The sequence below is a fragment of the Agromyces solani genome (genome assembly GCF_058349925.1).
The window spans coordinates 1-113,493 of record NZ_JBYRER010000004.1; the positions used below are offsets into that span (position 1 = coordinate 1).

The 113,493-nt window shown below is 71.3% G+C and carries 112 protein-coding genes, 1 tRNA gene, 1 rRNA gene and 1 pseudogene (1 of these 115 only partly in view); 83 read left to right on the plus strand and 32 right to left on the minus strand.

Going from position 1 to position 113,493, the window contains the following annotated elements:
• The first annotated feature begins 135 nt into the window (after positions 1–135).
• The 19 genes from rrf to AC3RJ7_RS16720 all read left to right on the plus strand — a co-directional run bounded on the left by rrf (position 136) and on the right by AC3RJ7_RS16720 (position 17,973).
• Positions 136–252, plus strand: a 5S ribosomal RNA gene (gene rrf / locus AC3RJ7_RS16630).
• 132 nt (positions 253–384) lie between these two features.
• A complete protein-coding gene (locus tag AC3RJ7_RS16635) occupies positions 385–2,010 on the plus strand; it encodes a hypothetical protein (RefSeq protein ID WP_491456980.1) in 1,626 nt (541 codons plus the stop codon).
• Positions 1,985–3,031, plus strand: coding sequence for an HAD-IIA family hydrolase (locus tag AC3RJ7_RS16640; protein ID WP_491456981.1), 1,047 nt, complete (start codon positions 1,985–1,987; stop codon positions 3,029–3,031). Before AC3RJ7_RS16635 ends, AC3RJ7_RS16640 begins: the two co-directional genes overlap by 26 nt.
• A gap of 37 nt (positions 3,032–3,068) precedes the next feature.
• On the plus strand, positions 3,069–3,260 hold the full coding sequence (locus AC3RJ7_RS16645) for a hypothetical protein (protein ID WP_491456982.1): 192 nt from the start codon (positions 3,069–3,071) through the stop codon (positions 3,258–3,260).
• Positions 3,257–4,066: a TlyA family RNA methyltransferase gene (locus AC3RJ7_RS16650; protein WP_491456983.1), complete on the plus strand. Its 810-nt coding sequence runs from the start codon at positions 3,257–3,259 to the stop codon at positions 4,064–4,066. The genes AC3RJ7_RS16645 and AC3RJ7_RS16650 overlap by 4 nt, the downstream gene beginning before the upstream one ends.
• On the plus strand, positions 4,063–4,977 hold the full coding sequence (locus tag AC3RJ7_RS16655; RefSeq protein ID WP_491456984.1) for an NAD kinase: 915 nt from the start codon (positions 4,063–4,065) through the stop codon (positions 4,975–4,977). The genes AC3RJ7_RS16650 and AC3RJ7_RS16655 overlap by 4 nt, the downstream gene beginning before the upstream one ends.
• A 40-nt stretch (positions 4,978–5,017) precedes the next feature.
• Positions 5,018–6,715, plus strand: a complete 1,698-nt coding sequence (recN, locus tag AC3RJ7_RS16660; protein ID WP_491456985.1) for a DNA repair protein RecN — start codon at positions 5,018–5,020, stop codon at positions 6,713–6,715.
• A gap of 119 nt (positions 6,716–6,834) precedes the next feature.
• Entirely contained in the window at positions 6,835–8,535 is a 1,701-nt protein-coding gene (gene pyrG, locus AC3RJ7_RS16665; protein ID WP_491457317.1) for a CTP synthase, read from the plus strand.
• Positions 8,528–9,202 carry an NUDIX domain-containing protein gene (locus AC3RJ7_RS16670; RefSeq protein WP_491456986.1) on the plus strand — a complete coding sequence of 225 codons (675 nt, stop codon included), beginning with the start codon at positions 8,528–8,530 and terminating at the stop codon, positions 9,200–9,202. The genes pyrG and AC3RJ7_RS16670 overlap by 8 nt, the downstream gene beginning before the upstream one ends.
• Positions 9,157–10,104 carry a site-specific tyrosine recombinase XerD gene (xerD, locus tag AC3RJ7_RS16675; protein ID WP_491456987.1) on the plus strand — a complete coding sequence of 316 codons (948 nt, stop codon included), beginning with the start codon at positions 9,157–9,159 and terminating at the stop codon, positions 10,102–10,104. Before AC3RJ7_RS16670 ends, xerD begins: the two co-directional genes overlap by 46 nt.
• Positions 10,105–10,162: 58 nt before the next feature.
• The gene (locus tag AC3RJ7_RS16680) at positions 10,163–11,050 is read left to right on the plus strand and encodes a ParA family protein (RefSeq protein WP_491456988.1); all 888 of its coding nucleotides are present in this window, start codon (positions 10,163–10,165) and stop codon (positions 11,048–11,050) included.
• Between the two features lie 43 nt (positions 11,051–11,093).
• Positions 11,094–11,903, plus strand: a complete 810-nt coding sequence (locus AC3RJ7_RS16685) for a segregation and condensation protein A (RefSeq protein ID WP_491457318.1) — start codon at positions 11,094–11,096, stop codon at positions 11,901–11,903.
• Positions 11,893–12,621 carry an SMC-Scp complex subunit ScpB gene (scpB, locus tag AC3RJ7_RS16690; protein ID WP_491456989.1) on the plus strand — a complete coding sequence of 243 codons (729 nt, stop codon included), beginning with the start codon at positions 11,893–11,895 and terminating at the stop codon, positions 12,619–12,621. Before AC3RJ7_RS16685 ends, scpB begins: the two co-directional genes overlap by 11 nt.
• A complete protein-coding gene (locus tag AC3RJ7_RS16695; protein ID WP_491456990.1) occupies positions 12,614–13,393 on the plus strand; it encodes a pseudouridine synthase in 780 nt (259 codons plus the stop codon). The genes scpB and AC3RJ7_RS16695 overlap by 8 nt, the downstream gene beginning before the upstream one ends.
• Complete coding sequence (locus tag AC3RJ7_RS16700) at positions 13,390–14,478, plus strand: prephenate dehydrogenase (RefSeq protein WP_491456991.1); 1,089 nt, start codon at positions 13,390–13,392, stop codon at positions 14,476–14,478. Before AC3RJ7_RS16695 ends, AC3RJ7_RS16700 begins: the two co-directional genes overlap by 4 nt.
• A gap of 37 nt (positions 14,479–14,515) precedes the next feature.
• Positions 14,516–15,175: a (d)CMP kinase gene (gene cmk / locus AC3RJ7_RS16705; protein ID WP_491457319.1), complete on the plus strand. Its 660-nt coding sequence runs from the start codon at positions 14,516–14,518 to the stop codon at positions 15,173–15,175.
• Between the two features lie 131 nt (positions 15,176–15,306).
• A complete protein-coding gene (der, locus tag AC3RJ7_RS16710) occupies positions 15,307–16,815 on the plus strand; it encodes a ribosome biogenesis GTPase Der (RefSeq protein ID WP_491456992.1) in 1,509 nt (502 codons plus the stop codon).
• Positions 16,816–16,843: 28 nt separating this feature from the next.
• Positions 16,844–17,086, plus strand: a complete 243-nt coding sequence (locus tag AC3RJ7_RS16715; protein WP_491456993.1) for a DUF167 domain-containing protein — start codon at positions 16,844–16,846, stop codon at positions 17,084–17,086.
• Positions 17,083–17,973: a CHAD domain-containing protein gene (locus AC3RJ7_RS16720; RefSeq protein WP_491456994.1), complete on the plus strand. Its 891-nt coding sequence runs from the start codon at positions 17,083–17,085 to the stop codon at positions 17,971–17,973. The genes AC3RJ7_RS16715 and AC3RJ7_RS16720 overlap by 4 nt, the downstream gene beginning before the upstream one ends.
• A gap of 16 nt (positions 17,974–17,989) precedes the next feature.
• On the opposite strand, the gene AC3RJ7_RS16725 is transcribed toward AC3RJ7_RS16720, so the two are convergent.
• Both AC3RJ7_RS16725 and AC3RJ7_RS16730 read right to left on the minus strand, forming a co-directional pair.
• Positions 17,990–18,241 carry a hypothetical protein gene (locus AC3RJ7_RS16725; protein WP_491456995.1) on the minus strand — a complete coding sequence of 84 codons (252 nt, stop codon included), beginning with the start codon at positions 18,239–18,241 and terminating at the stop codon, positions 17,990–17,992.
• A gap of 51 nt (positions 18,242–18,292) precedes the next feature.
• Positions 18,293–18,913, minus strand: a complete 621-nt coding sequence (locus AC3RJ7_RS16730) for a GNAT family N-acetyltransferase (RefSeq protein WP_491456996.1) — start codon at positions 18,911–18,913, stop codon at positions 18,293–18,295.
• Positions 18,914–19,002: 89 nt separating this feature from the next.
• Here AC3RJ7_RS16730 and AC3RJ7_RS16735 point away from each other — a divergent pair, with 89 nt between their 5' ends.
• Both AC3RJ7_RS16735 and AC3RJ7_RS16740 read left to right on the plus strand, forming a co-directional pair.
• Positions 19,003–19,467: a MarR family winged helix-turn-helix transcriptional regulator gene (locus tag AC3RJ7_RS16735; RefSeq protein WP_491456997.1), complete on the plus strand. Its 465-nt coding sequence runs from the start codon at positions 19,003–19,005 to the stop codon at positions 19,465–19,467.
• Positions 19,464–20,132: a hypothetical protein gene (locus AC3RJ7_RS16740; protein ID WP_491456998.1), complete on the plus strand. Its 669-nt coding sequence runs from the start codon at positions 19,464–19,466 to the stop codon at positions 20,130–20,132. Before AC3RJ7_RS16735 ends, AC3RJ7_RS16740 begins: the two co-directional genes overlap by 4 nt.
• Positions 20,133–20,154: 22 nt before the next feature.
• On the opposite strand, the gene AC3RJ7_RS16745 is transcribed toward AC3RJ7_RS16740, so the two are convergent.
• A complete protein-coding gene (locus AC3RJ7_RS16745; RefSeq protein WP_491456999.1) occupies positions 20,155–21,567 on the minus strand; it encodes a DUF2252 domain-containing protein in 1,413 nt (470 codons plus the stop codon).
• 185 nt (positions 21,568–21,752) lie between these two features.
• Between AC3RJ7_RS16745 and AC3RJ7_RS16750 the strand changes: the two genes are divergently transcribed.
• Together AC3RJ7_RS16750 and AC3RJ7_RS16755 are read left to right on the plus strand one after the other, a co-directional pair.
• Positions 21,753–22,856, plus strand: coding sequence for a type I restriction endonuclease (locus AC3RJ7_RS16750; RefSeq protein WP_491457000.1), 1,104 nt, complete (start codon positions 21,753–21,755; stop codon positions 22,854–22,856).
• Between the two features lie 97 nt (positions 22,857–22,953).
• Positions 22,954–23,027 (plus strand) — tRNA-Pro (locus AC3RJ7_RS16755).
• Between the two features lie 92 nt (positions 23,028–23,119).
• Here the strand turns inward: AC3RJ7_RS16755 and AC3RJ7_RS16760 are convergent.
• From AC3RJ7_RS16760 to AC3RJ7_RS16775, 4 genes are all read right to left on the minus strand, one after another.
• Positions 23,120–23,608 (minus strand): adenosine-specific kinase, encoded by a 489-nt coding sequence (locus tag AC3RJ7_RS16760; protein WP_491457001.1) that lies wholly within the window; start codon positions 23,606–23,608, stop codon positions 23,120–23,122.
• Between the two features lie 136 nt (positions 23,609–23,744).
• Positions 23,745–23,909, minus strand: coding sequence for a hypothetical protein (locus AC3RJ7_RS16765; protein ID WP_491457002.1), 165 nt, complete (start codon positions 23,907–23,909; stop codon positions 23,745–23,747).
• Between the two features lie 2 nt (positions 23,910–23,911).
• A complete protein-coding gene (locus AC3RJ7_RS16770; protein ID WP_491457003.1) occupies positions 23,912–24,373 on the minus strand; it encodes a DUF6325 family protein in 462 nt (153 codons plus the stop codon).
• A 127-nt stretch (positions 24,374–24,500) separates the two neighbouring features.
• Positions 24,501–24,893 carry an SRPBCC domain-containing protein gene (locus AC3RJ7_RS16775; protein WP_491457320.1) on the minus strand — a complete coding sequence of 131 codons (393 nt, stop codon included), beginning with the start codon at positions 24,891–24,893 and terminating at the stop codon, positions 24,501–24,503.
• On the opposite strand from AC3RJ7_RS16775, the gene AC3RJ7_RS16780 reads away from it, so the two are divergent.
• Positions 24,869–26,122: a hypothetical protein gene (locus tag AC3RJ7_RS16780; protein ID WP_491457004.1), complete on the plus strand. Its 1,254-nt coding sequence runs from the start codon at positions 24,869–24,871 to the stop codon at positions 26,120–26,122. The genes AC3RJ7_RS16775 and AC3RJ7_RS16780 overlap by 25 nt on opposite strands.
• Positions 26,119–27,228 carry an O-antigen ligase family protein gene (locus tag AC3RJ7_RS16785; RefSeq protein WP_491457005.1) on the plus strand — a complete coding sequence of 370 codons (1,110 nt, stop codon included), beginning with the start codon at positions 26,119–26,121 and terminating at the stop codon, positions 27,226–27,228. The genes AC3RJ7_RS16780 and AC3RJ7_RS16785 overlap by 4 nt, the downstream gene beginning before the upstream one ends.
• 50 nt (positions 27,229–27,278) lie before the next feature.
• Here AC3RJ7_RS16785 and AC3RJ7_RS16790 read toward each other — a convergent pair whose 3' ends face one another.
• Genes AC3RJ7_RS16790 through AC3RJ7_RS16805 form a run of 4 tightly spaced genes read right to left on the minus strand, consistent with a single transcriptional unit; the run spans position 27,279 to position 32,945 of the window.
• Positions 27,279–28,181: an NAD-dependent epimerase/dehydratase family protein gene (locus AC3RJ7_RS16790; RefSeq protein WP_491457006.1), complete on the minus strand. Its 903-nt coding sequence runs from the start codon at positions 28,179–28,181 to the stop codon at positions 27,279–27,281.
• A 17-nt stretch (positions 28,182–28,198) separates the two neighbouring features.
• Entirely contained in the window at positions 28,199–29,902 is a 1,704-nt protein-coding gene (locus AC3RJ7_RS16795; protein ID WP_491457007.1) for a class I adenylate-forming enzyme family protein, read from the minus strand.
• Positions 29,899–31,947 (minus strand): glycosyltransferase, encoded by a 2,049-nt coding sequence (locus AC3RJ7_RS16800; protein ID WP_491457008.1) that lies wholly within the window; start codon positions 31,945–31,947, stop codon positions 29,899–29,901. The genes AC3RJ7_RS16795 and AC3RJ7_RS16800 overlap by 4 nt, the downstream gene beginning before the upstream one ends.
• A complete protein-coding gene (locus AC3RJ7_RS16805) occupies positions 31,944–32,945 on the minus strand; it encodes a 3-oxoacyl-ACP synthase III family protein (RefSeq protein WP_491457009.1) in 1,002 nt (333 codons plus the stop codon). The genes AC3RJ7_RS16800 and AC3RJ7_RS16805 overlap by 4 nt, the downstream gene beginning before the upstream one ends.
• Before the next feature lie 158 nt (positions 32,946–33,103).
• Between AC3RJ7_RS16805 and helR the strand changes: the two genes are divergently transcribed.
• Complete coding sequence (helR, locus tag AC3RJ7_RS16810; protein WP_491457010.1) at positions 33,104–35,248, plus strand: RNA polymerase recycling motor ATPase HelR; 2,145 nt, start codon at positions 33,104–33,106, stop codon at positions 35,246–35,248.
• 53 nt (positions 35,249–35,301) lie between these two features.
• Here helR and AC3RJ7_RS16815 read toward each other — a convergent pair whose 3' ends face one another.
• The gene (locus tag AC3RJ7_RS16815) at positions 35,302–35,805 is read right to left on the minus strand and encodes an O-acetyl-ADP-ribose deacetylase (RefSeq protein ID WP_491457011.1); all 504 of its coding nucleotides are present in this window, start codon (positions 35,803–35,805) and stop codon (positions 35,302–35,304) included.
• Positions 35,806–35,855: 50 nt separating this feature from the next.
• The gene (locus tag AC3RJ7_RS16820) at positions 35,856–37,076 is read right to left on the minus strand and encodes a globin domain-containing protein (RefSeq protein ID WP_491457012.1); all 1,221 of its coding nucleotides are present in this window, start codon (positions 37,074–37,076) and stop codon (positions 35,856–35,858) included.
• Between the two features lie 108 nt (positions 37,077–37,184).
• On the opposite strand from AC3RJ7_RS16820, the gene AC3RJ7_RS16825 reads away from it, so the two are divergent.
• From AC3RJ7_RS16825 to AC3RJ7_RS16835, 3 genes are all read left to right on the plus strand, one after another.
• Positions 37,185–37,865 carry a helix-turn-helix domain-containing protein gene (locus tag AC3RJ7_RS16825; protein WP_491457013.1) on the plus strand — a complete coding sequence of 227 codons (681 nt, stop codon included), beginning with the start codon at positions 37,185–37,187 and terminating at the stop codon, positions 37,863–37,865.
• Positions 37,862–39,091, plus strand: a complete 1,230-nt coding sequence (gene rlmN / locus AC3RJ7_RS16830) for a dual-specificity RNA methyltransferase RlmN (protein ID WP_491457014.1) — start codon at positions 37,862–37,864, stop codon at positions 39,089–39,091. The genes AC3RJ7_RS16825 and rlmN overlap by 4 nt, the downstream gene beginning before the upstream one ends.
• Positions 39,092–39,237: 146 nt before the next feature.
• Positions 39,238–40,488 carry a Fic family protein gene (locus tag AC3RJ7_RS16835; protein WP_491457015.1) on the plus strand — a complete coding sequence of 417 codons (1,251 nt, stop codon included), beginning with the start codon at positions 39,238–39,240 and terminating at the stop codon, positions 40,486–40,488.
• A 158-nt stretch (positions 40,489–40,646) separates the two neighbouring features.
• Here the strand turns inward: AC3RJ7_RS16835 and AC3RJ7_RS16840 are convergent, their stop codons facing one another.
• The 3 genes from AC3RJ7_RS16840 to fdxA are packed head-to-tail and all read right to left on the minus strand — an operon-like array spanning position 40,647 to position 42,215.
• On the minus strand, positions 40,647–41,279 hold the full coding sequence (locus AC3RJ7_RS16840) for a superoxide dismutase (protein WP_491457016.1): 633 nt from the start codon (positions 41,277–41,279) through the stop codon (positions 40,647–40,649).
• A gap of 52 nt (positions 41,280–41,331) precedes the next feature.
• A complete protein-coding gene (locus AC3RJ7_RS16845) occupies positions 41,332–41,871 on the minus strand; it encodes a flavin reductase family protein (RefSeq protein ID WP_491457017.1) in 540 nt (179 codons plus the stop codon).
• Entirely contained in the window at positions 41,868–42,215 is a 348-nt protein-coding gene (fdxA, locus tag AC3RJ7_RS16850; protein ID WP_491457018.1) for a ferredoxin, read from the minus strand. Before fdxA ends, AC3RJ7_RS16845 begins: the two co-directional genes overlap by 4 nt.
• Positions 42,216–42,316: 101 nt before the next feature.
• On the opposite strand from fdxA, the gene soxR reads away from it, so the two are divergent.
• Positions 42,317–42,799: a redox-sensitive transcriptional activator SoxR gene (soxR, locus tag AC3RJ7_RS16855; protein ID WP_491457019.1), complete on the plus strand. Its 483-nt coding sequence runs from the start codon at positions 42,317–42,319 to the stop codon at positions 42,797–42,799.
• Positions 42,800–43,019: 220 nt separating this feature from the next.
• Positions 43,020–43,934 carry an aggregation-promoting factor C-terminal-like domain-containing protein gene (locus AC3RJ7_RS16860; RefSeq protein WP_491457020.1) on the plus strand — a complete coding sequence of 305 codons (915 nt, stop codon included), beginning with the start codon at positions 43,020–43,022 and terminating at the stop codon, positions 43,932–43,934.
• Between the two features lie 88 nt (positions 43,935–44,022).
• Here the strand turns inward: AC3RJ7_RS16860 and msrA are convergent, their stop codons facing one another.
• Complete coding sequence (msrA, locus tag AC3RJ7_RS16865; RefSeq protein WP_491457021.1) at positions 44,023–44,559, minus strand: peptide-methionine (S)-S-oxide reductase MsrA; 537 nt, start codon at positions 44,557–44,559, stop codon at positions 44,023–44,025.
• A 106-nt stretch (positions 44,560–44,665) separates the two neighbouring features.
• On the opposite strand from msrA, the gene AC3RJ7_RS16870 reads away from it, so the two are divergent.
• Positions 44,666–45,598 (plus strand): YhjD/YihY/BrkB family envelope integrity protein, encoded by a 933-nt coding sequence (locus AC3RJ7_RS16870; RefSeq protein ID WP_491457022.1) that lies wholly within the window; start codon positions 44,666–44,668, stop codon positions 45,596–45,598.
• A 28-nt stretch (positions 45,599–45,626) separates the two neighbouring features.
• On the opposite strand, the gene AC3RJ7_RS16875 is transcribed toward AC3RJ7_RS16870, so the two are convergent.
• The gene (locus AC3RJ7_RS16875) at positions 45,627–45,884 is read right to left on the minus strand and encodes a hypothetical protein (RefSeq protein WP_491457023.1); all 258 of its coding nucleotides are present in this window, start codon (positions 45,882–45,884) and stop codon (positions 45,627–45,629) included.
• Between the two features lie 190 nt (positions 45,885–46,074).
• Between AC3RJ7_RS16875 and AC3RJ7_RS16880 the strand changes: the two genes are divergently transcribed.
• The 3 genes from AC3RJ7_RS16880 to ligD are packed head-to-tail and all read left to right on the plus strand — an operon-like array spanning position 46,075 to position 47,972.
• A complete protein-coding gene (locus AC3RJ7_RS16880) occupies positions 46,075–46,590 on the plus strand; it encodes a nitroreductase family deazaflavin-dependent oxidoreductase (RefSeq protein ID WP_491457024.1) in 516 nt (171 codons plus the stop codon).
• Positions 46,591–46,607: 17 nt separating this feature from the next.
• Positions 46,608–46,886: a DUF2277 domain-containing protein gene (locus tag AC3RJ7_RS16885; RefSeq protein WP_491457025.1), complete on the plus strand. Its 279-nt coding sequence runs from the start codon at positions 46,608–46,610 to the stop codon at positions 46,884–46,886.
• 51 nt (positions 46,887–46,937) lie between these two features.
• On the plus strand, positions 46,938–47,972 hold the full coding sequence (gene ligD / locus AC3RJ7_RS16890) for a non-homologous end-joining DNA ligase (protein ID WP_491457026.1): 1,035 nt from the start codon (positions 46,938–46,940) through the stop codon (positions 47,970–47,972).
• Between the two features lie 30 nt (positions 47,973–48,002).
• Here ligD and AC3RJ7_RS16895 read toward each other — a convergent pair whose 3' ends face one another.
• The gene (locus AC3RJ7_RS16895; protein ID WP_491457027.1) at positions 48,003–48,707 is read right to left on the minus strand and encodes a GTP pyrophosphokinase; all 705 of its coding nucleotides are present in this window, start codon (positions 48,705–48,707) and stop codon (positions 48,003–48,005) included.
• Positions 48,708–48,839: 132 nt separating this feature from the next.
• Complete coding sequence (locus AC3RJ7_RS16900) at positions 48,840–49,256, minus strand: YchJ family protein (RefSeq protein ID WP_491457028.1); 417 nt, start codon at positions 49,254–49,256, stop codon at positions 48,840–48,842.
• 153 nt (positions 49,257–49,409) lie between these two features.
• Here AC3RJ7_RS16900 and AC3RJ7_RS16905 point away from each other — a divergent pair, with 153 nt between their 5' ends.
• On the plus strand, positions 49,410–50,258 hold the full coding sequence (locus AC3RJ7_RS16905) for a DUF948 domain-containing protein (protein WP_491457029.1): 849 nt from the start codon (positions 49,410–49,412) through the stop codon (positions 50,256–50,258).
• Positions 50,259–50,264: 6 nt separating this feature from the next.
• On the opposite strand, the gene AC3RJ7_RS16910 is transcribed toward AC3RJ7_RS16905, so the two are convergent.
• Genes AC3RJ7_RS16910 through AC3RJ7_RS16920 form a run of 3 tightly spaced genes read right to left on the minus strand, consistent with a single transcriptional unit; the run spans position 50,265 to position 51,652 of the window.
• Complete coding sequence (locus AC3RJ7_RS16910) at positions 50,265–50,951, minus strand: NAD(P)H-hydrate epimerase (protein WP_491457030.1); 687 nt, start codon at positions 50,949–50,951, stop codon at positions 50,265–50,267.
• On the minus strand, positions 50,951–51,244 hold the full coding sequence (locus AC3RJ7_RS16915; RefSeq protein WP_491457031.1) for a GNAT family N-acetyltransferase: 294 nt from the start codon (positions 51,242–51,244) through the stop codon (positions 50,951–50,953). Before AC3RJ7_RS16915 ends, AC3RJ7_RS16910 begins: the two co-directional genes overlap by 1 nt.
• Positions 51,245–51,280: 36 nt before the next feature.
• Positions 51,281–51,652: an RNA-binding S4 domain-containing protein gene (locus AC3RJ7_RS16920; protein WP_491457032.1), complete on the minus strand. Its 372-nt coding sequence runs from the start codon at positions 51,650–51,652 to the stop codon at positions 51,281–51,283.
• Positions 51,653–51,690: 38 nt separating this feature from the next.
• Between AC3RJ7_RS16920 and AC3RJ7_RS16925 the strand changes: the two genes are divergently transcribed.
• The 5 genes from AC3RJ7_RS16925 to AC3RJ7_RS16945 all read left to right on the plus strand — a co-directional run bounded on the left by AC3RJ7_RS16925 (position 51,691) and on the right by AC3RJ7_RS16945 (position 54,683).
• Entirely contained in the window at positions 51,691–52,158 is a 468-nt protein-coding gene (locus tag AC3RJ7_RS16925) for an NUDIX domain-containing protein (protein ID WP_491457033.1), read from the plus strand.
• A 33-nt stretch (positions 52,159–52,191) separates the two neighbouring features.
• Complete coding sequence (locus tag AC3RJ7_RS16930) at positions 52,192–52,815, plus strand: CDP-alcohol phosphatidyltransferase family protein (protein WP_491457034.1); 624 nt, start codon at positions 52,192–52,194, stop codon at positions 52,813–52,815.
• 2 nt (positions 52,816–52,817) lie between these two features.
• Complete coding sequence (locus tag AC3RJ7_RS16935; protein WP_491457035.1) at positions 52,818–53,336, plus strand: FHA domain-containing protein; 519 nt, start codon at positions 52,818–52,820, stop codon at positions 53,334–53,336.
• Complete coding sequence (gene ftsR / locus AC3RJ7_RS16940) at positions 53,336–54,025, plus strand: transcriptional regulator FtsR (RefSeq protein WP_491457036.1); 690 nt, start codon at positions 53,336–53,338, stop codon at positions 54,023–54,025. Before AC3RJ7_RS16935 ends, ftsR begins: the two co-directional genes overlap by 1 nt.
• 112 nt (positions 54,026–54,137) lie before the next feature.
• On the plus strand, positions 54,138–54,683 hold the full coding sequence (locus AC3RJ7_RS16945) for a MerR family transcriptional regulator (protein ID WP_491457037.1): 546 nt from the start codon (positions 54,138–54,140) through the stop codon (positions 54,681–54,683).
• A 168-nt stretch (positions 54,684–54,851) separates the two neighbouring features.
• Here the strand turns inward: AC3RJ7_RS16945 and AC3RJ7_RS16950 are convergent, their stop codons facing one another.
• A complete protein-coding gene (locus AC3RJ7_RS16950; protein WP_491457038.1) occupies positions 54,852–55,685 on the minus strand; it encodes a ParA family protein in 834 nt (277 codons plus the stop codon).
• Positions 55,686–55,760: 75 nt separating this feature from the next.
• Here AC3RJ7_RS16950 and AC3RJ7_RS16955 point away from each other — a divergent pair, with 75 nt between their 5' ends.
• The 3 genes from AC3RJ7_RS16955 to def are packed head-to-tail and all read left to right on the plus strand — an operon-like array spanning position 55,761 to position 61,090.
• Positions 55,761–59,165, plus strand: a complete 3,405-nt coding sequence (locus tag AC3RJ7_RS16955; protein WP_491457039.1) for a pyruvate carboxylase — start codon at positions 55,761–55,763, stop codon at positions 59,163–59,165.
• A gap of 37 nt (positions 59,166–59,202) precedes the next feature.
• Positions 59,203–60,588, plus strand: a complete 1,386-nt coding sequence (locus AC3RJ7_RS16960) for a MinD/ParA family ATP-binding protein (protein WP_491457040.1) — start codon at positions 59,203–59,205, stop codon at positions 60,586–60,588.
• A 10-nt stretch (positions 60,589–60,598) separates the two neighbouring features.
• A complete protein-coding gene (gene def, locus AC3RJ7_RS16965) occupies positions 60,599–61,090 on the plus strand; it encodes a peptide deformylase (protein ID WP_491457041.1) in 492 nt (163 codons plus the stop codon).
• Between the two features lie 109 nt (positions 61,091–61,199).
• Here def and AC3RJ7_RS16970 read toward each other — a convergent pair whose 3' ends face one another.
• Positions 61,200–63,032, minus strand: coding sequence for an AMP-dependent synthetase/ligase (locus AC3RJ7_RS16970; RefSeq protein WP_491457042.1), 1,833 nt, complete (start codon positions 63,030–63,032; stop codon positions 61,200–61,202).
• Between the two features lie 148 nt (positions 63,033–63,180).
• On the opposite strand from AC3RJ7_RS16970, the gene AC3RJ7_RS16975 reads away from it, so the two are divergent.
• From AC3RJ7_RS16975 to AC3RJ7_RS16985, 3 genes are all read left to right on the plus strand, one after another.
• Complete coding sequence (locus AC3RJ7_RS16975) at positions 63,181–64,131, plus strand: ROK family glucokinase (RefSeq protein WP_491457043.1); 951 nt, start codon at positions 63,181–63,183, stop codon at positions 64,129–64,131.
• 49 nt (positions 64,132–64,180) lie between these two features.
• The gene (locus tag AC3RJ7_RS16980) at positions 64,181–64,870 is read left to right on the plus strand and encodes a lysophospholipid acyltransferase family protein (protein ID WP_491457044.1); all 690 of its coding nucleotides are present in this window, start codon (positions 64,181–64,183) and stop codon (positions 64,868–64,870) included.
• Positions 64,871–64,950: 80 nt separating this feature from the next.
• Positions 64,951–66,321: a class II 3-deoxy-7-phosphoheptulonate synthase gene (locus tag AC3RJ7_RS16985; RefSeq protein ID WP_491457045.1), complete on the plus strand. Its 1,371-nt coding sequence runs from the start codon at positions 64,951–64,953 to the stop codon at positions 66,319–66,321.
• Positions 66,322–66,470: 149 nt separating this feature from the next.
• On the opposite strand, the gene pknB is transcribed toward AC3RJ7_RS16985, so the two are convergent.
• Positions 66,471–68,390, minus strand: coding sequence for a Stk1 family PASTA domain-containing Ser/Thr kinase (pknB, locus tag AC3RJ7_RS16990; RefSeq protein WP_491457046.1), 1,920 nt, complete (start codon positions 68,388–68,390; stop codon positions 66,471–66,473).
• A 106-nt stretch (positions 68,391–68,496) separates the two neighbouring features.
• The gene (locus AC3RJ7_RS16995) at positions 68,497–69,714 is read right to left on the minus strand and encodes a LysM peptidoglycan-binding domain-containing protein (protein WP_491457047.1); all 1,218 of its coding nucleotides are present in this window, start codon (positions 69,712–69,714) and stop codon (positions 68,497–68,499) included.
• A 152-nt stretch (positions 69,715–69,866) separates the two neighbouring features.
• Between AC3RJ7_RS16995 and AC3RJ7_RS17000 the strand changes: the two genes are divergently transcribed.
• On the plus strand, positions 69,867–70,205 hold the full coding sequence (locus AC3RJ7_RS17000) for an Rv2175c family DNA-binding protein (protein WP_491457048.1): 339 nt from the start codon (positions 69,867–69,869) through the stop codon (positions 70,203–70,205).
• A 28-nt stretch (positions 70,206–70,233) separates the two neighbouring features.
• On the opposite strand, the gene AC3RJ7_RS17005 is transcribed toward AC3RJ7_RS17000, so the two are convergent.
• Entirely contained in the window at positions 70,234–71,346 is a 1,113-nt protein-coding gene (locus AC3RJ7_RS17005) for a polyprenyl synthetase family protein (RefSeq protein ID WP_491457049.1), read from the minus strand.
• A gap of 74 nt (positions 71,347–71,420) precedes the next feature.
• Here AC3RJ7_RS17005 and AC3RJ7_RS17010 point away from each other — a divergent pair, with 74 nt between their 5' ends.
• From AC3RJ7_RS17010 to AC3RJ7_RS17125, 24 genes are all read left to right on the plus strand, one after another.
• Entirely contained in the window at positions 71,421–71,804 is a 384-nt protein-coding gene (locus AC3RJ7_RS17010; protein ID WP_491457050.1) for an SCO2097 family morphological protein, read from the plus strand.
• A gap of 299 nt (positions 71,805–72,103) precedes the next feature.
• Complete coding sequence (mraZ, locus tag AC3RJ7_RS17015) at positions 72,104–72,535, plus strand: division/cell wall cluster transcriptional repressor MraZ (protein ID WP_275505891.1); 432 nt, start codon at positions 72,104–72,106, stop codon at positions 72,533–72,535.
• A gap of 104 nt (positions 72,536–72,639) precedes the next feature.
• Positions 72,640–73,593 carry a 16S rRNA (cytosine(1402)-N(4))-methyltransferase RsmH gene (gene rsmH, locus AC3RJ7_RS17020; protein WP_491457051.1) on the plus strand — a complete coding sequence of 318 codons (954 nt, stop codon included), beginning with the start codon at positions 72,640–72,642 and terminating at the stop codon, positions 73,591–73,593.
• Entirely contained in the window at positions 73,590–74,219 is a 630-nt protein-coding gene (ftsL, locus tag AC3RJ7_RS17025) for a cell division protein FtsL (protein ID WP_491457052.1), read from the plus strand. Before rsmH ends, ftsL begins: the two co-directional genes overlap by 4 nt.
• Before the next feature lie 49 nt (positions 74,220–74,268).
• Positions 74,269–76,092 (plus strand): peptidoglycan D,D-transpeptidase FtsI family protein, encoded by a 1,824-nt coding sequence (locus AC3RJ7_RS17030; protein ID WP_491457053.1) that lies wholly within the window; start codon positions 74,269–74,271, stop codon positions 76,090–76,092.
• Positions 76,093–76,105: 13 nt separating this feature from the next.
• Entirely contained in the window at positions 76,106–77,653 is a 1,548-nt protein-coding gene (locus AC3RJ7_RS17035) for a Mur ligase family protein (protein ID WP_491457054.1), read from the plus strand.
• On the plus strand, positions 77,650–79,062 hold the full coding sequence (locus AC3RJ7_RS17040) for a UDP-N-acetylmuramoyl-tripeptide--D-alanyl-D-alanine ligase (RefSeq protein WP_491457321.1): 1,413 nt from the start codon (positions 77,650–77,652) through the stop codon (positions 79,060–79,062). Before AC3RJ7_RS17035 ends, AC3RJ7_RS17040 begins: the two co-directional genes overlap by 4 nt.
• A gap of 73 nt (positions 79,063–79,135) precedes the next feature.
• A complete protein-coding gene (gene mraY, locus AC3RJ7_RS17045; protein ID WP_491457055.1) occupies positions 79,136–80,230 on the plus strand; it encodes a phospho-N-acetylmuramoyl-pentapeptide-transferase in 1,095 nt (364 codons plus the stop codon).
• A complete protein-coding gene (murD, locus tag AC3RJ7_RS17050; RefSeq protein ID WP_491457322.1) occupies positions 80,230–81,771 on the plus strand; it encodes a UDP-N-acetylmuramoyl-L-alanine--D-glutamate ligase in 1,542 nt (513 codons plus the stop codon). The genes mraY and murD overlap by 1 nt, the downstream gene beginning before the upstream one ends.
• Positions 81,731–82,999: a putative lipid II flippase FtsW gene (gene ftsW, locus AC3RJ7_RS17055; RefSeq protein ID WP_491457056.1), complete on the plus strand. Its 1,269-nt coding sequence runs from the start codon at positions 81,731–81,733 to the stop codon at positions 82,997–82,999. Before murD ends, ftsW begins: the two co-directional genes overlap by 41 nt.
• Positions 82,996–84,087, plus strand: coding sequence for a UDP-N-acetylglucosamine--N-acetylmuramyl-(pentapeptide) pyrophosphoryl-undecaprenol N-acetylglucosamine transferase (locus AC3RJ7_RS17060; protein WP_491457057.1), 1,092 nt, complete (start codon positions 82,996–82,998; stop codon positions 84,085–84,087). Before ftsW ends, AC3RJ7_RS17060 begins: the two co-directional genes overlap by 4 nt.
• A 96-nt stretch (positions 84,088–84,183) precedes the next feature.
• Complete coding sequence (murC, locus tag AC3RJ7_RS17065; protein WP_491457058.1) at positions 84,184–85,584, plus strand: UDP-N-acetylmuramate--L-alanine ligase; 1,401 nt, start codon at positions 84,184–84,186, stop codon at positions 85,582–85,584.
• 202 nt (positions 85,585–85,786) lie between these two features.
• Entirely contained in the window at positions 85,787–86,698 is a 912-nt protein-coding gene (locus AC3RJ7_RS17070; RefSeq protein WP_491457059.1) for a cell division protein FtsQ/DivIB, read from the plus strand.
• A gap of 189 nt (positions 86,699–86,887) precedes the next feature.
• Positions 86,888–88,105 (plus strand): cell division protein FtsZ, encoded by a 1,218-nt coding sequence (gene ftsZ / locus AC3RJ7_RS17075; RefSeq protein WP_491457060.1) that lies wholly within the window; start codon positions 86,888–86,890, stop codon positions 88,103–88,105.
• A gap of 31 nt (positions 88,106–88,136) precedes the next feature.
• Entirely contained in the window at positions 88,137–88,808 is a 672-nt protein-coding gene (locus AC3RJ7_RS17080) for a YggS family pyridoxal phosphate-dependent enzyme (RefSeq protein ID WP_491457061.1), read from the plus strand.
• A gap of 33 nt (positions 88,809–88,841) precedes the next feature.
• Entirely contained in the window at positions 88,842–89,333 is a 492-nt protein-coding gene (locus tag AC3RJ7_RS17085; protein WP_491457062.1) for a cell division protein SepF, read from the plus strand.
• 6 nt (positions 89,334–89,339) lie between these two features.
• Positions 89,340–89,654 (plus strand): YggT family protein, encoded by a 315-nt coding sequence (locus AC3RJ7_RS17090; protein ID WP_491457063.1) that lies wholly within the window; start codon positions 89,340–89,342, stop codon positions 89,652–89,654.
• A 116-nt stretch (positions 89,655–89,770) separates the two neighbouring features.
• On the plus strand, positions 89,771–90,442 hold the full coding sequence (locus AC3RJ7_RS17095) for a DivIVA domain-containing protein (protein WP_231431192.1): 672 nt from the start codon (positions 89,771–89,773) through the stop codon (positions 90,440–90,442).
• Positions 90,432–91,076, plus strand: coding sequence for a signal peptidase II (lspA, locus tag AC3RJ7_RS17100; protein ID WP_491457064.1), 645 nt, complete (start codon positions 90,432–90,434; stop codon positions 91,074–91,076). Before AC3RJ7_RS17095 ends, lspA begins: the two co-directional genes overlap by 11 nt.
• The gene (locus AC3RJ7_RS17105; RefSeq protein WP_491457065.1) at positions 91,076–91,996 is read left to right on the plus strand and encodes an RluA family pseudouridine synthase; all 921 of its coding nucleotides are present in this window, start codon (positions 91,076–91,078) and stop codon (positions 91,994–91,996) included. Before lspA ends, AC3RJ7_RS17105 begins: the two co-directional genes overlap by 1 nt.
• Positions 91,997–92,155: 159 nt before the next feature.
• Positions 92,156–95,626, plus strand: a complete 3,471-nt coding sequence (gene dnaE / locus AC3RJ7_RS17110) for a DNA polymerase III subunit alpha (RefSeq protein WP_491457323.1) — start codon at positions 92,156–92,158, stop codon at positions 95,624–95,626.
• A 92-nt stretch (positions 95,627–95,718) separates the two neighbouring features.
• Complete coding sequence (gene hisD, locus AC3RJ7_RS17115) at positions 95,719–97,029, plus strand: histidinol dehydrogenase (RefSeq protein ID WP_491457066.1); 1,311 nt, start codon at positions 95,719–95,721, stop codon at positions 97,027–97,029.
• Between the two features lie 33 nt (positions 97,030–97,062).
• Positions 97,063–97,536, plus strand: a complete 474-nt coding sequence (nrdR, locus tag AC3RJ7_RS17120; protein ID WP_491457067.1) for a transcriptional regulator NrdR — start codon at positions 97,063–97,065, stop codon at positions 97,534–97,536.
• Between the two features lie 36 nt (positions 97,537–97,572).
• A complete protein-coding gene (locus AC3RJ7_RS17125; protein WP_491457068.1) occupies positions 97,573–98,625 on the plus strand; it encodes a quinone-dependent dihydroorotate dehydrogenase in 1,053 nt (350 codons plus the stop codon).
• Positions 98,626–98,628: 3 nt separating this feature from the next.
• Here AC3RJ7_RS17125 and AC3RJ7_RS17130 read toward each other — a convergent pair whose 3' ends face one another.
• The gene (locus tag AC3RJ7_RS17130) at positions 98,629–99,687 is read right to left on the minus strand and encodes an App1 family protein phosphatidate phosphatase (RefSeq protein ID WP_491457069.1); all 1,059 of its coding nucleotides are present in this window, start codon (positions 99,685–99,687) and stop codon (positions 98,629–98,631) included.
• Between the two features lie 100 nt (positions 99,688–99,787).
• Between AC3RJ7_RS17130 and AC3RJ7_RS17135 the strand changes: the two genes are divergently transcribed.
• The 5 genes from AC3RJ7_RS17135 to AC3RJ7_RS17155 all read left to right on the plus strand — a co-directional run bounded on the left by AC3RJ7_RS17135 (position 99,788) and on the right by AC3RJ7_RS17155 (position 103,713).
• Positions 99,788–100,450, plus strand: a complete 663-nt coding sequence (locus AC3RJ7_RS17135; RefSeq protein ID WP_491457070.1) for a TetR/AcrR family transcriptional regulator — start codon at positions 99,788–99,790, stop codon at positions 100,448–100,450.
• A 95-nt stretch (positions 100,451–100,545) separates the two neighbouring features.
• The gene (locus AC3RJ7_RS17140) at positions 100,546–101,358 is read left to right on the plus strand and encodes an ABC transporter ATP-binding protein (RefSeq protein WP_491457071.1); all 813 of its coding nucleotides are present in this window, start codon (positions 100,546–100,548) and stop codon (positions 101,356–101,358) included.
• Positions 101,355–102,050, plus strand: coding sequence for an ABC transporter permease (locus tag AC3RJ7_RS17145; RefSeq protein WP_491457072.1), 696 nt, complete (start codon positions 101,355–101,357; stop codon positions 102,048–102,050). The genes AC3RJ7_RS17140 and AC3RJ7_RS17145 overlap by 4 nt, the downstream gene beginning before the upstream one ends.
• Entirely contained in the window at positions 102,047–102,790 is a 744-nt protein-coding gene (locus AC3RJ7_RS17150) for an ABC transporter permease (RefSeq protein WP_491457073.1), read from the plus strand. The genes AC3RJ7_RS17145 and AC3RJ7_RS17150 overlap by 4 nt, the downstream gene beginning before the upstream one ends.
• Positions 102,787–103,713: an ABC transporter substrate-binding protein gene (locus tag AC3RJ7_RS17155; RefSeq protein WP_491457074.1), complete on the plus strand. Its 927-nt coding sequence runs from the start codon at positions 102,787–102,789 to the stop codon at positions 103,711–103,713. Before AC3RJ7_RS17150 ends, AC3RJ7_RS17155 begins: the two co-directional genes overlap by 4 nt.
• Before the next feature lie 178 nt (positions 103,714–103,891).
• On the opposite strand, the pseudogene AC3RJ7_RS17160 reads toward AC3RJ7_RS17155, so the two are convergent.
• From AC3RJ7_RS17160 to AC3RJ7_RS17170, 3 genes and pseudogenes are all read right to left on the minus strand, one after another.
• A pseudogene (locus AC3RJ7_RS17160) lies at positions 103,892–104,560 on the minus strand (DedA family protein); the annotation flags it as partial.
• A gap of 35 nt (positions 104,561–104,595) precedes the next feature.
• The gene (locus tag AC3RJ7_RS17165) at positions 104,596–105,570 is read right to left on the minus strand and encodes a M56 family metallopeptidase (protein WP_491457075.1); all 975 of its coding nucleotides are present in this window, start codon (positions 105,568–105,570) and stop codon (positions 104,596–104,598) included.
• Positions 105,571–105,572: 2 nt separating this feature from the next.
• Positions 105,573–105,947 carry a BlaI/MecI/CopY family transcriptional regulator gene (locus AC3RJ7_RS17170; RefSeq protein ID WP_491457076.1) on the minus strand — a complete coding sequence of 125 codons (375 nt, stop codon included), beginning with the start codon at positions 105,945–105,947 and terminating at the stop codon, positions 105,573–105,575.
• A 110-nt stretch (positions 105,948–106,057) separates the two neighbouring features.
• On the opposite strand from AC3RJ7_RS17170, the gene AC3RJ7_RS17175 reads away from it, so the two are divergent.
• The 6 genes from AC3RJ7_RS17175 to leuS all read left to right on the plus strand — a co-directional run.
• Positions 106,058–107,470 (plus strand): cytochrome ubiquinol oxidase subunit I, encoded by a 1,413-nt coding sequence (locus tag AC3RJ7_RS17175; RefSeq protein WP_491457077.1) that lies wholly within the window; start codon positions 106,058–106,060, stop codon positions 107,468–107,470.
• A gap of 10 nt (positions 107,471–107,480) precedes the next feature.
• Complete coding sequence (cydB, locus tag AC3RJ7_RS17180) at positions 107,481–108,485, plus strand: cytochrome d ubiquinol oxidase subunit II (protein WP_491457078.1); 1,005 nt, start codon at positions 107,481–107,483, stop codon at positions 108,483–108,485.
• Between the two features lie 15 nt (positions 108,486–108,500).
• Positions 108,501–110,144, plus strand: a complete 1,644-nt coding sequence (gene cydD, locus AC3RJ7_RS17185) for a thiol reductant ABC exporter subunit CydD (protein WP_491457079.1) — start codon at positions 108,501–108,503, stop codon at positions 110,142–110,144.
• Positions 110,137–111,846: a thiol reductant ABC exporter subunit CydC gene (gene cydC, locus AC3RJ7_RS17190; protein ID WP_491457080.1), complete on the plus strand. Its 1,710-nt coding sequence runs from the start codon at positions 110,137–110,139 to the stop codon at positions 111,844–111,846. Before cydD ends, cydC begins: the two co-directional genes overlap by 8 nt.
• Positions 111,847–111,855: 9 nt before the next feature.
• The gene (gene pabB, locus AC3RJ7_RS17195; RefSeq protein ID WP_491457081.1) at positions 111,856–113,301 is read left to right on the plus strand and encodes an aminodeoxychorismate synthase component I; all 1,446 of its coding nucleotides are present in this window, start codon (positions 111,856–111,858) and stop codon (positions 113,299–113,301) included.
• Between the two features lie 88 nt (positions 113,302–113,389).
• A protein-coding gene (leuS, locus tag AC3RJ7_RS17200; RefSeq protein ID WP_491457082.1) for a leucine--tRNA ligase crosses the window boundary here: on the plus strand, positions 113,390–113,493 show its 5' portion. Its footprint extends 2,470 nt past the window's final position; the window shows 104 of its 2,574 coding nt (coding positions 1–104); the start codon lies at positions 113,390–113,392; its stop codon lies beyond the right edge, outside the window.

Below are 113,493 nucleotides of genomic sequence, written 5' to 3' on the forward strand. Positions count from 1 at the left end.
ACTCGCGTCCACTCTGTGGTTCCCAACAGACGGAAAACACACTCAACAACTCAACACACGCACGCACACCCCACGGGGTGTGCACCCGAAACCACCAAACCACCACCCCATCGTGATGACGTTTGGTCCTAGAGTTTCGGCGGCCATAGCGCGAGGGAAACGCCCGGACACATTCCGAACCCGGAAGCTAAGACTCGCAGCGCCGATGGTACTGCAGGGGGGACCCTGTGGGAGAGTAGGACACCGCCGGACATTCATTCGAGAGTGGCCACCCACTGAGCTCAACAGCGAGCATCGGCGGGTGGCCATTTTTCGTTAACGGCAGGCCGGCACCGGTCCGGCAGTACGGTTGAGTCTGACGGACTCCCATTCGACAGGAACATCGTGAGCGATTCGAACAAGGACCGGGACGATCAGGGGCGCCCCGCGCGGAGCGGCGGATCCAAGAGCCGTGACGGGCAGGCATCCGGTCAGCGGCGACCGGCCTCCTCCTCCGACCGCAAGCCCCATGGTGACCGCGACGCGAAGCGTTCGTACGGTCAGCGGGAAGACCGCAAGCCGTACGGTGACCGTGACCAGAAGCGGTCCTATGGGCAGCGCGATGACCGCAAGCCGTACGGCGACCGTGACCAGAAGCGCTCCTATGGGCAGCGCGACGACCGGAAGCCGTACGGCGACCGCGACGCGAAGCGTTCGTACGGTCAGCGGGACGACCGCAAGCCCTATGGCGACCGCGACCAGAAGCGTCCGTACGGGCAGCGGGACGACCGCAAGCCGTACGGTGACCGTGACCAGAAGCGGTCCTATGGGCAGCGGGACGACCGCAAGCCGTACGGTGACCGCGACGCGAAGCGTTCGTACGGTCAGCGGGACGACCGCAAGCCCTATGGCGACCGCGATCAGAAGCGTTCGTACGGGCAGCGCGACGACCGCAAGCCGCACGGCGACCGCGACCGCTCGCACCACCGGTCCGGTGCAGGCCGCACCGACGATCGGCGCAACGCTCCCGCAGGCGGGACGCACGAGCGGCACGGTGCCGCCGACCTCGCCGTCCGCACCAGGCACGACGACCCGGTGCTGCCCGACCGGATCGAGGCCCGCCAGCTCGACAAGGCCGCCCGCGCCGAGCTCAAGACGCTGAGCAAGGAGAACGCCGACTGGGTCGCGCGGCATCTGGTGGCGGCATCCGAGTATCTGGATCACGACCCCGAGCTCGCCCACCGGCACGCGATGTCGGCCGCGCGTCGGGCCGGTCGCATCGCCGTGGTCCGTGAGACCCTGGCGATCACTGCGTACGCGACGGGCGACTTCGCGCTCGCGCTGCGCGAGCTTCGGACCTACCGGCGGATCTCCGGCAGCAACGACCAGCTGCCGCTCATGGTCGACAGCGAGCGCGGTGTGGGCCGCCCCGATCGGGCCCTCGAGGTCGGCCGTGCCGTCGACCGGGGCGAACTGCCCGCCTCCGTGCAGGTGGGCCTGGCGATCGCGATGTCGGGCGCCCGGCTCGACCTCGAGCAGCCCGAGCTCGCCCTCGCCGAGCTCGAGATCCCGCAGCTCGATCCCGAGCGCGCCTTCTCGTACAGCCCGGCGCTGTTCTCCGCGTACGCCGAGGTGCTCGAAGAGCTCGGCCGCGACGCGGAGGCCGAGCGCTGGCGAGTGCTCGCGGTCCGGGCCGATGCGGCCCTCGCCGGCCCGGCGGAGGCCGAGCTCATCGAGATCTTCGACCTCGAGGCCGAGGGCGACGAGGACATCGCGATCCCGGCCGTCGAGGAAGCCGCGGAGGTCTCGGCCGCAGTCGTCGACGCATCCGGAGACTCGGCCGACGACGACGCCGAGCCCGGGGTCACCGTCGCGGTCGAGGCGGTCGAGGCGGTCGAGCTCGACGACCCGGGCGACGTGCTCGAGGACGACGTGCGTGCGGTGCTGGCGGAGGGCGAGGACCTCGCCGCCGACGAAGCCGAAGCCGCGACCGAGGAACCCGCCGATGGCGCTGTTCCGCACGCGGACTGAGCCTGCGACGCCGCTCGACGGCGTCGATGCCGTGTTCGCCGACCTCGACGGCGTCGTCTACGCGGGTGCGGGCGCGATTCCGCATGCGGTCGAGAGCCTGAACCTGGCGAAGCGATCCCGTTCGGTCGGGTACATCACGAACAACGCGTCGCGCAGCGACGTGTCCGTCGCCGGCCACCTGACCGAGCTGGGCCTGCATGCGGCGGCCGACGACGTCGTCACGTCGCCCCAGGCGGCCATGCGGCTCCTCGAGAGTCGGGTCGCGCCGGGCGCGCTCGTATTCGTCGTCGGCGGCGAGGGCATCGAGGTCGAGCTTCGCAAGCGCGGCTTCCGCGTCACTCGCTCGGCCGATGACGCCCCCGATGCGGTCGTGCAGGGCTTCACGCCGGAGGTCGGCTGGAAGGACCTCGCCGAGGCCGCATTCGCCCTTCGCACCGACGGTCCCGGCATCGACGGTTCGGATGCCGCGGGCGGAGGGATCCCGTGGATCGCGACGAACATGGACTGGACCATTCCGGTCGCCCGCGGCATCGCCCCCGGCAACGGCACGCTCGTCTCGGCCGTGCACACCGCGGTCGGGCGCCTGCCCCTCGTGGCAGGGAAGCCCGAGACGCCGATCTTCGACGAAGCGAGGCGGCGGTTCGACGCCTCGAACCCCCTCGTCGTCGGCGATCGCCTCGACACCGACATCCTCGGGGCGAACCGGGCGGGAATGTCGAGCGCGATCGTGCTCACGGGCATCGACCGCGCGAAGCAGCTGCTCGCCGCCGACGCCTCGAGCCGGCCCGATTTCATCCTGTCCGACCTCCGCGGCCTCCACGAGCCGTACCCGACCGTCGAACGCCTCCGCGGCGACGTGGTGCGGGTCGGCGCGGCGCGCGTGCGTCTCACCGGCAACCGCGTGGAGATCGTCGCCGAAGGCGACGGCGGACTCGACCTCCTCCGCGCGGCGTGCGCGACGATCTGGGAGTCGGGCATCGGCATCCACGTGCTCGACGTCCCGGCGCGCCTCTACGCGTGATCACCCTCGTGTCGTGCGCGCGGGGTAGCGTGGACGGGTGAGCATCGACCACGAGTACGATCCGAGCGATCCCGCAGACGACGAGGTGAGCGAGGGTGCCCGTGGCGCCCTCGCCGAGATCGAGGGGCTGCCGCTCGAGGAGCGTGCGCCGGGTTACGAGGGCCTTGCCGCGCGCCTTCGCGACGAACTCGAGCAGTCCGACCCGTCGGGCACCTCGCGCCCGTCATGAGCGACCAGCGTCTCGATGCGGCGCTCACGGCCCGCGGCCTCGTGCGCTCGCGCACCCAGGCGGCCGCACTCATCGCCGAGGGGCGGGTCTCGGTCGACGGTCGCCCCGTGGTGAAGGCCTCGTTCAAGGTCCGCCCCGACGCGCAGCTCTCGGTCGAGTCATCCGACCACTACGTGAGCCGTGCCGCGCACAAGCTGATCGCCGCGCTCGACGGATTCGCCGTCGACCCGGCGGGCCGTGTCGCCCTCGATGCGGGTGCGTCGACGGGCGGCTTCAGCCAGGTGCTGCTCGAGCGCGGGGTGCGGACCGTGCTCGCGGTCGACGTGGGCCACGGCCAGCTCGCGGCCGAGCTGCACGACGCGCCCGGGCTCGTGCTCGTCGAGGGCTGCAACGTCCGAGGCCTGACGCCCGAGTCGCTCGCCGCCGCGACGGGCGTCGCGGATCGGCCCGATCTCGTCACCGCCGACCTGTCGTTCATCTCGCTGACCACCGTGCTGCCCGCGCTGCGTTCGACCGCGGCCGACGGCGCCGACTTCGTGCTGCTCGTGAAGCCGCAGTTCGAAGTCGGTCGCGGGGGAGTGCGTGAGGGCATCGTGCACGATGCGGCCCTCCGATCCGAGGCCGTCATGAACGTGCTCTGGGCCGCGCACGACCTCGGCCTCGGCACGGCAGGCGTCCTGTCCTCCCCAATCGCCGGATCGCACGGGAACCGCGAGTTCCTCGTGCACCTGCGGGCGGCGGGCGGCTCGAATCCGACAGAATGGTCGGGTCGGGTCGACGAGCTGACGAGAGGAGCGCACGGGTGAACGACGCACGCCACTTCCTCGTGGTCTCGCACACCGGCCGGCAGTCCGCCCTCGAGGCGACGGGGGCGGTCTGCACGCAGCTGCTCGCGGCCGGCGCCGTTCCCGTGATCGCGGCCGAGCACTGGGAGGACGTGCACGCGTTCGTGCCCGAACTCGACGGCGGCGTCGTGCGCTTCGAAGACATCGACCCCGCCCGCATCGAGCTCGTGATCGTGCTCGGCGGCGACGGCACGATCCTGCGCGGGGCCGAACTCATCCGCGACCACCCGGTGCCGCTGCTCGGCGTCAACCTCGGCCATGTCGGGTTCCTCGCCGAGAGCGAGCGCGACGACCTCGGCTACACCGTCTCCCGGGCCCTCGCGCGCGACTACGTCGTCGAAGAGCGCATGACCCTGTCGGTGCGGGCGAAGGTCGGCGCCGAGGTCGTGTACGAGAGTTGGGCGCTCAACGAGGCGACCGTCGAGAAGGCCGAGCGCGAGCGCATGCTCGAGGTCGTGATCGAGGTCGACCGCCGGCCACTGTCGTCGTTCGGCTGCGACGGCGTGGTCATGTCGACGCCGACGGGCTCGACCGCGTACTCGTTCTCGGCGGGCGGTCCCGTCGTCTGGCCGAGCCTCGAGGCGCTCCTGCTCGTGCCGCTCAGCGCGCACGCGCTCTTCGCCCGCCCACTCGTCGTCGGGCCCGAATCGTCGCTCGCCGTCGAGATCCTGCAGCGCACCGAGACGTCCGCCGTCATCTGGTGCGACGGGCGGCGCACCTTCGACCTGCCGCCGGGTGCCCGAGTGATCGTGCGTCGCTCCGAGACGCCGGTGCGGCTCGCGCGACTCCACGAGGCTCCGTTCACCGACCGCCTCGTCAACAAGTTCCAGCTGCCCGTCACGGGGTGGCGGGGCCCGGCGGGTCGCGAATGATGGGCGTGATGGGCGAGATTCCGTTGAGAGGGGGCGCGCGATGATCGAGGAGCTCGGCATCCGCGACCTCGGCGTCATCGCCGAGGCGACGCTGCCGCTCGGCGCCGGGTTCACCGCCGTCACCGGCGAGACCGGCGCGGGCAAGACGATGGTCGTGACCGCCCTCGGGCTGCTGCTCGGCGCCCGCTCCGACGCGGGGGCCGTGCGTTCGGGGGCGAAGCAGGCCTGGGTCGAGGGGCGATGGATCGTTCCCGACGCCGGAGCCATCGCCGACCGCGTGGCCGAGACGGGCGGGGAGATCGAGGCGGGCGAGCTGCTGCTCGGGCGATCGGTCTCGTCGGAGGGGCGCAGCCGCGCCGTCGTCGGCGGCCGCAGCGCGCCCGTCGGCGTGCTCGCCGAGCTCGGCGACGAGCTCGTCGTCGTGCACGGTCAGGCCGACCAGCAGCGGTTGCGTTCGGCGTCGGCGCAGCGCGACGCGCTCGACCGCTTCGCCGGAGCACCGCTCGCAGAGACGCTCGACGCATACCGAGACGTGTTCGAGCGATGGCGCGCCGATGCGGCCGAACTCGCCCGCCTCCGCGACGAGCACGACGCCCGCGCCCGCGAGGCCGAGGCGCTGCGCGCCGATCTCGACGAGGTCGAGGCGATCGACCCGCAGCCCGGCGAGGACGCCGAGCTGCACGAGCGCGCCGAGCGGCTCTCGAATCTCGAAGAGCTCCGACTCGCCGCCGCGCAGGCGAAGGCGCTCGTCTCCGGCGACGAGGTCGTCGACGACGCGCCCGACGCGATGACGCTCGTCGAGGCGGCGCGCCGGCACCTCGAGCGAGTCTCCGAGCACGACGCGGCGCTCGCCCCTATCGCGGAGGCGCTCGCGAACGCCGGCTTCCTGCTCGCGGATGCGGGCACCGAGCTCGCCGGCTACCTCACGGGCCTCGACACCGACGGTGCGCGCGAACTCGAGCTCGTGCAGGAGCGCAGGGCGGTGCTCGCCGGACTCATCCGCCGCCACGGCGATCTCGACGACGTGCTCGCCTTCCGTCGCGACGGCGGCCTGCGACTCGTCGAACTCGACGGCGACGACGAACGCATCGCCGAGCTCGACATCGCGGTGGGCGAACTCGCCGCCGAGGTCGACCGGCTCGCCGAGCGCATCACCGAGCAGCGGACCGAGGCGGCCGCGCGGCTCGCCGAGGCCGTCACGCACGAGCTCGCTGCGCTGGCCATGCCCGACGCGGTGCTGAGCGTGAGCGTCGAGCCGAGCGCCGAGCCGACCGCGCACGGACGCGATCAGGTCTCGATCCTGCTGCGACCGCATCCCGGCGCCGAGCCGCGGTCGGTGTCGCGCGGCGCGTCGGGCGGCGAGCTCTCCCGCGTCATGCTCGCGATCGAGGTCGTGATCGCCGGCGCCGACCCGGTGCCGACCTTCGTGTTCGACGAGGTCGACGCGGGTGTCGGCGGTGCGGCGGCGATCGAGATCGGCCGGCGCCTCGCCCGGCTCGCGGAACGCTCCCAGGTGATCGTCGTGACCCATCTCGCCCAGGTAGCCGCCTTCGCGACGAACCACCTGAGCGTGGTCAAGGGCACCGACGGCGCCGTCACCGCCTCGAGCGTCCGGCAGCTCCTGGGCGCCGACCGCGAGGCGGAGATGGCCCGGCTGCTGTCGGGCCTCGCCGATTCCGAGAGCGGCCTCGCCCATGCGCGGGAGCTGCTCGAGATCGCCTCCGAACGGGCGGCCTGAGACTGCGGCCGACAAGGCTGGAACCGAGCGGGGCCGGTCAGCTCCGGACGACGAAGGGGGAACGCGTGGGGCATGTCGCGGCGAGCGATCGGGAACGTGGGTTAGAATACAAGCCCGTGGTGGATGAACGCGGAACAGCGCAGAGCGCAGACAACAACGACACGACCAAGCACATCTTCGTGACCGGTGGTGTCGTTTCTTCATTGGGCAAGGGACTCACCGCCGCGAGCCTCGGCAACCTGCTGACGGCGCGCGGCCTCCGGGTGGTCATGCAGAAGCTCGACCCCTATCTCAACGTCGACCCGGGCACGATGAACCCGTTCCAGCACGGCGAGGTCTTCGTGACCGACGACGGCGCCGAGACGGACCTCGACATCGGCCACTACGAGCGCTTCCTCGACATCGACCTGTCGCAGGCCGCGAACGTCACGACCGGCCAGATCTACTCGACGGTCATCGCCAAGGAACGCCGTGGCGAGTACCTCGGCGACACGGTGCAGGTCATCCCGCACATCACCGACGAGATCAAGCGCCGCATGCGTCTGCAGGCGACCGAGAGCCCGAAGCCCGACGTGATCATCACCGAGATCGGCGGCACGGTCGGCGACATCGAGTCGCAGCCGTTCATCGAGTCGGCGCGCCAGGTGCGCCACGAACTCGGCCGCAAGAACGTGTTCTTCGTGCACGTCTCGCTCGTGCCGTTCATGGGCGCCTCCGGCGAGCAGAAGACGAAGCCGACCCAGCACTCCGTCGCCGCGCTGCGCTCGATCGGCATCCAGCCCGACGCGCTCGTGCTGCGCAGCGACCGCCCCGTCACCGAGTCGAACAAGCGGAAGATCGCACTCATGTGCGACGTCGACGAGGCCGCCGTCGTGAACGCCGTCGACGTGCCGTCGATCTACGACATCCCGACGATGCTGCACGAGCAGGGTCTCGACGCGTACCTCATCGACGCGCTCGGCCTCGGCGAGAAGGCCGACGCGGTCGACTGGTCGGGCTGGAGCGACCTGCTCCGGGTCGTGCACGACCCCAAGCACGAGGTGAAGATCGGGCTGGTCGGCAAGTACATCGACCTGCCCGACGCGTACCTCTCGGTGACCGAGGCGCTCCGCGCCGGCGGCTTCGCGAACGACGCGAAGGTCAACATCGAGTGGATCCCCTCCGACGAGTGCCAGACGCCCGAGGGCGCCCAGAAGCACCTCGCGCACCTCGACGGCATCTGCGTGCCGGGCGGTTTCGGCGTGCGCGGCATCGAGGGCAAGCTCGGCGCCCTGCACTTCGCGCGCGACAACGGCATCCCCGTGCTCGGCCTCTGCCTCGGCCTGCAGTGCATGGTCATCGAGTACGCGCGCAACGTGGCCGGGCTCCCCGGCGCGTCGTCGAGCGAGTTCGATCCCGACACCGAGTTCCCCGTCATCGCCACGATGGAGGAGCAGGTCGAGATCATCTCGGGCGGCGACCTCGGCGGCACGATGCGCCTCGGCCTGTACCCGGCGAAGCTCGGCGAGGGCACGATCGCGGCCGAGCTCTACGGCTCGACCGACGTGAGCGAGCGTCACCGCCACCGCTACGAGGTCAACAACGCGTACCGCGACCGCATCGCCGAGGCCGGCCTCGTGTTCTCGGGTCTCTCGCCCGACCGCAACCTCGTCGAGTACGTCGAGCTGCCGCGCGACGTGCACCCGTTCTACGTCGGCACCCAGGCGCACCCCGAGCTGCGCAGCCGGCCGAACGACGCCCACCCGCTCTTCCGCGGGCTCGTCGCGGCGGCGCTCGAGCGCCAGCAGGCGAGCCGCCTGTTCGACGTCAACAATGGCTGAAACCGCCGAAGCGGTCGTCGGCGGGTCGCGCGAGCGACTCGCCGACGACCCGGTCGAACTCGTGATCGTCGAGAGCGAGGAGGTCTTCACCGGGCGCGTCTGGAGCATCCGGCGGGAGACGTTCGAACTCGGCGGTGCACCGATCGTGCGCGAGTTCATGGACCACACCGGCGCGGTCGGCGTGCTCGCGCTCGACGACGACGACCGGGCGCTCCTCATCAAGCAGTACCGTCACCCCGTGCGGATGCGCGACTGGGAGATCCCGGCGGGCCTGCTCGACGTCGCGGGCGAGGATCCGCTGGCGGCGGCGCAGCGAGAGCTCGCCGAGGAGGCGGATCTCGAGGCGTCCGAATGGGCCGTGCTCACCGATTTCGCGACCTCGCCCGGCGGCAGCGACGAGGTCATCCGCGTGTACCTCGCCCGCGGCCTGCGCGCGACGCCGGCGGAGTACGCGCGCGAAGACGAGGAGGCGGAGCTCGAGACGAGGTGGGTGCCCCTCGACGAGTGCGTCGACGCGGTGCTCGAGCGGCGTATCCACAATGGTCCGCTCGCCGTCGCCGTGCTCGCCGCGCACGCGGCCCGCGGCCGCGGCTGGCGGGGCCTCGGCGAGGCGGATGCCGCGTGGCCGAGCCGCACCGCACCGATTCGGGGCACGTCGGCATCGTGACGACCGCCGCACGGGTCGACGGCTACCTGCGGCACCTCGCCGTGGAGCGCGGCCTGTCGCGCAACACGACCGCGTCGTATCGGCGCGACCTCGCGATCTACGCCGACTGGCTCGCGACGCGCGGCCCGGGTGAACTCGACCGCGTCGCCGAGCGCGACCTCTCCGACTTCGTGCGGTTCCTCGGCGCCGAACGCGACCCGGTGCTCGCGACATCCTCGATCGCGAGAGTGCTGTCGGCCGTTCGCGGGCTGCATCGTTTCCTCGCCGAGGAGGGCGAGCTCGCCACCGACGTGTCGCGCGACCTGCGACCGCCGAAGCTGCCCGCCCGGCTCCCGAAGGCCATTCCGGTCGAGGACGTCGCGGCGCTCATCGCCGCCGCGGGCGGCGACGACCCCGCCCAGCTGCGCGATGCGGCGCTGCTCGAACTCCTCTACGCGACGGGTGCACGCGTCACCGAGGCGATCTCGCTCAACGTCGACGACCTCATCGACGACGAGGTCGTGCGACTCTTCGGCAAGGGCGGCAAGCAGCGGATCGTGCCGCTCGGCAGTTACGCCCGGCGGGCGATCGGCGCGTACCTCGTTCGCGCCCGGCCCATCTTCTCGGCGCGGGGCCCGGCTACGCCGGCGCTGTTCCTCGGGGTGCGCGGCAAGCGGCTCTCCCGCCAGGGAGCGTGGGACGTGATCCGGGCCGCGGCCGAGCGGGCGGGACTCGAGGCATCCGTGTCTCCGCACACGCTGCGGCACTCGTTCGCGACGCATCTGCTCGAGGGCGGGGCCGACGTGCGCGTCGTGCAGGAGTTGCTCGGACACTCGTCGGTCGCGACGACGCAGATCTACACGCTCGTCACAGCCGATACACTCCGGGAGATGTACACGGCAGCACACCCGCGTGCTCGCTAGAATCGACCAAGCCCACGACCGAACGGGCGCAGGCCCGGCCCAGGAGAGAAGACGACACGTGACGCAGCAGAAGCACGACTCGGCGGACGGAATCGCTTCGCTGGAGCCGGAGCTGGGTCCGACGGGTCGTCCCCACCGCGAGTTCCCCGAGCCCGCCGCGCTCGCCTCGCACGGGCCGGCTCGCATCATCGCCCTCTGCAACCAGAAGGGCGGCGTCGGCAAGACGACGACGACGATCAACCTCGGCGCGACGCTCGCCGAGTACGGTCGCCGGGTGCTCGCGATCGACTTCGACCCGCAGGGCGCACTGTCGGCCGGTCTCGGCGTGCAGACCCACGACGTGCCGACGATCTACGACCTGCTGCTCTCGCGGCAGATCGAGCCGAAGGACGCGATCCAGAAGACGACCGTCGACGGCCTCGACGTCATCCCGGCGAACATCGACCTCTCCGCCGCCGAGGTGCACCTCGTGACCGAGGTCGCCCGTGAGCAGATCCTCGCGGGGGTGCTGCGCCGCGTCGCGTCCGACTACGACGTCATCCTCATCGACTGCCAGCCGTCGCTCGGCCTCCTGACCGTGAACGCGCTCACGGCGAGCCACGGCGTCGTCATCCCGCTCGAGTGCGAGTTCTTCGCGTTGCGCGGCGTGGCCCTGCTCATCGAGACGATCGACAAGGTGCGCGACCGCCTCAACCCGGCGATCACGCTCGACGGCATCCTCGCGACGATGTACGACGCGCGCACGCTCCACTCCCGCGAGGTGCTCGAGCGCGTGGTCGACGCCTTCGGCGACCAGGTGCTCGAGACGGTCATCACCCGCACGGTGAAGTTCCCCGACGCGACGGTCGCGGCGACGCCGATCACCGAGTTCGCCCCCGAGCACCAGGCGTCGAAGGCGTACCGGCAGCTCGCGAGGGAGCTGGTCTTCCGTGGCGCGGTCGCCTGAGCGGGCGCCCGCCGAGCAGGCTGCACCAACCGAAGAGGCGACGGTGACGGATGCCTCGGCCGAGGGCGACGAAACCGGCTTCCGGGTCGCGCTGACCAACTTCGAGGGCCCATTCGACCTGCTGCTCTCGCTCATCGCGAAGCACGAGCTCGACATCACCGAGGTTTCGCTGTCGAAGGTGACCGACGAGTTCATCTCGTACTTGAAGGGCCTCGACTCCGAGGAGGAGCTCGATCGCGCGAGCGAGTTCCTCGTCGTCGCCGCGACGCTCCTCGACCTCAAGGTGGCCGGCCTGCTGCCGCAAGGCGAGCTCGTCGATGCCGAGGACGTCGCGCTCCTCGAGGCCCGCGACCTGCTCTTCGCCCGCCTGCTGCAGTACCGCGCCTTCAAGGAGGCCGCCCGGTGGTTCAGCGGCGAGCTCGATGCCGAGGCGCTGCGCCACGCGCGCACGGTGCGGCTCGAGGAGAGGTTCCGGCAGAAGGCGCCCGAACTCGTCTGGACGCTCACCGCCGGCGACTTCGCGGCGCTCGCGACGCTCGCGCTCACCCCGCGGGAGATCCCGGTCGTCGGCCTCGACCACCTGCACGCGCCGCTCGTGTCGATCCGCGAGCAGGCGGCGCAGGTCGTCGCGGTGCTGCGCCGCGGTGAACCGGTGACCTTCCGGCAACTGATCGCCGGCGTCGCCGAGCGCGGCGTGGTCGTCGCGCGATTCCTCGCCGTCCTGGAGCTGTACCGGCACGCCGCGATCGGCTTCGACCAGATCGAGCCGCTCGGCGAACTGACCCTGCACTGGGCCGCCGAGCAGTGGTCCGACGCGAACCTCGAGAGCCTGGGGGCCGACTATGACGAATGAGACCACGCAGGCGGGGGAGGGCGTCGAGTCGCCGCCCGTGGGGGAGCCGGCCGCGCCTGCCGCGCCCGACGGCCCCGAGCTCTCGGTCGCGACGCCGCTCGACGTGCCCGGCCAGCCTCGCCTCGACCTCGACCGCGCGATCGAGGCGATCCTGTTCATCGCCGACGAGCCGCAGAGCGTCGTGCACCTCGCGGCGGCGGTCGCGCGGCCCGTCGCCGAGGTGCGCGCGTCGATCGCGCGACTGCGCACCGACTACGACGGCGGAGCACCCTCGGGTGAGCCGCGCACCGACCTCGCCGTCGAGGAGACGACCGCTCGCGGCATCCGCCGCGCCTTCGAACTGCGCGAGGTCGGCGGCGGCTGGCGCTTCTACGTGCGCGGCGAGTACGACGCGCTCGTCACCGACTTCGTCGTGACCCAGTCGTCGACCCGGCTCTCGCAGGCCGCACTCGAGACGCTCTCGGTCATCGCCTACAAGCAGCCGATCTCGCGGTCGCAGGTGGCATCGATCCGGGCGGTGAACGTCGACTCGGTCGTGCGAACCCTGCTCGGCCGCGGGCTCGTGACGGAGGTCGACACCGACCCCGAGACGGGCGCGATCCTCTACGGTACGACCGAGCTCCTGCTCACCAACCTCGGCATCAACTCGCTCGACGAGCTGCCGCCGATCTCGCCGCTGCTCGACGACGGACAGGGAGGGTTCGACCTCGATGGCTGAATCGGATGTCGCAGGCGTTCGCCTGCAGAAGGTGCTCGCCGCGGCCGGCGTCGCGAGCCGGCGCGTCATCGAGGAGTACATCCTCGCGGGGCGGATCGAGGTCAACGGGCGCATCGTCACGGAGCTCGGCACCCGGGTGGACCCCGAGACCGACCTCGTCTCGGTCGACGGCGTCGCGGTGCAGCTCGACACCGCGAAGCGCTACTACATGCTCAACAAGCCGACCGGCGTCGTCTCGTCGATGCGCGACGAGCAGGGGCGCCCCGACCTGCGCCGCTTCACCGATGCGCTCGAGGAGCGCGTCTACAACGTCGGTCGGCTCGACGCCGAGACGAGCGGGCTGCTCGTGCTCACGAACGACGGCGAGCTCGCGCACGTGCTCGCCCACCCCTCGTTCGGCGTCGAGAAGACCTACGTCGCGAAGGTTCGCGGACGACTGACCGCGCAGACGCTGCAGCGCCTGAAGCAGGGCATCGAACTCGACGACGGGCCGATCAAGGCCGACCGGGCGAAGATCCTGCAGACCCAGGGCGACGCCAAGCACACCATCGTCGAGATCACCCTGCACTCGGGCAAGAACCGCATCGTCCGCCGCATGCTGAAGGCCGTCGGGCACCCGGTCGTCGAGCTCGTGCGGCGCCAGTTCGGGCCGCTCCACCTCGGTACACTGAAGGTCGGTCAGCTGCGGGAGCTGACGAAGGACGAACGCGGCCGGCTGCTCACCATCGCCCGGAACGCGAACGGCGGGGCATCGGCACGAGAGGGGCAGTGAACGTGGTCGAATCACGCCTCACCGGACCGGTGCGCGTCGTCGGCGCCGGCCTCCTCGGCACGAGCGTCGCGCTCGGACTGCGCGCCCGGGGCATCGACGTGATCCTGGCGGACGCCTCGCCGACGCACGTCGCCATCGCGACCGACCTCGGCGCCGGACGCCCCGCCCGCTCCGACGACGCCCCGCAGCTCATCGTCGTCGCCGTGCCGCCCGACGTGACGGCGCGGGTCGTCGCCGACGAGCTCGCGTCGTTCCCCGACGCGATCGTCACCGACGTCGCGAGTGTGAAGGCCGGAATCCTCGACGAGCTCGTCGAGGGCGGCGCGGACGTCTCGCGCTACATCGGTTCGCACCCGCTCGCGGGGCGCGAACGCGGGGGGCCGCTCGCCGCCCGCGCCGATCTCTTCGCCGGCCGGCCGTGGGTGGTCGCCGCGCACGACGCCATCAGCTATCAGCGCGCCGGGGCGATCGACGACCTCATCCTCGATCTCGGGGCGACGCTCGTCGAGATGACGCCGGACGAGCACGATCGGGGCGTCGCCCTCATCTCGCACGTGCCGCAGGTCGTGTCGAGCGTCATGGCGCGCCGGTTCATCGACGCGCCGAACGCCGCCCTCGGCCTCGCCGGACAGGGCGTGCGCGACGTGACCCGCATCGCCGCGAGCGATCCCGACCTCTGGGTGCAGATCCTCGGCGCGAACTCGGCTCCGGTCCGTGACATCCTCGTCGCCTTCCGCGACGACCTCGACCGGTTCATCGACGCGCTCGGCGACCCGGCCGCGCCCGGCGCCCGGCGTCGCGTCGCCGAGGAGCTCACCGGCGGCAACACCGGGGTCTCGCGACTTCCGGGCAAGCACGGCACCGACAAGCGATTCACGACCGTCGTCGTGATGGTCGACGACCGGCCCGGCCAGCTGGCCCGGCTGCTCGCCGAGATCGGCGAGATCGGCGTGAACCTCGAAGACCTGCGCCTCGAGCACTCGCCGGGGCGCCAGGTCGGCCTCGCCGAGGTGCAGGTCGTGCCCGAGGCCGCCGACCGACTGACCAACGAGCTCGCCGCGCGCGGCTGGCGCATCGCCGGCTGAGCCGGCCCGAACCACCACCCTGGAGGCATCCGTGGAGATCCCCGTCGTCGTCGCCGTCGATGGCCCCGCCGGCAGCGGCAAGTCGAGCGTGTCGAAGGCGGTCGCGAAGCGCCTGTCGTACGGGTTCCTCGACACCGGCGCCGCGTACCGCGCGTTCGCCTGGCACGTCGAGGCCTCGGGCGTCGACACCGACGACGCCGACTCGGTCGTCTCGTGCCTCGCGAGCTTCGACTACCGCATCGGCACCGACCCCGGCGGGTACCGGGTGCACGTCGGCGAGACCGACGTGACGGAGGCGATCCGCGACCCGGAGATCTCGGCCGTCGTGAGCCGCGTCGCCAGGGTTCCCGAGGTCCGCGCGCACCTCATCGAGCTCTTCCGCGCGATCATGGCCGCCGAACGACGCCCCGGCATCGTCGTCGAGGGACGCGACATCACGACGGTCGTCGCGCCCGACGCGCCGGTCCGCATCCTGCTGACCGCCTCCGAGGAGGTGCGGATGGCCCGGCGCGCCGCCGAGCTCACCGGCAGTTCCCTCGAGGCCGTCGGCGACGCCCTGCGCAAGCGCGACGCTGCGGACTCGAAGGTCGTCGAGTTCATGACCGCGGCCGAGGGCGTCACGACGGTCGACTCGACGGAACTCGATTTCGACCAGACGGTCGACGCGATCATCACGGTGGTCGGGGCACGCGCCTGAGGCGCTCCGCCGCCGGTCGCCCGGCGGATGCCTCCACCCCGCGGCGCCCGTATCCGGAGTTCCCAGCCGCCATACGGCAGACTGGTAGCCGCGCGCATTCGCGCCCACGATCTTTTCCTTCAGGAGACAGCATGACCGACCAGCGCGACGAGTACGACGTCGCCGACGACGACCTGGCCGAGCGGCTCGCCGGCGTCGACGACGAACTCGCGGAGCAGCGGGCCGCAGCCCTGCGCTCCGGCCTCAGCGACTACGAGCTCGACGAGGACGACCTCGAGGTCCTCGAGCACTCGGAGGAGGGCGTCGAGGGCATCCGCTACCTGCCGGCCCTGCCCGTCATCGCGATCGTCGGGCGCCCGAACGTCGGCAAGTCGGCGCTCGTGAACCGCATCCTCGGCCGCCGCGAGGCCGTCGTCGAGGACACCCCCGGCGTCACCCGCGACCGCGTCTCGTACAAGGGCGAGTACCTCGATCGTCGCTTCACCCTCGTCGACACCGGCGGCTGGGAGCCCGACGCGAAGGGCATCGACGCCTCCGTCGCGGCGCAGGCCGAGGTCGCGATCGACCTCTGCGACGTCGTGCTCTTCGTCGTCGACGCGACGGTCGGCGCGACGGCGACCGACGAGCACGTAGTCCGCCTGCTCCGTAAGACGAAGAAGCCCGTCTTCCTCGTCGCGAACAAGGTCGACGATGCGCGTCAGGAGCCCGAGGCCACAGCGCTCTGGAACCTCGGTCTCGGCGAGCCGTACCCGGTCTCGGCGCTGCACGGGCGCGGCGTGGCCGACCTGCTCGAAGAGGTCTTCAAGGTGCTGCCGCAGGTCTCGGCCGTCGCGAAGGAGGAGTTCGGCGGCCCCCGCCGGGTCGCGATCGTCGGTCGGCCCAACGTCGGCAAGAGCTCGCTCCTCAACAAGGCGGCCGGCGAGGAGCGGGTCGTCGTCAACGACCTGGCCGGCACCACGCGCGACCCCGTCGACGAGCAGATCGAGCTCGGCGGCAAGATCTGGCGCTTCGTCGACACCGCCGGCATCCGGCGCCGCGTGCACCTGCAGCAGGGTGCCGACTTCTACGCCTCGCTGCGCACGCAGGCGGCCCTCGAGAAGGCCGAGGTCGCGGTCGTGCTGCTCGACGTCACGCAACCGATCTCCGAGCAGGACGTGCGCATCATCGACCTCGTGCTCGAGTCGGGTCGTGCACTCGTGCTCGCGTACAACAAGTGGGACCAGCTCGACGACGATCGCCGGCGCTACCTCGAGCGCGAGATCGAGCAGGACCTGCACCACGTGACCTGGGCGCCGCGGGTGAACATCTCCGCGCGCACGGGGCGCCACCTCGAGAAGCTCGTGCCGGCGCTCGAGACGGCGCTCGAGGGCTGGGACACGCGCATCCCGACCGGGAAGTTCAACGCCTTCCTCACCGAGCTCACGCAGGAGCACCCGCACCCCGTCCGGGGCGGCAAGCAGCCGCGCATCCTGTTCGGAACGCAGGCAGGCAGCCGTCCGCCGACATTCGTCCTCTTCACGACCGGGTTCCTCGACCCGGGCTACCGCCGGTTCATCCAGCGCCGCCTTCGCGAGGTCTACGGCTTCGAGGGGACGCCCATCGTCGTGAACATGCGGGTCCGCGAGCGCCGCCAGCGCTGACCCCGGACGCTGATTCGGGGAGCGGTCGATGGAGGTCACGGTCCGGGTGAAGCCCGGCAGCCGCAAGGGTCCGCTCGTCGAGGCGACGCCCGACGACCCGGCTGCCTCCCTGACCGTCTTCGTGCGGGAGCGCGCGGTCGACGGGGCGGCGAACGCGGGCGTCGTCGCCGCGATCGCGGAGCACTTCGGCGTGCCCAGGCGCGATGTCGAGATCGTGCGGGGCACGACGGCCCGCGTGAAGCGGGTCCGCGTCGATCTCGGAGCGTCATGATCCGGCCTGCGGATGCCTCGGGCACGGCTGCCGCGGTCGTGCACGCCTCGCTCGTGGAGTACTGGTCGCGGCTCGCGGAGCTCGCGCCGGCGGTGAGGGCGGACGAACCCGACGCGGTGCATCAGGCACGCGTCCTCGTGCGCCGACTGCGCAGCGTGCTGGGCGCGTACCGCGGTCTGCTGGATCGGGCCGAGGCCGATCGCGCTCGGTCCGAGCTCGCCGGGCTCGGCGACGCCCTCGGCGGGGTCCGCGACCTCGAGGTCCGCGCCGGGCTGGCCGAGGGGTACCTCGGTGCGGACGCGACGGCGCCGATGCGTCGACGCCTCGTCGACGAGGTGCGCGCAATGCATCGTGATGCGCACGCCCGCCTCATCGAGGAACTCCTACCGGGCATCGCGCGGGGCGAACCGACCGCCGAGTCGCTCGGGACTCCGCCGCTCTCTGGGCCGGCGGAAGCCGACGGCGTGCCCGCCGAGGTCGCACTGGCCGCTTCGCTCGCGCGGGAGGCACGTCGGGTGCGTCGCGCCGGGAAGCGGGCCGGGACCGACCTGAAGTCCCTCCACCGGCTCCGCCGCGCCGCGCGGCGGCTGCGCTACGCCGCCGACGCCGTGCTCGACGGACTCCCCGCGGCGACGCGCGAGAAGGTGCGGGCGGTCTCGGCCGCGGCGGAGGCCGTGCAGGACCTGCTCGGTGACGATCGCGATCGACGTCTGTTGGCCGAGGAGGTCGAGGTGATCATCGACGAGCGGGGTGACGACGAGGCGTCGACCTCCGGCTACCGGCGGCTTGCGGTGCGGGCGCGGAAAGAGGCCGCTGAGCGATTGCGCGAGCTTCCGGCGGCGATGCACGAGTTGAAGGCGCGTGCGCGAGCCCTCGCGCCCGCGTGAAGGCCGGTCGGGCGGTTCAGAGCTCGCGAATGATCGACGCGCGCTGCGTCTCGTACTCCGCCGGGGAGATGACCCCTCGATGGCGCAGGTCGTCGAGCTCCCGGAGGCGGGCTTCGACGGACCGGGGGGCCGGGCCGGTGCGGTCGGGTGGGTTCTGCCCCCGGGTGACGAGCACGATGGGCACGACGATCGCTGCGACGATGAGTGCGAACAGCAGCATCACGCCGACGATGACGAGTGCGTTCCAGCCGCCCATTCCGTAGAACATGAGGTCATCGTAACCCCGCCGGTGGGAGATGCGACGGCGTCATGCGCCGACTCAGCCGAGGTGCAGCTGCATGATCGCGCGGTCGGGCCGTGGGCGTGCGACCTCGCTGAAGCCGGCATCGACGAACATCGAGACGGTGCCGTGGTAGAGGTCGGCCGCGGGGGTCTTCGCCCGCTCGGCCGGGTCGACCGCATACCCCTCGAGGACCCGTGCGCCGTGCGCACGGGCGTAGTCGACCGCGGCCGCGGCGAGCGCACGGCCGACGCCGCGCATGCGGTATTCGCGGGGGACCACGAAGCACGAGACCGACCAGACGCCCTCGTCGTCGAAGTCGGGTTCGGGCGTCGCGCCCGCGATGATGCGGCTGCGCTTCAGTCGGGGCAGGTTCGGGCGCGGTTCGACCGCGCACCAGCCGACCGGCGTCTCGTCGTCGTAGGCGAGCAGGCCCGGACCGGTGCCGGGGGATTCGAGCTGTCGGTGCAGCAGGTCTCGCATGTCGTCGGGGGTTGCGGTGCGCCACTCGGCAGCCGGAAGCTTGAACCACTGGCACCAGCATCGAGCAGGGTCGCCCTTCGTGCCGAACACCGCCTCGACATCGCCGAACGGGACGTCGCCCGCCGGCACGACATGGAGTGGGTTCGGGTCGAGCTCGGCACCGAGATCGCTCATCATGCGACCAACGCTAGCGGCGACCACCGACATCTCCGTCCGCCCCGACCGCCATTTCGTGAAGTAAGGTAACAATGTAGTAAGCTCATGATATGACTCCCGAGATCACCGTGCTCGACCGGCTGCTCGAGGTGAGCGACCTGTTCCAGAAGGACATGGCCCGCGCGTTCGCCGGCACGCCGCTCACGCCGGCACGCGTGCGCGTGCTCTGGGACCTCGCGGCCAACGGCCCCTCGACGCAGCATGTGCTCGCCTCGCGGCTCGACGTGAGCGCGCGCAACGTCACGGGGCTCGTCGACGCGCTCGAGGCGGGCGGCTATGTGCGCCGCTCGCCCCACCCGGGCGATCGGCGGGCGATCGTCGTCTCGCTCGAGGCATCCGCCCAGGGGCTCATGGCGACCATGCAGCAGGAGCATGCCGAGCTCACCGCCGAACTGCTCGACGCCGTCGCCCCCGCCGACCGGGCCGCGCTCGAACGAGGCATCACGGCGATCGCCGATCGCCTGCGCGGACTCGTCGCCGAGGCCGTCGCCGTCGACCGAGCGAGGTCGTCGTGACCACCGCGATCGGCGCCCGCCGCGAGGCATCCCGCTGGCGCGGCGCGTGGGAGACGGTCAAGCGCGCACTGCGAATGGAACTCGCCGTCTACGCGAGCATCGGGCGGCTCATCGGGAGACGCCCGGCGATCGAACGCGGCGGGGCCGGCTTCGGCTACCACCGACCCGTGCTCTCGGTGCTCATCATCTTCATCGTGCTCTCGGCCGTCGAGATCCCGATCCTCGACCTCATCGTGCACCGGTGGCCCGCCGTGCGGATCCCGATGCTCGTGCTCGGCGTCTGGGGCCTCACCTGGATGTTCGGCCTGCTGTGCGCCTACCTCGTGCGGCCGCACACCGTCGGGCCCGAGGGCATCCGCGTGCGCGCGGGGCTCGAGACCGACGTGCTGCTGCGGTGGGACGACATCGCCTCCGTGGCGCGTCGGCCCCAGGTCGACGAGCCCAAGTCGCCGAAGGTCGTCGAGACCGGCGACGGTGCGGATGCGTCGCGCATGTTGCTGCTGAGGATCAACAACGAGACCGTCATCGAGATCGAGCTCGAGCGCCCGACCCCGGTGCAGCTGCCGGGGCGCGGCGCGAACGGAGGCGCGCAGGTCGTCGACGTCGTGCGGATCTGGGTCGACGAGCCGAAGGCGTTCATGGACGAGGTGCGCAAGTACCTCTAGCGGGCAACGGGTGGTGGCGCTGTCAGCGCACCGACTCGGCGGCGGGGAACCGCCCGGCCTCGATCGCGGCGCAGAACGCATCGTAGTCGGCGCGTGACTGCGCCGCGTAGGCGAGCGACCAGTCGGCGATCGCCTCATCGAAGCGCTTGCTGCCGCCGACGTAGCCCGCGATGAACCCGGCCCGTGGACTCTGGGCGTGCGCCCGGGCGAGCTTCGTCGCGCAGGCCTCGACGTAGTCGACGAAGGCGGGCTCGTCGAGTTCCGCGATCTCGAACGACGCGTTCCGGTCGCGGAACTGGCGCACGTAGAAGCCGCGGTCCCCGACCTGGACGTGGCCGAGGAACGCGTCGGAGGTCGTCTGCAGGATCCGCTGCAGCGTGACGACGCGCGCACCGCCGCTGAGCGCGTCGATCCTTGTCGCCTTCGGGCGGTCGGCTCGGTCGCGCAGCCCACCGAACTCGTCGAGCACCGAACTGCCGGCCTCCTTCACCTGGAGGATCACGACATCGCCGTGCGAGCCCGCGAACACGACGATGTAGCAGCGGGTGCCGACGCTGCCGACGCCGACCACGCGTCGCGCGACGTCGGTCGCCGTGTACTGCGACATGAGCATCGCGATGTCGGGCTGGACGGTGTGCAGGTAGTCGTCGACGACGCCGCCCAGTCGTGCCTCGATCTCGGCGGAGACGTGGGTGAGGGTCGGCGGCTGCTCGCGGAGGACCGGTGCGCCCAACGGGGTCCGGTCGAGGATCTTCGCCGCGACCCGCTCGGTCGTGCGCTTGGCTGCCTGCTCGACCACATCGCGGATCGCGGCGCGTGAGCTCTCGTGGGCGCCCTTCTCGTTTCCGGTCCGCCGCAGGTAGTAGCGCTCGACGGGGGAGAGCTCGGTCATGCGGCGGATGCTGCGCCGGTATGCCGCGACCGCGCGGATGGCAGCCTCGTGGACGGTGTCGTCGTCGAATCCGTTCGACTGCGCGCCGATCACGACGCTCGTCGCGAGCCGCTTGAGATCCCACTCCCACGGGGCCAGGGCGGCCTCGTCGAAGTCGTTGAGATCGAACACGAGGCTCCGGTCGGGGGCGGCGTAGACGCCGAAGTTGCTGATGTGCGCGTCGCCGCAGGCGACGACGAAGAAGCCCGAGTCGAGCGAGTTCGAGAGGTCGGCCGCCTGCAGCGCCGCCGTGCCCCGGAAGAACGCGAACGGGCTCGCGGCCATGCGGGCCATGCGGAGCGGCACCAGTTCGGGCAGGCGATCGGCGTTCTGCCGCTCGATGATGCCGAGCGGATCGCGCTCGGCGGGCGGGTCGTAGTGCGCGTGCTTCGAGCGCTTCGCGCGCGATCTGGCTTCGCGCCCGGCATCGCGCTGGGCTTCGCGCGCCGCGACGGCGCCGTGCTCGTAACGGAGTCGCCCCACGGGCTCGATCGTCGTCGACATGGCACGATCGTGCCACAGGCGGGCCCCGAGGACGGACGCGGCGCGGAGACTTTCGAGCATTTCGGGGTGCTCGCAGGAAACTTCACTCGAATACAGCGATTCCCGATCATTCTCGCCGAACTAGCCTCGGCCGAAGTGGGGCTGGCCGACGAGTGCCCCTCAGTAATACGGAAGGAAGTCAAACGATGGAGATCGCGGAGCGGCTTGCCAGTCTCGCCAACAAGATCGGCCAACAGCGCCATTCGATCGAAACCGAGGAAGCGACGAAGAATGCCTTCGTCATGCCGTTCATCTCCCTCGTTCTCGGATACGACGTATTCAACCCGCATGAGGTCGTCCCCGAGTTCACCGCGGATGTCGGGATCAAGCGAGGCGAGAAGATCGACTACGCGATCGTGAAGGATGGAGAAGTCCAGATCCTCATCGAGTGCAAGAAGATCGGGAGCGGGCTCTCGCTCGCTCATTCATCCCAGCTGTTCCGCTACTTCGCCGTGGCGAACGCTCGAATCGCCGTCTTGACCGACGGCAACGAATATCACTTCTACACCGATCTCGACGCCCCGAATCGCATGGATGAGAAGCCGTTCCTGGTCTTGAACCTCAGCGATCTCGACGAGACGCTCATCCCGGAGCTGCAGAAGCTCACAAAGGACACTTTCGACATCGACTCGATCATCAGCGCTGCCGAGGAACTCAAGTACATCGGCGCGATCAAGCGCGTCCTGAGTGCGCAATTCGCGAGCCCTGACGCTGATTGGGTCCGGGCCATCACGGCCAGGGTCTACGAGGGGTCGATCACCCAGCGCGTGCGCGATCAGTTCCAAGTTCTCGTCGCGAAGGCGTCGAAGCAGTTCCTCAGCGATCAGGTCAACGAACGTATCAAGGCGGCGCTCGGCGGCCCCGGATATGCGCTTCAGCGCGATGATGCGTCGGTGTCGGGATCGGATGCGAGCGAAGCGGTTGCGCGAGCGAGCGTGAAGGACGCCTCAGTGGGTGACGGCATCGAGACGACGCTCGAGGAGCTCGAAGCATTCCAGATCGTGCGGGCGATCGCGTGCAGCGAGGTCAAGCCGGGGCGTATCGCGCAGCGCGACACCAAGTCCTACTTCGGCGTCCTGCTTGATGACAACAATCGGAAGCCCATCGCGCGGATCCATTTCAACACGGGTCAGAAGTATTTGGGTCTGTTCGACGTGGACAAGAACGAGACGCGTCATCCGATCGACACCCTCGACGAGATCTACGAATACGCCGACAGGATTCGGGAAACGGTCCACTTCTACGACTGAGGTCGGTGCGCTGCGCTCGTGCACGCGCGGGTGTGCACGAGCACCCCTTCGGATACCGCTATGATGGTCAAGTTGCCTCGGCGGAAAGCCGGAGCATCGGGCTGTGGCGCAGCTTGGTAGCGCACCTGACTGGGGGTCAGGGGGTCGCAGGTTCAAATCCTGTCAGCCCGACGGAAAAACCCTGGTGAGACGGTAGATCTCACCAGGGTTTCGTCGTATATGCGGGCGCGGTTTCACCGAACGCGCAGGTCGGCGGATCCGGCTCAGAGCTTGTACCCGATCGTGCGCAGCAGCGCCATGCGGTCGGCGACGTCCTGATCGGTCTCGACGCCGATCGGCGGCTCGCCGTCGATCACGCCGGCCACGCCGCGGCCGACTTCGGTCACCGCGACGAGGAGTTGCACCGGGTTCGCCGTCGCACAGTAGATCGAGCAGACTTCGGGCACCGCCTTGACCTGGTTGAGCACGTTCACCGGGAAGCCGTCGCGCAGCATGATCACGAAGGCGTGCCCCGCTCCGATCGCGAGCGCAGCGGTGACGGCGAGGTCGACGAGCGTGCGGTCGTTCCCCGTGCGCCTGACGAGGCGGGCACCGGAGGCCTCGCAGAATGCGACCCCGAACCTCAGTGCCCCGCCGACCCCCGCGAGCGCCTCGTGCAGGTCTTCGACGGTCTTGATGAAGTGCGACTGGCCGACGATCACGTTGACGTCGTCGGGCTTGTCGATCGCGACGACCTCGAGCTGGACGGTCATGGCGGACCTCCTTCGACGCGGCCAGCCTAGAGGCGCGGAAGTCCGGGCACCACCCCCGCGCCGCGATGAGCGGAGCCCCGGTGGGATGTGCATCCCACCGGGGCTCGCGGTGTCCGTGCCTTGTGCGCGGCGTCGCTCAGAAGCGGCGGTCCCGCCGATCGTCGCGGCGGTCCTGGCGGCGGTCCTGGCGGCGGTCGACGCCGTTCGAGACGACCTTCGCGGTGCCGACTACCGCCGCGGTGCGCGCGACGGGCCGACCGATCATTCCGACGCGTCCGACGCGTCCGACTCCGATGGGCATGCCTACTCTCCTTCGCTCGTCATCGAGGCGACCAGCGCCTGCGTGGGGATGCGGCCCGACGCGATCAGCTGGGCGCCGTTCCTGCGGAGTGCGACCGCGAACGGGGCCGCCCAGGTGTTCTCCCAGACGAGCACCGCTGCGCTGCTGCCGGGCTCCATGGCCGCGGAGACGTCGATGAGGTCGGCCTCGGCGAGCACGTCGGCGAGGGTCGCCTCGAACGCGCCGAGCGGACCGAGGTCGTCGAGATCCTCGAACTCGTCGACGTCGATCGAGCCGTCGTCGTTCTTGTGAACGATGACGAGGTCGAGCACGCGGATCGTCTCCGAGGCGGCGAGCGAGGCGAGCTCCTCGGCGGCCTCGCCGGTCAGGCGGGTCTCACCCGCGGGGAACTCGACGACGATGTAGTCGATCGGCCCCAGTTCTTCTTCGGTGAGGTCGTGTTCCTCAGTGGTCTGCTCCGACACGCGCCGGCTCCCTTCATCGATCGCACCGTCTCGTCGACGGGTGCATCTCCATGAAAATGGGTGCGCGCGCCCTGAGGCATCATGCGAAAGGGATGAATCGCGTGAGGCATCCCGGATCGCGGGTGAGCTACCCTCCGGCGAGGGCGGCGAGCGCCGCGGTCACCGCACCCCAGCCGTCGAAGAACCCGAGCTCCTCGTGCCGAGTGCGGGTCGCCGGGTCGGCGTGCCGCACGATCGCCCGGTACCGCGTGCCCGCCGGGTGCTCGTCGAAGACGATCTCGGCGGTCATCGCGACGGGAGCCGGCGAAGTCGGGTGCCACGTGCTCGAGATCGCGCGCTCGACTCGAGGCCGGCAGGTCGGGATCGTGCCCGCAAGGCGGTGGTGGACGACGCCGACGGGCGCCGCCGAGCGCCGGGCCGGGCATGGCCGGTTCGGGCCCCAAGGCGTACGATGGGGCGCAGATCTCCCCGCGAACTCGTGTCGAGGAGGGGGCGATGAATGGGGAAGCGCGGAGCCGATTCGACCGGCGTGCGGTCGCCGTCGTGCTGGCGGCGACGGCGATCGCCATCGGCGTGCCGGTAGCGGCGCCGCTCTACGCGGCGGTGTACCCGAGCCTGGACGCCACGACCATCAACGAGGCCGTGACGGACGCCAACATCGTTCCCGCCTGGGCGGCGGACCCGGTCACCCAGTTCGAGACGACCGAGTTCAGTGCGACGCTCATCTACGGAACGGCACTCGATCCCTCGTCGCCGACGGTCACCGTCGGATGGAGCAACGAAGCCGTCCTCGCCGCCGATGACGCCGAGGCCTTCCGGATCGAACCGACGTCGGACTCGCTCATGTTCCTCGATCGAGGCGCCGTCCGCAGCGAGGGCGGATACGAGCTGACCTGGACCTGGGACGTGACCCCGCTCGAGGCCGGCAAGCAGTCGCTCTCGCTCAGCATCCACCCGAAGATCGTCGTGGACGGTCAACTGGTGGCGGGGATCGCGGACCTGAACAAGCCGATACCGATCGAGGTGGCGGTCCACCCGGCGCAGCAGGACTTCGACGAGGTCGTCGACGCGGCCGAGGCGATGGAGATCGACGTCCCGGACGAGATGGTCGTCGGCCAGTCGTACCCCGTCTCCGCGTCGATGTCGCTGGCCGGGCACGCCGACACGATCCGCGTCGACCTCGCGTTGGAGCGCAGCGAGGACTCCGCCGCCGTCACCATCGTGGACGCCGAAGCGGCCGGCCGCGCAGTGACTCGACTGGCGTCGCTCTCACGCTCGACGTCGGACGACGACCGCTACGTCCGGCACTGGACGGTGACCGTCGACGAGCCCGGACAAGTGGCCCTCGTGTTCACCGCACGCGTCCAGGGGCAGGCGGGGGCGCAGAGCCTGACCGCGGACGTCCCGATGCAGGCGGCCTCGAAGGCCGTCTCGCCGCCGCCGTCGTTCTGGACGCTGCTCCAGCAGCCGGTGCTCTACATCGCGCCGTTCGTCGCCCTCGCGGGAGGCCTCCTCGGGCTCTGGGCGGCGTGGAAGAAGCGGAACGAGGGGAAGACCGCCGCGGCACGTCCCGGTGGCTGGACGGTGTGGAGGAGGCACGGCGACGGGAAGAACGCCGCGGTGCGTCCCGGCGGCCCGACGGCGTCGAAGCAGCGCGACGAACGGAAGAGCAGCGCGTCGAGCGCTGACGGCAAGGGCCCGGATTCGGGCTCGGGCCCGGAATCGAGCTCCGGCGACGCGGCGTCGTGACCGCCTACCTCGTGCTGGCCGGCCTCGCGTGGGCCGTCGCGACGCAGGGCGGCACGAGTGGGCGCGACCTCGTGATCGTCTGCGCGCTCCTCCTCTCCGCCGTGGTCATCGGTCGTGCGTGGACTCGAGTCGGCGCAGCGATCTGGGTCGCGATCGTCGCGTTGCTCGGCTGGCTGGTGTTCGAGGGGCCGGTGAGAGTCGGGCCGACTCTCGAGACGGTCCGGGTTCCGTTGCTGGTCCTGGTCGCGGTGATGACCGTGCTGGTCGTGCGGCGGCTGAGCGCCCCCGAGCGGGAATCACTCGTGACCGGTCTCATCGCCGTCGGCTGCCTGCAGTCGGCCGTCGGACTCGCCGAGTGGGGGATCTCGAGCGCAGCCGGCGCACCGGAGTCGTCGCGCGCCGATGCACTGCTCGGCTCCCCGAACGCCCTCGGCATCGTGCTCGTGGCGACGTCGGTCCTCACCGTGCGGGAGCTCGAGCGGCGAGGTGGATGGCTGCTCGGCGCGGCGCTCGTCCTGCAGTGCTCCGCATTGCTCGCGACCGGGAGCCGCATCGCCGTGCTCGCGGCGTGCCTCTTGCTGATCGGCTACGCCGTGGCGCACGCCGACTGGCGGTTGCGCGTGCTCGCGGCCGTCGGCCTCGCTGCCGGAATCGGCGTGGTCGTCGTGCGAACGGCGACCGAGCCCCAGCAGGACCGGCCCTGGCTCTGGGCCGAGGCCGCAGAGCGCATCGCCTCCCGGCCGCTCATCGGCGAGGGGGCGATGCCGGCACCATTCGCACCGGTCGACGGGGATTCGCGGATCACGACGCATGCGCACAACGAGGTGCTGCAGTGGGGTCTGGAATTCGGGCTCGTGGGCGTCTGCCTCGCGCTCGTCCTGCTCATCCTCGTGCTGAGGTCGGTGCCTCGGCCGATTCCCGATGATCGATGGGTCCAGTTCGCCGCGCTGGCGGTGCTCGCGGCCGGGCTGACCGATTTCACGCTGCGCATCACCGCGGTCGCGGTGCTCGCCGCGGTGCTCGCAGCACTGGCGCTCACGTGGGCGCGTGCGGGCGCCGCGGCACCGCGAGCGCGGTCGCACGCGCGGCTCCCGCACTCGACCTGATCGCGACGGCGCCCGACCGCATGACGCGGACGCCGTCCCTGGGCGAGCGTTCACCAGGCCTCGGCACCGTCGAGCGAGGTCTCGCGCGGGCGGTAGCCGAGCCGGGTCTCGGCCGCGGTGAGGTCGTAGGTGCGCTCGAGGCCGACCTGGCTCACCGCGTACCGGGTGAGGCGGGGGCGGCGGCCGGTCACCCGGGCCGACGCCTCCAGCGCACCGGCCACGGTGAAGGCCACGCCGACCGGTACGTCGACGAGGCGGGCATCGACCCCGCGCCGGCGCAGGAACTCCTCGATGACGTCGGAGAGCAGCACCGGCGACGCATCCGCGATGTTGAACGTGCCGCGCGCGGCGCCGGGCACGGCGGCGAGTCGCACCGCTTCGACGAGGTTGTCGACGTGGGTGAGCTGGTGCGGCACCCGCCCGCCGCCGGGCAAGGCCAGTCGGCCGCGGCGCACCCCCGCGAGGATTCGCGGCAGCAGCGTCGTGTCGCCGGGGCCGTACACCGCGTGCGGGCGCAGGATCGCGGCGTCCGCCCCGCCGAGCTCGGCCTCGGCGAGCACCTTCGTCGCCGAGTACGCGCTCAGGTGGCGGCGCGGCCGCGGCGCGTCCTCGCGGACTCGGACGCTCGGCGAGAACGCGTCGTACACGCTCGACGTCGACAGGTGCACGATGCGTGCGCCCGGGAAGGTGCGGAGCATCGCGCGCGTGCCGTCGCGGTTGGCGCGCAGCGCGCGGTCGTGCGCGGCCCAGTCGTCGGCGAGCGCGGCGCAGTGCACGACGGCGTCGACGGGCGTCGCGCGGGCGAGCGGCCCCGTCGTGAGGTCCCACACGGCATAGGTGCCAGCCGGATGTCGCCAGCCGGCGGGGGCGCGACCGTAACCGGTGACCTCGTGTCCGTCGTCGGCGAGCGCCGACGCGACGGCGCCGCCGATGAAGCCGCTCGCTCCCGTCACCGCGATCCTCATCCGGCTCACCCCGATCCGCCGGATCGCCGGTCGAGGGCGCCGCGCTCGCCGGAGCCGTCGGCGAGGTAGCGGGCGAGCTCCGCCGCGAGCGCACGCCGGTCGAGCTTCCGGGCGCGTCCCGAACGCCGGTCGAGCTTCCGGGCGCGTCCCGAACGCGGCAACTCGTCGACGGCGAGCACGAGGTCGGGCATCGCTCCGGCGTCGATGAGGCCGGGCAGGGCCCGCGTCACGGGCGAGACGAGCGGATGCCCCGGGCTGAACCCCCGCGGCGGTGCCTCGGCGGGAACGACGACGAGCACGATGCGGTCGTCGCCGATCTCGTCGGGCACGCCGCTCACGACCGCGTCGAGCACACCGGGCAACCCCGCGACGACCGGCTCGTAGAGGCCCGGATACACGTTCTGCGTGCCGCGGATGAACATGTCCTTCGCCCGGCCGACGAGCGTCAGCGCGCCGTCGTCGATGCGTGCGAGATCGCCCGTGCGGAGCTCGGCGAGCGGACGCTCGGGCAGCTCGTGCAGGTAGCCGCGGGCGAGGCCCGGTCCGGCGAGCACGAGCTCGCCGTCGTCGATGCGGGCGATGACGCTCGGCACGAGCCGGCCCACCGGGTCGCCGCCGCGGTCGGGCGCGGCGCCGCCCCGAGCCGACGCGGTTCCGCGAGCGCGCAGCGCGTCGAGCTTCCGCCGGCCGTCGGCGATCGCGACCGGGAGGATCTCGGTCATCCCGTACACCGCGCGCACGCGCACGCCCGGGAAGCGCGCGAAGATCCGTTCGAGGAGCGGCTGCAGCACGGGTGCGCCGCCGAGCACGATCGTGTCGAGCGCCCGGGGAGCGAGCTCGGGCCGGACCTCGAGCTCGCGCAGGATCGCGTCGATCGCGGCGGGGGCCGCGAACAGGAGCTGCGCATCGCCCAGCAGCCCCAGGTAGTCGGCGGGTCGCGCACCGGGGTTCGTTCCGGCGGGCGGCATGCTCCAGTGCGCGCCCGCGATGAGGGCCGGCACGCCGACCATGAGCTGATCGGTCAGCACCCGCTGACTCGCCCGGAGCCCGACCCCTGCGGCGAAGTCGCCGAGCCCGGATCCGAGCGATCCGCGCGAGTGCACGACACCCTTCGGCCGGCCCGTCGTGCCGCTCGTGAAGACGACGAGCGCCTCGTCGTCGGGCCGCGGCTCGCCCTCGAGCACGGCGAGGACCCGATCATCGTCGGCGTCGAGCGCGCGTCCGGTGAGCCGGTCGAGCGCGAGCGCCCCGCGCGGCACCCCCGGCAGCCATCGGCCCGCCCGCACGTGGCGCGCCTCCGGCACGAGTCGGGCGTACGGAGCGAGCTCGAGGCCGCGACGGCGCGCGATCGGCCGGAACGGGCCGCTCGAGGCGAGGTAGAGCAACGACTCGGCCGCGACCCAACGGGGCGCCGCGAGCCGGGCCCGCGAGCGGAACAGCGCCTCGCCGGCACCGGGGTCGGCGAAGACCACGGTGCCGCGTGCGAGCACGATGCCGAGCGCGAGCGTCACCGCGTCGGGGCCCGGCCGCACCGAGAACAGCACCCGGTCGCCGTCGACGAACCCCTCGGCCCGCAGCGAGGCGGCGATCGCCCGGATGCGCCGGGCGAGTTCGCCGTAGCTGAGCGTCAGCCCGCCGGACGTCAGGGCGGGGCGGTCGGGTCGCCGGTCGGCGGCGGCGAGCACCGCCACGACGAGGTCGGCGGTCATCGCGCGGCCTCCGACGAGGCATCCCGGTCGTGCGCCCGTCGCTCGCGGTCGGCGGCGGCGTCGGCGACGCTCGCCCACTCGGGACCGGACCCGCCCGCCCTGCCTTCGACGACGAGCCGACGATACGAGGGGATCAGCACGTTCCGCGCTGCGGTGCGCTCGACCACGCGCAGGCCGGGCGTCGCGAGCAGCGGGCCCAGCGCGGCGTGCACCTGCGCCATCGCGAGCGGGGCGCCCAGGCAGAAGTGGGCACCGGCGCCGAACCAGAGCTGCTTGAGCGATGCGGCGGGGTTCGCGCGGGGATCGAAGTCGCCGAGCTCGCCGTTCGCCCAGTAGGTGCCGAGGATGACGCGCTCGCCGCGACGTACCCGCAACGGCCCGACGGCGCCGTCGCGCACGACCGAGCGCACCATGACGGGTGACGGCGTCGTGACCCGGAGCGCCTCGGCGACCGCCGCGTCGACGAGCGACGGGTCGGCGGCGAGGCGGGCGTGCCACCCGCTGTCGACGAGGATCGCCGCGAGCCGCGGGATGAACGAGACGAGGGTCTCCGTCCCGGTGAGCACGAAGGCGCCGACCGCGCCCAGGGCCTCGCCTTCGTCGAGGCCGAGGGCGCGCATGCGGCCCGGAACGGTCGACTCGTCGCCCGCGTAGGCGCGCGCCGCATGGGCGTCGAGTTCACCGAGGATGCGGCGTGCCGCAGCCAGTCGGCGCGGGGTCAGCCGCGGGCGGGCGAGGGTGACGAAGCCGGTGACGGCCGAGATGCGCGCGAACAGCTCGTCGTCGACGACCTCGTCGTCGAGGCCGACGAGGCGGCTGATCACCGCACTCGCCGATCGGCGCGCATACGCGACGAGGTCGACCCGGTCGCCGCGGGCGAGCCTCGCGCCGAGCTCGGTCGTTGCGCTGCCGAGCGCGTCGGCGACGAGCCGGTCGACGAAGGCGGGGGCGAACAGCGGCGCGAGCCGGCGGCGCAGCTCCCGGTGCTCGCCGCCCTCCATGTTGAGCAGCACGCTCGGGCCCAGTACGGGCGTCCAGAGCTCGCTCGAAGCGCCGGGGCCGTTCTTCGAGAACGTCTCGGTGTCGAGGAGCGTCGCCCGTAGCAGGGCCGCATCCTTGACGACCACCCCGAGTCTCGGCACCCGGCGCACCGGGCCGGGAATCGCCGAAACCGCCGGGAACGCGAGCGGGTGCGCCGCGCGCACGACGCGGCGTTCGCGGCGGCGTGCGAGCGTCACCGAGGCCCGCGGCTCGCGCACGACCGAGGCCGGGTCGCGGATGTCGACCACGGCGGGGCGGTAGGCGTGGTCCTTGTACCAGAGCAGCGTGTTCGGGAGGCCCCACGCCTGCACCCGGCGGCTCGACCCGTGCACGACGACATCGCCCCGCCTTGCGTAGTCGGCGGTGATGCGGCGAACGGCGTTCACGAGCGCGCGGTCCTCGTGCAGTTCCTCGATGCGGGTGCGCGGGAAGCCGCCGGCGGCGATGTACAGCTCGGCCGTGATGCCGACGTTGCAGCCCGCCGCCATCATGTAGGGGCCGAGGTACGCGTCGTCGCGATTGCCGGGGCGGATCCGGCCGAACGCCTCGGCCACGTGCACGGCGCCGCGCAGCGCGAGCCGCGTCGGCAGTCCGAGTCCCTCGTCGCGCCGCGGCACGAGCTCGCCGCCGACGAGGCGCAACCCCAGGCCGCCCTGCTCGCGCGGGGCGAGCGAACGGCGGATGCTCGCCGTCCAGTCGGCCCGGGGCAGGCAGTCGGCATCGGTGCGCGCGAGCAGCGTCGCCCCGGCCGCGATCGCCGCGCGCATGCCGGTGTCGGCCGCCGCTCCCGTGCCCTTCTGCGGCTCGTCGATCACCCGCCAGCGATGCAGCCCGTGCGCCGCCGCGAAGGCGCGGACGACCTCGGCGCTGCCGTCGGTCGAGCCGTTGTCGACGAACACGGCGTCGAAGTCGCGGTCGTCCTGCGCGGCGAGCGCCTCGAGCGTCGCCGTGATGCCGGCCGCCTCGTCGAAGACCGGCACGACCACCGCGAGCCGCCCGCTCACAGCCGCACCAGCATGAGTCCGAGGCTGATGCCGCCCGCCAGCCCGATGAGGAGCACCAGGCTGCCGTCGCCGACCATCCCGCGTTCGCGGGCCAGCTGGAGTTGCAGCGGCAGCGTCGCCGAAGCGAGGTTGCCGTGGTCGGCGACCGTGATCACGGTCCGGTCGTCGGGAACCCCGAGCCGCGCGAAGATCGGCGGCAGGTAGGGGAGCGCGACCTGGTGGATCGCCACGAGATCGAGGTCGGATGCCACGAGCCCGTGCCGATCGAGCAGGGCGAGCACCGGCCCGGGGCCGAGTTCGAGGAACGCTCGCTGGAGGCCCGCGCCGTCCATGTCGAAGTACGTGCTGTCGGGGTCGTGGCCGCCGATGGTCCCGCCGCCCGGCAGCGTGCCGATCGACCAGTGCTGCGACGCCGAGTGGAACGCCGTGTCGACGATGCCGCGCTCGCCGGAGGCATCCGCCTCGAGGATCACGGCCGCGCCCGCATCGCTCATGACGTAGCCGGGGAAGGAGCGCACGAACTGGGCGTGGTCCCGGAGGGACCAGCGAACGGCCGCCGTCGGCGCCTCGCCGCTCGCGATGAGCACCCGCCGGCACTGCCCCGAACGGATGAGGGCATCGCCGACCTGCATCGCGTTCAGGACCGAATTGCAGGCGTTCTTCACGTCGAAGACCGGCACTCCGAGGTCGAGCTTCGCGTTGACGATATGACTCGTCGCGGGTTCGACGAGGTCCTGGCTCGCGCTCGCGAAGATGAGCTGGTCGATCGGCCCGGGGGAGCGCTCGAGCGCCTCGCGGGCGGCGACGACCGCGAGGTCGGAGGCGTGCCAGCCATCGGGGCGCAGATGCACGCCCCGTACGCCCGTCATGCGTTCGATGAGCGCGGTCGGCAACCTCAGGTGCCGATTGCGGGAGCGCAGTTCGCGCGCCGTCTCCGCGGTCGTTCGGGTGCACTCGGGCAGGTGCGCGGCGACGGCGGCGATGCGACTGTTGGGCACCGGTGCAGCCTAGCCGCGGCGCGGACGACGGCGCCGCCGACATGCGAACGGCGGGGACACCGCCCCGCCACTCCCAGTCTATCGGCGGTCGGGGGGCTTGCGGCAAGAGCCCCGGTCGGGGTCATGATTGACGTTTTCCGCCGACCTGGAGTGCGCCGTTGACCCTGCCGTCCACCGATGTCTTCGCCCTGCCCGACCGCCTCGCCGCGAAGGCGGCGCCCGAGGCCGTCGCGGCCGACCGGCGGCACTTCGCCCGCATCGCCGCGAGCCTCGACGCGCAGGTGGCCGACGCGGAGCACCGGCTCGCGGAGCTCCGCGCGGCGCCCGGCCGCGGCGGCCAGGCGGCGCTCGAGCGGGACCTCGGGATCGACCGGCTGAGCGGGCGGCTTCGCCTGCTGCGGCGCGTCGGGCTCGACCTCTGCCTCGGCCGCATGGTCGGCGTCGGCGGCGAGAGCGTCTACATCGGACGGGCGGGTCTCATCGGCGACGACGGCGAACCGCTGCTCGTCGACTGGCGCGCGCCCGCCGCGGAGCCGTTCTTCGGTGCGACCCACGCCGACCCGATGGGCCTTGCGAGCCGGCGGCGGTACCGCTGGACCCGGGGCCGCATCACCGACTACTGGGACGAGGTGTTCGTGCCGGGATCCGGCGGCGGGCTCGCACCCGATGACCAGTCGGCCTTCATCGCGAGCCTCGGGGCGAGCCGGTCGCCGCGCATGCGCGACGTGCTCGGCACCATCCAGGCCGACCAGGACGCGATCATCCGCGCCGGATCGCGCGGGGCGCTCGTCGTCGACGGCGGTCCGGGCACCGGCAAAACCGTCGTGGCGCTGCATCGGGCCGCCTACCTGCTCTACTCCGACCCGCGGCTCGACGCCCGGAGGGGTGGAGTCCTCTTCGTCGGCCCGAGCCGCGCCTACCTGTCGTACGTCGACGACGTCCTGCCGAGCCTCGGCGAGGAGGGCGTGCAGATGGCCACCCTCCGAGACCTCGTCGACGAGGGCGCCGATGCGACGCCGGAGACGGATCCCGAGGCGGCCCGCCTGAAGGCCTCCGCCGGGCTCGTCGGGGCGGTCGAAGCCGCCGTGACCACGTACGAGCGGCCGCCGGTCGACGAACTCGTCGTCGAGACGCCCTGGGCCGAACCGACGCTGACGGCCGCCGACTGGGCCGAGGCGTTCGGCGCGCCCGAGCCGGGAACCGCGCACAACGACGGGCGAGCCGAGGTGTGGGAGGCGCTGGTCGAGATCCTCGCCGACCAGGTCGACGACGAGGTGCCCGCCGCGCTCGTCCGTCGCGCGATCGAGCAGGACGACGAGCTCGTGCGGATGTTCAACGGGGCCTGGCCGCTGCTCGACCCGGCGGGCGTCGTCGCCGACCTGTGGTCGGTGCCCGGTTACCTCGAGCGGTGTGCGCCGTGGCTCACGCGATCCGAGGCGGAGCGGCTCCGGCGCCACGACCCGCGCGCGTGGACCGTCGCCGACCTGCCGCTCCTCGATGCGGCGCGCCGTCGGATCGGCGACCCGGAGGCGACGCGTCACCGACGCAGGGAGCGCCTCGCCGCGGCCGCCGAGCTCGAGCAGCGCGAGCGGGTTCGCGACGAACTCATCGCCGCCGACGACTCCGAACTGCTCATCATGTCGATGCTGCGCGGTCAGGACGTCGTGAACACGCTCGCCGACGATCCCGGCGCGGGGCCGCGCACCGACCCCGAACGGCTCGCCGGCCCGTTCGCGCATGTCGTCGTCGACGAGGCGCAGGAACTCACCGACGCAGAGTGGTCGATGGTGCTCGCGCGATGCCCCTCGCGCAGCCTCACGATCGTCGGCGACCGGGCGCAGGCGAGGCACGGCTTCACCGAGACCTGGACCGACCGGCTCGAGCGGCTCGGACTCGTGAACGCGCGTCTCACCTCGCTCGCCGTCAACTACCGCATGCCCGAAGAGGTCATGGCGGTCGCGGAGCCGGTCATCCGAGCCGTCCTGCCCGACGCGAACGTGCCGACGTCCATCCGGCGCAGCGGCGTTCCGGTGTCGTACGGCTCGATCGGGGACCTCGCGGCGACGCTCGAGCAGTGGCTCGTCGAGCACCCCGAGGGTACGGCCTGCGTGATCGGGGCGCCCGGCTTCGCCGGCGCCCCGCGCATCCGCGCGCTCGCACCCGAGCTCTCGAAGGGGCTCGAGTTCGATCTCGTCGTGCTCGTCGATCCCGATCGCTTCGGCGACGGCATCGAGGGGGCGGTCGACCGGTACGTCGCGATGACGAGGTCGACCCGGCAGCTCGTCGTCCTCACGAGCGGCTGACGGGCGGGCGACCGCTGCGCTCGCCGCGCGCGTCGCGTGTGCGGCCGTGCGCCTCAGCGCTCGGCGAGCGCCAGCCGGACTCGCTCGAAGAGCTCCGGGTCGCGCACGACCAGCCGAACGTCCTCGACGCGGGTGTCGGCGGCCTCGATCGTCTCGATCGCCGCGGCGATCGCGTCGTCGATCGGCCAGCCGTAGACCCCGGCGCTCACGAGCGGGAAGGCCATCGATCGGACGCCGAGTTCGTCCGCGACGGCGAGCGAGCGCCGGTAGCACGACTCGAGCAGCGATCGGTCGCGCTCGCCGGCGCGGTGGTTCGGCCCGACCGTGTGCACGACCCAGGACGCGGGCAGGTCGCCCGCGGTCGTCCACCCGGCGTCGCCCGTCGCGAGCCCGTACGGGAATCGCGCGATGCAGTCGTCGAGCACCGCGGGACCGCCGGCGCGATGGATGGCGCCGTCGACGCCTCCGCCTCCGCGCATCGCGTTGTTCGCGGCGTTGACGATCGCGTCGACGTGCTGTTCCGTGATGTCGCCGAGGACGGCGGTGACGTCGGCCATGCCCCCAGTCTGCACCGGGCGGCCTCGCGGCGCGAGGCCGCCCGGTGGCGTCAGGCCGGGACGGCGGCGGGGTTGTGTGCCCAGAGGTCGGGTCCGAACACCTCGTACTGGATCTGCTCGCTCGGGATCCCGCGGCCCATGAGCGTCTCGCGCATGGAGCGCATGAACGGCAGCGGCCCGCACATGAAGACCGTCGCGCCGTCGGGGAGGTCGACCTCGCCGAGGTCCATGAACCCGGGCAGCGCCGGGTGCAGCGTCGGCGCGGCGGCGGCATCGTGCTCGTACCAGTTCTGGGCCCGCGCGTCCTCCATGGCGAGCACCTGGCGACGGAGCGACGCGTAGAGCGCGTGCGTGTCGTGCGCCCGATCGGCGTGGAAGAGCCGCACGGTCCGGTGCGGCTGCGTGCGCGAGAGGTCCTCGAGGATCGCGGCGATCGGCGTGATGCCGATGCCCGCGGAGACGAGCACGAGCGGCGCGTCGGAGGCGTCGAGCACGACGTCGCCGGCGGGCTGCGAGACGTCGAGGAGCGTGCCGGGCTGCGCGTGCTCGTGGAGCCAGCCCGAGACTCGGCCGTCGGGAGCCCCGTCGACGCCGCGCACCCGCTTGATCGTGACCCGCAGCGCGTCGCCGCGCGGGCCCGACGAGATCGTGTACTGGCGTGGCTGTCGCGTGCCGTCGGGGAGGTCGACGGCGATCGCCACGTACTGCCCCGTCCGGTGCGCGGGCGTGGAGCCCTCGGCCGGCGCGAGCACGAGGGAGAAGGTCTCGTCGGATTCCTCGAACCGTTCGACGACCCGGTACGTCCGCCACGGATGCTCGGGGTCCGTGCCCCCGAGCGCGTAGAGCTTCGCCTCCTCGGCGATGAGCGAGCAGCCGAACAGCCAGTAGACCTCGTCCCACGCGGCCCGCACCTCGGGCGTCACCGCGTCGCCGAGCACGGTGCCGACCGCATCGAGCAGGTGCTTGCCGACGATCGTGTATTGGCGCGAGGTGATGCCGAGCGAGACGTGCTTGTGCGCGATGCGGCGCATCACGGGGGTGAAGTCGGGTGCGTCGGGGTCGATGAGCTGCACCGCGAAGGCGACGACCGACGCGGCGAGCGCCTTCGGCTGCTCGCCGATCGCCTGGTTCGCACGGTTGAACACGTCGAGGAGCTCGGGGTGGGCTGCGAACATCGCGGGGTAGAACACCCGGGTGATCTCCTCGGCGTGCTCGGCGACCACGCCGGCGGTCGCGCGGACGATGGCTTCGGACTCGGCAGAGAGCTGCATGACGTACCTTTCCGGTTCGGGAGAACGCGTCGTGTCGAGTCTCGGGCGGGCGGTCGCGAGTCGCTCGCGGTTCCACCGGGTTTATTCGACACGACGTAGAATCACCGTGTGCCACGTCGCGTCGGGGACTTCCGGGGACTCACCCAGCCGAGCCGCATCCGCCTGCTGCGGGCCGTGCAGCGCGCGCCGGGGCGTCGCGCGAGCGAGCTCGCCGACGAGTGCGGGCTGCCGCTCAACACCGTCCGCGACCACCTCCAGGTGCTCGAGCGCGAGGGACTCATCCGCGGCGAGGCCATGCCGACGAACTCGCGCGGGCGCCCGGCGATCGGATTCCACCCCGTGCAGGACGCCGCGACGAGCACCGTCGCGGCCGACCGCATCGCCGCCGCACGGCGACGCGGGGCGCTCCTGCGCGCCGCCACCGGCGCGAGCGACGGCGAACTCGACGACGACGCCCGCTCGCAGCTCGACGTGCTCTACGAGCACCTCGACGACGCGGGCCTCGAGCCCCGGGTCGACGAGGCCGAGCTCGTGTTCGAGCTCGCGCCGTGCCGGTATCACGAGCTGATCGACGAGGACATGGCGCTCGTCTGCTCGGTGCACGCCCGCCTCGTCGGAGATGTGCTCCGCCAGACCGGCGGTCCGCTCGCGCTGGCGCGCCTCGAACCCTTCGTCACCGAGCACCGGTGCCGGGTCGCGCTCGCGCGGCACGAGGCCGACCGACGCGCCGGCGACGAGCCCGAGGCATCCAGCGTTCACGCGGCCCGGCCGCGTACCCTTGGAAGGTGACGAACTCGACCGACCAGACCGCCTCCGACGCGGTGCGCCGCACGAAGCCCCGCCAGGTGCGCCCGGCCACCGAGGGCTGGGAGCAGAAGAAGGGCCCCGACGGGCGGCCGATGCTGCAGTTCGCCTCGCCCAAGCGCGGCAAGCCGCCCGTGCACCTCGCCGACATCGCGCCGGCCGACCGCAAGGCGCACGTCGCCGAGCTGGGCTTCCCCGGCTACCGGGCGGCGCAGCTCGCCACGCACTACTTCGTGCACCACACGAACGACCCGGCGCAGATGACCGACCTGCCCGCGTCGTCCCGCGACGCGCTCGCCGCGGCGGTGCTGCCGAAGCTCCTCACCGAGGTGCGCCGGTTCACGACCGACAACGGCGACACGATCAAGTTCCTCTGGAAGCTGCACGACGGCGCCCTCGTCGAATCGGTGCTCATGCGCTACCCGGGCCGGGTCACGCTCTGCGTGTCGAGCCAGGCCGGCTGCGGCATGAACTGCCCGTTCTGCGCGACCGGGCAGGCGGGTCTCACCCGCAACATGTCGGCGGCCGAGATCGTGGAGCAGGTCGTCATGGCGAACGCGGCGCTCGCGCGCGGCGAGCTCGGCGGCCGCAAGAAGGGCGACCACACGCCCGATCGCGTCTCGAACATCGTCTTCATGGGCATGGGGGAGCCGCTCGCGAACTACGCCCGGTTGATGTCGGCCGTGCGCACGATGCTCGCGCCGGCGCCCGAGGGCCTCGGCATGTCGGCTCGCGGCGTGACGGTGTCGACGGTCGGGCTCGTGCCGGCGATCAGGAAGCTCGCCGACGAGGACCTGCCGGTCACCTTCGCGCTCAGCCTGCACGCACCCGACGACCAGCTGCGCGACGAGCTCATCCCCGTGAACTCGCGCTGGAAGGTCGACGAGGCGCTCGACGCGGCGCGCGCCTACTTCGACAAGACGGGCCGCCGCGTGTCGATCGAGTACGCACTCATCAAGGACATGAACGACCACGGGTGGCGCGCCGACCTGCTCGCCGAGAAGCTCAATGCGCGCGGTCGCGGCTGGGTCCACGTCAACCCGATCCCGCTCAACCCGACCCCGGGCTCGATCTGGACCGCGTCCGAGAAGGACGTGCAGCAGGAGTTCGTGCGCCGGCTCGAGGCCGCCGGCATCCCGACGACGATCCGCGACACCCGCGGCAAGGAGATCGACGGCGCCTGCGGGCAGCTCGCGGCCGCCGACGCGTAGCCGCCGGCGCCGTACCGCGACAGCGGTGCGGATGCCGCGGCCGAGCCGGTCCGGTCGGCGGAGAGCCGAGTCGCCCGGCCTGTCATTTCAACTTTAGATGATCTAAAGTTGATTTATAGGCCGATCGTGGACGACGGGAGGGCGCCGTGAGTCGATTCGTCGAGCGGATCTGGCACCCGGGCGATGCCGGACACCTCAGCCGGCGGGACCGCGAGCCCGGACGGTTCCTCGCCTACGTGCCCGACGAGCTCGGCGAGGGCCTGCCCGAGGTCGGGGCGGCCGCGCGACAGGCGGCCGAAGACGCGCTCGCCGTGCTCGCGCGCGCCGACGAGCGCATCGGCGCGCGCGGCGGGTACCTCAACCACCTCCTCATCCGCTCCGAGAGCATCTCGTCGTCGTGGATCGAGGGCAACCGCATCACGCCGAAGCGACTCGCGATCGCCGAACTGCTCGAGGCGGGGCCGAAGGTCGCGCTCGACGTCGTCGCGAACGTGCGCGCGACCGAGCAGGCGATCGCCGAGCTCGCCGACCGTCGCCGCACGGTGACGACGGCCGATCTCGAGCGGCTGCAGCACCTCATCGAGCCGACGCTCGCACCCGGGCTGCGCAGGGAGCAGAACTGGGTCGGCGGCACGGGCTGGAGTCCGCTCCGGGCCGACTTCGTGCCGCCGCCCGAGTCGGAGGTCCCGCGGCTCGTCGACGACCTCGCCCGGTTCGTCACGGCGACCGGCGGCAACCCCGTCGTGCGTGCGGCGATCGCCCACGCGCAGTTCGAGACCATCCACCCGTTCATCGACGGCAACGGCCGCACCGGGCGCGCGATCATCCACACGGTGCTCCGGCGAGCCGACGCCGTACGCAACGCGATCGTGCCGATCAGCACGGTCTTCGCCGGCGACACGAACGCGTACCTCGCCGGGCTGACCGCATTCCGGGCCGATCCTCCGGCGCTCGACGACTGGATCGCCGGATTCGCGCACGCCGCCGAACTCGCGGCGGGCAACGCGGTGCGGCTCGCCGACGACCTCGACCGGCTCGACGACGACCTCGTCGAGCAGCTCGTCGCGCACCGGCGGGCGCGAGGTGCATCGCCCGCCAGGCCGCGCAGCGACGCGGTCGTGCTGAAGGTGCTCGGCGACCTCGCCGCAGACCCGGTCCAGACGATCGACCTCGTCGCGTCGCGGCACGGCGTCTCGAAGGCCGCCGCCCAGCGCGCCCTCGCCGAGCTGGCCGACGCCGGCGTGCTCGGGCGCAACAAGGACCAGAAGGGCCGTCTCATCTGCTGGACGGCCGACCGGCATCTCGCGCTCGTCTCGCTGACGGAGCGCAGCAACCGGGTCGGCGGGGGCGACACCCGCGACCGGGTGCCGCGACTGGGTCCGCCGCGACCCGCCTGATCGCCGAGCTCAGCGGCCCTGCAGTGCGGCGATGAGGGTGCCGATCGCGACGAGCACGATGATGCCGATGAGTCCCCATCGACGCAGCTGCACGGCGAGCAGCGCCGCCGAGAGGCGCCGGCGTCGCCGGCGCCTCGGCGGGCGCGGTGCGGGGGTGCTCAGGCGGCACCCGGCACGATCAGGCCGCTCGTCGCCGAGCGGGCGCGGTCGAAGCGGGCCGCGACGTCGGCCCAGTTCACGATCTCCCAGAACGCCTTGACGTAGTCGGCGCGCACGTTCTTGTAGTCGAGGTAGTACGCGTGCTCCCACACGTCGAGCTGCAGCAGCGGCGTGACGCCCAGGGGCGCGTTGCCCTGCTGGTCGAAGAGCTGGAACACCACGGGACGGGCGCCGACCGAGTCCCAGGCGAGCACCGACCAGCCCGAGCCCTGCACCCCGAGCGCGGTCGCGGTGAAGTGCGCGCGGAACGCGTCGAGCGAGCCGAACGCGTCGTCGATCGCTGCCGACAGCTCGCCCTCGGGCGAGCCGCCGCCGTCGGGCGACATGTTCTCCCAGAACACGCTGTGGTTGATGTGGCCGCCGAGGTTGAATGCGAGGTCCTTCTCGAGCTTGTTGACGTTCGCGAGGTCGCCCTTCGCGCGCGCCTCGGCGAGCTGCTCGAGCGCGGTGTTCGCACCGGTCACGTACGCCTGGTGGTGCTTCGAGTGGTGCAGTTCCATGATGGTCGCCGAGATGTGCGGTGCGAGTGCCGCGTAGTCGTACGGCAGGTCCGGCAGGGTGTACGTCGACATTGCGATGTCTCCTTCTTCGGTGGTCGCCGCCCGCGGTCGCGGGCGGCGTGACTCAGAGTTCGGATGCCTCGTGGTCGAGGCGGTGGAACCGTCGGTCGTGGTACACGAGCGGGGGAGCGTCGGAGCCCGCCCGCACCTCGAGCACCTCGGCGAGCACGAGCGTCGAGCTGCCGACCGGGACGAGCTGCAGCGCCCGGCAGCGCAGGGCGGCGCGCGCCTCCGGCAGCACGGGTTCGCCGGTCGGCAGCCGGGTCCAGCCCTGCTCGGGCGTGAACCGCGGCGCGCCCGACCGGGCGAACGCCCGGGCGAGGTCGACCTGGTGGTCGGCGAGCAGGTGCACGACGAACGAGTCGGCGCCGAGCAGCGCACCCGCCGAGCCGGTGGCCCGGGTGACGGAGAATGAGAGCACGGGCGGGTCGGCGGCGACCGACGCCACGCTCGAGGCGGTGAGTCCGACCGGGCCGGTCGCGGTCGCCGCCGAGACGATGGCGACGCCGGCGGGGTGCACGCGGAACGCGGCCTTGAACGCCTCGGCGGTGACGTCCGACTTCACCGGCTCGTCGGTGAGTGCGGTGTGGCGCGCCGGGTTCACTCGTGCCCGCCCTGCGGTGCCAGCCCCGCGACGACGGGATGGTCGTAGGCCATGACGCCGGTCTTGGCGGCGCCGCCGGGGGAGCCGAGCGCGGGGGCGCCGCCCGGGGCGATCTCGAAGAACTCGACGTTGGCCTTGTAGTAGTCGGCCCACTCGTCGGGCAGGTCGTCCTCGTAGTAGATGGCCTCGACGGGACAGACGGGCTCGCAGGCGCCGCAGTCGACGCATTCGTCGGGGTGGATGTAGAGGGATCGCTCGCCCTCGTAGATGCAGTCGACGGGGCACTCGTCGATGCAGGCCTTGTCCTTGACGTCGACGCAGGGGAGGGCGATCACGTAGGTCACACGATCACCCCGGAGTTGGAACGCATGGGTCAAGCCTAAAACTTCAAGTACCCTTGAAGTCCAATCGGCGAGCGCCACGTGGTGGATCGGAGGAGCACGGCATGACGAAGCACGCGCCCGATGAGCTGCTGACCGTCGGCGAGATGAGCCGGCGAACCGGTGTTGCGCCCTCGGCGCTGCGATTCTACGAGGAACTCGGGCTCATCGCCTCGCATCGCACGGGCGGCAACCAGCGCCGCTACGCCCGGCACATGCTGCGGCGGGTCTCGCTCATCGTCGTCGCGAAACGGCTCGGCATCCCGCTCGGCGACGTGCAGGCCGCATTCGAGCACGTGCCGCTCGACACGACGCCGAGCCACGACGACTGGCAGCGCGCCTCCCGCCGATGGAAGCGGCAGCTCGAGGTGCGCCGTCTCGGCATCGAACGGCTCGAGCGCGAACTCACCGGCTGCATCGGCTGCGGCTGTCTCTCCATGAAGGCCTGCGGGCTGCTCAACCCCGACGACGCGCTCGGGGAGGACGGGGCGGGGCCCCGCCGGCTCGGTCCCGACGAGATCGAAGCGGCGGTCGACGCGCTCGGCTGAGGACGTCAGGACTCCACGGCGCGGCACGCGGGGCGCCACCGGCGCCGGATCAATAACCGAGCCATCCTCGGGTTTGGATGACTTTCACAGGAAGAAGTGAGGTTCTGTCCAGAACCTCTCGGCAGACTGGCCACTTCGCCCGGGCGCCCCCGCGTCCGAGGAACGTCGACCGAGAGGTTCCGCCCGCGCTCGCCGCGAGCGGGGCCGCCACGTGAAAGTCATGCAGAACCAGTCTCCCTCCCTGAACACCCCTGACCATTCCCCCGAGATCGAGCCCGGCCTGAGCCGCCGCGAGCGCCGTCGGCGCCGCAGCTGGCGCCGGGGCCCCGCGATCACCGCCGGCGCCGTCGTCGCGGTCGGCGCCCTCGTCGGCTCGGGGTTCATGCTGCAGTCCGCCGTCGCCGCGCAGAACGAGCGCATCGCCGCGACCGCCGAGCTCAGCGCGGCGACCGATTTCAAGGTCGAGCAGCTGGGCTCGCACTCGGGCATCCTCGAGGCGCGCGCCGTCAAGGCCGCGAAGGACACCCTGAGCGGTGCCAAGGACACCATCTCCGCCGCCAAGGGCAAGGCCGATGCCACCGAGCTCGCCTCGTCGGTCGCGGCGCTCGACGACTACCGGCTGCTGGCGCCCGAGCGCGTCTTCGAACTCGCCGATGCGACGGCCTCGCACACGACCGAGGTCAAGGGCGCGATCGCCAAGGCCGACAAGATCGCGGCCGAGAAGAAGGCCGCGGCCGAGGCCGCCGCGCGCGCCGCCGCCGAGCGGGCCGCCGCCGAGGAGGCCGCCGCCGAGGAAGCCTCCGGCGGTTCGCGTCCCTCGGGGCCGGCGAACCCGAGCGGCGCCCAGGCGATCGCCCGCGACATGCTCGCGGCGCGCGGCTGGGGCGACGACCAGTTCGGATGCCTCGTGGCCCTGTGGGATCGCGAGTCGGGCTGGAACGTCTACGCGTCGAACCCCTCCTCGGGTGCCTACGGCATCCCGCAGGCCCTGCCCGGTTCCAAGATGGGCTCGGCCGGCGCCGACTGGGAGACGAACCCCGCGACGCAGATCGCGTGGGGCCTCGGCTACATCGCCGACCGGTACGGCAGCCCCTGCGGCGCCTGGGACCACTCGGAGTCGGCCGGCTGGTACTGAGCCGAGACTCCGGTGCAACGCGGAAGGACCGCGGCGGACGTTCGTCCGTCGCGGTCCTTCGCCGTTCGCCCGCGCTCGATCTCGTGCGCTACGCGACCGAGTCGGTCCGGGGCGCCGCGTCCTCGCGCTTCGGCAGCTTCCAGCCCGGGCGCACGAAGTGGCAGGTGTAGCCGTTCGGGTAGCGCTCGAGATAGTCCTGGTGCTCCGGCTCGGCCTCCCAGAAGGGACCGGCCGGCGCCACCTCGGTGGTCGCGGGCCCCGGCCACAGCCCCGAGGCGTCGACGTCGGCGATCGTGTCGCGCGCGACGCGATCCTGCTCGGGCGTCGTCGGGAAGATCGCCGATCGATAACTCGTGCCGATGTCGTTGCCCTGCCGGTTCTTCGTCGACGGGTCGTGGATCTGGAAGAAGAACTCGAGGAGGTCGCGGTAACCCAGCTGCTCGGGGTCGAAGACGATCTCGATCGCCTCGGCGTGCGTGCCGTGGTTGCGGTAGGTCGCGTTCGGCACATCACCGCCGGTGTAGCCGACGCGGGTCGCGAGCACCCCGGGGCGCTTGCGGATGAGGTCCTGCATGCCCCAGAAGCAGCCGCCGGCGAGGATCGCGGTCTCGGTACGTTCGCTCATGGTGAGTCTCCTGGTCTCTCTCGGTGGGCGGGTATGCTACACGCCTCTTGCCTCAACAACGACGGGATGGCCGGTGTTCCTGCGCAATCGATAGCCTGACACGGTGATGGCACGAGAGACCGGTTCGTTCTGGCAGGCGATGGTCCGCCGGGGAGAGGGGGTTTGGGAGTGGGCGCTCCGATTCACCCTGACCCGGGCGATCGTCCGGTACTTCACGCTGCACGGGCCGATGCTCGCCGACAGTGTGACGTACCGTGCGCTGTTCTCCGTGTTCGCCGGCGTCTTCCTCGGCTTCGCCGTCGCCGGGGTCTGGCTCGCCGGACGACCCGAGGCGATCCAGGCGCTCGTCGACGCCCTGGACGCGGTCATCCCGGGACTCGTCGGCGAAGACGGCGTGCTCTCGGTCGAGCAGCTTCTGCAGCCGATCACCCTCAGCGTCGCGGGGGCGCTCGCGCTCGTCGGACTCGTCGGCGCGGCGATCGGGGCCATCGGCTCCCTTCGGGTCTCGTTCCGCGACCTCGCCGAGCAGCCCGACGACCCGCGGTTCTTCGGCTGGCTCATGTTCCGCGACTTCGTGTTCGCGGTGGCCTTCGGGGCAGCGTTCGTCGCGTCCGCCGTCATCATGGTCGCCGGCACCACCGCGCTCCACACCGTGTTCGGCTGGTTCGACGTCTCGACGGGATCGCCGTGGTTCGACGGGCTCACGCGGACCCTCTCGGTGGTGCTGGCGTTCGCGATCGACACGGTGGCGATCGCCGCGCTGTTCCGGCTCCTTTCCGGCATCCGGGTGCGTGCAGGCTCGCTCTGGCGGGGCGCGCTCCTCGGTGGACTCGGCCTCACGGGCCTGCAGGTCCTCTCGGGGCTCTTCGTGGGGGGAGCGATGGTGAATCCGCTGCTCGCCTCGTTCACGGCGCTGATCGCGCTGCTGCTCTGGCTCAACCTGTCGAGCCAGGTCATCCTGATCGCGGGTGCCTACATCATCGTCGACGACGGGTCGGTCGCTGCCCGGCGACCGGGCACCGCCCGGCGACCGAGCTGAGTCGCCGGACGGCCGACGCCGGACGAGGTCAGATGGGGAACCCCCGCGTCGGCGGGATGATGGCATCCGGCGCGACGATGTCGACCTCGTCCTCGTCCTCCTCCTCGATCTCGACCTCGCCCGTGTCCTCGTCGACGTCGATCTCGAGCGCCTCGGTGTCGTGCTCGGCGCTCACCGCCTCCGCATCGTGGTCCCGGTGCGGAGTCGCCGACTGCGCGTCCTCCGGCAGTTCGGAGTCGGTGTACTCGCCCTCGGCCGGTTCGCCGGGGCGCATCGGGTCGGTCATGGCTCCTCCGATCTCTCTCTCGTCACCTTCCACGCTAGGTCGACGGTCGCCAGAGACAAGGGGGTTGACCGCGCACCGCCCCAGTCGGACCTTCCGTCGCTCCGCGACGCGGCGGCTCGGCGGCTCGGCGGCGCGTCGTGCGTCGTCCGCGCCTCGACGGGCTCTTCCCCGGACCTGCAGAATGGGGCGCATGCCCAGCGTCGTCCACCTCGTCAGGTCCGTGATCTCGCCGCTCACCCGCACCCGCCTGTTCCGGTGGGCCGCGCCGCGAGTCCTGCCTCCCGTCGAGCGGCTGATCGCGTGGGCGAGCGGCGGGCGTGTGCAGTTGAGCGCCCTCCTCGTGCCCTCGCTCATGCTGCACACGATCGGCGCGCGATCGGGTGAGCCGCGCGACACGGCGCTCATGTACACGCCCGACGGCCACGGCAGGGCGATCATCGCCGGCACGAGCTTCGCGCGCGATCGGCATCCGGCGTGGACGTACAACCTGATCGCACACCCCGATGCGGCGATCACCGTGCGCGGCCGTCGCATGCCGGTGCACGCGACCCGGATCGACCACGACGCGCGCGATACCGCGTGGGCGCTGATCGAGGCGCAGTGGCCGGGGTATCGCGCGTACGAGCGCGAGTCGGGACGGGTGGTGCGCCTGTTCCTCCTGCAGCCGCTGGCGACGCCCGCGCAAGCGAGCGATCCTCGGACATGAGGCGTAGGCTGCACCGCATGTGCAGGAACATCCACCCCCTCCACAACTTCGAGCCGGTCGCCACCGACGACGAGGTGCACGCGGCGGCGCTGCAGTTCGTGCGCAAGGTGAGCGGGTCGACGAAGCCGTCGAAGGCGAACGCCGAGGCGTTCGATCGTGCGGTCGCCGAGATCGCGCACATCACGCGCCACCTCCTCGACGAGCTCGTCACGAGCGCGCCGCCGAAGAACCGGGAGGTCGAGGCCGCGAAGGCGCGGGCGCGCGCGGCGCGACGGTACGAGTCGATCCCGGCGTGATGCGGTCGCCGGGGCTGCGCGACGTCGGTGCTTGCCGGTAGCGTCGCTGCCATGGCCGGTGACGCGATCGAGCTCCTTGTCCCCGGACCCGACGGCGAGCGCGCCGTACGGGTCTCGAGTCCCACGCGGGTGATCTGGCCCGAGGCGGGCATCACGAAGCGCGAGCTCGCCGAGTATCTGGTCGCGGTCGGCGACGCGTTCATCGAGGCCAACGGCGATCGCCCGGTGTCGCTGCAGCGTTTCCCGGGCGGCGTCGACGGCGAGCAGTTCTTCTCGAAGAACCCGCCGAAGGGAGCGCCCGGGTGGATCCGCTCGGTGACGGTCACCTATCCGAGCGGGCGCAAGCACCCGCAGCTCGTGCTCGACGAACCGGCCGGTGCCGTCTGGGCGGCCCAGATGAACACCGTCGTCTTCCATCCGTGGGCGTCCCGCGCCGAGCAGAGCGACTTCCCCGACCAGCTGCGCATCGATCTCGACCCGCAGCCTGGCACGGGGTTCGCCGAGGCCGTGCCCGTCGCGTTCGCCCTTCGCGAGCTGCTCGCCGAGGTGGGCCTGACCGGGTTCGTGAAGAGTTCCGGCAGCCGAGGCATCCATGTCTTCGCTCCCATCGAGCCCGAGCACGAGTTCCTCGACGTGCGTCACGCGGTGATCGCGCTCGGTCGTGAGCTCGAGCGACGCCTGCCCGACCGGGTCACGACCAACTGGTGGAAGGAGGAGCGCGGCGACCGCATCTTCATCGACTACAACCAGGCGAACCGCGATCGCACCATGGCGGGCGCCTACAGCCCCCGTCCGCTGCCGCACGCGCCGGTGTCGTGCCCGCTCGAGTGGTCGGAGCTCGAGCGCACCGACCCCGCCGACCACACCGTCCGCACCGTGCCGCAGCGCCTCGCCGAGCGCGGCGACCCGTGGGCGGCGATGCACGATCGGCCGGGTCGACTCGACCTGCTCCTCGAGTGGTGGCAGCGCGATCTCGACGACGGGCTCGGCGAGCTGCCCTTCCCGCCCGATTTCCCCAAGATGCCGGGGGAGCCGACCCGCGTGCAGCCGAGCCGTGCGAAGAAGGTCGACGACCCGGCCGAGTGACCGGGCCGTGCATCACGGCGTCGCCCCGGTTCAGACCGCGATGTCGCGTCGCACGTGCGCCGATCGCGGCCAGCCGTGCACCTCGTGGTGCAGGCGCTCCATGCGGGTGTCGAGTTCGGAGGCCGTGCGAGCGGCGTCCGTCAGCCCGTCGAGCAGCTCCTGCGGCACCTGGCGGTCGTACTTGTAGTAGATCTTGTGCTCGAGACTCGCCCAGAAGTCCATCGCGATCGTGCGGATCTGCACCTCGACCGCCACGGGGTGCGGCCCCGTCGAGAGGAACACCGGCACCTCGACGATGACGTGCAGGCTCTGGTAGCCGTTCGGCTTCGGATCCTTGATGTAGTCCTTCACCTTGAGTACGCGGATGTCGCGCTGCGCGGTGAGCAACTCGAAGATGCGGTACGCGTCGGAGACGAAGCTGCACGTGACGCGCACACCCGCGATGTCCGTGATCGTCTCGCGGATCGTGTCGAAGTTCGGTTCGACGCCCTTGCGTGCCATCTTCTCGATCACGCTGTCGAGGCTCTTCAGCCGGCTCGAGATGTGCTCGATCGGGTTGTAGTCGTGCGTCTGGTTGAACTCCTCGCGCAGGATCGAGAGCTTCGTGATGACCTCGTCCATGCCGAACTTGTAGCGCAGCATGAATCGCTCGGTCTCGTCGCGGAGTGCTCGCATCTCGTCGAGGGTCTGGCCGTCGATCGTCTCGAGCGTGCGCTGGGCACGGGCGGTGAGCATTGCGGGAGCGTCTGGATGCCTCGGGGGACGAGTGCCGTCGAGCGGAGTCACGAGGACCACGGTATGGGGTGAAGCTCTGGATTGGCTTTGATTCGGACCGCCGTTCGCCTGCAGCGCACCGCCGGCGCCGCGTCAGCCGGTCGCGTCGACGTACACCCAACGCCCGTCGACTCGCGCGAACGTGCTCGTCTCGTGCTGGCGGTCGCGCTCGCCGTGATACCGGAAGTACGCCGTGAACTCCACGAGTCCGTCGCGGTCGAACGGACCGCCGCGTTCCGTGCGCTCGACCTCGAGCCTGAGCCAGCGGATCGAGGGGTCGAGATCGAGCGAATCCGGCCGCGTCGACGGGTGCCAGGTGGCGAGCAGGTAGTCGGCGGCGCCCGTGACGAACGCGGTGTAGCGGGACCGCATGAGCTGCACGGCCGTGGGCGCCGACGCCGTGCCGCCGAGGAACGGGGCGCAGCATTCCCCGAAGGTGAGCCCGCTGAAGCACGGACAGCGTCCCTCCGCGGCCGGGCTGGGGAAGTCGGTGGCGTCGGCTGGGAGCATCCTCCGAGTATCGCGCCTTTCGCCGCGACATCCATGAAGTGCACAGGTGGAAGTGAGGATCCGTCCAGAATCGGAGGGCAGGGTGTCTGACTTGTGCCCGTGCTCGGGGCCGCCCCCATCGAACGAATTCGAACCGAGCAGCTTCAGATACCTATGCGAAACCAGACTTCCCCCAGCCCCGAAACCCGCACCGCAGACCTCGCCGGCACGACCGTCGACGACCACCCCCGTCGCTCGATGCGCCGCCGGGCCAACCGCCGCCGGCTCATGGCCGCCGGCGCCGTCGCCGGCATCGCGCTCATCGTCGGCACCGGCTTCACCATCAGGTCGGCCGCAGAGTCGCAGGCGCGCATCGACGCGACCACCGCCCTCACCGAGGCGACCGGCGTGCAGCACGACCAGCTCGGCGCGTACAGCGCCATCGCGGCCGCCCGCACCCGTGCCACCGCCGAGGACACCCTTTCCACCGCGAACGCCACGCTCGCCGCCGTCGACGGCAAGACCGACACCTCGGACCTCGCGGCCTCGGTCGCCTCGCTCGGCGACTACGAACTGCTGCCGGTCGACGAACTGGTCGATCTGACCGCGGAGACCCGCGACGAGGTCGACAAGGCGAAGGCCGCGGCCGCCGAATTCGATCGCGAGCAGGCCGCGAAGGCGAAGGCCGCCGCCGAGGCACTCGCCCGCGCGAACACTCCCGAAGGCGCCCGCGAGACCGCACGATCGATGGCCTCGAGCAAGTACGGCTGGGGCGACGGCGAGTTCCAGTGCCTCGATTCGCTGTGGCAGAAGGAGTCGGGCTGGTCGTACACCGCGATGAACGGCTCGAGCGGCGCCACCGGCATCCCGCAGGCGCTGCCCGGCAGCAAGATGGCCACGATGGGCGCCGACTGGCAGACGAACGCCGCGACGCAGATCGCCTGGGGCCTCGACTACATCTCGCGTTCCTACGGCTCGCCGTGCAGCGCCTGGTCGCACTCGCAGGCCGTCAACTGGTACTGATCCCGCTCAGCCCCGCTCGACGAGCGGGGTGAAGGCCTCGAGCTCGGGGCCGAGGTCGAGGTCGACGACGTGCACCTCGCCGGCGAGGTCGGCACCCGGCTCGATGAGCAGTCCCGCCTTGGCCGCGCCGAACGTCACCGTGACGGTCGCGGGCAGCACGGTCGGGTCGGGCACGCTTCCGTCGTCGGGGTGGATGCCGCTCGGCAGGTCGACGGCGATGACCTCGGGGCGCGGCTCGCGCACGAGTTCCGGCAGGATGGCCGCGACGACCTCGCGGGCCCGGCCGCGGAGTGCGGGATCGGGGCTCGTCCCCGTCCCCAGCACGCCGTCGACGATCACGGATGCCTCGCCGGCGAGTGCCGCGACGGTCGACGCCTCGACGTGCTCGAGCACCTCGGCGCCGGTCGCGATCGCCGCCGCCCGCGCCGCTGCATGCATGCGCGCTCCGGTGGGCACGATCACGACCCGCACGCCCTCGGCGGCGAGTTCCGCCGCGGCGTAGAGCGCATCACCGCCGTTGTCGCCGGAGCCCGCGAGCACGAGCACGAGCCGGTCGGGATCCGCCCGGCGGGCCGGTCGCGCGCGCACCACCTCGGCGAGGGCTGCGGCGGCGCGACGCATGAGCGGCTCGCCTCGCGCGAGATGCGGCGCCTCGGCGGCCCGCACCTGGGCGGCGCTGTAGCCGGCGACCATCAGCCGAGCCGCGGATCGAGCAGCGCGCGGCGGTCGGGATGCCGGTCGAACCACTCGGAGACGTACCAGCAGCTCGGCACGATGCGCCGGTCGGAACTCGCCTCGACGTCGTCGACCGCGAAGCCGACGACCTCAGAGGCGAGCCCCGAGCCGCGGTAGGCGGGATTCGTGAACGTCCGCGTGAACGCGACGGCGTCGCCGAGCACCCGGTAGTCGAGCACGCTCGCGATGGTGCCCTCGACGCGCAGCACGTAGCGGCGCGCCTCGGGCTCGTGGCTGAGTTCCTTGTGCACGAGGCACAGGCTACGCCCTGCGCCCGACCTTTCGGCTCAGCGCCCGCGAAGGCGATCGAGGTCGCGCCGTTCGCGCTTGGTGGGCCGCCCGGCGCCGCGATCACGCACGATCGTCGCGGGCAGTTCGGCGCGCGGCGGCGGCGGGGGCGTGCGGTCTTCGGCGGCTTCGGCCGCGAGCGCCGCCGAGACGCGTTTCGCGATCGGACGTCGCACGACCAGATGGCGATCGAATCCGGCGACCCGGACGCGCACCTCGTCGCCGGGCCGAACCTGCTGCGCGGCCTTGACGCGCTCGCCGTTCACGCGCACATGCCCGGCCCGGCATGCGGCGGTGGCCGCCGACCGGGTCTTGTACTGGCGCACCGCCCACAACCAGGCGTCGATCCGCACCGGCCGTTCGTCCTCCATCGCTCCAGCCTACGACCGGCGGCGCGCCTCGTCGCGGCATGCGTCATGCTGGAGTGGTGACGGGTTCGAGCGGAGACGCATGGGTCGAAGGGCCGGGCGGCGTGCGCTACTGGGGTCGCTACGGGGCGGCGGGCCTGCTCGCGGTCAGCCCGGCGGCCGAGGTCCTGCTCCAGCATCGTGCGCAGTGGAGTCACTTCGGCGGCACCTGGGGCATTCCGGGCGGCGCGCTGCATGCCGACGAGGCGGCGGTCGACGCGGCCATCCGCGAGGCGGGCGAGGAGGCGGGCGTGCCGCCCGAGACGTTGTCCGTGCGGTTCACGAGCGTGCTCGACCTCGGATTCTGGTCGTACACGACGGTCGTCGCCGACGCCCTCGTGCGCTTCGAACCGGTCGTGAGCGACCCCGAGAGCATCGAACTCAGGTGGGTGCCGATCGCCGAGGTCGCCCGCCGTCCCCTGCACCCGCGCTTCGCCGAAGCGTGGCCGGGGCTCTCCGCGCGGCTCTGAACGAGGCATCCGGGCGCCCGATAGGATCGGGACGTGGCTGGGGAGCGCGCCGGGGGAGTCGGTTCGGAGATCTGGACGATCCCGAACCTGCTGAGCATGCTCCGGCTCGCGCTCGTGCCCGTGTTCCTCGCGTTCCTGGTCATCGGCGACTACATCGTCGCCCTCGTCGTCCTCGTGGTCGCGAGCCTCACCGACCTGGCCGACGGGTATCTCGCGCGACGGCTCGACCAGGTGACCCGACTCGGGCAACTGCTCGACCCCGCCGCCGACCGCCTCTACATCTTCGCCGCCCTCGTCGGGCTCGCCGCGCAGCAGCTCGTGCCGTGGTGGATCGTCGTCGTGATCGTCGCGCGCGACGTCTTCCTGCTCGTACTCGGGGTCGTGCTCGCGAACCACGGCTTCGGCCCGCTGCCCGTGCATCAGCTCGGCAAGGTCGCGACGTTCGCGTTGTTCTTCGGCCTGCCGGTGATCATGCTCGGTGCGGCATTCCCCGTCGTGGCTCCGGTCAGCGAGCCGGTGGGATGGGCCATCACGCTCTGGGGTGCGTTCCTCTACTGGTGGGCCGGCGTGATCTATGCGATCGAGACGGCACGGGCGATCCGCATTCCCCGGGTGGCGGGCGACCGGCGATCCGATACGCTGGAAGAGGGAGGTTAGCCGTGGCGGAATCCGACAACACACAGGCCGACGGAGCGGGCGAGGGGGAGTTCGAGCACCCCGAGACCTCGTCGCAGACGGTGGACGACAGCGCCGTCGATGCGACGATGGGGTTCAGCCGCGAGGCGGCCGCCCAACTCGGTGCGGTCGACGCCGACATCTCCGCGGAGGAGCAGGAGGCGATCGCCGCGCTGCCGTCGGGTTCGGCGCTGCTCGTCGTCCGACGCGGCCCGAACACCGGGGCGCGGTTCCTGCTCGACACCGACGTCACGGTCGTGGGGCGTCATCCCGACGCCGACATCTTCCTCGACGACGTCACCGTGTCTCGCAAGCACGCCGAGTTCGTCCGGCATCGCACCGCATTCGAGGTGAAGGACCTGAGCTCGCTGAACGGCACGTATTTCGACGGCGTGCGCATCGAGACGGCGCTGCTGTCCGACGGCGCCGAGGTGCAGATCGGCAAGTTCCGGCTCACCTTCTACGCTTCCCGACGCGACCTGGCTCCGGTGGCGAGCGAGTAGTGGTCGGCACCGCGGCGTCGACGCGCGCGAGCGACCCGACGCCCCTGCTCGGCATCGGACAGGTGCTCGCGCGACTGCAGCCCGAGTTCCCCGAGCTGACGCCGTCGAAGCTGCGGTTCCTCGAAGAGCAGCGCCTGGTCTCGCCCGCGCGAACGGCCGCGGGCTACCGCAAGTTCTCGCCGGCGGACGTCGAGCGCATCACCGTCGTGCTCTCCATGCAGCGCGACCACTACCTCCCGTTGAAGGTCATCCGGGCGCACCTCGAGGCCATCGACGCCGGAGAGACGCCCGCCCTGCCGGGGGCCACGAGCGCGGCGGGATTCCTCACGCCGAAGCGGTTGAGCCGCGCCGAGCTCATCAAGGCGACCGGCGCGACGGCGGCGCTGCTCGACGACGCCGTGTCGGCCTCGGTGCTGCCGGCCGCAGAGCACTACGGCGACGAGTCGCTCGGCATCCTGCGGGCCCTCGTCGCCCTGCGCGACGTGGGCATCGAACCGCGCCACCTCAGCGGGCTGCGCGCCGCGGCCGAGCGCGAGGCGGCGCTCGTCGAACGCGCGATCGCCCCGTCGCGGCGATCCGATGCGGCGGGGAAGGCCCGCGCCGCGGAGCGCGCACGGGAGCTCGCGTCCGCGCTCGAGACGGTGCACTCGAGCATCGTCCGGGCGACGCTCGACCGCCTCGCGAGATGATCGCGCGCGACACGCCGTGACGATCGGCCCGATATGTTTGGCGCAGGCCCTCGGCCTCGGTAGCGTGGGACTCGCGTCGTCGGGGTGACGAAGCAGAATGAGGGGCGAATCGATGAGTGAGACCGTGCGCTCGCGTTACGACCTCGGCCTGCTGTTCACCGACGGAATGCCCGAGTACGAAGACGGCACCGGCTACCGCGGCGCGATCGCCGCACGGGCCGCCGGGATCAGCTATCGCCAGCTCGACTACTGGGCGCGCACGCAACTCGTCGAGCCGACGGTGCGCGGTGCCGCGGGCTCGGGCTCGCAGCGCCTCTACGGTTTCCGCGACATCCTCGTGCTCAAGCTCGTCAAGCGGCTGCTCGACACGGGTATCTCGCTGCAGCAGATCCGTACGGCGGTGACGCAGCTCCGCGAGGCGGGCGTCGAAGACCTCGCCCAGACCACGCTCATGAGCGACGGGGCGAGCGTCTATCTCTGCACCTCCGATGACGAGGTCATCGACCTCGTCAATCGCGGCCAGGGCGTCTTCGGCATCGCCGTCGGCAAGGTGCTCCGCGAAGTCGAGTCGACCCTCGTCGAACTCGACACCCAGCCGGCCGACCCCATGGACGAGCTGGCGGCTCGACGCGGGGCGAAGTCGCGCAAGATCTCCTGACGCACGGCGCTGCCGTCGTCGCGAGACGCCGCCCGTTTCGGCGACGATGGCGACGTGTTCCGCGCGGGGCCTCCGAGCCCCTCTCATCGCTGCTCGCGCCGGTGCCGACGTCACACGGCGTCACACTCGCAGCGCGTGTCGACCGTCGCCCGACGTCGTGCCGACCGGTCAGATCGCGTGGGACTCGACCGCGAGCTGACCGCCCGTGTCGTCGGCGATCCGAGCCGTGCGCAGCACGCGATCGAGGAGCTGGTCGAAGTTCGCCGACATCTCCTCCGCGCTCTCGCCGGGCCACATGTGCAGCGGCTTCGCCGCACCCTGCGCCTGCTGCAGCGACGTGCGCTCGGGCAGCTGCGGGCTGAGCACGAGCGGGCCGAACATGTCGCGCAGCTCCTTGATGCGGAACTGGTGCTCGAGCGACTGCACGCGGGCACGGTTGACGATGATGCCGAGCGGCTGGAGGCGGGGCGAGAGGCCTCGTCGGATCTCCTCGATAGCGCGCAGCGCGCGGTCGGCGGCGGCGACCGAGAAGAGGCCCGGCTCCGTGACGACGGCGACGCGGTCGCTCGCCGCCCAGGCGGTGCGGGTGAGCGCGTTGAGCGAGGGAGCGCAGTCGATGAGCACGAGCTCGTAGTCGGCCTCGACGTTCGCGAGCGCCTCCTCGAGCTTCCAGATGTCGCGGATCGACGGGTGCGGACCGTCGAAGTTGATGGCCGACGGGCTGCCGATCATGACGTCGATCGTCGACTGGGGGTTCTGGCGCGCCCAGCCGCTCGGTGCGATCGCCGAACGGACGATCTTCTCCTTCGGGGACGCGAGCACGTCGGCGACGTTGAGGTGGCCGGCGACCTGGATGTCCATGCCGGTCGAGACGTCGGACTGCGGGTCGAGGTCGACGACGAGGGTCCGGACGCCGCGGGCGAAGGCCGCCGACGCCAGTCCGAGCGTGACAGTGGTCTTGCCGACGCCGCCTTTCAGGGAGCTGACGGAGAGAACGTGCACGAACAGATACGTTACCTTTAGTGCTCGGGCGATACCTAAACGTTCGCTGTGCGGATTCCGTTCGGAAAGGCTTGCATGTTCACGAAGATCCTGGTTGCCAATCGCGGTGAGATCGCCATCCGTGCGTTCCGAGCCGCCGTCGAACTCGGTGCGAAGACGGTCGCGGTCTATCCCTTCGAAGACCGCAACTCGCTGCACCGGCTGAAGGCCGACGAGGCGTACCAGATCGGGGAGCCCGGACACCCCGTCCGCGCCTACCTCGACGTGTCGGAGATCATCCGCGTGGCGAAGGAGTCGGGCGCCGACGCGATCTACCCCGGCTACGGCTTCCTCTCCGAGAACCCCGAGCTCGCGCAGGCCGCGGCAGAGGCCGGCATCGCCTTCATCGGCCCGCCGAAGCACGTGCTCGAGATGGCCGGCAACAAGGTGACGGCGAAGGAGCACGCGATCGCCGCGGGCGTCCCCGTCCTGAAGTCGACTCCGCCCTCCCGCGACATCGAGGCCCTCGTCGCCCAGGCCGACGAGATCGGCTTCCCGATCTTCGCGAAGGCCGTCGCCGGCGGCGGCGGCCGCGGAATGCGCCGGGTCGACCGCAAGGACGACCTGCGGGCCGCCCTCGAAGAGGCGATGCGCGAGGCCGACAGCGCCTTCGGCGACCCGACGATGTTCCTCGAGCAGGCGGTGCTCCGGCCCCGGCACATCGAGGTGCAGGTCCTCGCCGATGCGAGCGGCGAGACGGTGCACCTCTTCGAGCGCGACTGCTCGGTGCAGCGACGCCACCAGAAGGTGATCGAGATCGCGCCGGCGCCGAACCTCTCCGACGACGTCCGCGGGTCGCTCTACCGCGACGCGATCGCCTTCGCCAAGTCGATCGGCTACGTCAACGCCGGCACGGTCGAGTTCCTCCTCGACACCGCCGGCGAACGCGCGGGCCAGCACGTGTTCATCGAGATGAACCCGCGCATCCAGGTCGAGCACACCGTCACCGAGGAGGTCACCGACGTCGACCTCGTCGTCTCGCAGATGCGCATCGCCGCGGGGGAGTCGCTCGCCGAGCTCGGTCTCACTCAGGACTCGATCCGACTGCGCGGCGCGGCACTGCAGTGCCGCATCACGACCGAGGACCCGACCGCCGGCTTCCGCCCCGACACCGGCAAGATCACGACCTACCGCTCGCCCGGCGGCGCCGGCATCCGACTCGACGGCGGAACCATCAATCCGGGCGCCCAGATCAGCCCCCACTTCGACTCCATGCTCGCGAAGCTCACGTGCCGCGGTCGCGACCACGCGGCGGCGGTCGCACGTGCGAAGCGGGCGCTGGCGGAGTTCCGGATCCGCGGCGTCTCCACGAACATCCCGTTCCTCCAGGCCGTGCTCGAAGACCCGGCGTTCGTCGCCGGCGACCTCAGCACCTCGTTCATCGACGAGCGCCCGCAGCTGCTGCGCGGTCGCGTCTCGAAGGACCGCGGCACGAAGATCCTCAACTGGCTCGCCGACGTCACGGTGAACCAGCCGAACGGGCCAGCTCCGATCGGCGTGAGCCCGGTCGAGAAGCTGCCCGCGATCGACCTCTCGCAGCCCGCGCCCGACGGCTCGCGCCAGCGCCTGCTCGAGCTCGGCCCGACCGGCTTCGCCGCCGCCCTGCGCGGCCAGACGCCGCTCGCCGTGACCGAGACCACCTTCCGGGACGCCCACCAGTCGCTCCTCGCCACCCGCGTGCGCACGAAGGACCTGGTCGCGGTGGCCCCGTACGTGGCCCGGCTCACGCCCCAGCTGCTCTCGGTCGAGGCCTGGGGTGGTGCGACCTACGACGTCGCGCTCCGCTTCCTCGGCGAAGACCCGTGGGAGCGGCTCGCCGCGCTCCGCGAGGCGCTGCCGAACATCAACATCCAGATGCTGCTGCGCGGGCGCAACACCGTCGGCTACACGCCGTACCCCACCGAGGTCACCGACGCGTTCGTGCGGGAGGCCGCCGCGACCGGCGTCGACATCTTCCGCATCTTCGACGCCCTCAACGACGTCTCCCAGATGCGGCCGGCGATCGATGCGGTCCTCGAGACGGGCCACACGCTGGCCGAGGTCGCGCTCTGCTACACCGGCGACCTCCTCGACCCGCGCGAAGACCTCTACACGCTCGACTACTACCTGCGGCTCGCCGACGACATCGTCGGCGCGGGCGCGCACGTGCTCGCCATCAAGGACATGGCGGGGCTCCTGCGACCGGCCGCCGCGGCGAAGCTCGTCGGCGCGCTGCGCGAGCGGTTCGACGTGCCCGTGCACCTGCACACGCACGACACCGCGGGCGGCCAGCTCGCGACGCTCCTCGCCGCGAGTGCGGCGGGCGTCGACGCGGTCGACGTGGCCAGCGCCCCGATGGCCGGCACCACGAGCCAGCCCTCGGCCTCGTCGCTCGTCGCGGCCCTCGCGCACACCGAGCGCGACACCGGCATCTCGCTCGACGCCGTGAGCGATCTCGAACCGTACTGGGAGGCCGTGCGCCGGCTATACAAGCCGTTCGAGTCCGGCCTGCCGGGGCCCACGGGGCGCGTATACCACCACGAGATCCCCGGCGGCCAGCTGTCGAACCTGCGCCAGCAGGCGATCGCGCTCGGCCTCGCCGACGACTTCGAACTCATCGAGGACATGTACGCCGCGGCCGACGCGATCCTCGGTCGTGTGCCGAAGGTGACCCCCTCGTCGAAGGTCGTCGGCGATCTCGCGCTCCACCTCGCGGCGGTCAAGGCCGATCCCGCCGACTTCGCGGCGAACCCCGAGAAGTACGACGTGCCCGACTCGGTCATCGGCTTCATGGCCGGCGAGCTCGGCGACCTGCCCGGCGGTTGGCCCGAGCCCTTCCGCACGAAGGTGCTCGCGGGGCGCGACGTCCGCATCGGCGTGGCCGAGCTCACCGCCGACCAGCGCGCCGCGCTCGAGGCCGACAGCGCCACTCGTCGAGCCACGCTCAACGCGCTGCTCTTCCCGGCGCCGACGCGCCAGTTCGAGCAGATCCGCGAGCTCTTCGGCGATCTCTCGGTCGTCGACACGGTCGACTACCTCTACGGTCTCCGCCCCGGCGCCGAGCACGTGGTCGAGATCGCGAAGGGCGTCCGGCTCTACGCGGGGCTCGAGGCGATCGGCGAGGCCGACGACAAGGGCATGCGCACCGTCATGACCATCCTCAACGGCCAGTTGCGCCCGGTCTTCGTGCGCGATCGCAGCATCACGGTCGAGACGCGGACGGCCGAGAAGGCGGATGCCTCGCAGCCGGGTCAGATCGCCGCGCCGTTCTCCGGCGTGGTGACGCTGCAGGTCGAGCCGGGTGCCGAGATCGAGGCGGGCCAGAGCGTCGCGTCGATCGAGGCGATGAAGATGGAAGCCGCCATCACCTCGCCCGTCGCGGGCGTCGTGGAGCGCGTCGCCGTGCCGAAGACCCAGCAGGTGGAGGCGGGTGATCTGCTCGTCGTCGTGCGCGCACGCTAGGCTTGGCGTGGAACGGCGCTGATGAGGAGGGGTATCGGTGGCTGACGAGACGCATGATTCGGAGCCGGTGAGCCGGCGCGGTGTCGGTGTTCGCACCGGCCCGGTCGACCGCCCACCCGTTTCGGGGTCGACCGGTGCGCACGCGGCGCGACCCGATCTCGACCTCAGGGTCGACCTGCCTCCGGCCCCGGTGCACGAGGTGCCCGAAGACGAGGTCGCCGTCGCCATCGACGACGTGTCGGTTAACCCGGGCGCCATCGCGGCGGCGGACTCCGGCACGCGCTCCGTGCCGATCCTCGCGCCCGGCCTCCCGGCCGGTCATCGCGGTGCCGCGCATCGTGAGGCGTCGCCGTACAGCGCCCTGCTCGCGGCGGATGCGACGAAGCGGGCCGGCGAGTCCGCCATCGACCGGACGGCGCCGGCGACGGGCGAGGTGGCGGTCGCCGCCGGCCACGATCCCGAAGCCCCCGCCGAGGTCCCCGAGACGCCCGACTCGCTGACGCCCGATCGCCTCATCGACGTCAATCGCACCACGCGACCGGCGCCCGAGGGCGGACTCAACCGCTTCCTCTACCAGGCCTCCCTGCACCTCGTGAATCTCGGCGATTCGGCGAAGGTGCGCGCGCACAAGGCGATGAACCAGCGCATCCAGAAGCGCTTCGAGGGCGGTGCCCGGTTCGTGCCCGTGCTGACCCGCAAGGGCGGCGTCGGCAAGACCACCATCACGGCTCTGCTCGGCATGGCCCTCGCCGACGCCCGAGACGACCGCATCATCGCGATCGACGCGAACCCCGATCGCGGCACGCTCGCCGAGCGGGTCGACCGGCAGACCCGCGAGACGGTGCGCGACGTCGTCGCCAAGGCGTCGTCGATCGGCGGCTACACCGACTTCTCGCGGTTCGTCTCACGCGACGAGACGCGGCTCGACATCCTCGCATCCGACACCGACCCCACGCTGTCCGAGGCCTTCGACGACAACGACTACAACGTCGTCGCAGGGCTCGCGGCACGGTACTACTCGATCGTGCTGACCGACTGCGGCACGGGGATCGTGCACTCGGTCATGCGGGCGACGCTGCAGCGTGCCGACTCGATCGTGATCGTCTCCGGCGGCAGCGTCGACGAGGCGCGCCTCGCCTCCGAGACCCTCACCTGGCTCGAGGCGAACGGCTACGGCGAACTCGTGCGCAACGCCGTCGTCGCGATCAACCTCGCCACGCAGGGCACGCACCTCGTGAAGGTCGACGAGATCGAGGCGCACTTCCAGTCGCGCGTGCGTGAGATCGTCCGCATCCCGTACGACCCCCAGCTCGCCGCCGGCTCGGTCGTGAACTGGACCCAGCTGCGCCCCGTCACCCGCGACGCGGCGCGCGAACTCGCCGCCCTCGTGGTGGAAGGCCTGCCCGCCGACCGCGGGCACTGATCGGAGAACATTGCCAGAGCGTCCCATCCGCCTGTTCGGCGACCCCGTCCTCAAGACCGTCTCAGCCCCCGTCGAACAGGTCGACGATCGCGTGCGCGCTCTCGTGGCCGACCTCGTCGACAGCGTCAGGCTGCCGGGCCGGGCCGGTGTCGCGGCCTCGCAGATCGGCGTCAACCTGCGAGCGTTCAGCTACAACGTCGACGGCGAGGTCGGGTACATCCTGAATCCCGAGATCATCGAGCTGTCGGGTGAGAAGGAGCTCGTCGACGAAGGCTGCCTCTCGGTGCCCGGGCTCTGGCACAAGACGCCCCGCCACCCGTACGCGAAGGTGCGCGGCATCGATCTCGACGGCAACGAGCTCGTCCTCGAGGGGACGGGGCTGATGGCGCAGGCGCTGCAGCACGAGACCGACCACCTCGACGGTCTGCTCTATCTCGACCGGCTCGAGAAGGACGAGCGTCGTGCCGCGATGAAGGAGATCCGCGAGTCGGACTGGTTCTGACGGTCGGGCCTCGCGCCGAGGCATCCACCGATGGATGTCTCGTGGCGGGCGGCCCGCAGACGACGAAGCGCCCCGCGGAATTCCGCGGGGCGCTTCGTCGTCGGTCGCGTCAGCTGACGATCGAGTGGCCCTCGGTCGCAGGCGCACCGGCGTACATCGCCTCGATGTGCGTGGAGAAGTCCTCGAGGATGATGTTGCGCTTGATGCTGAGCTTCGGCGTGAGGTGGCCGCTCTCCTCGGTGAGCTCCGTCGTGAGGATCGTGAACTTGCGGATCGACTCGGCACGCGAGACGTTCTCGTTCGCCGCGTCGATCGCTCGCTGCACCTCGGCGAGCACCGCGGGGTTCGTGGAGGCCTCTTCGAGCGACATCCCGGCGTCCTCGCCGTTGTTGTTGAGCCAGACCGGCAGCATCTCGGGGTCGAGCGTCACCAGGGCGGCGATGAACGGCTTCTTGTCACCGACCACGACGACCTGGCCGACGAGCGGGTTCGCCCGGATCGGGTCTTCGAGGCCCGCGGGCGCGACGTTCTTGCCGCCGGCGGTGACGATGATCTCCTTCTTGCGCCCGGTGATGGTGAGGAAGCCCTCCGTGTCGAACGCACCGATGTCGCCGGTCTTGAACCAGCCGTCCTCGAACGCCTCGGCGGTCGCCTCGGGGTTCTTCCAGTACTCCTTGAAGACGTCGACGCCCTTGACCTGGATCTCGCCGTCGTCGGCGAGACGCACCGAGACCCCGGGGAGCGCCGGCCCGACGGTGCCGATCTTGGACTTGGTGGGCAGGTTGACGGTCGCCGGCGCGGTCGTCTCGGTGAGGCCGTAGCCCTCGAGGATCGTGATCCCGAGCGCGTGGTAGAAGTGGCCGAGTCGCGGCCCGAGCGGCGCGGAGCCCGAAACGGCGTACTTCACGTTGCCGCCCATCGCGGCGCGCAACTTGGAGAACACGAGTGCGTCGAACAGCTTGAACTTGAGCTTCAGGCCGAGCGGCACCGAGCCCTGCTCCAGCGCGGTCGAGTAGGCGACGGCGGTCTCCGCGGCGGCGCGGAAGATCTTGCCCTTGCCGCCGGCCTCGGCCTTCTGCTCCGAGACGTTGTAGACCTTCTCGAACACGCGGGGGACCGCGAGGAGGAACGTCGGCTTGAAGCTGCCGAGCGAGGGGAGGAGCTGGCGGGTGTCGGGCTGGTGGCCCACGCGCACGCCGGCGTGGACGCAGAGCACGGCGATGAAGCGGGCGAAGACGTGCGCGAGGGTGATGAACAGCAGGGTCGAGGCGCCGTTCGGGTCGAGCACGACCTCGTCGAGGGCGACGGCCGAGTTGCGCGAGAGCTCGACGAAGTTCGAGTGGGTGAGGACGCAGCCCTTGGGCTTGCCGGTCGAGCCCGACGTGTAGATGAGCGTCGCGATGTCGTCGCCGTTCGCGAGCGTGCGGCGACGCTCGATCTCGTCGTCGGCCACCTCGGTGCCGCCGGCGGCGATCTTGTCGAGGTCGCCGAGGTCGATCTGCCAGCTCTTGCGGATGAGCGGCAGGTCGGGGTGCACCTCGTCGAACCGCGCGAAGTGGTCGGGCGTCTCGAGGATGACGGCGACCGCGCCGGAATCGCTGAGGTTCCAGCGCACCTGGGCCGGCGAGCTCGTCTCGTAGACGGGCACGAGGACGGCGCCCGCGAACCACGCGGCGAAGTCGATGAGGGTCCACTCGTAGCGCGTCTTGCACATGAGGCCGATCTTGTCGCCGGGCTCGATGCCGGCGGCCACGAAGCCCTTGGCCAGTGCGATGACCTGGTCGTAGAACTCGCGCGTCGTCACCGGACTCCAGCCGCCGTCGGCGGTGGGCCGGGAGAACAGCACCGAATCGGGCGTCGCCGCGAGGCGGTCGACGAGCAGATCGGTGGTGTTCGCCGTAGGGTCGGGCGCAACCACGGCGGGCGTGGAGAATTCGATCACGGTAGCTCCTTCGGTACCGACTGGATCGCGCCCGGCTCGGGTACCTGCGCGACCTCGGCTTTGGGGTCTACTACACTCTAGTCGTTGCGCGCGCGGCCCCGTTCCGGCGCGACCCCAGCCCCGTCCCCCTCTGAAAGGCGGCGTCAGCGTGCACGCGATCGGAATCGACATCGGCGGAACGAAGATCGCGGGTGCGGTCGTCGACGATCTGGGCGTGATCGTGCGCAGCGATCGGGTGCCGACGCCGGCCGGCGACGCCGAGGCGCTCGAGCGCGCCGTCGTCGACATGATCGAGGGCCTGCGCGGCCCCGACGAGATCGAGGCCGTCGGCGTCGCGGCGGCGGGCTTCGTCGATGCGGCGCAGTCGACCCTGTACTACGCGCCGAACATCGACTGGCGCAACGAGCCGCTGCGCGAGAAGCTCGAGGCGCGCGTGGGCGGCACCGTCGTGGTGGACAACGACGCCAACGCCGCCGGCTGGGCGGAGTTCCGATTCGGCGCCGGCCGACTCGTCAGCGACATGGTGATGCTCACGATCGGCACGGGCGTGGGCGGCGCGATCGTCGCGAACGACCGGCTCTTCCGCGGCGGGTTCGGCGCCGGTGCCGAGCTCGGGCATCTCCGTGTCGTCCCCGACGGCCTCGCGTGCGGCTGCGGGCAGCGCGGCTGCATCGAGCAGTACGGTTCAGGACGGGCACTGCTCCGCATGGCGGGCGAGATCGCCGACGCCGGCGGAATCGGCCAGTCGCTCGCGCGGGCGCGCGCCGAGCACGGCGAGCTCGACGGCACGATCGTCGGCGCGCTCATCGAACAGGGCGACCCCGGAGCGGTCGCGGCGCTGCGTCAGCTCGGCCACTGGCTCGGCGAGGCGGCCGCGAGCCTCTCCGCCGTGCTCGACCCGCAGCGCTTCGTGTTCGGCGGCGGCGTGGCCGTGGCAGGGGAGCTGCTCCTCACCCCGATCCGCGAGTCGTACCTCGAGCACCTGCCCGCGCGGGGGTATCACCCCGAGCCCGACTTCGTCATCGCCGAGCTCGTGAACGACGCGGGCGTCGTCGGTGCGGCCGACCTCGCCCGCGTGTGGGTCGCTGAGCACTCCTGAGTCACCCGGCGTTAAGCTGGACGATGCCTCGGAGGAAGGGAGCCGCACGGTGTTCTACTGGTTCATGAAGAACCTCGTGATCGGTCCGATCCTGCTCTCGATCTTCCGGCCCTGGGTCGTCGGGCTCGAGAACGTGCCGAAAGAGGGCGCCGTCGTGCTCGCCTCGAACCACCTGTCGTTCATCGACTCGATCTTCCTGCCCCTCGTCGTCGACCGTCCCGTCGTGTTCCTCGCCAAGAGCGAGTACTTCACGGGCAAGGGCCTCAAGGGCTGGGCGACGCGCATGTTCTTCCAGGCCGCCGGCCAGCTGCCGATCGACCGCTCTGGCGGCAAGGCGTCCGAGGCATCCCTGAACACCGGGCTCCGCGTGCTGTCCGAGGGCAGCATCCTCGGCATCTACCCCGAGGGCACCCGCAGCCCCGACGGCAAGCTCTACCGGGGGCGCACGGGTGTCGCCCGCATGGTGCTCGAGTCCGGCGTGCCCGTGATCCCCGTCGCGATGATCGGCACCGAGCACGTCATGCCGATCGGCACACGCCTGCCGCGCGTGCGGCGCATCGGCATCATCGTCGGCGAGCCGATCGACTTCTCCCGCTTCGAGGGCATGGAGGGCGATCGCTTCGTGTTGCGTTCCGTGACGGACGAGCTCGTCTACGCGTTGCGCGGCCTGAGCGGGCAGGAGTACGTCGACGTGTACGCCTCGAGCGTGAAGGAGCAGCGGGCCTCGCAATCGCGGTAGGCTCGGAGGGCGGCGGCGCGACGTGCGCCGCTGTTCCCGTTTCCGGCGCCGAGGCGCCCCGCACCCTCCAGGACAGCCCAGTGGTACAGCTCGTCGAGCCCTTCGTCAACGCAGATCCCTCCGTGATCGCGGGCCTCGACTATTGGCGGGACCTGCCGATCAAGCAGCAGCCCACCTGGCCCGACGCCGAGGCCGCCCGCGCGGCGTCGGCCGAGCTCGCGACGCTGCCGCCGCTGGTCTTCGCCGGCGAGGTCGACACGATGCGCGAGCGGCTCGCCGCCGCGTCCCGCGGTGAGGCGTTCCTGCTGCAGGGCGGCGACTGCGCCGAGACCTTCGCCGGCGCGACCGCCGACCAGATCCGCAACCGGGTGAAGACCGTGCTGCAGATGGCCGTCGTGCTCACCTACGGCGCCTCGATGCCCGTCGTCAAGATGGGGCGCATGGCCGGCCAGTTCGCCAAGCCCCGCTCGAGCGACACCGAGACCCGCGGCGACGTCACCCTGCCGGCCTACCGCGGCGACATCGTGAACGGCTACGACTTCACGCCCGAATCGCGCCAGGCCGACCCGAACCGTCTCATCCGCGGCTACCACACGGCGGCGTCGACGCTGAACCTCATCCGCGCGTTCACGCAGGGCGGCTTCGCCGACCTGCGCCAGGTCCACTCGTGGAACCAGGGCTTCGCGCAGAACCCGGCGAACTCGCGGTACGAGTCGATGGCCCGCGAGATCGACCGTGCCGTGAAGTTCATGGACGCCTGCGGCGCCGATTTCGAGGCGCTCAAGCACACCGAGTTCTACACCGGCCACGAGGGCCTGCTCATGGACTACGAGCGCCCGATGACCCGGATCGACTCGCGCACGGGCACCCCGTACGTCACGAGCGGCCACTTCATCTGGATCGGCGAGCGGACTCGTGAGCTCGACGGCGCGCACGTCGACTTCCTCTCGCGCGTGCGCAACCCGATCGGCGTCAAGCTGGGGCCGACGACGACGCCCGAGACGATGCTCGAGCTGGTCGAGAAGCTCGACCCGAACCGCGAGCCGGGCCGGCTCACGTTCATCACGCGCATGGGTGCCGGCAAGATCCGCGAGGCCTTGCCGCCGCTGCTCGAGGCCGTCAAGGCGAGCGACGCCAACCCGCTGTGGGTCACGGACCCCATGCACGGCAACGGCATCACGACGCCGACCGGCTACAAGACGCGTCGCTTCGACGACGTCGTCGACGAGGTGAAGGGCTTCTTCGAGGCCCACCGCGCCGCGGGCACCCACCCCGGCGGCATCCACGTCGAGCTCACCGGCGACGACGTCACCGAGTGCCTCGGCGGCTCCGAGCAGATCGACGAGGCGACCCTCGCGACCCGCTACGAGTCGCTGTGCGACCCGCGTCTGAACCACATGCAGTCGCTCGAGCTCGCGTTCCTGGTGGCCGAGGAGCTCACCGCCCGCTGAGCGCATCACGGCCGAACGGCGCACGTCCCGTCAGGGCGTGCGCCGTTCGCGTGAGTCGCACGGGAACGGGCCGGTTCAGGGCGGCACACGCCGGTGTCCGGCCGGCGAGGATGCCGCGGCATCCGCTCGTCTCGATCAGGACCGCGAACTCAGAAGCCCTGGAAGTTCACCGTCACGGTCGAGCCGCGCTTGGCCGTCTGCCCGGCTTCGGGCGTCACCTTGGAGACGACGAACGCGTCGGGGGCGATGTCGGCGAGCACGTTGTAGTCGAGGGCGAACTGCGCGTCGGTCAGCAGTTGCTTCGCCTCGGTCCAGTTCTTGCCGACGACCTCGGGGATCGCGACGAGGTCGGGCCCCTTCGAGACGGTGAGTTCGACGGTCGAACCGGGCCGCATCGGGTCGTCGAGCCAGTCGGCGGTGATGACGAGGTCCTTCGCGACCGTGTCGGAGAAGACCGGGTCTTTGTATTTCACGACGAGCTGGGCCGCCTCGAGCTTCGCCTCCGCCTCGGCGGCGGGGGTGCCCTCGACGGGCGGAACGGGGCCGACCGAGACGACGAGGGTGACCTCGCCGCGCTCGGGGTAGGGCGAGGCGAGCGGCCCGCCGTCGGCACCGAGCGCGGCGATCACGGCGTCGGGGGCCACGTCGGCGGAGAACTGCTCGACGGGGGGCAGCACGGTGAAGGCCGAGAGCGCCTTCGTCGCGTCGTCGATCGGCGTGCCGACCACATCGGGCACGTCGAGCATCTGCGGGCCCTCGGACACGTAGAGCGTGACCGTCGAACCGCGACGGGCGTCCTGGCCGCCGGCGGGATCGGTGTCGATGACCTGGCCCTTCGGGACCTCGGGATCGGTGCGCGTCGCCGGGTCGACGACGAATCCGGCGTCTTCCAGCAGGTCGGTCGCGGCGTCGGGGGCGAGGGTCGCCGTCTCGGGTACGGCGGCGTAGGCGCCGGGCCCGGCTCCGAAGTACCAGCCCGTGCCGCCGGCGAGTCCGGCGAGGAGCAGGACGAGGGCGAGGAGCCAGTACCCGCGGCGCTTGCGGCGGGCGGCGCTCGCGCCGAGTGCGGCCGCATCGTCGTCGGCGTCGTCGTTCGACGACGGCGGCGCGGCCGTCACGACGGGAGCCGCGCCGAGCACGCTCGTCTCGGCGGTCGGCACCGCGGCTGCGGCCATGCCGGCGGGCAGCACCATGGTCGCCTGGGTCGTGATGGCCACGTGCGACGCGCGCAGCTCGGGCTCGGCCTCGCGGAGTCGATCGAGCAGTTCGCGCGCGTCGCGCGGGCGCTCCTCGGGGTCACGGCGCGTCGCCCACAGCACGAGCTCGTCGAGCGACGCCGGGACGGCGGGATTCCGCGCGCTCGGCGCGGGCACCTCGTCGTTGGCGTGCTGGTAGGCGATCTGCATCGGAGCCTCGCCGACGTACGGCTGCTCACCGGTGAGCATCTCGTACATCATGATGCCGACCGCATAGATGTCGCTGCGCGCGTCGGCGACGCCGCGGGTGACGAGCTCGGGGGAGAGGTAGGCGATCGTGCCGAGCAGTGCCTGTCCGGTCGCGGTGTTCGCGCTGGCGGCGCGTGCGAGGCCGAAGTCGCCGAGCTTGATGCGGCCGTCGTCGGCGAGGAGCACGTTCTCGGGCTTGAGGTCGCGGTGCACGATGCCCGCCTTGTGCGCTGCGGCGAGACCGGAGAGCACGGCATCCATGATGTCCACGGTCTGCTCGGGCGTGAGGCGCTTGTAGTCCTTGAGCAGCTCGCGCAGGGTGATGCCGGGGAGGTACTCCATGACGAGGTACGCCATGTCGGCGTCCTGGCCCTGGTCGAACACGTTGACCACATTCGGGTGGGCGAGGCGAGCGGCCGAGCGCGCCTCCTGCACGAAGCGGGTCTTGAAGGTGTTGTCGTCGGCGAGGTGGCCGTGCATGATCTTGATCGCGACGCGACGTTCGAGCCGAAGGTCGGTCGCGAGGTAGACCGTCGCCATGCCGCCGCGGGCGATGCGCGAGCGCACCTGATAGCGGCCGTCGATGAGACGGTCGATCATCGGGTCCGCGGGCGCACTGCTCACCGTTCGAGTCTACGAAAGGGCATATGCCGCAGGTCGAACAAACGCCGCCGACGCGCCGATCGCAATCCCATCGTGACCCTCGGGGACGGGCGGTCGACGGTTCGGCTCAGCCGAGCTCGGAGAGCCACGCGGTGGCCTGCGCCTCCCATTTGGCGTAGTGGCCGGGATGCGCACTGTGCTGGACGGCCTGCGCCGCCTTGGTGAGCGGCATCGATTCCCATCCGGGAATGTCGAGCAGGCCGGGGGCGCGACCCGCGTTCGGCCCGTTCGGCCCCCCGTAGAACGCCTCGGTCGCACGATGCACGTCGAGCACCTGCTCGGGCGTACCCCAGCCCTGGCTCGGGCGCTGCTGGAAGAGGCCCTGCGAGTCGCGGTCGCCGTGCCGCACGTTCTTGAGGCCCGACTCCTGCGCAGCCGTCGCGAGGGCGATGACGATGCCGCGGTCGGGCACGCCGAGCTCGCGGCCGACGTCCACGATGAGCTGGGCGTTGGCGCGCATCTCGTCGGTCAGGACCGCGCTCACCGACGTGACGGTCGACGCCGGGAGGGGCCGGGGGATCACGAGCCGCTGGCCGATGCGGATCGTGGCCCGCCCGTCGAGGCGGTTGGCCGCGATGAGCGCCTCGACCCCGATCTTCTCGCGCGCGGCGATGTCCCAGACGGTATCGCCGGCCACGACCACATGGACGTCGCCGGAGGGTGCCGGTTCCGCGGCCTTCGGCGGGGCGGACGGCTCGGGTTCGGGCGCAGCGGAACCGCCCGGCGGCAGCACCACCTGCTCGCCCGGGAAGATGAGCGACTGGCGGCCCAGGCCGTTGACGCGCAACAGGTCGTCGAGCCCGACGCCGTAGCGGGCGGCGATCCCGCTCATCGTGTCGCCCGCGACGACGGTGTGCTTCGCGATCCGTTCGCGAGGAGCGGCGGGGGCCGAAGGGGCCTTGCCGCCGGGCAGGGCGAGCCGCTGCCCCGGGAAGATGAGGCTCGACCATCCGAGCCCGTTGTGCGCGAGCACCTCGGCGGTCGAGAGGTCGTAGCGCTCCGCGATGCCGCTCACGGTGTCGCCCTCGGCGACGACGATCTCGCGGGGGACCTCGGCGCTCGCGACCGCGGTGGCGCCCACTGCGCCGGCCGGCGATGCCTTCGCCTTGGGCGACCGCTTGACGGGCTCGGGGGCTGCCTCCGCGGGCTGGGAGATGCCGAGCGTCACCGCCACGGCGCTCACCACCGCGAGCGGCACGGTGAGCAGCACCCGGATGCCGCGTGGCCGGCCCCGCTCCGATCCCCGGTCCTCGCGTCCGGCGGCGTCGTCGACGTCGTACGCCATGGTTCCCCCTTCGCCGGCATGGAGCACCGGCTGTCGCCACGGTCGCACAGGGGTGGGGTCGAGTCAAACACCGGCGCCGCGCGTCCGCCGACTCGATGCGCGCGCACGTCGGGCGCTTCCGCGTTCGGCTCCGGTCGTGGCAGGCTGGTGTCGTGACCGATGCCGCCGACACCACCTGGCTGACCGTTCCCGAGCTCGTCGAACTCCTCGGGCAGAGCCCGTCCCGGATTCGTCGCCTGATCGACGACCGCCACCTGCTCGCCGCGCGCCGCGACGGGGTGCTGAAGGTGCCCTCGTCCTTCCTGCGCGACGACGCGCCGCTGCCCGAGATCCACGGCACCGCCGTGCTGCTCTCGGACGTCGGGTTCAGCGACGCGGAGGCGCTCGAGTGGCTGCTGTCCGAAGAGGACAGCCTCGGCACCACGCCCATCGACGCGCTCCGCGCCGGTCGCAAGGCGGAGGTCCGCCGGGTCGCGCAGGCGCTCCTCTGAGACCTCTTCGACCCCGTCGCGCGCGGGCTCAGCGCGTGCGGCGCGTGACCGTGCGCACGAGCGAGCCGAGTTCGCTGCGGGCGCCCTGGCTGAGCGGTGCGCTGTCGAGCACCTCGACGGCGCGGCTCGCACGGTCGGCGATCATCGTCTCGACCTCGTCGACCGCGCCGCAGTCCGAGATCGTGCGCTGCAGCATGCGGATCTGATCGGCCGTCAGGCCGGGATCGCCGAGCAGCTCGTCGAGCAACCGCCGCTGCCCGGCCGCGAGCCGCTCTCGCGCGATCGCGATGAGCATCGTGCGCTTGCCCTCGCGCAGGTCGTCGCCGCTCGGCTTCCCGGTGACCTCGGGGTCGCCGTACACGCCGAGCAGGTCGTCGCGGAGCTGGTACGCGATGCCGAGCGGCAGCCCGAAGTCCCGGAGGGCCGCGAGTTGCGCCGAGTCGGCGCCGGCGATCGCGCCGCCGATGACGAGCGGCGCCTCGATGCTGTACTTCGCCGACTTGTAGACGATGATGCGCTCCGCGCGCAGTCGCTGCTCGTCGTCGGGCTGGGCGATCCAGGCGCGCTCTTCGAGGATGTCGAGGTACTGGCCCGCAGTGACCTCGGTGCGCATGCGCATGAACTCGGTGCGCGCCGCGCGCGCCGCAGCGCGATCGGGCAGCGCGTCGAGCCCCTCGTCGATCAGCTCGTCGCTCCAGCCGAGCAGCAGGTCGCCGAGCAGGATCGCGGCGTCGACGCCGAAGCCCGCCGGGTCTCCGGCCCAGCCCGACTCGGCGTGCAGCGATTCGAAGAGCCGATGCGCCGAGGGCGCGCCCCTGCGGGTGTCGGACTTGTCGATGAGGTCGTCGTGCACGAGCGCCGCCGCGTGGAAGAGTTCGAGCGCGGCCGCCGCCGAGACGACCGGGAAGAGGTCGGCCGTCTCGCCCGAGTCGAAGGGGTCGAAGCCGCGACCGCGGACCGACTCCCATCCCCAGTAGCAGAAGAGCGCGCGGAAGCGCTTGCCACCGCTGAGAAAGCGCCGTGAGAAGAGGTCGAGCGGGTCGAGGTCGGGACTGATCGAACGGAGAATTGAGGTACGTTCGGCGAGGAAGTCCTCGATGCGTTCGTGAACCAGATCGACCAACCGGGAACTGTGAGCCACCCGCCTAGCCTACCGAGGCGAGGCGGGGCTAGAATGGACTCGGATGCGTCGATCCCGAGCCTGAGGGGAAAGAGATGCCGCTTTCAGAGCAGGAGCAACGTCTTCTCGAGGAGATGGAGCGGAACCTCTATCGCAACGATGCCGACTTCGTGCACGCCGTCGGCGGCGTGCGTGGTCGCCGCCCCAACTACCGGGCGATCGTGCTGGGTGTGCTGCTCGCCGTCGCCGGTGTCGGCGCGCTGATCGGCGGCGTGGCGTCGCAGATCCTGATCATCGGCGTCCTCGGATTCGCGTTGATGTTCGCCGGTGTCCTCGTCGCGATCACTCCGGGCAAGCGGGGCGCCGCGACCGCTGCGCCCGACGAAGCGCCGTCGAGCGGCACAAAGCCGCGTTCGGGCGCCGGCTTCATGGATCGCATGAACGACCGATGGGACCGCCGCCAGGAGGGCCGCGACTAGTCCCTCCACTTCCACCCACCTGAACGGGCCGATCGTCTGATCGGCCCGTTTTTCGTGCGCCGGGGGCGCCGGCGGTGCGGCCGTTCGGCGCTGCGTCGACGCATCCGAAGCTCGACGCGCCCATTTCGCGACCGCGTGTCGCCATTTCCTCCACTCCGCTCCACCTCCGTTCTCCCGCGTGATTTCGCGGATGTCGCCGCGTCGAACCTCCGAAATCGAGCGTTTGTCGTTGATTGGTGGATGAAGGTGGAGTAAAGTGGGGTCACCTGGATCCTGGCCGGAGGAAAGGGGGTGGCGCAGTGTTCCTCGGGACCTACGAGCCGAAGCTCGATGAGAAGGGGCGCGTCATTCTTCCGGCGAAGTTCCGGGAGGAGCTGTCGAACGGGCTCGTGCTCACGCGCGGGCAGGAGCGCTGCATCTACGTGTTCAGCGCCCGTGAGTTCGAGAGCATGAGCGACAAGATCCGCCAAGCCCCCGTGACGAGCAAGCAGGCACGCGATTACATGCGCGTCTTCCTCTCGGGAGCCTCAGCGGAGACCCCCGACAAGCAGAATCGGGTCACCATCCCCGCCAACCTCCGCGGCTACGCGGGACTCGACCGGGACCTCACGGTCATCGGCGCAGGCAGCCGGGTGGAGATCTGGGACCAGGCGGCGTGGCAGAGCTACCTCGCCGAGCAGGAGGCGGCCTTCGCGGAGACGGCGGAGGAGGTGATCCCCGGACTCTTCTGAATCCTCGGGTCCCGACTCCCAGCCGGCCGGGCCTGGTGCACTTCCCCGCATCAGGACGAACGGATGGGGATCAGGGCCCGAGGCCCGGAAGCAAAGGCGGAATCATGGACATCGAACGCATCCACACCCCGGTCATGCTCGAGCGCACGCTCGAGTTGCTCGCCCCGGCCCTCGAGGCCGACGGCGCGGTCATGGTCGACGCGACGCTCGGCATGGGCGGGCACACCGCGGCGTTCCTCGAGCGCTTCCCGAAGCTCACCGTCATCGGGCTCGATCGCGACACCGACGCCCTCGGCATCGCTCGCGAACGTCTCGCGAAGTACGGCGATCGCGCGCGCTTCGTGCACACGGTCTACGACGGGATCGCCCGCGCCGTCCGCACGGAGGGCTTCGACGAGGTGCAGGGCGTGCTGTTCGACCTGGGCGTCTCGTCGCTTCAGCTCGACCGCGCCGAGCGCGGCTTCGCCTACGCGAAGGACGCCCCGCTCGACATGCGGATGGACTCCACGAGGGGACGGACGGCGGCCGATGTGATCGCCGAGTCCAGCGAAGACGAACTGCGACGCATCTTCCTCGACTACGGCGAGGAGAAGCTCGCCGCCCGGTACGCCCGTGCGATCGTCCGGGCGCGCGCCGAGGCGCCGATCACGCGTTCCGCGGAGCTCGTGGCCGTGCTCCAGGACGCGACGCCCGCCGCGGTGCAGCGGCAGGGGCACCCCGCCAAGCGGGTGTTCCAGGCGCTGCGCATCGAGGTGAACGAAGAGCTCTCGGTGCTGGAGCGGGCGATGCCCGCCGCGCTCGACACGATCGCGGTCGGCGGACGCATCGTCGTCCTCGCCTACCAGTCGCTGGAAGACCGGATCGTGAAGCGCGTGCTGCAGGCGGCGTCGAGCTCGACGGCGCCGGCAGGCCTCCCGATGGAGCTCCCGGAACACCGACCGCAGTTCAAGCTCCTCGTCCGAGGAGCCGAGCTCGCCTCGGAGACCGAGCAGGCGGAGAACCCGCGTGCGAAGCCGGTGCGGCTGCGCGCCGCAGAACGAGTGAGGAGGCCGTCATGAGTGCTGTGCCGGCCCGTGTCCTTTCCGCCGAGACCGCCCCGGCGCCGCGGCGCCTGCCCGAGCGGGTGCGCTGGCTCCGTCCGGCGCCCGAGCCCGGGCGCCGGGCGACGCCGACCCTCGCGTACGCGATCATCGCCGTGGCGGGGGTGGCGCTCATCGTCGTCGCACAGCTGCTGCTGTCGATCGCGATCACCCAGGGCGCCTACGACATCGACGCCGCCCAGATCCAGCAGACGAAGCTCGACCGGCAGGAGCAGCAGCTCCGCGAGGACCTCGACCGCGTCGAGTCGCCGCAGTACCTCGCGGCGAACGCCGAGGCCCTCGGCATGGTGCCGAACGCGAGCCCGGTGTTCCTGCAGCTCTCCGACGGCTCCGTGAGCGGTGACCCGGCGCCCGCCGGTGCCGGTGCCCAGGCATCCGGTCCGCTCGTCCCGAATGCGCTGATCGACGGCGTGCCGCTCGTCACCGAGGAGCCCGCGGGGGAGACTCCGAAGCAGGTGGGGAAGGGCGGACCGGCCGGGAAGGGGGCCGAACAGGCCGCCGGCGCGGGAGCCGCGGGCACCGCGGGGGAGAAGGCGGCCGAGCCGCCCGCGAGCGACGGACTGCCGACGCCCGCCACGCACTGAGCCACGACCGCACGACCGAGCACCACGAGAAGGGCCGAGGGACCACCGGATGAAGCGAACGAGTCGGCACCCGATGCGGAGGATCATCGTCTCGGCGGCACTGCTCGTGGTCCTCGTCGGTGTCTTCGTCGTCAAGCTCGTGGACATCCAGGTCGTGCGGGCGTCCGCGCTCAACGCGCAGTCGGAGGAGGCGCGGTCGGAGCCGGTCAAGGTCTGGGGCGCCCGCGGCGACATCGTCGACGCCAACGGTGCCGTGCTCGCCGACAGCGTGATGCGGTACGACCTGGTCATCTCGCCGAAGCAGGCGAAGCTGGCGGCCATCGAGCGCAAGGCGAAGCGCATCGGCGAGCCGGCGAAGCAGGTCGAGCTCACGAACGAGGAGCTCGTCGCCGAGGTCACCCCGGCCGCGTCCGAACTCGGACCGGCCATCGGACTCACGGCCGACCAGGTCGTCGGTGTGATCACCTCGAGCCTCGCCGAGGACCCGGACTCCGACTACGCCTACATCGCCAAGCAGGTCGACACTGCGACCCTCGAAGCCGTCAAGGCGCTCGACATCGCGTGGGTCTACCCCGAGGAGCACCCCAGCCGCACCTATCCGAACGGGGCCGTCGGCGGCAATCTCCTCGGTTTCGTCCAGGCCGACGACGGCACGCCGCTCGCCGGTCTCGAACTCGCGCAGGACCAGTGCCTGGCCGGTACCGACGGCGAGGTCAGCTACCTGCACAGCGCCTCCGACTGGGTGAAGATCCCCGGCACCGAGGTCGTGCAGAAGCAGGCGAAGGACGGCGGAACCCTCGAACTCACGATCGACGCCGACCTGCAGTTCTTCGTGCAGCGCGTACTGGAGGAGCAGCGTCGCGAGACGGGCGCCGACTGGGCCACGGCGACGGTGATGGAGGTGAAGACCGGACGCCTGCTCGCGGTCGCCGACGTGCCGACGGTCGACCCGAACGACCCCGCAGCGACCGACGCCGAAGACCGGGGGTCACGCACGTTCACGGCGCCGTTCGAGCCGGGCTCGACGTTCAAGGCCATCACGGCGGCCTCGGTGCTCGATGCGGGCAAGGCGACCCCGCTCGACCAGATCGTGGCGCCGTACCGCTACCTGCCGCCCAACGGTGCGAACATCAACGACAGCGGCTACCACGACGACGAGCGCCTCACCCTCACCGGGGTGCTCATCGAATCGTCGAACACCGGCATGTCGAAGTTCGGCGAGCGGCTCTCCGACCGGCAGCGCTACGAGGACATGCAGAAGTTCCACTTCGGCGAGCGGACCGAGGTCGGCTTCCCCGAGGAAGCGCCGGGCGACCTGCACGGCGACCCCGACGAGTGGGACAACCAGACGAAGTACGCGACGATGTTCGGGCAGGGCCTCACGACGACGGCGGTGCAGATCGCGAGCTCGTACCAGACGATCGCGAACGGCGGCGTCCGCATGCCGGTCACGCTCGTCGACGGATGCACGACCGCCGACGGCGAGACGACCGCGCCCCCCTCGACCGGCGAGCGCGTGATCTCGGAGAAGGCGGCGGACGAGACCGCGCAGATGCTCGAGCGGGTGTACGCCGAGGGGTGGCTCGCCGACCAGTGGAACATCCCCGGCTACCGGGTCGCCGCGAAGACGGGAACGGCCCAGGTCGCGGACGGCCAGGGGGGCTACCTGCCCGGGTACCTGGTCTCGGTGTCGGGCTTCGCCCCGGCCGACGACCCCGAGTTCGTGGTTTCGGTCAGCATCAACAATCCCGTTAAGATGAATTCGTCCGCCGCATCCGCGCCCGTCTTCCAGAAGGTGATGAGCCAGGTGCTGAAGAAGTATCGGACCGTTCCATCCGGCGCTCCGGCGCCCGATCTGCCAGCCACCTGGTGAGAAAGTTGGGTTCGTGACCGGATCGCCTCCCACGGCCCTCCGGCCGCAGCACCCGAGCCCCCGATCGCTCCGCGGCCTCGCCGAGGAGTTCGGGTTCGACGTGCGCGGCGAGCTCGGCGACCTCGAGGTCACGGGCATCGGCCTGGCCTCGGGTGCGGTGCGCGCCGGCGACCTCTACGTGGGCGTGCCGGGGCGCAACGCGCACGGCGCGCAGTTCGCCGCCGCCGCACGCGACGCGGGAGCCGTCGCCCTCCTGACCGACGAGGCCGGCGCCTCGATCGCGACCGGCTCGGGCCTGCCGGTGCTCGTGACGCCCGACGCGCGTGCGGCGCTGGGTGCCGTCGCCGCCTCGATCCATCGCACGGCGGAGAACCCGGCGACGACGTTCGCCGTCACCGGGACCAACGGCAAGACGAGCGTCGTGTACCTGCTCTACGGCATCCTCCGCCAACTCGGCGTCATGTCGGGCCTCACGTCGACGGCCGAACGGCGCATCGGCGACGAAGCCGTCACGAGCTCGCTCACGACGCCCGAGGCCAGCGAACTGCACGCCCTGCTCGCCCGCATGTGCGAGGTCGACGTGCGCGCCGTCGCGATCGAGGTCTCGGCGCAGGCGCTCAGCCGGCATCGCGTCGACGGTCTCGTGTTCGACGTCGCCGGGTTCACGAACCTCAGCCACGACCACCTCGACGACTACGCCGACCTCGGCGAGTACTTCGAGGCCAAGCGCGAGCTGTTCCAGCCCGAACGCGCGCGCAGGGGAGTCATCACGGTCGACTCCGAATGGGGCGAGCGGCTCGTGGCCGAGTCCCGCATCCCCGTCACCACGTTGACGACGAGCGCCGACCGCGATGCGGACTGGCGGGTGACCGTGCTCGACGAGCAGGCGTCCTTCACGGCGTTCGCGCTCGAGGCCCCCGACGGTCGACGCATCGAGACGACGGTGCCGCTGCTCGGCTGGTACATGGCCGCGAACGCGGCGCTCGCGATCATCATGCTCACCGAGGCCGGGTACGACCTCGACCGCATCGCCGCCGCGCTGGAGCGCGACGGCGGCATCGCGGCGTACATCCCCGGGCGCGCCGAGCGCATCTCGGGCGACCGCGGACCGGTCGTCTACATCGACTACGGTCACAGCCCCGACGCCTTCCTGCAGACGCTCGGTGCGATCCGCCGCGTCACCGACGGCCGCGTGATCATGCTCTTCGGCGCCGACGGAGACCGCGATACGACCAAGCGCGCCGAGATGGGGGCGATCGCCGCCCGCGGGTCCGACATCGTCGTGATCACGGACTTCCATCCGCGCAGCGAGGACCCCGCGGCGATCCGCGCCGCCCTCATCGCCGGAGCCCGCGACGCGGTGCCCGAGCGCGAGATCCACGAGATCGCCGACCCGCGGGCGGCGTTCCGCGCGGCGCTCGATCTCGCACGGGAGGGCGACGCCATCCTGTACGCCGGCCCCGGCCACGAGGACTACCACGAGGTGAAAGGCGTGAAGATCCCCTACTCAGCACGCGAGGATTCCAAGCAGGCGCTCCGCGAGGCGGGGTGGCTGTCGTGATCGAGCTCACGCTCGCCGAGGTCGCAGCGGCAACGGGCGGCGAACTGCGCACCGCGGGCACCGCGGCCACCGCCGAGACCGTCGTCTCCGGCGTCGTGACGACCGACTCCCGCGAGATCGGCCCCGGCGACGTGTTCGTCGCCAAGCGCGGCGAGTTCGACGACGGGCATCGCTTCGCACCGTCGGCGACCGAGCAGGGCGCGGCCCTCCTCATCGTCGAGCACGCGCTCGACCTCGCCGTGCCGCAGGTGATCGTCGCCGACTCGGTCGACGCGCTCGGTGCGCTCGCGACCGAGGTCGTGCGCCGGGTCCGCGCGCTCGGCCGGCTGCGGATCGTCGGCGTCACCGGGTCCAACGGCAAGACGACGACGAAGAACCTGCTCCGCTCGGTGCTCGAGCAGGTCGGCCCGACCGTCGCCGCCCGCGCCTCGTACAACAACGAGGTCGGCGCCCCGATGACGATGCTCGAACTGACCGAGCAGACCGAGTTCCTCGTCGCCGAGATGGGCGCCTCCGGCGTCGGCGAGATCGCCCGCCTCGTGAAGATGGCGCGCCCCGACGTCGGCATCGTGCTCAAGGTCGGCCTCGCCCACGCCGGCGAGTTCGGCGGCATCGAGCAGACGGTGCGGGCGAAGTCGGAGATGGTCACCGACCTCCTCGAGACCGACGTGGCCGTGCTGAACGCCGACGACCCTCGCGTGGTGCCGATGGCCGGCCGCACGCCCGCGCGCGTGGTCTGGTTCGGTCTCGGCGAGAACGCCGACGTCCGGGCGACCGACCTCCGCGTGCACGCCCGCGGCACCGACTTCACGGTCTCGGTGCGGGGCGGCGACACGGCGCGCGTGCACTTCGGCGTGCTCGGCGAGCACCACGTCATGAACGCGCTGGCGGCGGTCGCGGCATCCCTGGAGCTCGGTGTCGGCCTCGCCGACATCGTCGGTGCGCTCGAAGCGGTGACGCTCGCCGAGCGCTGGCGCATGCAGGTCATGGGCGGACGCGACGACATCACCGTCATCAACGACGCCTACAACGCGAGTCCCGACTCCATGTCGGCCGCACTCAAGACGCTCGCCCAGGTCAAGAGGCCCGGCACCCGGACGATCGCGGTGCTCGGCGAGATGAGCGAGCTCGGCGAGTTCTCGGGGGAGGAGCACGACCGCATCGGCCTGCTCGCCGTACGCCTCGGCATCTCGCAACTCGTCGTCGTCGGGCCGGGCGCACGCCGCCTGCACATCTCGGCGATCAACGAGGGCTCGTGGGACGGCGAGTCGGCATTCGTGGAGACCGCGGACGAGGCGTTCGACCTCGTCACGGCGCGTGTGCATCCGGGGGACACGGTATTGGTGAAATCGTCGAACTCGGCGGGTCTCCGCCTGCTCGGCGACCGACTGGGAGAATGGTTCGCGTGAGCGCATTGCAACATCACGGCGAGGGTCGTCGAGCAGACGGCCGGCTCGGTGACCGACCTGGAGGTCGGGTCGCGTGAGAGCCCTCCTGACCGCCGGAGCGTTGTCGCTCGCCTTCACGCTCTTCCTGACCCCGCTGTTCATCCGGCTGTTCACCCGGCTCGGCTGGGGCCAGTTCATCCGCGACGACGGGCCGCAGAGCCACCACGTCAAGCGCGGCACGCCCACGATGGGCGGCATCATCTTCATCCTCGGCACGCTGTTCGGCTACTTCACGGCCACCCTCGTGCAGGGCGAGGGAGCGACGGCCTCCGGCCTGCTCGTGCTGCTCATGATGGTGGGCCTCGGTGTCGTCGGCTTCATCGACGACTTCCTGAAGACCCGGAAGAAGCAGTCGCTCGGCCTCGGCGGCTGGGCGAAGGTCGGCGGCCAGGTCGTCGTGGCGACGGCCGTGGCGCTGCTGGCCCTGCAGTTCCCGAACCAGCAGGGCGTGACGCCCGCGAGCACGAAGATCTCCTTCATCCGCGACCTGCCGCTCGACTTCATGGTGTTCGGCACGTTCTTCGGCATCCTGCTCTACGTCATCTGGACCTGCCTCATCACGGTCGGGGCGTCCAACGGCGTCAACGTGACCGATGGCCTCGACGGCCTCGCGGGCGGCGCTTCCATCCTCGCGATCGGCTCGTTCGTCATCATCGGCTTCTGGCAGTTCAACCAGTCGTGCGCCGCGCCCGGGCTCAACCCGAGCGACGTGTACCGCTGCTACGAGGTGCGCGACCCTCTCGACATCGCGATCGTCGCGACGGCGATCGTCGGCGGGCTCATCGGGTTCCTGTGGTGGAACACGAACCCGGCGAAGATCTACATGGGCGACACCGGTTCGCTCGCCCTCGGTGGCGCGCTCGCGGCACTCGCGATCGTGAGCCACACCGAGCTCCTCGTCGTCATCATCGGCGGCCTCTTCGTCATCGAGACCGGGTCGGTCATCGTGCAGCGCGCGTACTTCAAGCTGACGCACGGAAAGCGCATCTTCCTGATGAGCCCGATCCACCATCACTTCGAGTTGAAGGGCTGGGCCGAGGTCACGATCGTCGTGCGCTTCTGGATCATCGCCGGCCTGTTCGTCGCCGCCGGCGTCGGCGCGTTCTACTTCGAGTGGCTGCAGAGCTGATGGCGGACGGCGCAGGCCGAGCCGCGGACCGTCTCGACACGCTGACGAGCTGGAACGCCGATTGGCGGGGCCTCCGCGTCGCGGTGCTCGGCGTCGGCGTGACCGGCTTCGCCGTCGCCGACACCCTCACCGAGCTCGGCGCCGACGTGCTCGTCCTCGCGCCCGGCGTCGACGACGACCGCGCTCGCATCCTCGAGGTGATCGGCGCGCGGCTCGTGGTCCACCCGCTCGACGCGGTCCCCGACGACCTCGTCGCGTTCGCGCCCGAGGTCGTCATCACCTCGCCCGGCTTCCACCCCGACCACCCCGTGCTCGAGTGGGCAGCACGCGAGGGCGTCGCGGTGTGGGGCGACATCGAGCTCGCCTGGCGGGTGCGCGACAAGGTCGACGCCGCCGAGTGGATCCTCGTGACCGGCACCAACGGCAAGACGACGACGGTCCAGATGACGGCGACGTTCCTCGCCGCCAACGGCCTCCGCGCCGCGCCGTGCGGCAACATCGGGGTGCCCGTGCTCGACGCGGTGCGCGACCCCGGCGGGTTCGACGTGCTCGTCGTCGAGCTCTCGAGCTATCAGCTGCACGCGCTGCCCGTCACCGGTCCCGGCGCCGTGCACCCGTGGGCGAGCGTCGTGCTCAACGTGGCCGACGACCACCTCGACTGGCACGGGTCGTTCGACGCGTACCGCGCGGCGAAGGCGAAGGTCTACGAGAACACGAAGGTCGCCTGCGTCTACAACCGCGCCGACGAGGCGACCCGGCGCATGGTCGAGGACGCGGAGGTCGAGGAGGGCGCCCGTGCCATCGGCTTCGGCCTCGACGTGCCCGGGCCGAGCGACTTCGGCGTCGTCGACGGGATCCTGTGCGACCGCGCCTTCCTCGACGACCGCCGTACGGCCGCACTCGAGATCACGACCCTCGCCGAGCTCGAGCCGCGCGGTCTCGCCGCACCGCACGTGGTCGCGAACATCCTCGCGGCGTCGGCGCTCGCACGCTCCTACGGCGTTCCGGTCGGCGTCATCCACGATGCACTCGGCCAGTTCCGCCTGGACGCGCACCGGATCGAGACGGTCGCGGTCGCCGGCGGCGTCCGCTGGATCGACGACTCGAAGGCCACGAACCCGCACGCCGCCGAGGCATCCCTCAAGGCCTTCGGTCACGTCGTCTGGATCGTCGGCGGCCTGCTCAAGGGCGTCGACGCCGACTCGCTCGTCGCGTCGCACGTCGACCGCCTGCGGGCCGCGATCGTGATCGGTCGCGATCGCACGCAGCTCGTCGAGGCGTTCCGGCGACACGCGCCCGAGCTGCCGCTCTTCGAGGTCGTCGCCGACGACACTGAACGGGTGATGCCCGACGCGGTCGCGCTGGCTGCGGAGGTCGCCGAGGACGGCGACACCGTGCTCCTCGCGCCCGCGGCGGCGTCGATGGACCAGTTCGCCGACTACGGCGACCGCGGCCGGCGATTCCACGAGGCGGTCAGAGCGATGCTGGGAGGTGAGGCGGATGGCGACTCCGCCCCGCACGAGCCGCCCGCAGAAGGCTGACCCCGCCCCGCAGGGCGTCTCGGCGGCGAGGATCCGGCTCGGTCGCGTGTTCCGCGCCGAATCGGCGGACTACTTCCTGCTGCTCGGCACGACGCTGTTCCTCGTCGTGCTCGGCCTCGTCATGGTGCTGTCGTCGTCGCTCGTCGAGTCGTACCTCGAAGACGGCGGCCTCCTCGACCAGGCCGTCCGCCAGGGTGTGTTCGCCGTCATCGGCATCCCGGCCATGCTCATCGCGAGTCGGCTGCCCGAACGCTTCTGGATGCGCGTCGCGTGGCCCGCGCTCATCATCACCTGCATCCCGCAGCTGCTCGTCGTCGCGACGCCGCTCGGCATCGAGGTCGGCGGCAACACGAACTGGATCGCGATCGGTCCCGTCCAGTTCCAGCCCTCGGAGTTCATCAAGGTCGCCCTCGTCATCTGGCTCGGGCTCATGGTCACGAAGAAGCAGGACAAGCTCGACGACTTCACGCACGGCATCCTGCCCATCCTGCTCGTCGGCGGGGGAGCGATCGGCCTCGTGCTCCTCGGCGGGGACCTCGGCACCGTCATGGTGATGGGCGCGATGCTGCTCGGCGCCCTCTTCCTCATCGGGGTCCGGCTGCGGCTGCTGCTTCCGCCGGTCGTCATCGCCGTCGTCGGTTTCGTCATCGTGGCGTTCTCGAGCGAGAGCCGCATGCGCCGGATCACCTCGTTCCTCGACGCGAACTGCGAGGCCGGCGGCACGGGCGACGCGATCAACGACTGCTGGCAGATCCAGCACGGCACCTTCGCACTCGCCAACGGCGGCATCTTCGGCGTCGGACTCGGCAACTCCGCGGCCAAGTGGTCGTGGCTGCCGGCCGCCGACAACGACTTCATCTTCGCGATCATCGGCGAGGAGCTGGGCCTCATCGGCGCGGTCGTCGTCATCGGGCTGTTCGTGCTGCTCGCGGTCGCCTTCGCGCGCGTCCTGCGCGGAGCGGGCACGCCGTTCGGCCGAGCGGCCACGGCGGCGGTGCTCGTCTGGGTCATCGGCCAGGCCTGTGTCAATATCGGTGTCGTGCTCGGAGTATTCCCCGTCCTCGGTGTCCCGCTGCCGCTCGTCTCGGCCGGTGGCACCGCCCTGCTCACGACCCTCGTCGCCATCGGCGTCGTGCTCTCCGTCGCACGCACGCCCGAGGCATCCGCCCGCCTGGCCGCCCGGTCGGCGGCGCGCAAGGCGCGCGCGGCGGAGCGGACCGCGCGATGACCGTCTACCTGCTCGCCGGCGGCGGTACGGCCGGCCACGTGAACCCCCTGCTCGCCGTCGCCGACCGGCTCCGAGAGCGCGATCCCGACGCCGAGGTGCTCGTGCTCGGCACGGCCGAAGGCCTCGAGGCCCGGCTCGTGCCCGCTCGCGGGTACGAGCTCCTCACGATCGCGAAGGTGCCGTTCCCGAGACGGCCGAATCGCGCGGCCGCCGCGTTCCCGGCGCGCTTCCGTCGCTCCGTCTCGGATGTCGCGGAGATCATCGCCGGCCGAGGCGTCGACGTCGTCGTCGGATTCGGCGGGTACGTTTCGACCCCGGCGTACGTCGCCGCGCGGCGTGCCGGCGTGCCGGTCGCCGTGCACGAGGCGAACGCGAAGCCCGGACTCGCGAACCGGCTCGGTGCCCGGCGCGCCCGGGCCGTCGGCGTGGCCTTCGAGGGCACGCCGCTGCCGGGCGCCGAGGTCGTCGGCATGCCGCTGCGCCGCGAGATCGAAACGCTCGACCGTGCCGCACAGCGCGACGAGGCCGCGGCGTTCTTCGGCCTGGACGCGTCGCGTCCGGTGCTGCTCGCCACCGGAGGTTCGCTCGGTGCGCGCCGCATCAACCGCACGATGGTCGACAGCGCGGCGGCGATCACCGCCGCGGGCTGGCAGGTGCTGCACATCACCGGCGCGAACTCCGAGGTCGAGGACCCCGGCATCGCCGACTACCGCATGGTCGAGTACGCCGACCGGATGGACCTCGCCCTCGCCCTCGCGGACCTCGCGGTGTCCCGGGCCGGCGCGGCGACCGTGAGCGAGCTGTCGGCACTCGGCATCCCGGCCGTGTACGTGCCGTACCCCGTCGGCAACGGCGAGCAGCGGTTCAACGCCGCCGGGGTCGTGGCCGCGGGCGGCGGCATCCTCGTGGACGACGCCCGGTTCGTGCCCGACTGGGTGGTGGCGGAGCTCGTGCCCCTGCTCGCGGACCGCGGACGCGTCGCCGCGATGGCCGCGGCGGCCGCGACGGCCGGCGTGGTCGACGGCACCGACCGAATGGTCGCGCTGGTCGACCGCGCACTCGGCGGGGGAGCCGCGGGTCGCGCCTGAGGCGCGTAACGTGGAAGGCAGCGGAACCACCCCGAGCGCGCCCGCCGGCGCACCGCACACGACGACCCCGACCGCACTGAGGAAGAGCGCCCGAACGTGACCATCAAGCCCGATCTCTCGATCCAGATCCCCGCCGAACTCGGCGCCGTGCACTTCGTCGGCATCGGGGGCTCCGGCATGAGCGGCATCGCGCGCCTGTTCATCGGCGCGGGCCACACGGTGACCGGCTCCGACGTCCGCGACTCCGCGAACATCGCCGCGCTCCGCGACCTCGGCGCGGAGATCGCCATCGGGCACGACGCGGCCAACCTCGGCGACGCCGAGGCGGTCGTCGTGACGGGTGCGCTCTGGCAGGACAACCCCGAGTACCAGCTGGCGCTCGAGCGCGGACTGCCCGTGCTGCACCGCTCGCAGGCGCTCGCGTGGCTGATCTCGGGCCAGCGCCTCGTGTCGGTCGCGGGCGCGCACGGCAAGACGACCTCGACGGGGATGATCGTCACGGGCCTGCTCGCACTCGGAGCCGACCCGAGCTTCGTGAACGGCGGCGTGATCGACGGCCTCGGCGTCTCGTCGGCCGCCGGCGAGGGCGAGCTGTTCGTCGTCGAGGCCGACGAGTCCGACGGCTCGTTCCTGCTCTACGACACCGCGGTCGCGCTCATCACGAACGTCGACCCCGACCACCTCGACCACTACGGTTCGCGCGAGGCGTTCGAGCAGGCCTTCGTCGACTTCGCCGACCGTGCGTCGGAACTCGTCGTCATCTCCTCCGACGACGCGGGCGCGCAGCGCGTGCACGCTCGACTGGGGCACGCGAACGTCGTCACCTTCGGCGAGGCGGCGGATGCCTCGGTGCGGGTGCACTCGATCGAGACCGACGGCCCCGTGGCCTTCGTCATCGAGTACGCCGGCGTCGACTATCCCGCGACGCTGCGCATTCCGGGCAAGCACAACGCGATCAACGCAGCCGGCGCCTTCGCCGTGCTCGTCGGCCTCGGCTTCGAGCCCGCCGCCGCGCTCGAGGGGATCTCGCGCTTCACCGGGACGGGCCGTCGATTCGAGCTGCACGGGACGGTCGGCGGGGTGAGCGTCTACGACGACTACGCCCACCACCCGACGGAGGTCGCCGCCGCACTGGCCGCGGCGCGGACGGTCGTGGGCGACGGGCGCATCATCGCCGTCCACCAGCCGCACACCTACAGCAGGACCCAGGCCTTCGCGAAGGAGTTCGCCGAGGTGCTCGAGCAGTACGCCGACGAGACGGTCGTGCTCGACGTGTACGGCGCCCGCGAAGACCCCGTGCCCGGGGTCACGGGTGCGCTCGTGAGCGAGAGGTTCGCCGATTCCGAGCGGGTCGCCTTCATCGCCGACTGGCAGGAGGCCGCCGACCACACGGCGAAGATCGCCCGCGACGGCGACTTCGTGATCACCCTCGGCTGCGGCGACGTCTACCGCATCGTGCCGCAGCTGCTCGGCTCGCTCGAGCGGGAGCGCGGTTGACGGCGGGCCGCGCGTGAAGCGGCCGCAGGGCTTCGACGGGCGCACGCCGCGGCGCCCGCGCGGCACGACGGGGTACGGAGCGCCGGTCGCGGGTCGGCCGGCGTCGCGCGATGTGCCGGATCGGACGGGCGCGGGCGGTCCGGGCGACCCTCGGCCGGCCCCGGCGTCGCTGCGCTACGGGGCGAGCGCCGACGCCGATCGCGTGAGCACCGAGCCCATCGTGGTGGTCGAGCCCGCGGTGCGGACACCCGTCGGCGATGCCGTGCGGGAGCCCGTGCCGCCGACGGATCAGGGGGCACCGGGAGCCGGGCCGGCCGCCGATGCGGGCGGGGAACGCCCCGTCGACGCGACGTCCGCGAAGCGAGCCCTCGCAGCGGCGGAGCGCGAGCGGCGGCGGTACGAGAGGCAGGAGGTGCGCCGGTTCACGAAGCGGTCGCGCCGGCGACGCCTCGCCTGGTGGGTCGCCGGCGGCACCGTCGCGATCGTGATCGTCGGCATCGTCGCGGGTGCGTACTCGCCGCTCATGGCCCTCCGTGAGGTGCGGGTCGAGGGTGCGTCGCGCATTCCGGCCGACTCGATCGTCGCCGCGTTCGACGGCGAGCTCGGCACGCCCCTGACGCTCATCAGCGGAGACGACGTGCATGCGGCCCTCGCCGACTTCCGGCTCATCGAGACCTACTCGGTCGAGACCATTCCGCCCGGCACGCTCGTCGTGCGGATCGTCGAGCGCACGCCCGTCGGGGTCATCGAGTCGAAGGGCGGCGGACTCGAACTCGTCGACGCGGCGGGGGTCGTCATCGACCGGCCGGAGGAGCGCCCCGACGGGCAGCCGCTCATCGTGGTGGACGGCGGGACGGGCTCCGACGGGTTCAAGGCGGTCGCCGCCGTCGTGCGGAGCCTGCCGGCGGAGGTCCGGGCGCAACTGGTCGGGGCCTCGGCCGAGACCGCCGACGACGTGCGGCTCGAACTCGCCGGCGGCGTGCCGGTCGTCTGGGGCGGTCCCAACGACTCCGGCCTGAAGGCCGACGTGCTCGCGATGCTCATGAAGGCGGCGCCGCCCGACACGGTGCCGGGGTACGACGTCTCGTCGCCGAACAGTCCGGTCACGGGCTGAACGAGGGCGTCGAGCCCGGCCGCCGGGGCACGGCCGATCCATCTCGGCGGTCGGATCGCGACACGCCGGGTTCGCCTTGCGGGGCGCGCCCCGAGCGCGACCTACCGTCATCACAGGAATTGCATACTCAGCAAAACTTTAACCTTCGACTAGAGGTTCAGGGTTCAGAGTTCGCACGGAAGGCCGGACATGTCGACAAACCAGAACTACCTCGCCGTCATCAAGGTCGTCGGAATCGGCGGCGGCGGTGTCAACGCCGTCAACCGCATGATCGAACTCGGCCTGCGCGGAGTCGAATTCATCGCGATCAACACCGACGCCCAGGCGCTGCTCATGAGCGACGCCGACGTCAAGCTCGACGTCGGCCGCGACCTCACGCGCGGCCTCGGCGCGGGCGCCGACCCCGAGGTCGGCCGTCGCGCCGCCGAGGATCACGCCGAGGAGATCGAGGAGGCGCTCGCGGGTGCCGACATGGTCTTCGTCACGGCGGGCGAGGGCGGCGGCACCGGAACGGGTGGTGCACCGGTCGTCGCCCGCATCGCGAAGTCGATCGGAGCGCTCACCATCGGTGTCGTCACGAAGCCGTTCGGCTTCGAGGGCAAGCGTCGCCAGACGCAGGCCGAGCAGGGTGTCGCGCGCCTGAAGGAAGAGGTCGACACCCTCATCGTCGTGCCCAACGACCGGCTGCTCGAGATCAGCGACCGCGGCATCTCGATGCTCGAGGCGTTCGCGACCGCCGACCAGGTGCTGCTCGCCGGTGTGCAGGGCATCACCGACCTCATCACGACGCCCGGCCTCATCAACCTCGACTTCGCCGACGTCAAGTCGGTCATGCAGGGCGCCGGCTCCGCGCTCATGGGCATCGGCTCCTCGAGGGGCGCCGACCGGGCGATCAAGGCGGCGGAACTCGCGGTCGCGAGCCCCCTGCTCGAGGCGTCGATCGACGGCGCGCACGGCGTGCTGCTGTCGATCCAGGGCGGCTCGAACCTGGGCATCTTCGAGATCAACGACGCGGCGAGGCTCGTGCAGGAGGCGGTGCACCCGGAGGCCAACATCATCTTCGGCGCCGTCATCGACGACACCCTCGGCGACGAGGTGCGCGTCACCGTCATCGCCGCAGGGTTCGACGGCGGCGAGCCGAACGCGAAGCCCGTCGAGGCGCGTCGCACGAACTTCGTCCCCGCCGCGGCCGCCGCGGTCGGCGTGCCGGTCGCGGCCGGCGGTGCCGCACTCGGCGAGTCGCTGAGCGGCGAAGCCGCCGACGTGATCGCCGAGATCGACATCGACGAGCTCGTGGAGACGGCGAACTGGGGCGAGGCGTCCACGTCGACCGCCGACCAGATCGTGACCGACCCGGCGTTCGACGACGGCGACGACGATCTCGACATCCCCGACTTCCTCAAGTGAGCACGGTCGAGACGGGCCGGAGGCGGGGCGCGTGAGCGGCCTCGGCTTCCGGCTCGCCGCCGTGCAGTCGGCGATCGCGGATGCCGCGGCCGACGCCGGCCGCGAGGCAACCGAGATCACGACCATCGTCGTGACGAAGTTCCAGCCCGCGTCCCTCGTCCGCGATCTCGCGGCCCTCGGCGTGCGCGACGTGGGGGAGAACCGACACCAGGAGGCGCAGGCGAAGGCCGCTGAGCTCTCGGCGCTCGGGCTGCGCTGGCACTTCATCGGCCAGTTGCAGAGCAAGAAGGCGCGGCAGGTGCGCGCGTACGCGTCGGCGATCCACTCGATCGACCGGCCCGCGCTCGTCGACGTGCTGCGCTCCGAGGAGGCGTCGGTCGACTGCTTCGTGCAGGTGAACCTCACCGATGACCCGGGTCGGGGCGGCGTCGCCCCGGCGGAGCTCGACGCGCTCGTCGAGCGCGTGCTCGAGACCCCCGGGCTCCGGCTGCAGGGGCTCATGGCCGTCGCGCCGCTCGACGAACCGGCGCGGCCCGCGTTCGCCCGTGTCCGCGAGCTCTCCGAACGCGTCGTGCGGCTCGCACCCGAGGCGACCGCGTTGTCCATGGGGATGAGCCACGATTTCCGCGACGCGATCCTGGAGGGTGCGACACACCTGCGGATCGGAACGGCAATCACCGGGAACCGGCCGGCCGCCGGTTAGCCTCGAAGAGACGGAATACAGACGGAGGCATCGATGTCGAACCCGCTCAAGAAGACCATGGTCTACCTCGGACTCGCCGATGAGGAGCTCGAGCAGGAGGCCCCGCAGGCCTCGGCCGCGCCCGCTCCGGCGACGCCCGCACCGGTCGTGCACGCCGCGCCGGCCCCCGCGCCGAAGACCGGAGCGTCGGTCACGCCGCTCCGCAAGCACCACGTCCAACCGAGCACCCCGCAGGTGGAGATGAACGAGATCCTGACCGTGCACCCGCGCCAGTACCGAGACGCGCAGGTGATCGCCGAGTCGTTCCGCGAGGGCGTGCCGGTGATCATCAACCTCTCGCAGATGTCGGACGGCGATGCCCGTCGGCTCATCGACTTCGCCAGCGGCCTCTCGCAGGGCCTCTACGGCAAGATCGAGCGGGTCACGAGCAAGGTGTTCCTCCTCTCGCCGTCGCACGTCGTCGTCTCCGGCGAGACCGGCGACGCCGAGGGCGACGTCGACGCGTCGTTCTTCACGCACGCGTAGCCGTCGGTGGGCGCGCTCTCCATCGTCTGGAACGTCCTCTACGCACTGCTGCTCATCTACTTCTTCGTGATGTGGGGGCGGTTCGTGCTCGATCTCGTACGGACGTTCAATCGGTCCTGGCGGCCCCGCGGGTTCTGGCTCGTGGTCGTCGAGGCCGTGTATTCCGTCACCGATCCGCCGGTCAGGTTCTTCCGACGGATCATCCCGCCGATCCGCATCGGGCAGGTCGCACTCGATCTCGGGTGGAGCCTGGCGATGCTGGTCGTCATCATCGCCATGACCGTCGTGTCATGGCTGTCCGCGGCTTCCGCCGCGGGCTGAGCATCTCCTGCGAGGGTGACCGTTGAAGTCGAACGCGGCTCTCGACTCGCAGGCGGTGTTTGCTACCGTTAGCAGAACGTGATCGAACCGTTCGACAGATTTGAGGGTGGGAAGCCATGGCGCTAACTCCGGAAGATGTGGTCAACAAGCGCTTCCAGGCGACGAAGTTCCGGGAGGGCTACGACCAGGACGAGGTCGACGACTTCCTCGACGAGGTGGTCGTCGAGCTGCGCCGGCTGAACCAGGAGAACGACGAGCTGCGCCAGCGCGTCGCCGCCGCCGAGGCCCGCGCCGCCGAGGCGGCGAGTGCACCGGCCCCCGCCGCTCCGGCTCCCGCCGCCGTCTACACGGAGCCCGCCGCCCCGCCGCCCACGGTCGCCGTGCCGACGCAGCCGGCGGCACCGCAGTCCGAGCTCGACGAGCAGACGTCGACCACGAACCTGCTCCAGCTCGCCCGTCGCCTCCACGAGGAGCACGTGCGCGAGGGCATCGAGAAGCGCGACGCGCTCATCGCCGAGGGTCACGCGACCGCGGCCCGCGTCGTCGCCGAGGCCGAGGCCAAGCAGCGCCAGCAGATGGGCATCCTCGACCAGGAGCGCGTCGCGCTCGAGAAGCGCGTCGACGAGCTCCGCACCTTCGAGCGCGACTACCGCGCCAAGCTGAAGAGCTACATCGAGGGTCAGCTGCGCGAGCTCGACACCGCCGCTCCCGTGCAGGTGTCGGGCAACCAGGGCTTCTCGGCCCCCGCCGAGCAGCCTGCTCCGACCTTCCAGGGCTTTGGCGGCTGAGCGGGCCGCGAAGGTCGGCACCACCACCGCCCTGCTGGTCCTGGCCGGCGCCGCACTCGCGGCGTACGGCCTCGACCAGTTGAGCAAGTTCCTGGTCGTCTCGAACCTCACGGAGGGTGAGGTCGTGCCGGTGCTGGGCTCCGTGCTCCAGTGGCAGTTCGTGCGGAACCCCGGCGCGGCGTTCTCGCTCGCGAGCGGTATGACGTGGATCTTCACGATCCTCGCCGCGAGCGTCATCACGTTCATCATCTGGTTCTCCCGCCGCATCCGCTCGGTCGCGTGGGCGCTCGTCTTCGGGCTGCTGCTCGGCGGAGTGCTGGGAAATCTCACCGACCGCCTGTTCCGCGAGCCGAGCTTCGGCCTCGGCCACGTGATCGACTTCATCTCGACGCCGTGGTTGCTGCCGGCGATCTACAACGTCGCCGACATGGCGATCGTGTCGAGCATGGTGCTGTTCATGATCCTCACGATCCGGGGCGTCGGGCTCGACGGCACGCGCGAGACGCGTGCGCCGAAGACCGGCACGGCGGATGCCTCGGGCTCGACCGCGCTCGACGGCGAGGCGTCGACGGGCGACACCACGGCCGCCGGCGACACCGACGGGCCGCGCGCGGCGACGGTCGCCGAGGCCTGATGGAGCATCGCTCGCTGCCCGTCCCCGATGGCCTCGAAGGTTCTCGAGTCGACGCGGGGCTCGCGAAGCTCCTCGGATTCTCGCGAACGCTCGCAGCCGAGATCGCCGAGTCCGGTGGGGTGATGCTCGACGGCGTCGCCGCCGGCAAGTCCGACCGGCTGCGCGCCGGCGGCTGGCTCGAGGTGAGCTGGGAGCCGCCGCGGACGCTCGCGGTCGAGCCCATCGCCGTGCCCGAGCTCGGCATCGTGCACGACGACGACGACCTGGTCGTCGTCGACAAGCCGGCCGGCGTGGCCGCGCACCCGTCGCTCGGCTGGAGCGGCCCGACGGTCGTCGGCGCCCTGGCCGCGGCCGGGTTCCGCATCTCGACCTCGGGCGCCCCCGAGCGCCAGGGCGTCGTGCATCGGCTCGACGCCGGCACGAGCGGACTCATGGTCGTCGCGAAGTCCGAGCGCGCCTACACCGAGCTCAAGCGCCAGTTCCACGATCGCGAGGTCGAGAAGATCTACCACACGGTCGTGCAGGGCCACCCCGACCCGCTCGCCGGCACGATCGACGCGCCCGTCGGCCGTCACCCCCGCTCGGAGTGGAAGTTCGCGGTCACAGCCGACGGCAAGCACGCCGTCACGCACTACGAGACGCTCGAGGCGTTCCCGTACGCATCGCTGCTCGAGGTGCACCTCGAGACGGGCCGCACCCATCAGATCCGGGTGCACATGGCCGCGCAGCGGCACCCGTGCGCGGGCGACGCGATGTACGGCGCCGACCCCACCCTGTCGGCCAGGCTCGGGCTCACTCGGCAGTGGTTGCACGCGCACGAGCTCTCGCTCACGCACCCTGGCACGGGGGAGTGGACGACGTTCGTCTCCGAGTATCCGGCCGACCTCGCGCACGCCCTCGAGGTGCTGCGCGGCGACTGACGTCGTTCGTCTCGCGACCCGCGATCGGATCCGGCCGGGAGGTCGGCGGCCCGACGTAGACTCGTTGCAGACCCCCGAGATCCACCCCCGCAGCATCCGAAGAGGAGCCCCGTGGCCGCCGATTCATTCGTCCATCTGCACGTGCATTCCGAGTACTCGATGCTCGACGGGGCCGCGCGAGTGGGTGAGCTGATCAAGGCGGCGCAGGGCTACGAGATGCCTGCGGTCGCGGTCACCGACCACGGCAACGTCTTCGGCGCTTACGACTTCTGGAAGCAGGCGACCGACGCCGGCATCAAGCCCATCATCGGCACCGAGGCCTACCTCACGCCCGGCACCCACCGCAGCGACAAGACCCGCATCAGGTGGGGCAACGGCGGCGGCGACGACGTCTCCGGATCGGGTGCGTACACGCACATGACCCTCCTGTCGGAGACGACCGAGGGCATGCACAACCTGTTCCGGCTGTCGAGCCTCGCATCGATCGAGGGGTACTACTTCAAGCCCCGCATGGACCGCGAGCTCCTGCAGACCTACTCGAAGGGGCTCATCGCGACGACGGGTTGCCCGTCGGGCGAGGTGCAGACCCGCCTGCGGCTCGGCCAGTACGACGAGGCGATCAAGGCGGCGGCCGATTTCCGCGACATCTTCGGTGCCGACAATTTCTTCTGCGAGATCATGGACCACGGTCTCGGCATCGAGAAGCGCATCATGACCGATCTTCTGCGCCTCGCGAAAGACCTGAACCTGCCGCTCGTCGCGACGAACGACCTGCACTACACGCACGCCCACGACGCGAAGAGCCACGCCGCCCTGCTGTGCGTGCAGTCGGGCTCGACGCTCGACGACCCGAACCGCTTCAAGTTCGACGCCGACGACTTCTACCTGAAGACCGCTGCCGAGATGCGCCAGGTGTTCCGCGACCACCCCGAGGCGTGCGACAACACCCTCGCGATCGCCGAGCGTTGCGACGTCCGGTTCAACACGAGCGCGAACTACATGCCGCGCTTCCCCGTTCCCGAGGGCGAGAACGAGGAGAGTTGGTTCGTGAAGGAGGTCGAGAGGGGCCTCCACATCCGGTACCCGAACGGCATCCCGGCCGACGTGCGCAAGCAGGCCGACTACGAGGTCGGCGTCATCAGCCAGATGGGGTTCCCCGGCTACTTCCTCGTCGTCGCCGACTTCATCAACTGGTCGAAGCGCAACGGCATCCGGGTCGGGCCGGGCCGCGGATCGGGCGCCGGGTCGATGGCGGCGTACGCGATGAAGATCACCGACCTCGACCCGCTGCAGCACGGCCTCATCTTCGAGCGCTTCCTCAATCCCGACCGTGTCTCGATGCCCGACTTCGACGTCGACTTCGACGAGCGTCGTCGCGGCGAGGTCATCAAGTACGTGACCGAGAAGTACGGCGAGGAGCGCGTCGCCCAGATCGTCACCTACGGCACGATCAAGGCGAAGCAGGCCCTGAAGGACTCGGGCCGCGTGCTCGGCTTCCCCTTCTCGATGGGCGAGAAGCTCACGAAGGCGATGCCGCCGGCCGTCATGGGCAAGGACATCCCGCTCACCGGCATCTTCGACAAGAACCACCCCCGCTACAAAGAGGCCGGCGACATCCGCGCGATCGTCGAGACCGACGCCGAGGCCAAGACGGTCTTCGACACGGCGCTCGGCCTCGAGAACCTCAAGCGCCAGTGGGGCGTGCACGCCGCCGGCGTCATCATGTCGAGCGACCCGCTCATCGACATCATCCCGATCATGAAGCGCGAGCAGGACGGGCAGATCGTCACGCAGTTCGACTATCCGGCCTGCGAGTCGCTCGGCCTCATCAAGATGGACTTCCTGGGGCTCCGCAATCTCACGATCATCGACGACGCGCTCGACAACATCGAGGCCAACCGGGGCTTCCGCCCCGTGCTCGAAGACCTCGCCCTCGACGACGCCGAGGCGTACGCGCTGCTCTCGCGGGGTGACACCCTTGGCGTGTTCCAGCTCGACGGCGGGCCGATGCGCGCCCTCCTGCGGCTCATGAAGCCCGACAACTTCGAGGACATCTCGGCCGTCATCGCGCTCTACCGGCCCGGGCCCATGGGCGCGAACTCGCACACCAACTACGCGCTCCGCAAGAACGGCCTGCAGGAGATCACGCCGATCCATCCCGAGTTCGCGGAGTCCCTGAAGGACATCCTCGACACGAGCTACGGCCTCATCATCTACCAGGAGCAGGTGATGGCGATCGCCCAGCGCGTGGCCGGGTTCTCGCTCGGCCAGGCCGACATCCTCCGACGCGCGATGGGCAAGAAGAAGAAGTCCGAGCTCGACAAGCAGTACGAGGGCTTCTCGGCGGGCATGAAGTCGAACGGCTACTCCGAGGAGGCCATCGGCAAGCTGTGGGAGATCCTGCTGCCGTTCTCCGACTACGCCTTCAACAAAGCCCACTCGGCGGCCTACGGTGTGCTCAGCTACTGGACGGCGTACCTCAAGGCGCACTTCCCGGCCGAGTACATGGCGGCCCTCCTCACGAGCGTCGGCGACGCTCGCGACAAGCTCGCGCTCTACCTCAACGAGTGCCGCCGCATGGGCATCCAGGTGCTTCCGCCCGACGTCAACGAGTCGATCGGGTTCTTCGCCGCCGTCGGCGACGACATCCGCTTCGGCCTCGGCGCGGTCCGCAACGTCGGGTTCAACGTCGTCGACGCGATCCGCGGCGCCCGCGAGAAGGAGGGGCGCTTCGAGTCGTTCCACGACTTCCTCAAGAAGGTGCCGATCCCGGTCGCGAACAAGCGCACGGTCGAGTCGCTCGTGAAGGCCGGCGCCTTCGACTCGCTCGGGCACACGAGACGTTCCCTCGTCGAGATCCACGAGGGGGCGGTCGAGTCGGCCGTGAAGGAGAAGCGCGCGGAGGAGAACGGCGACGTCGGCTTCGACTTCGACAGCCTCTTCGACGAGCACGAGAAGGAGGCGGCGCCGTCGCTCGTGCCCGACCGGCCCGAGTGGACGAAGAAGGACAAGCTCGCGTTCGAGCGGGAGATGCTGGGGCTCTACGTGTCGGACCACCCGCTCGCCGGGCTCGAGGTCCCGCTCGCGAAGCACGCCTCGACCACGATCACCGACCTCATGAGCTCGGACTCGACGCAGGACGGCGACACGGTCACCGTCGCCGGCCTCGTGACGAGCGTGCAGCACCGGATCGCGAAGGCCTCCGGCAACCAGTACGGCATGATCCAGGTCGAGGACTTCTCGGGCGAGATCACCGTCATGTTCATGGGCAAGGCGTACCAGGAGTTCGCGCCGGGCCTGCAGGCCGACACCATCGCGGTCGTCCGCGGTCGGGTCAGCATGCGCGACGACGGCATGAACCTCCACGCCTTCAGCGTCTTCACGCCCGACCTCGGCCAGGGCGAGGAGAGCGGCCCCGTGATGATCTCGCTGCCCGACCAGCGGGCCACGACCGAGACGATCACCGCGCTCGGCGAGGTGCTGAGCCGGCATCGCGGCGACACCGAGGTGCGGCTGAAGCTCGTCCGCGGGCGAACCGCGCGCGTCTTCGAGCTGCCGTATCCGGTGAACGTGAGCGCCGACTTCTACGGAGAGCTCAAGAGCCTGCTCGGTCCCAGCTGCCTGCTCTGATCCCGCCGGTCGAGCGCTCCCGGCCGCTCGGCGGACGCACTGTGACGTCCGCCCACGGGGCGGCGGGCGCCGCTCGGTAGGCTGGAGCCACCATGCTGCGAACGATCGACCTCCGCGGAACCCGTCCATCGACGAGCGAGCTGCTCGCCCTCGTGCCCCGCGCCGCGACCGACGTGTCGGCCGCGCTCGAGCCGGCACGAGGGCTCATCGAGGCGGTCCGCGCGCACGGCGAGGCCGCACTCGTCGAGCAGGCCGAGCGGTTCGATCGGGTGACCCCGCGGCACGTCCGGGTCCCCGCCGACGAGCTCGCCGACGCGCGCGACGGCCTCTCGCCCGAGATCCGCGACTCGATCGAGCGCACGATCGAGCGGGTGCGCACGGCGAGCGCCGCCCAGGTGCCGGCGGCGAAGCGCACGGAACTCGCTGCGGGCGCCGTCATCGAGCAGCGGTGGCAGCCGGTCGGCCGAGTGGGCCTGTACGTCCCCGGCGGCAAGGCCGTCTATCCGTCGAGCGTCGTCATGAACGTGGTGCCGGCCCAGGTCGCGGGCGTCGCCTCGATCGCGCTCGCCTCCCCGCCGCAGGCCGAGCACGGCGGGCGCGTGCACCCGACGATCGCCGGCGCCGCCGCACTCCTCGGCATCACCGAGGTGTACGCCATGGGCGGGGCCGGCGCGATCGGCGCCTTCGCCTACGGCGTGCCGGGCCTCGGCCTCGAACCCGTGCAACTCGTGACCGGCCCGGGCAACGTGTACGTCGCTGCGGCCAAGCGGGTCGTGCAGGGGGTGACGGGCATCGACGCGGAAGCCGGGCCGACCGACATCCTCGTCATCGCCGACGAGGCCGCGGACGCCGACTTCGTGGCGGCCGACCTCGTGAGCCAGGCCGAGCACGACGAACTCGCGGCTGCGGTGCTCGTCACCGACTCGCCCGGGTTGGCGGAGCGGGTGCTCGACCGGCTCGCGGCCCGATCCGTCGCGACGAAGCACGGGGACCGCGTGCACCAGGCGCTCACGGGCGCCCAGTCGGCGCTCGTGCTCGTCGACGACCTCGAGCAGGCGGCCGACTTCGCGAACGCCTTCGGTCCCGAGCACCTCGAGATCCAAGTGCGTGACGCCGATGCCGTGCTCGCCCGCATCGAGAACGCGGGCGCGATCTTCGTCGGTCCGTTCTCGCCGGTGAGTCTCGGCGACTACGCCGCCGGATCCAACCACGTGCTGCCCACCGGCGGGCAGGCGCGCTTCGCGGCCGGCCTGTCGGCCGCGACGTTCCTGCGTCCTCAGCAGGTCGTGCGCTACGACGAGGCCGCCCTCCGCGAGGTCGCCCCGGTGATCGCCGCGCTCTCGACCGAGGAAGACCTTCCCGCGCACGGCGAGGCGGTGTCGGCGCGGTTCGGCGCGGCGTGAGGCCGCCCTTGCGCCGCTAGGCTGGTTGGCACCATGCACTGCCCCTTCTGCCGCCACCCCGATTCGCGCGTCATCGACTCCCGCACGAGCGACGACGGGCTGTCGATCCGCCGTCGCCGGCAGTGCCCCGAGTGCGGGCGCCGCTTCTCGACGACCGAGACGGCGAGCCTCGTCGTCATGAAGCGCTCGGGCGTCGTCGAGCCGTTCAGCCGCGAGAAGGTCGTGCTCGGCGTCAAGAAGGCGTGCCAGGGCCGTCCGGTCACCGATTCCGACCTCGCTGTGCTCGCGCAGAAGGTCGAGGAGACGATCCGCTCGACCGGTGCCTCGCAGATCGAGGCGAACGACATCGGCCTCGCCATCCTGCCGCCGCTGCGCGAGCTCGACGAGGTCGCCTACCTGCGATTCGCGAGCGTCTACCAGGCGTTCGACTCGCTCGACGACTTCGAGTCGGCGATCGAGCAGCTGCGCGAGGAGCACGGCCGGCTGCCCGCCCGGCCCGTCGAATGACGCTCGAGGCCGCACGACCGGTACCCTGAATCCGGCATGTATCGACTCCTCTTCTCCCTGTTCCTGACGAAGCTCGACCCCGAAGACGCGCACCACCTCGCGTTCCGGGTGATCCGCGCCCTGCCGACGCTCGGCTTCGGCCGGCTCGTCGAGCGGTTCACGGCGCCCGATCCGTCGCTCGCCGTCGAGGCGCTCGGCCTGCGATTCGCCTCGCCGTTCGGCGTCGCCGCCGGCTTCGACAAGGACGCCCGCGCCGTGATCGGCCTCGGCCAGCTCGGCTTCGGCCACGTCGAGGTCGGCACCATCACCGCGATCGCTCAGCCCGGCAACGACCGGCCGCGCCTCTTCCGCCTCGTGAAGGACCGCGCGCTCGTCAACCGCATGGGCTTCAACAACGGCGGGGCGGATGCCGCGGCCGGCCGTCTCTCGCGACTGTCGCGCCGCTCGCACCGGCCGGTGCTGGGCGTCAACATCGGCAAGAGCCGCGTCACCGCGGTCGAAGACGCCGTCGGCGACTACGTGCGCAGCGCGAGGCTGCTCGCCCCGTACGCCGACTACCTCGTCGTCAACGTGAGCTCGCCGAACACGCCGGGCCTGCGCGGACTGCAGGAACTCGATGCGCTCGCGCCGCTCCTCGAGGCGGTGCGCGAGACGTCGGGCACGACGCCGCTCCTCGTGAAGATCGCCCCCGACCTCGCCGACACCGAGGTCGAGCGCATCTGCGAACTCGTCGTACGGCTCGGCCTCGACGGCATCATCGCCACGAACACGACGATCTCCCGCGACGGGCTCGAGACCGAGGCATCCGTCGTCGAAGCCATCGGTGCGGGCGGTCTGTCGGGAGCGCCGCTCGCGGCGCGATCGCTCGAGGTGCTGCGACTCGTCCGCCGCAGCGTGCCCGCTGAACTGTGCGTGATCTCGGTCGGCGGCATCGAGACCGCCGCCGACGTGCAGGACCGCCTCGACGCCGGTGCCACGCTCGTGCAGGGGTACTCGGGGTTCATCTACCGCGGTCCGCTGTGGGCGCGGCAGATCAACCGCGGCCTCGTGTCGTTCCGTCGCTCGCGCGAGCGGGCCGTCGCCCGGTAGCGCTCAGACGACGCCCGCCTCGGCGAGCCCGTCGGCGATCCTCGAGCCGTCGCTCGCCGAGACCCAGGGCACGTCGGTGCCGTGCTCCTCGGCCTTGCTGCGTCCGCCGGCGAGCACCGCCTCGCCCGTCGAGAGCCGGCGGATCGCGATCGCCGCGACCCGTTCGGGGTGCTCGGAGGCGAACCGCGCGTAGAGATCCTCGTCGTGCTGCCCGTCGTCGCCGATGAGGAGCCACCGCACGTTCGGGAACTCCTCGGCGAGCCGGCGGAGGTTCTCCTCCTTGTGCTCGCGACCGCTGCGGAACCAGCGATCGTGCGTGGGGCCCCAGTCGGTGAGGAGCAGCGGGCCCGCGGGGAAGAGGTTTCGCGACAGGAACCGCGTGAGGGTCGGAGCGACGTTCCAGGCGCCCGTCGACAGGTAGATGACGGGGGAGCCGGGGTGCGCCCGCGCGAGCCGTTCGAACAGGACGGCCATCCCCGGGGTGGGGATGCGAGCGTGCTCATCGAGCACGAACGTGTTCCACGCGGCGACGAGCGGCCGGGGCAGCGCCGTCACCATGACCGTGTCGTCGACGTCGCTGATGATGCCGAAGTCGACATCGGGTCCGACGATGCGGATCGGCGCCTCGACGGGTTCGGCGCCCTCGGTGCTGAGCGTCGCCCGGTGCCAGCCGGGAGCGAGGGCGGCGGGCACGGTCGTGTCTACCACGCCGCCGCGGTCGGCGAGCACCTCGATGCGCTGGCCGCCCACCTCGATGATGACCGGCACGTCGCCGACGGGCACGCTCGTGAAGCTCCTCCAGCCGCGGATGCCCTGCTCCCGGCGCTTGCGACGGCGCTTCGAGCGTTCGTCGGCCGCGACGGGCTTCGACAGGAGCACCCGGCAGAAGACGCGAACCCACTCGGTCGAGCCGTAGCCCGTGTAGGGGACGACGGTCGGCACGTGCCCGCGACGGCGTGCGCCGCGGGAGCGCACGTCGTGGAACCAGTCCTCGATGCGCGCGGCGCGATGCCGGACCTGGCGCTCTCGAGAACCGGGCGGGGTGGGGGAGCTCGCCGGCATCCACTCAGTCTGTCATGCGACGGGGACGGCTCGCGAAACGGCACGTGCACGGCGGGTGTTCGACGCCCGGTAGAGTGGACCGAGCAACTGAGGAGGTCCCGTGCCGAACATCGACCTGATCCTCGGGGCCGATCCGAGCCGGAGGCGCTCGGTCCGCACCGAGCCGACGCAGCGTCGCTCCAGCCAGCGCCTGGACGCGCTGCTCGATGCCGCCGCCGAGATCGTCGACGAGCAGGGCTTCGAGCGGCTGACCACCCAGATGGTCGCCGAGCGCGCCGGCGCCTCGATCGGCACGGTGTACCGGTACTTCCCCGACCGGGTCGCAGTGCTCTACGCGCTGCGCGAGCGGTCGGTGCACCGCTATCGCGAACGGGTCGCCGACGAGATGGCGCGCACCGAGCTGCGCTCCTGGTGGTCGGTGGTCGACGTCGCGATCGACGTCAGCGCGAAGATGTACGGCTCCGAGCCCGGATTCAGCGTCGTGCACGCCGCGCAGCGCGAGCTCGCCGAGGGCGACGTCGAACCCGAGTTCGCGCATCGCATGGCCCGTCTCATCGAAGCCGAGTTCGGCGGCGAGGGCGACCAGGCCGAGCTCCGCTTCCGCCTCGGCGTCGCGATGGAGATCGGCGACGCGCTCATCAGCCGCGCCTACGAGCGGTCGGTCGAGGGCGACGAGCGGTACCTCGCCGAGGCGAAGCGCCTCGTGCACGACTACCTCGCCGAGCACCTCGGCCAGGCGCTCGCCGCTTCCTCCGCGGCCTGACGACTCGCGGGGCGACCCGTTGCGCTCGGGGCGCGATCGGTGTTTGGCTTGAGGCTGCACCTCGCAGCGAACGCCGACGACGGGATTGAGCCAGCATGATCGAGTTCCGCGGCGTGTCGAAGCGCTTCCCCGACGGCACGCTCGCCGTCTCGGGCGTCGACATCGTCATCCCGCCGCATACGACGACGGTCCTCGTCGGTTCGTCGGGCTCGGGCAAGACGACCCTCCTGCGGATGATCAACCGCATGGTCGACCCGACCGACGGGCAGGTGCTCATCGACGGGACGGACGTCTCGACGGTGGAGCCCGTCGCGCTGCGGCGGAGCATCGGCTACGTCATGCAGAACTCCGGGCTGCTGCCGCATCGAAAGGTCATCGACAACGTCGCGACCGTCCCGCTCCTGCGCGGAGTCCGCAAGCGCGAGGCGCACGCACGGGCCCTCGAACTGCTCGACACCGTCGGACTCGACCGCTCGCTCGCGGACAAGTACCCGAGCCAGCTCTCGGGCGGCCAGCAGCAGCGCGTCGGGGTCGCCCGGGGCCTCGCCGTCGACCCGAACATCCTGCTCATGGACGAGCCGTTCGGAGCGGTCGACCCGATCGTCCGTGCGGAGCTGCAGCAGGAGCTGCTTCGACTGCAGGGCGAGCTGGGCAAGACCGTCGTGTTCGTGACGCACGACATCGACGAGGCGTTCCTCCTCGGCGACCAGGTCGTCATCATGCAGCACGGCGGACGCATCTCGCAGGCGGCGTCGCCCGCCGCGATCCTCGCGAACCCGGCCGACGCCTTCGTGGCCGACTTCGTCGGAGTCGACCGCGGCAAGCGCGCGCTGCACGTGACCGAGGTGGACGGGCGGCGGGTCGTCGTCGACGGCGACGGACGCGCGGCAGGAGTGCTCGCCTCGTGAAATGGCTCTGGTCGAACCTCGACCTGGTCGGCGAGCTGACCCTCGTGCACCTGGCATTGTCGGTGCCCGCGATCATACTGAGCTTCGTGATCTCGGTTCCGATCGGCTGGGTCGCGCACCGCTACCGGTGGTCGCGAGGCGTGCTGCTGTCGCTGTGCGGCCTGCTGTACGCGGTACCCTCGCTCGCGCTCTTCGTCGCATTGCCCGCCTTCACGGGGCTCGGGCTGCGATCCCCGCTGAACCTCGTGATCGCACTTACTCTGTACGGCATCGCCGTGATCGTGCGGACGGCCGCCGACGCATTTGATGCCGTCGATCACGATGTCCGGCAGTCCGCCACCGCGGTCGGCTACTCCACGGTCCGCAGATTCTGGGGTGTCGAGCTGCCGCTCGCGGGCCCGGTGCTGCTGTCAGGCCTGCGTGTCGTCGTCGTGAGCACCGTGAGCCTCGCCACAGTTGGCGCCGTGATCGGCGTCCAAAGCCTCGGCAGCCTCTTCACCGACGGTTTCCAGCGTGGCATCGAGGCCGAGATCGTCACCGGCGTGGTCATGACGGTGCTCGTCGCGCTGGCGATCGACGGCGTCTGCGTCCTCTGCGGAAGGCTTCTGATGCCATGGCAGCATCGCGCCTCCCACTCGGCGGCCGGCAATCGGGCGGCGACCCCCTTGGAGCAACCGGACGCGATCGCATGAACCTCATCATCCTGGGATTCGAATGGATCGGGGACCCCGAGCACTGGATGGGCCCCGGGAGCATCCCCGACCGGCTCTGGCAGCATCTCGTGATCTCTCTGGTCGTGCTCGTCATTGCGTCGATCATCGCACTACCCGTCGGAGTGATCGTCGGGCATACCAAGCGTGGCAAGCAGGCTGCAGTCATGATCTCGGGTGGGCTCCGGGCGCTGCCGACGCTGGGTGTGCTCACGCTCCTGGGGTTGTGGCTCGGCATCGGCCTGCGAGCGCCCGTCGTCGCGCTCGTGCTGCTCGCGATCCCACCGCTGCTCGCGGGCGCCTACGCCGGACTCGAGTCCGTCGACGAGCGAACGACCGACGCCGCACGGGCGGTGGGCATGCGGGAGCGACAGGTCATCGGAAAGGTCGAGCTGCCGCTGGGATTGCCGATCATGGTGGGCGGCGTCCGCTCTGCGACGCTGCAGATCATCGCGACGGCGACGCTTGCCGCGTACATCGCGGACTTCGGCCTCGGCCGTTTCATCTTCGAGGGTCAGCGGATCCGGGACTACGGCGAGATGCTCGGCGGCGCGATGCTCGTCGTGGCTCTTGCGCTCGTCGTGGATGGACTCCTGGCTGTCGCACAGCGACTCGTCATGCCACGCGGTGTGCGCGGTCGGCGTGTCGGAGAATCTCGTTCACGGCCAACCCGGCCGCGAGCGCTCGCGGGGCAACCCGTCCATGAAGGGAATGCAACATGACCACAGCAGGAAAAGGCCGGCTCGTCGCACTCGCGGCGGTCGCGGTCGGGGCGACAGTGGCCCTGGCAGGGTGCACATCGAGCGATCCGCTCGACAGCGGATCGGGTGAGACCGAGGGCGGCGGTGAGACGCTCGTCATCGGCTCACAGGACTACTACTCGAATGAGATCATCGCCGAGCTCTACGCCCAGGCGCTCGAGGAGAACGGCTACACGATCGACCGGCAGTACCGGATCGGCGAACGGGAGATCTACATTCCCGAGATCGAGAGCGGCGCGATCGACGTCTTCCCCGAGTACACGGGCAACCTCTTGCAGCACTACGTCCCGGATACCGAGGCTCGGACGAGCGACGATGTATACGCCGAACTCGACACATCCTTGCCCAGCGGCCTGCGAGTCCTCGACCAGGCGCCCGCGACCGATCAGGATTCGTACACCGTGACGGCGGCGTTCTCCGATGAGAACGGTGTCACGAGCCTTGCCGATCTCGGTGATGTCGCGACGCCCCTGCTCGTCGGTGGTAACTCCGAACTGCCGTCCCGGCCCTACGGTCCCGACGGTCTCAAGTCGGTGTACGGCGTGGACGTCGAATTCAAGCCGATCGAGGACGATGGCGGTCCGCTGACCGCCAAGGCGCTCAGGGACGGGGCGGTTCAACTCGCCGACATCTACACGTCCAGCCCTGAGCTCGCAGCGGGCGACTTGGTGGTCCTGGAAGATCCCGAAGGGCTCTTCCTCGCGTCCCATGTCGTCCCGGTGGTGAGCGACAAGGTGACCGACGAGGTCGCCGAGATCATCAACACCGTGAGCGCGGCGCTGACAGCCGAGGAACTCGTCAAGCTCAACAAGTCGAGTGTCGACGACCAGGAAGGGTCCGAGCAGATCGCGAGCGATTGGCTCGCCGAGCAGTCGCTGTTCTGACGCTCAGCGGTCGATCGGCCGCGCTCACCGGTCAGCGTCACCGGTCAGCGTCGAGCGTCGAGGGGTCGGGTGCCGAGGCATCCGACCCATCGTCGTCGGTGGCGACGAGATCGCCAAGGTGCGGCGTCTCGATGCTCGCCGGCGCGTGCGCGAAGTCCGCCGGCGCCGCGGTCGCGGTGTCGAGCGCGCCCGAGTCGTCGGCGGCCTCCGCCGCCTCCATGTGCTTGGCCTCCGAGCGCACGAGCAGCTTCTTCACGCCCCAGACCGCCACGAGGAAGAAGACGATGACACCGACGAAGAGGTAGCCCGCCCAGTGCAGTTCGCGACTGAGTTCGCGGTAGCTGCCCGCGGCGAGCCAGCCGACGGACACGTACGCGAACGCCCAGATGATGCAGGCGGGCAGCGTCCAAGCGATGAACCTGCGGTAGCGCATCGTGCTCATGCCGACCGTCAGCGGGATGAGCGAGTGCAGCACGGGGATGAAGCGCGAGATGAAGATCGCGGGGCCGCCCCGCCGATCGAGGTACCGCTGGGCGCGATGCCAGTTGTCCTCGCCCAGCTTTCGACCGAGCCGCGAGTGCAGGATGTGCGGACCGAACCACCGGCCGAGGCCGAAGCCGATGCTCTCGCCGATGAGCGCGCCGATGATGACGGCGAAGGCGAGGGCGAAGTACTGCCCGAGGTTTTCGACCCCGGTCGCCGCGACGAGCACGATCGTGTCGCCGGGTACGACGAGTCCGATCAGCACGCTCGTCTCGAGCATGATTCCGATCCCCGCGAGGAGCGTCCTGACGACGGGGTCGACCGACTGCACCGTGTTCAGGATCCAATCGAGGATCTCGTTCATCGTTCGAGCGTACCGAGCACGACCGCGCCCGCGCGTCAGACCAGGGTCGTATCCGTGAAGACGACGGCGTACGCCAGGAGGGGGACGGCGACGAGCGCACCGGCCGCGACGAGCACGAGCGTGCGCGAAGGCGCGCCCCGGCCGTCGCCGGTCGGGGCGGCCTCGGGCGGGGTCGTGCCGGTGACGCCGCCGTCGAGCCGCGCGAGTCGCGCCTCGAGCATGTCCGCGTCGGCGATCACGCCGTCGTCCCCGAGGCCCGCCGGGCCGGCGTCGGCGCCGACCACGAGCATCGCGCCGCGCAGCGCATCGTCGCCGGCGACCCGGCGTGCACGGTCGTCGGCGAGCATCTCGGCGAGCAGGATCACGGAGCGCTCCGCCCGGTTCGCGATCGGGAACCACGGCAGCGCACTGTGCCATGCGCGGAAGGCGAGCAGCACGAGGTGGTGGAGCTGGTCGAGGTGGGCCCGCTCGTGGGCGATCACCGCGGCCAGCTCGGACGGGCTCAGCGCCTCCACGAGGCCGTCGGTGAGCACGGTCGCGGTGCGGATGCCGGGCACGCAGTACGCGAGCGGCGTCGGGTGGGCGAGCACCCGCGTGCTGGGCTGGCCCGGCATCGGATCGCCGAGCAGCGCGACGAGCTGGTGCTGCCGACGCCGCTCGCGCTCGGCGTGGACCGCGGTGAGCGCGAGGTTCAGTGCGAGGTGCAGCGCGAGGCCGGCCGCGAGCGTGATCGCGGCGATCTCGAGCACGTCGAACTCGGGCGGGACGGGGCCCGTGAACAGCACAGGGGCGAGGGCGTTCCAGGCGCCGATGAGCGAGCCCGCGGGTGCCGCCCCGTAGACGAGCAGGCACCCGATCATCGAGAGGCCGCCGGCGATGGCGATCGCCTGCCAGAGCACCAACGCCACGGCGGGGGAGCGCGCCGGCCATGCGGCGCGCGAGAGGGCGACAGGGATCGGCCACGCGAGAGCGAAGGCGAGCGCGCCGAGCACTGCGGCGACGACGAGCATCGTCAGTGGTGCGCGAGCTCGTCGAGCAGCCGGCGGAGCGTCGCCGCCTCGCCGTCGCTGACCGTGCCCACGAACCGTGCGAGCGCCGCGTCGCGGTCGCTGGCCCGGTCGAGCACCTCGTGCATGAGTTCGGCCGTGTGCTCCTCGCGCGAGAGGAGGGCCTCGTAGCGGTGCGGCCGACGCTCGCGCGTGCGGCTCACGAAGCCCTTGCGTTCGAGGCGCGAGAGGACGGTGAGCACCGTCGTGGTCGCGACCAGGCGACCCGAGTCGCCGTCGCGCCGCGCGAGCGCGTCGCGCAGCTCATTGGCCGTGAGCGCGACGTCGCTCGACCAGAGCACCTCCATCACGGAGCGCTCGAGATCTCCGAGACTCGCCATGCAACAAGAATACCGCCGACGACGCATTTGTTCTACGCTGTGTAGAAGCAGAGTTTTACGCTCTGTAGAGAATCTCCCAGAGATGTTCGGACTCCGCGAAAGGGGTATCCGTGAACGAGCTGCTCGATCCGCTGCTGCTCGCCCGATGGCAGTTCGGGTTGACGACCGTCTATCACTTCCTGTTCGTGCCGCTGACGATCGGTCTCGCGACGACGGTCGCGATCTTCCAGACCGCCTGGTACCGCACGGGCAAGAACCAGTACCTGCAGGTGACCAGGTTCTTCGGCACGATCTTCCTCATCAACTTCGCGATGGGCGTCGTGACGGGCATCGTGCAGGAGTTCCAGTTCGGCATGAACTGGTCGGAGTACTCGCGGTTCGTCGGCGACGTCTTCGGCGCCCCGCTCGCGCTCGAGGGCCTGCTCGCGTTCTTCTTCGAGGCGACGTTCATCGGCCTCTGGATCTTCGGGTGGGACAAGCTGCCCCGCGGCATCCACCTGGCCACGATCTGGTGCACCGCGATCGGCTCGATCGTCTCGGCGTACTTCATCATCGCCGCCAACGCGTTCATGCAGAATCCCGTCGGTTACGAGATGAACGCCGAGAAGGGTCGCGCGGAGCTCGTCGACATCGGCGCGCTGCTCACGAATCCCGTCGCTCTCGCGGCGTTCCCGCACACGATCGCGGCGAGCTTCATGGTGGCGGCCGGCCTCATCATCAGCGCTTCGGCCTGGCACCTCGCCCGCAACCAGCACCTCGACTCCATGCGCCCGGCGCTCAAGTACGGTCTCTGGCTCATGGTCGGCTCCGGCATCCTCACGACGCTCTTCGGCGACCAGCTGAGCCTCGCGATGGTCGCGACCCAGCCGATGAAGATGGCGGCCGCCGAGGCCACCTACGACACGGTCTGCGGCGCCGACGCCTCGTTCTCGCTATTCACCCTCGGCACGCCCGACGGTACGAGCGAGCTCTTCTCCATCCGCGTGCCCTACCTGCTCTCCTTCCTCTCGACGCACAGCTTCGACGGCTGCGTCGAGGGCATCAACGACCTGCAGGCGGAGTACCAGGCGCTCTACGGGCCCGGCGACTACGCACCCATCATCTGGATCACGTACTGGTCGTTCCGCTGGATGATCGGGCTCGGCATGCTGCACGTGCTCATCGCGCTGGTCGGCCTGTGGGTCACCCGCAAGGGCCGGATGCCTCGGCAGAGGTGGATCTGGAAGATCGCGATCTGGAGCTTCCCGCTCTCGCTCGCGGCAATGATCGTCGGCTGGATCTTCACCGAGATGGGCCGTCAGCCGTGGATCGTGTTCAGCCTCCTGCCCACCGAGTCGGCGGTCTCGCCGAATGTCACCGGACTCGACGTGCTGATCTCGCTCGTCGCCTTCACCCTCGTCTACGGCGCGCTCGCGGTCGTGGAGGTCCGTCTCGTCCTCCGCGCCATCAGGAAGGGCCCGCCGGAGCTCGGCGAGCCCGACCCCGAGTCCGGCCGCGTCGAACCCGCCGCAACGGTCTACTGAGGAGACGGACATGGATCTCTCAACGCTCTGGTTCTGGATCGTCGCCTTCCTCTTCGTGGGCTACTTCGTGCTCGACGGCTTCGACTTCGGCGTCGGCATGTCGCTGCCGTTCCTCGGCCGCGACGACACCGACCGCCGGGTGCTCATCAACACGATCGGCCCCGTCTGGGACCTCAACGAGACGTGGGTGATCGTCGCCGGGGCATCCCTGTTCGCGGCCTTCCCCGAGTGGTACGCGACGCTGTTCTCGGGGTTCTACCTCGCGCTCCTGCTCATCCTGCTCGCCCTCATCGCCCGCGGGGTCTCGTTCGAGTACCGCCACCAGCGGCCCGAGTCGAAGTGGAAGGCGTGGTTCGACGGCATGATCGTCGTCGGTTCCGCGGTGCCCGCCCTGCTCTGGGGCGTCGCCTTCGCGAACATCGTGCAGGGCGTCCCGCTCGACGCCGACCACAACTACACGGGCACGCTCTTCGACCTGCTGAACCCCTATGCGCTGCTCGGCGGCGTGACGACCCTCCTGCTGTTCTTCACGCACGGCGTCGTGTTCGCCTCGCTCAAGACCGAGGGCGACCTCCGGGCGCGGGCGCGGGCGCTCGCGACGCGCTCGGGTGCCGTGACGATCGTCGTGGCCGCCGCGTTCCTCGTCTGGACCGGGCTCGCGTTCGGCACGCCGTGGTTCTGGCTCCTCGCGGGAGCGGCCGCCGTCGCGCTCATCGGCGGCTGGATCGCGAACCTGCGCGGCGCCGAGGGCATGGCCTTCACCCTGCTCGCCGTCACCGTCGCGGCCGCGGTGCTCGCGCTCTTCTCGTCGCTCTTCCCCGACGTGATGCCGGCATCGAACGACCCGGCGAACAGCCTGACGATCGAGAACGCCTCGTCCTCCCCGTACACGCTCACGGTCATGAGCTGGGTCGCGCTCGTGTTCCTGCCGCTCGTGCTCGCCTACCAGGCGTGGACGTACTGGATCTTCCGCAAGCGGGTGAGCCGCGCGCACGTCGAGGCGGCCGCCCACTGACCCGCCGGTGAACGTGTGAAACCACTCGACCCCAGGCTCGTCAGGCGCTCGCGCGCCGCCCGCGGCTTCCTCGTCGCGGGCGGGGCGCTCGCCGTCGTGCAGGCGGCGGCGATCATCGCGATCGCCTGGGCGATCGCAGGCCTCGTCGCGGGGCTCGTCGACGGCGAGCCGATGGACGAGGCCTGGCCGCTCGTCGGACTGCTCGTCGCCGGTGCGACGGCGCGCGCGCTCGGATCGTGGGGCTGGGAGGTGGTCGGCTCCAGCGGGGCCATGCGCGTGAAGGGCGAGCTCCGCTCCGAGTTGCTGGCGGCGCTCGAACGCCGGCCGACCGGCATCGCCGGCTTCTCGACGGGACGTATCGCGACCCTCGTCGGCCCCGGGGTCGATGCGCTCGACGACTACTTCGGCCGCTACCTGCCGCAACTCGTGCTGACCGTCGTCGCGACGCCGGCCTGCATCGCCGCCGCCTGGATCGCCGACCCGCTGTCGGGTCTCGTGCTCGTCATCGTCCTCCCGCTGACGCCGGTGTTCATGGCCCTCATCGGCATGGCCACCGAGCGCGTCCAGCGGCGCCAGTGGGAGAGCCTGTCGGCCCTCTCGCGCGGATTCCTCGAGGTGGTCGGAGGCCTCTCCACGCTGCTGCTGTACGGCCGCGCCGAGCGTCAGGCGGCGCGCATCCGGGCCGTCACCGACGACTACCGGAAGCACACGATGAAGGTGCTCCGGGTGACCTTCCTCTCGGGATTCACGCTCGAGCTCGCCGCGAGCCTCTCGGTCGCCCTCGTGGCGGTTTCGATCGGCCTCCGGCTCGTGTCGGGCGACATGGCGCTCGCAGCCGGCCTGTTCGTGCTCGTGCTCGCCCCCGAGGTGTTCCTGCCGCTGCGCAACGTCGGCGCGGCGTTCCACGCCTCGGCTGCGGGCGTCACGGCCGCCGCCGACGCGTTCGAGCTGCTCGAGGCGGCCGAGGGCGCCGGAGCCGAGCCGCACCCGGCGTACGACCCGGCCGCCGGCACCCCCGCCGCCGGCACGGTCGACGACGGCCTGAGACTCACCGGCCTCACCGTGCGCCGCGGCGAGCGCGTCGTCGTCGACGGGCTCACCGCCGCCGTCCCGCACGGCGCCGTGGCCGCCGTCGTCGGCGAGAGCGGCAGCGGCAAGTCGACGCTGTTCGCGGCGCTGCTCGGCTTCGCGCCGTACGACGGAGAGGTCCGCCTCGAGGGGCGCACGCTCGACGGACACGGCCGCGAACGCATCGCCTGGGCCGGGCAGAACCCGGCGCTCGTCGCCGGCACCGTCGCGGCGAACATCCGCCTCGGCGATGAGTCCGCCGACCCGGTGCTCCTCGACGCCGCGCTGCGCGTCGCGGGGGTGGACGTTCCCGACGACCAGCACCTCGGCCCGGGCGGCAGCGGGCTGTCCGGCGGCCAGGCCCAGCGCGTCGCGATCGCGCGCGCCGTGCACCGCCTGCTCGCGCGCGATCTCCCGCTGCTCCTCCTCGACGAGCCCACCTCCGCGCAGGACCCGAGTCGGGAGTCGGAGCTCGCGACTGAATTGCGACGGCTCGCCGCGGCCGGCCGCACCGTGCTCGTGGCGACGCATCGGCCCGAACTCGTCGAGGCCGCCGACCTCGTCATCTCGACGGAGGGCGCGCATGTCTGATCGCACTCGATCGGTGCTCCGCACGAGCATCCCGCCGCTTCGCCGACTGCTGCCGTCGGTGCTGTTCGGCGCGGCATCCGGCGGCTCCGCCGTGGCCCTGCTCGCGTGCTCGGCCTGGCTCATCGCGCGTGCGGCCGAGCAGCCGCCCGTGCTCTACCTCTCGATCGCCATCGTCGGCGTGCGGGCCTTCGCCCTCGGCCGGGCGGTGTTCCGCTACCTCGAGCGCCTGACCGGGCACGATGCCGCGTTCCGCCAGTTGGCGGAGATCCGGGCCGGCGTGTTCGAACGGATGCTGCCCGTCGCCCCCGACGGCATGGCCGACCTCCGGCGAGGCGAACTGCTCGCGCGATTCACCGGCGACGTCGACGAACTGCAGAACGTGCCGCTGCGGGCCGTGCAGCCCGTGGTGAGCGCACTCGTCGTGCTCACCGCCGCGGTCATCGGCGTCGCACTCGTCGCTCCCGCTTCGGCGCTCGCCGTCGCCGGATGTCTCGTGGCCGGTGTGGGTGCGACCCTGCTCGTGCAGCGAGCGGTCGCGGCCGGTGCCGAGCGGCGGCTGGCGCCCCTCAGGGGCGCGCTGCAGGCCGCGGTGGTCGAGCACGTGCAGGCGCTCGACGTGCTCGTCGCGTTCGACGCCGCGGGCGCCGGCCGTCGGCGCATCGAGGAACTCGGTGATCGGCTCGCGCGGCACGCCCGGGCGAACGCCTCGGCCGCCGGCGCGGCCGCCGCCCTCATGGCGGCGATCGGCGGGTTCGCGGTCGCCGCGAGCCTCATCGCCGCCCAGCCGATGCTCGCCTCCGGTCGCATCGACGGGCCGACGTTCGCGGTGCTGTGCCTCGTGCCGCTCGCGATCGCCGAGGTCGCCGCAGCGCTGCCGCCCGCGGCGAACGCCTGGCGGCTCGGGCGGGTGAGCGCCGAGCGGGTCGCGGGCGCCCTGCCCGACGAGGTGCCGACCGAGATCCCGACCGCACCGTCCGATCCCGCCTCGGTTCCGCCGACCGACGGGCCGCCGAGGCTGGGCCTTCGCGGCGCCGGCGCTTCGTGGCCGGGCGCGCAGCGCGCCGCGCTGTCGGGCATCGACCTGGAGCTCGCGCCGGGGGAGCGCGTGCTCGTGCGGGGATCCTCGGGCTCCGGCAAGACGACCCTCGCGCACGTGCTGGTGCGCTTCCTCGGCCTGACGAGCGGCTCGTACTCCGTCGGCGGCGTCGACGCCGACCGGCTCGCCCCCGCCGACGTCCGGCGCATCGTCGGGCTCGTCGAGCAGTCGCCGTGGCTCTTCGACGAGGACGTCCGCCAGAACCTGCTCTTCGCCCGTGACACCGCGAGCGACGACGAGCTCATCGACGTGCTCGAACGGGTCGGACTCGGCGACTGGCTCGCGGAGCGCGGCGGTCTCGGAGCCTCGGTCGGCGAGCGCGGAGCGCTCGTGTCGGGTGGCCAGGCCCAACGGCTGGCCCTGGCCCGGGCGATGCTCGCCGGGTTCCCCGTGCTCGTGCTCGACGAGCCCACGGCGAACGTCGACCGCGAGCGCGCCGATTCGCTGCTGCGCGAACTGCTCGGCGCCGCCGGAGCCGAGCGCACGGTCGTCCTGATCTCGCACACGCCGGTCGATCCGTCGCTCGTCGACCGCGTCGTCACGATCGACGACGGTCGCCTGCGCGCGGAGGCGGAGCGAGCGCCCGGGGCTGCCGTCGCGCCGTAGGCTGGGGGGATGCCTCCCCGCCTGCGTTCGCGCGCGCTGCCCGAGTGGCGTGCGCCGCGAACGGTCTTCGCCGACCGCTTCGCGCGGCTCGACCACGTGGTCTGGCTCGACGGGGGCGACGACGGTTCGAGCGGTGTGAGCGTCCTGGGCGCCGCACACCCCGCGAGCGACGTCGTCACCGCGGACCTCTCGGCGGGCACGGTCACGATCGCGCGCCCGGCGGCGCCCGGCGACTCGCCGGTCGTACGCCGTGGACGCGTGTTCGAGCTGCTCGCCGACGTACTCGCGCGGCCGGCCGTCGAGCTCGCACCCGGTTCGGCGGCTCCGGGGCCCCTCGGCTGGTTCGGGTGGTTCGGCTACGAACTCGGCGCCGACCTGGAGGGGGTGCCGACGTCGCCGGCCGAGACCCCCGACGCGGCGTTCGTCTTCCTCGACCGCGTGATCGTCTTCGACCATGCGGCGCGCGAGGTGCGGCTCATCTGGATCGAGTCGGCCGACGCCGACGCGTGGGCCGACGAGCTCGCCGCGGAGCTCGCGCGCTCGCCGGTCGACCCCGCGCGGGGCGCCGACCGCCCGGCGGACCACGGCGCGAATCATCACGCGGACGCGCACGCGCCCGTGGCGCGCTGGCGTCACGACGCGGCGACGTACCGCCGCCTGATCCACGAGTGCCAGGACGCGATCGTCCGCGGCGACGCCTACCAGCTGTGCCTCACCAACCGGGTCGACCTCGACGTGCACCCCGATCCGGCCGAGACGTACCTCGCGCTCCGGGCGTCGAGCCCGAGCCACCACGGCGGGTACCTGCGGTTCGGCGCGTTCTCCCTCCTGAGCGCCTCGCCCGAGCAGTTCCTGCACGTCGAGCCGTCGGGGCTCGTCTCGACGAAGCCGATGAAGGGCACCCGGCCGCGCGACCCCGACCCGGTGCGGGATGCCGCGCTGCGCGAGGAGCTCCTCGCGAGCGACAAGGAGCGCGCAGAGAACCTCATGATCGTCGACCTCATGCGCAACGACCTCGGTCGCATCGCCGAGCTGGGCAGCGTGAGCGTCGAGGGTCTGCTCGAGGTCGAGGAGTACCGGCACGTGCACCAGCTCGTCTCGACGGTGCGGGCGCGCATCGCGCCCCCCGTGGACGTGCTCGACGTCGTCCGGGCGGCCTTCCCCGCCGGCTCGATGACGGGCGCGCCCAAGCGCAGCGCGATGCAGATCCTGCACGGGCTCGAGCAGGGCCCGCGCGGCGTCTACTCGGGAGCGTTCGGATATCTCGGCGTCGACGGCGGCGCCGACCTCGCGATGGTGATCCGGTCGATCGTGCTCGCCCCGAGCGGGGCGTCGATCGGCACGGGCGGCGGCATCACGGCGCTCTCGATCGCCGAGGAGGAGATCGAGGAGACCCGGGTGAAGGCGCGCGCCCTGCTCGTCGCCCTCGGCGAGGCATCCACCCGCGCGGATTGACTAGTCTTGATACCCGAGTGCGCCGCGATCCGGCGCGCCCGAGACCCGCGGGCGGGAGCCCGCCGAGCGACACACGATTGAGAGTCACGTGGCACACGATCACGACCCCGCGAACGCCGAGCCCGGCGCCTACGACTTCGCCGCGATCCAGGCGAAGTGGCTTCCCGTGTGGGACGAGCTCGAGCCCTTCCG

Coding starts and splice junctions, on each gene's coding strand:
- AC3RJ7_RS16640 (WP_491456981.1), top strand. CDS start 1,985: ATGGCGCTGTTCCGCACGCGGACTGAGCCTGCGACGCCGCTCGACGGC.
- AC3RJ7_RS16650 (WP_491456983.1), top strand. CDS start 3,257: ATGAGCGACCAGCGTCTCGATGCGGCGCTCACGGCCCGCGGCCTCGTG.
- recN (WP_491456985.1), top strand. CDS start 5,018: ATGATCGAGGAGCTCGGCATCCGCGACCTCGGCGTCATCGCCGAGGCG.
- AC3RJ7_RS16670 (WP_491456986.1), top strand. CDS start 8,528: ATGGCTGAAACCGCCGAAGCGGTCGTCGGCGGGTCGCGCGAGCGACTC.
- scpB (WP_491456989.1), top strand. CDS start 11,893: ATGACGAATGAGACCACGCAGGCGGGGGAGGGCGTCGAGTCGCCGCCC.
- AC3RJ7_RS16695 (WP_491456990.1), top strand. CDS start 12,614: ATGGCTGAATCGGATGTCGCAGGCGTTCGCCTGCAGAAGGTGCTCGCC.
- der (WP_491456992.1), top strand. CDS start 15,307: ATGACCGACCAGCGCGACGAGTACGACGTCGCCGACGACGACCTGGCC.
- AC3RJ7_RS16715 (WP_491456993.1), top strand. CDS start 16,844: ATGGAGGTCACGGTCCGGGTGAAGCCCGGCAGCCGCAAGGGTCCGCTC.
- AC3RJ7_RS16720 (WP_491456994.1), top strand. CDS start 17,083: ATGATCCGGCCTGCGGATGCCTCGGGCACGGCTGCCGCGGTCGTGCAC.
- AC3RJ7_RS16725 (WP_491456995.1), bottom strand. CDS start 18,241: ATGTTCTACGGAATGGGCGGCTGGAACGCACTCGTCATCGTCGGCGTG.
- AC3RJ7_RS16730 (WP_491456996.1), bottom strand. CDS start 18,913: ATGATGAGCGATCTCGGTGCCGAGCTCGACCCGAACCCACTCCATGTC.
- AC3RJ7_RS16735 (WP_491456997.1), top strand. CDS start 19,003: ATGACTCCCGAGATCACCGTGCTCGACCGGCTGCTCGAGGTGAGCGAC.
- AC3RJ7_RS16745 (WP_491456999.1), bottom strand. CDS start 21,567: ATGTCGACGACGATCGAGCCCGTGGGGCGACTCCGTTACGAGCACGGC.
- AC3RJ7_RS16750 (WP_491457000.1), top strand. CDS start 21,753: ATGGAGATCGCGGAGCGGCTTGCCAGTCTCGCCAACAAGATCGGCCAA.
- AC3RJ7_RS16760 (WP_491457001.1), bottom strand. CDS start 23,608: ATGACCGTCCAGCTCGAGGTCGTCGCGATCGACAAGCCCGACGACGTC.
- AC3RJ7_RS16765 (WP_491457002.1), bottom strand. CDS start 23,909: ATGCCCATCGGAGTCGGACGCGTCGGACGCGTCGGAATGATCGGTCGG.
- AC3RJ7_RS16780 (WP_491457004.1), top strand. CDS start 24,869: ATGAATGGGGAAGCGCGGAGCCGATTCGACCGGCGTGCGGTCGCCGTC.
- AC3RJ7_RS16795 (WP_491457007.1), bottom strand. CDS start 29,902: ATGACCGCCGACCTCGTCGTGGCGGTGCTCGCCGCCGCCGACCGGCGA.
- AC3RJ7_RS16815 (WP_491457011.1), bottom strand. CDS start 35,805: ATGGCCGACGTCACCGCCGTCCTCGGCGACATCACGGAACAGCACGTC.
- AC3RJ7_RS16820 (WP_491457012.1), bottom strand. CDS start 37,076: ATGCAGCTCTCTGCCGAGTCCGAAGCCATCGTCCGCGCGACCGCCGGC.
- AC3RJ7_RS16840 (WP_491457016.1), bottom strand. CDS start 41,279: ATGTCGACGTACACCCTGCCGGACCTGCCGTACGACTACGCGGCACTC.
- soxR (WP_491457019.1), top strand. CDS start 42,317: ATGACGAAGCACGCGCCCGATGAGCTGCTGACCGTCGGCGAGATGAGC.
- AC3RJ7_RS16860 (WP_491457020.1), top strand. CDS start 43,020: ATGCAGAACCAGTCTCCCTCCCTGAACACCCCTGACCATTCCCCCGAG.
- msrA (WP_491457021.1), bottom strand. CDS start 44,559: ATGAGCGAACGTACCGAGACCGCGATCCTCGCCGGCGGCTGCTTCTGG.
- AC3RJ7_RS16870 (WP_491457022.1), top strand. CDS start 44,666: ATGGCACGAGAGACCGGTTCGTTCTGGCAGGCGATGGTCCGCCGGGGA.
- AC3RJ7_RS16875 (WP_491457023.1), bottom strand. CDS start 45,884: ATGACCGACCCGATGCGCCCCGGCGAACCGGCCGAGGGCGAGTACACC.
- AC3RJ7_RS16880 (WP_491457024.1), top strand. CDS start 46,075: ATGCCCAGCGTCGTCCACCTCGTCAGGTCCGTGATCTCGCCGCTCACC.
- AC3RJ7_RS16885 (WP_491457025.1), top strand. CDS start 46,608: ATGTGCAGGAACATCCACCCCCTCCACAACTTCGAGCCGGTCGCCACC.
- ligD (WP_491457026.1), top strand. CDS start 46,938: ATGGCCGGTGACGCGATCGAGCTCCTTGTCCCCGGACCCGACGGCGAG.
- AC3RJ7_RS16895 (WP_491457027.1), bottom strand. CDS start 48,707: ATGCTCACCGCCCGTGCCCAGCGCACGCTCGAGACGATCGACGGCCAG.
- AC3RJ7_RS16900 (WP_491457028.1), bottom strand. CDS start 49,256: ATGCTCCCAGCCGACGCCACCGACTTCCCCAGCCCGGCCGCGGAGGGA.
- AC3RJ7_RS16905 (WP_491457029.1), top strand. CDS start 49,410: ATGCGAAACCAGACTTCCCCCAGCCCCGAAACCCGCACCGCAGACCTC.
- AC3RJ7_RS16910 (WP_491457030.1), bottom strand. CDS start 50,951: ATGGTCGCCGGCTACAGCGCCGCCCAGGTGCGGGCCGCCGAGGCGCCG.
- AC3RJ7_RS16920 (WP_491457032.1), bottom strand. CDS start 51,652: ATGGAGGACGAACGGCCGGTGCGGATCGACGCCTGGTTGTGGGCGGTG.
- AC3RJ7_RS16925 (WP_491457033.1), top strand. CDS start 51,691: ATGCGTCATGCTGGAGTGGTGACGGGTTCGAGCGGAGACGCATGGGTC.
- AC3RJ7_RS16945 (WP_491457037.1), top strand. CDS start 54,138: ATGAGTGAGACCGTGCGCTCGCGTTACGACCTCGGCCTGCTGTTCACC.
- AC3RJ7_RS16955 (WP_491457039.1), top strand. CDS start 55,761: ATGTTCACGAAGATCCTGGTTGCCAATCGCGGTGAGATCGCCATCCGT.
- AC3RJ7_RS16995 (WP_491457047.1), bottom strand. CDS start 69,714: ATGGCGTACGACGTCGACGACGCCGCCGGACGCGAGGACCGGGGATCG.
- AC3RJ7_RS17010 (WP_491457050.1), top strand. CDS start 71,421: ATGCCGCTTTCAGAGCAGGAGCAACGTCTTCTCGAGGAGATGGAGCGG.
- rsmH (WP_491457051.1), top strand. CDS start 72,640: ATGGACATCGAACGCATCCACACCCCGGTCATGCTCGAGCGCACGCTC.
- ftsL (WP_491457052.1), top strand. CDS start 73,590: ATGAGTGCTGTGCCGGCCCGTGTCCTTTCCGCCGAGACCGCCCCGGCG.
- AC3RJ7_RS17030 (WP_491457053.1), top strand. CDS start 74,269: ATGAAGCGAACGAGTCGGCACCCGATGCGGAGGATCATCGTCTCGGCG.
- murD (WP_491457322.1), top strand. CDS start 80,230: ATGGCGGACGGCGCAGGCCGAGCCGCGGACCGTCTCGACACGCTGACG.
- ftsW (WP_491457056.1), top strand. CDS start 81,731: ATGGCGACTCCGCCCCGCACGAGCCGCCCGCAGAAGGCTGACCCCGCC.
- AC3RJ7_RS17060 (WP_491457057.1), top strand. CDS start 82,996: ATGACCGTCTACCTGCTCGCCGGCGGCGGTACGGCCGGCCACGTGAAC.
- ftsZ (WP_491457060.1), top strand. CDS start 86,888: ATGTCGACAAACCAGAACTACCTCGCCGTCATCAAGGTCGTCGGAATC.
- AC3RJ7_RS17085 (WP_491457062.1), top strand. CDS start 88,842: ATGTCGAACCCGCTCAAGAAGACCATGGTCTACCTCGGACTCGCCGAT.
- AC3RJ7_RS17095 (WP_231431192.1), top strand. CDS start 89,771: ATGGCGCTAACTCCGGAAGATGTGGTCAACAAGCGCTTCCAGGCGACG.
- AC3RJ7_RS17105 (WP_491457065.1), top strand. CDS start 91,076: ATGGAGCATCGCTCGCTGCCCGTCCCCGATGGCCTCGAAGGTTCTCGA.
- dnaE (WP_491457323.1), top strand. CDS start 92,156: ATGCTCGACGGGGCCGCGCGAGTGGGTGAGCTGATCAAGGCGGCGCAG.
- hisD (WP_491457066.1), top strand. CDS start 95,719: ATGCTGCGAACGATCGACCTCCGCGGAACCCGTCCATCGACGAGCGAG.
- nrdR (WP_491457067.1), top strand. CDS start 97,063: ATGCACTGCCCCTTCTGCCGCCACCCCGATTCGCGCGTCATCGACTCC.
- AC3RJ7_RS17125 (WP_491457068.1), top strand. CDS start 97,573: ATGTATCGACTCCTCTTCTCCCTGTTCCTGACGAAGCTCGACCCCGAA.
- AC3RJ7_RS17130 (WP_491457069.1), bottom strand. CDS start 99,687: ATGCCGGCGAGCTCCCCCACCCCGCCCGGTTCTCGAGAGCGCCAGGTC.
- AC3RJ7_RS17140 (WP_491457071.1), top strand. CDS start 100,546: ATGATCGAGTTCCGCGGCGTGTCGAAGCGCTTCCCCGACGGCACGCTC.
- AC3RJ7_RS17150 (WP_491457073.1), top strand. CDS start 102,047: ATGAACCTCATCATCCTGGGATTCGAATGGATCGGGGACCCCGAGCAC.
- AC3RJ7_RS17155 (WP_491457074.1), top strand. CDS start 102,787: ATGACCACAGCAGGAAAAGGCCGGCTCGTCGCACTCGCGGCGGTCGCG.
- AC3RJ7_RS17165 (WP_491457075.1), bottom strand. CDS start 105,570: ATGCTCGTCGTCGCCGCAGTGCTCGGCGCGCTCGCCTTCGCTCTCGCG.
- AC3RJ7_RS17170 (WP_491457076.1), bottom strand. CDS start 105,947: ATGGCGAGTCTCGGAGATCTCGAGCGCTCCGTGATGGAGGTGCTCTGG.
- cydB (WP_491457078.1), top strand. CDS start 107,481: ATGGATCTCTCAACGCTCTGGTTCTGGATCGTCGCCTTCCTCTTCGTG.
- cydC (WP_491457080.1), top strand. CDS start 110,137: ATGTCTGATCGCACTCGATCGGTGCTCCGCACGAGCATCCCGCCGCTT.
- pabB (WP_491457081.1), top strand. CDS start 111,856: ATGCCTCCCCGCCTGCGTTCGCGCGCGCTGCCCGAGTGGCGTGCGCCG.